This window comes from Dokdonella sp. (genome assembly GCF_044227025.1).
GTDB lineage: Bacteria > Pseudomonadota > Gammaproteobacteria > Xanthomonadales > Rhodanobacteraceae > Dokdonella_A.
The window spans coordinates 631249-744257 of sequence record NZ_JBGAFX010000002.1 but is presented as its reverse complement, the minus strand read 5'-3'; the positions used below and the strand labels follow the sequence as shown (position 1 = coordinate 744257).

General features: G+C 67.1%; 105 protein-coding genes, 2 tRNA genes and 2 pseudogenes (2 of these 109 only partly in view). 71 read left to right on the top strand and 38 right to left on the bottom strand.

The window, feature by feature from the left end; translation table 11 throughout:
* A protein-coding gene (locus ACILRJ_RS07670; protein WP_395681994.1) for a hypothetical protein crosses the window boundary here: on the top strand, positions 1-1221 show its 3' portion. Its footprint begins 885 nt before the window's first position; the window shows 1221 of its 2106 coding nt (coding positions 886-2106); its start codon lies off the left edge, out of view; its stop codon occupies positions 1219-1221.
* Between the two features lie 199 nt (positions 1222-1420).
* On the top strand, positions 1421-2836 hold the full coding sequence (mdtD, locus tag ACILRJ_RS07665; RefSeq protein ID WP_395681992.1) for a multidrug transporter subunit MdtD: 1416 nt from the start codon (positions 1421-1423) through the stop codon (positions 2834-2836).
* 184 nt (positions 2837-3020) lie between these two features.
* Here mdtD and ACILRJ_RS07660 read toward each other — a convergent pair whose 3' ends face one another.
* Entirely contained in the window at positions 3021-4625 is a 1605-nt protein-coding gene (locus ACILRJ_RS07660) for a hypothetical protein (RefSeq protein ID WP_395681990.1), read from the bottom strand.
* 295 nt (positions 4626-4920) lie between these two features.
* Here ACILRJ_RS07660 and ACILRJ_RS07655 point away from each other — a divergent pair, with 295 nt between their 5' ends.
* The 9 genes and pseudogenes from ACILRJ_RS07655 (at position 4921) to ACILRJ_RS07615 (ending at position 12676) form a co-directional block, all read left to right on the top strand.
* Entirely contained in the window at positions 4921-6594 is a 1674-nt protein-coding gene (locus ACILRJ_RS07655; RefSeq protein ID WP_395681988.1) for a CTP synthase, read from the top strand.
* A 106-nt stretch (positions 6595-6700) separates the two neighbouring features.
* Positions 6701-7531, top strand: coding sequence for a 3-deoxy-8-phosphooctulonate synthase (gene kdsA, locus ACILRJ_RS07650; RefSeq protein WP_395681986.1), 831 nt, complete (start codon positions 6701-6703; stop codon positions 7529-7531).
* A gap of 39 nt (positions 7532-7570) precedes the next feature.
* Entirely contained in the window at positions 7571-8092 is a 522-nt protein-coding gene (locus tag ACILRJ_RS07645) for a hypothetical protein (protein WP_395681984.1), read from the top strand.
* Between the two features lie 38 nt (positions 8093-8130).
* Positions 8131-9426 (top strand): phosphopyruvate hydratase, encoded by a 1296-nt coding sequence (gene eno / locus ACILRJ_RS07640; protein ID WP_395681982.1) that lies wholly within the window; start codon positions 8131-8133, stop codon positions 9424-9426.
* A gap of 12 nt (positions 9427-9438) precedes the next feature.
* On the top strand, positions 9439-9750 hold the full coding sequence (ftsB, locus tag ACILRJ_RS07635; protein WP_395681980.1) for a cell division protein FtsB: 312 nt from the start codon (positions 9439-9441) through the stop codon (positions 9748-9750).
* A 108-nt stretch (positions 9751-9858) separates the two neighbouring features.
* Positions 9859-10569 (top strand): 2-C-methyl-D-erythritol 4-phosphate cytidylyltransferase, encoded by a 711-nt coding sequence (gene ispD, locus ACILRJ_RS07630; protein ID WP_395681978.1) that lies wholly within the window; start codon positions 9859-9861, stop codon positions 10567-10569.
* 205 nt (positions 10570-10774) lie between these two features.
* A pseudogene (ispF, locus tag ACILRJ_RS07625) lies at positions 10775-11242 on the top strand (2-C-methyl-D-erythritol 2,4-cyclodiphosphate synthase); the annotation flags it as partial.
* An 83-nt stretch (positions 11243-11325) separates the two neighbouring features.
* Entirely contained in the window at positions 11326-12351 is a 1026-nt protein-coding gene (gene truD, locus ACILRJ_RS07620; protein ID WP_395681976.1) for a tRNA pseudouridine(13) synthase TruD, read from the top strand.
* Positions 12352-12466: 115 nt separating this feature from the next.
* The gene (locus ACILRJ_RS07615; protein ID WP_395681974.1) at positions 12467-12676 is read left to right on the top strand and encodes a hypothetical protein; all 210 of its coding nucleotides are present in this window, start codon (positions 12467-12469) and stop codon (positions 12674-12676) included.
* 63 nt (positions 12677-12739) lie between these two features.
* Here the strand turns inward: ACILRJ_RS07615 and ACILRJ_RS07610 are convergent, their stop codons facing one another.
* On the bottom strand, positions 12740-13279 hold the full coding sequence (locus ACILRJ_RS07610) for a Smr/MutS family protein (RefSeq protein WP_395681972.1): 540 nt from the start codon (positions 13277-13279) through the stop codon (positions 12740-12742).
* A gap of 350 nt (positions 13280-13629) precedes the next feature.
* On the opposite strand from ACILRJ_RS07610, the gene surE reads away from it, so the two are divergent.
* The 5 genes from surE to ACILRJ_RS07585 are packed head-to-tail and all read left to right on the top strand — an operon-like array spanning position 13630 to position 17659.
* Positions 13630-14406, top strand: coding sequence for a 5'/3'-nucleotidase SurE (gene surE / locus ACILRJ_RS07605; RefSeq protein WP_395681970.1), 777 nt, complete (start codon positions 13630-13632; stop codon positions 14404-14406).
* On the top strand, positions 14403-15083 hold the full coding sequence (locus ACILRJ_RS07600; RefSeq protein ID WP_395681968.1) for a protein-L-isoaspartate(D-aspartate) O-methyltransferase: 681 nt from the start codon (positions 14403-14405) through the stop codon (positions 15081-15083). The genes surE and ACILRJ_RS07600 overlap by 4 nt, the downstream gene beginning before the upstream one ends.
* 37 nt (positions 15084-15120) lie before the next feature.
* On the top strand, positions 15121-15726 hold the full coding sequence (locus ACILRJ_RS07595) for a YqaA family protein (protein ID WP_395681966.1): 606 nt from the start codon (positions 15121-15123) through the stop codon (positions 15724-15726).
* 9 nt (positions 15727-15735) lie between these two features.
* On the top strand, positions 15736-16710 hold the full coding sequence (locus ACILRJ_RS07590; protein ID WP_395681964.1) for a peptidoglycan DD-metalloendopeptidase family protein: 975 nt from the start codon (positions 15736-15738) through the stop codon (positions 16708-16710).
* A gap of 55 nt (positions 16711-16765) precedes the next feature.
* A complete protein-coding gene (locus ACILRJ_RS07585; RefSeq protein WP_395681962.1) occupies positions 16766-17659 on the top strand; it encodes an RNA polymerase sigma factor RpoD/SigA in 894 nt (297 codons plus the stop codon).
* A 49-nt stretch (positions 17660-17708) separates the two neighbouring features.
* Here ACILRJ_RS07585 and ACILRJ_RS07580 read toward each other — a convergent pair whose 3' ends face one another.
* Entirely contained in the window at positions 17709-18038 is a 330-nt protein-coding gene (locus tag ACILRJ_RS07580; RefSeq protein ID WP_395681960.1) for a BON domain-containing protein, read from the bottom strand.
* A 158-nt stretch (positions 18039-18196) separates the two neighbouring features.
* On the opposite strand from ACILRJ_RS07580, the gene ACILRJ_RS07575 reads away from it, so the two are divergent.
* A complete protein-coding gene (locus ACILRJ_RS07575; RefSeq protein WP_395681959.1) occupies positions 18197-18412 on the top strand; it encodes a hypothetical protein in 216 nt (71 codons plus the stop codon).
* Between the two features lie 29 nt (positions 18413-18441).
* Here ACILRJ_RS07575 and ACILRJ_RS07570 read toward each other — a convergent pair whose 3' ends face one another.
* Positions 18442-18828, bottom strand: a complete 387-nt coding sequence (locus ACILRJ_RS07570; RefSeq protein WP_395681957.1) for an Mth938-like domain-containing protein — start codon at positions 18826-18828, stop codon at positions 18442-18444.
* 8 nt (positions 18829-18836) lie between these two features.
* A complete protein-coding gene (yhbY, locus tag ACILRJ_RS07565; RefSeq protein WP_395681955.1) occupies positions 18837-19400 on the bottom strand; it encodes a ribosome assembly RNA-binding protein YhbY in 564 nt (187 codons plus the stop codon).
* A 143-nt stretch (positions 19401-19543) separates the two neighbouring features.
* Here yhbY and rlmE point away from each other — a divergent pair, with 143 nt between their 5' ends.
* The 4 genes from rlmE to folP all read left to right on the top strand — a co-directional run bounded on the left by rlmE (position 19544) and on the right by folP (position 25929).
* Positions 19544-20173: a 23S rRNA (uridine(2552)-2'-O)-methyltransferase RlmE gene (gene rlmE / locus ACILRJ_RS07560; protein WP_395681953.1), complete on the top strand. Its 630-nt coding sequence runs from the start codon at positions 19544-19546 to the stop codon at positions 20171-20173.
* An 86-nt stretch (positions 20174-20259) separates the two neighbouring features.
* Positions 20260-22197: an ATP-dependent zinc metalloprotease FtsH gene (gene ftsH / locus ACILRJ_RS07555; RefSeq protein ID WP_395681951.1), complete on the top strand. Its 1938-nt coding sequence runs from the start codon at positions 20260-20262 to the stop codon at positions 22195-22197.
* A gap of 214 nt (positions 22198-22411) precedes the next feature.
* The gene (locus ACILRJ_RS07550) at positions 22412-25039 is read left to right on the top strand and encodes a S8 family serine peptidase (RefSeq protein ID WP_395681949.1); all 2628 of its coding nucleotides are present in this window, start codon (positions 22412-22414) and stop codon (positions 25037-25039) included.
* Complete coding sequence (gene folP, locus ACILRJ_RS07545) at positions 25036-25929, top strand: dihydropteroate synthase (RefSeq protein WP_395681947.1); 894 nt, start codon at positions 25036-25038, stop codon at positions 25927-25929. Before ACILRJ_RS07550 ends, folP begins: the two co-directional genes overlap by 4 nt.
* Before the next feature lie 175 nt (positions 25930-26104).
* Here the strand turns inward: folP and ACILRJ_RS07540 are convergent, their stop codons facing one another.
* The 3 genes from ACILRJ_RS07540 to ACILRJ_RS07530 all read right to left on the bottom strand — a co-directional run bounded on the left by ACILRJ_RS07540 (position 26105) and on the right by ACILRJ_RS07530 (position 31859).
* Positions 26105-27655, bottom strand: coding sequence for a hypothetical protein (locus tag ACILRJ_RS07540; protein WP_395681945.1), 1551 nt, complete (start codon positions 27653-27655; stop codon positions 26105-26107).
* A gap of 1763 nt (positions 27656-29418) precedes the next feature.
* On the bottom strand, positions 29419-30594 hold the full coding sequence (locus ACILRJ_RS07535; protein ID WP_395681943.1) for a transcriptional regulator: 1176 nt from the start codon (positions 30592-30594) through the stop codon (positions 29419-29421).
* Between the two features lie 62 nt (positions 30595-30656).
* Positions 30657-31859 carry a magnesium transporter gene (locus ACILRJ_RS07530; protein WP_395681941.1) on the bottom strand — a complete coding sequence of 401 codons (1203 nt, stop codon included), beginning with the start codon at positions 31857-31859 and terminating at the stop codon, positions 30657-30659.
* Positions 31860-32011: 152 nt separating this feature from the next.
* Between ACILRJ_RS07530 and ACILRJ_RS07525 the strand changes: the two genes are divergently transcribed.
* Entirely contained in the window at positions 32012-32491 is a 480-nt protein-coding gene (locus ACILRJ_RS07525; RefSeq protein ID WP_395681939.1) for a glycine zipper 2TM domain-containing protein, read from the top strand.
* A gap of 124 nt (positions 32492-32615) precedes the next feature.
* Here ACILRJ_RS07525 and ACILRJ_RS07520 read toward each other — a convergent pair whose 3' ends face one another.
* Positions 32616-33053 (bottom strand): cell wall hydrolase, encoded by a 438-nt coding sequence (locus ACILRJ_RS07520; protein WP_395681937.1) that lies wholly within the window; start codon positions 33051-33053, stop codon positions 32616-32618.
* Positions 33054-33561: 508 nt separating this feature from the next.
* Positions 33562-34371, bottom strand: coding sequence for a YgfZ/GcvT domain-containing protein (locus ACILRJ_RS07515; RefSeq protein WP_395681935.1), 810 nt, complete (start codon positions 34369-34371; stop codon positions 33562-33564).
* Between the two features lie 107 nt (positions 34372-34478).
* Here ACILRJ_RS07515 and ACILRJ_RS07510 point away from each other — a divergent pair, with 107 nt between their 5' ends.
* The 10 genes from ACILRJ_RS07510 to ACILRJ_RS07465 all read left to right on the top strand — a co-directional run bounded on the left by ACILRJ_RS07510 (position 34479) and on the right by ACILRJ_RS07465 (position 40446).
* Positions 34479-34658, top strand: coding sequence for a DUF1674 domain-containing protein (locus ACILRJ_RS07510; protein ID WP_395681933.1), 180 nt, complete (start codon positions 34479-34481; stop codon positions 34656-34658).
* A gap of 72 nt (positions 34659-34730) precedes the next feature.
* Entirely contained in the window at positions 34731-35126 is a 396-nt protein-coding gene (gene sdhC, locus ACILRJ_RS07505; RefSeq protein WP_395681931.1) for a succinate dehydrogenase, cytochrome b556 subunit, read from the top strand.
* Entirely contained in the window at positions 35123-35506 is a 384-nt protein-coding gene (sdhD, locus tag ACILRJ_RS07500) for a succinate dehydrogenase, hydrophobic membrane anchor protein (RefSeq protein ID WP_395681929.1), read from the top strand. Before sdhC ends, sdhD begins: the two co-directional genes overlap by 4 nt.
* A 2-nt stretch (positions 35507-35508) precedes the next feature.
* Positions 35509-37302, top strand: coding sequence for a succinate dehydrogenase flavoprotein subunit (sdhA, locus tag ACILRJ_RS07495; RefSeq protein ID WP_395681927.1), 1794 nt, complete (start codon positions 35509-35511; stop codon positions 37300-37302).
* 10 nt (positions 37303-37312) lie between these two features.
* On the top strand, positions 37313-37534 hold the full coding sequence (locus ACILRJ_RS07490) for a hypothetical protein (RefSeq protein ID WP_395681925.1): 222 nt from the start codon (positions 37313-37315) through the stop codon (positions 37532-37534).
* A gap of 2 nt (positions 37535-37536) precedes the next feature.
* Complete coding sequence (locus ACILRJ_RS07485) at positions 37537-38322, top strand: succinate dehydrogenase iron-sulfur subunit (RefSeq protein WP_395681923.1); 786 nt, start codon at positions 37537-37539, stop codon at positions 38320-38322.
* Positions 38323-38329: 7 nt separating this feature from the next.
* Positions 38330-38761 (top strand): MAPEG family protein, encoded by a 432-nt coding sequence (locus ACILRJ_RS07480; RefSeq protein WP_395681921.1) that lies wholly within the window; start codon positions 38330-38332, stop codon positions 38759-38761.
* Positions 38758-39792: an SRPBCC family protein gene (locus ACILRJ_RS07475; protein WP_395681919.1), complete on the top strand. Its 1035-nt coding sequence runs from the start codon at positions 38758-38760 to the stop codon at positions 39790-39792. Before ACILRJ_RS07480 ends, ACILRJ_RS07475 begins: the two co-directional genes overlap by 4 nt.
* Entirely contained in the window at positions 39789-40040 is a 252-nt protein-coding gene (locus tag ACILRJ_RS07470; protein ID WP_395681917.1) for a succinate dehydrogenase assembly factor 2, read from the top strand. The genes ACILRJ_RS07475 and ACILRJ_RS07470 overlap by 4 nt, the downstream gene beginning before the upstream one ends.
* Entirely contained in the window at positions 40012-40446 is a 435-nt protein-coding gene (locus tag ACILRJ_RS07465; RefSeq protein WP_395681915.1) for a hypothetical protein, read from the top strand. The genes ACILRJ_RS07470 and ACILRJ_RS07465 overlap by 29 nt, the downstream gene beginning before the upstream one ends.
* Positions 40447-40661: 215 nt before the next feature.
* Here the strand turns inward: ACILRJ_RS07465 and ACILRJ_RS07460 are convergent, their stop codons facing one another.
* Both ACILRJ_RS07460 and ACILRJ_RS07455 read right to left on the bottom strand, forming a co-directional pair.
* Positions 40662-41261: a Maf family protein gene (locus ACILRJ_RS07460; RefSeq protein ID WP_395681913.1), complete on the bottom strand. Its 600-nt coding sequence runs from the start codon at positions 41259-41261 to the stop codon at positions 40662-40664.
* A complete protein-coding gene (locus ACILRJ_RS07455) occupies positions 41258-41716 on the bottom strand; it encodes a hypothetical protein (protein WP_395681911.1) in 459 nt (152 codons plus the stop codon). The genes ACILRJ_RS07460 and ACILRJ_RS07455 overlap by 4 nt, the downstream gene beginning before the upstream one ends.
* Before the next feature lie 103 nt (positions 41717-41819).
* Here ACILRJ_RS07455 and ACILRJ_RS07450 point away from each other — a divergent pair, with 103 nt between their 5' ends.
* The 12 genes from ACILRJ_RS07450 to ACILRJ_RS07395 all read left to right on the top strand — a co-directional run bounded on the left by ACILRJ_RS07450 (position 41820) and on the right by ACILRJ_RS07395 (position 52224).
* On the top strand, positions 41820-42329 hold the full coding sequence (locus ACILRJ_RS07450; RefSeq protein WP_395681909.1) for a YceD family protein: 510 nt from the start codon (positions 41820-41822) through the stop codon (positions 42327-42329).
* A gap of 96 nt (positions 42330-42425) precedes the next feature.
* Entirely contained in the window at positions 42426-42620 is a 195-nt protein-coding gene (rpmF, locus tag ACILRJ_RS07445) for a 50S ribosomal protein L32 (RefSeq protein ID WP_395681907.1), read from the top strand.
* Positions 42621-42808: 188 nt separating this feature from the next.
* Positions 42809-43780: a beta-ketoacyl-ACP synthase III gene (locus ACILRJ_RS07440; protein WP_395682072.1), complete on the top strand. Its 972-nt coding sequence runs from the start codon at positions 42809-42811 to the stop codon at positions 43778-43780.
* A 264-nt stretch (positions 43781-44044) separates the two neighbouring features.
* A complete protein-coding gene (gene fabD, locus ACILRJ_RS07435; protein WP_395681905.1) occupies positions 44045-44983 on the top strand; it encodes an ACP S-malonyltransferase in 939 nt (312 codons plus the stop codon).
* A gap of 54 nt (positions 44984-45037) precedes the next feature.
* The gene (gene fabG / locus ACILRJ_RS07430; protein WP_395681903.1) at positions 45038-45781 is read left to right on the top strand and encodes a 3-oxoacyl-ACP reductase FabG; all 744 of its coding nucleotides are present in this window, start codon (positions 45038-45040) and stop codon (positions 45779-45781) included.
* 201 nt (positions 45782-45982) lie between these two features.
* On the top strand, positions 45983-46222 hold the full coding sequence (gene acpP / locus ACILRJ_RS07425; protein ID WP_067647511.1) for an acyl carrier protein: 240 nt from the start codon (positions 45983-45985) through the stop codon (positions 46220-46222).
* A gap of 123 nt (positions 46223-46345) precedes the next feature.
* Positions 46346-47584: a beta-ketoacyl-ACP synthase II gene (gene fabF / locus ACILRJ_RS07420; RefSeq protein ID WP_395681901.1), complete on the top strand. Its 1239-nt coding sequence runs from the start codon at positions 46346-46348 to the stop codon at positions 47582-47584.
* Between the two features lie 155 nt (positions 47585-47739).
* A complete protein-coding gene (locus tag ACILRJ_RS07415) occupies positions 47740-49095 on the top strand; it encodes an aminodeoxychorismate synthase component I (RefSeq protein ID WP_395681899.1) in 1356 nt (451 codons plus the stop codon).
* A gap of 46 nt (positions 49096-49141) precedes the next feature.
* On the top strand, positions 49142-50185 hold the full coding sequence (gene mltG, locus ACILRJ_RS07410) for an endolytic transglycosylase MltG (protein WP_395681897.1): 1044 nt from the start codon (positions 49142-49144) through the stop codon (positions 50183-50185).
* 11 nt (positions 50186-50196) lie between these two features.
* Positions 50197-50832 carry a dTMP kinase gene (gene tmk / locus ACILRJ_RS07405; protein ID WP_395681895.1) on the top strand — a complete coding sequence of 212 codons (636 nt, stop codon included), beginning with the start codon at positions 50197-50199 and terminating at the stop codon, positions 50830-50832.
* Complete coding sequence (holB, locus tag ACILRJ_RS07400) at positions 50829-51794, top strand: DNA polymerase III subunit delta' (RefSeq protein WP_395681893.1); 966 nt, start codon at positions 50829-50831, stop codon at positions 51792-51794. Before tmk ends, holB begins: the two co-directional genes overlap by 4 nt.
* A 79-nt stretch (positions 51795-51873) precedes the next feature.
* The gene (locus ACILRJ_RS07395; protein ID WP_395682070.1) at positions 51874-52224 is read left to right on the top strand and encodes a PilZ domain-containing protein; all 351 of its coding nucleotides are present in this window, start codon (positions 51874-51876) and stop codon (positions 52222-52224) included.
* 143 nt (positions 52225-52367) lie between these two features.
* Here the strand turns inward: ACILRJ_RS07395 and ACILRJ_RS07390 are convergent, their stop codons facing one another.
* The 3 genes from ACILRJ_RS07390 to cysS form a co-directional block, all read right to left on the bottom strand.
* Entirely contained in the window at positions 52368-54245 is a 1878-nt protein-coding gene (locus ACILRJ_RS07390) for a patatin-like phospholipase family protein (RefSeq protein ID WP_395681891.1), read from the bottom strand.
* A gap of 141 nt (positions 54246-54386) precedes the next feature.
* A complete protein-coding gene (locus ACILRJ_RS07385) occupies positions 54387-54827 on the bottom strand; it encodes a SufE family protein (protein WP_395681889.1) in 441 nt (146 codons plus the stop codon).
* The gene (gene cysS / locus ACILRJ_RS07380; RefSeq protein WP_395681887.1) at positions 54811-56214 is read right to left on the bottom strand and encodes a cysteine--tRNA ligase; all 1404 of its coding nucleotides are present in this window, start codon (positions 56212-56214) and stop codon (positions 54811-54813) included. The genes ACILRJ_RS07385 and cysS overlap by 17 nt, the downstream gene beginning before the upstream one ends.
* 205 nt (positions 56215-56419) lie before the next feature.
* Between cysS and ACILRJ_RS07375 the strand changes: the two genes are divergently transcribed.
* The 11 genes from ACILRJ_RS07375 (at position 56420) to ACILRJ_RS07325 (ending at position 68361) form a co-directional block, all read left to right on the top strand.
* Positions 56420-56959 (top strand): glycine zipper 2TM domain-containing protein, encoded by a 540-nt coding sequence (locus tag ACILRJ_RS07375; protein ID WP_395681885.1) that lies wholly within the window; start codon positions 56420-56422, stop codon positions 56957-56959.
* Between the two features lie 434 nt (positions 56960-57393).
* On the top strand, positions 57394-58413 hold the full coding sequence (locus ACILRJ_RS07370; protein ID WP_395682068.1) for an N-acetylornithine carbamoyltransferase: 1020 nt from the start codon (positions 57394-57396) through the stop codon (positions 58411-58413).
* A gap of 43 nt (positions 58414-58456) precedes the next feature.
* Positions 58457-59650: an argininosuccinate synthase gene (locus tag ACILRJ_RS07365; protein ID WP_395681883.1), complete on the top strand. Its 1194-nt coding sequence runs from the start codon at positions 58457-58459 to the stop codon at positions 59648-59650.
* A 35-nt stretch (positions 59651-59685) separates the two neighbouring features.
* Complete coding sequence (locus ACILRJ_RS07360) at positions 59686-60783, top strand: acetylornithine deacetylase (RefSeq protein ID WP_395681881.1); 1098 nt, start codon at positions 59686-59688, stop codon at positions 60781-60783.
* 109 nt (positions 60784-60892) lie between these two features.
* The gene (locus tag ACILRJ_RS07355; RefSeq protein ID WP_395681880.1) at positions 60893-62191 is read left to right on the top strand and encodes an acetylglutamate kinase; all 1299 of its coding nucleotides are present in this window, start codon (positions 60893-60895) and stop codon (positions 62189-62191) included.
* Positions 62192-62194: 3 nt separating this feature from the next.
* A complete protein-coding gene (argC, locus tag ACILRJ_RS07350) occupies positions 62195-63151 on the top strand; it encodes an N-acetyl-gamma-glutamyl-phosphate reductase (RefSeq protein WP_395681878.1) in 957 nt (318 codons plus the stop codon).
* 49 nt (positions 63152-63200) lie between these two features.
* On the top strand, positions 63201-64544 hold the full coding sequence (gene proS / locus ACILRJ_RS07345; protein WP_395681876.1) for a proline--tRNA ligase: 1344 nt from the start codon (positions 63201-63203) through the stop codon (positions 64542-64544).
* Positions 64541-65836, top strand: coding sequence for an argininosuccinate lyase (argH, locus tag ACILRJ_RS07340; RefSeq protein WP_395681874.1), 1296 nt, complete (start codon positions 64541-64543; stop codon positions 65834-65836). Before proS ends, argH begins: the two co-directional genes overlap by 4 nt.
* 73 nt (positions 65837-65909) lie before the next feature.
* Positions 65910-66959, top strand: coding sequence for a PIG-L deacetylase family protein (locus ACILRJ_RS07335; protein WP_395681872.1), 1050 nt, complete (start codon positions 65910-65912; stop codon positions 66957-66959).
* A 4-nt stretch (positions 66960-66963) separates the two neighbouring features.
* Entirely contained in the window at positions 66964-67827 is an 864-nt protein-coding gene (locus tag ACILRJ_RS07330; protein ID WP_395681871.1) for an alpha/beta fold hydrolase, read from the top strand.
* A 177-nt stretch (positions 67828-68004) separates the two neighbouring features.
* Positions 68005-68361, top strand: coding sequence for a hypothetical protein (locus ACILRJ_RS07325; RefSeq protein ID WP_395681869.1), 357 nt, complete (start codon positions 68005-68007; stop codon positions 68359-68361).
* 63 nt (positions 68362-68424) lie between these two features.
* On the opposite strand, the gene ACILRJ_RS07320 is transcribed toward ACILRJ_RS07325, so the two are convergent.
* Positions 68425-68501, bottom strand: a tRNA-Pro gene (locus tag ACILRJ_RS07320).
* Between the two features lie 180 nt (positions 68502-68681).
* Between ACILRJ_RS07320 and hisS the strand changes: the two genes are divergently transcribed.
* Together hisS and hutH are read left to right on the top strand one after the other, a co-directional pair.
* Positions 68682-70082, top strand: a complete 1401-nt coding sequence (gene hisS / locus ACILRJ_RS07315) for a histidine--tRNA ligase (protein ID WP_395681867.1) — start codon at positions 68682-68684, stop codon at positions 70080-70082.
* A 131-nt stretch (positions 70083-70213) separates the two neighbouring features.
* Positions 70214-72097 carry a histidine ammonia-lyase gene (gene hutH / locus ACILRJ_RS07310; protein ID WP_395681865.1) on the top strand — a complete coding sequence of 628 codons (1884 nt, stop codon included), beginning with the start codon at positions 70214-70216 and terminating at the stop codon, positions 72095-72097.
* 167 nt (positions 72098-72264) lie between these two features.
* Here hutH and ACILRJ_RS07305 read toward each other — a convergent pair whose 3' ends face one another.
* The 4 genes from ACILRJ_RS07305 to gloB all read right to left on the bottom strand — a co-directional run bounded on the left by ACILRJ_RS07305 (position 72265) and on the right by gloB (position 76388).
* A complete protein-coding gene (locus ACILRJ_RS07305) occupies positions 72265-73335 on the bottom strand; it encodes a hypothetical protein (protein WP_395681863.1) in 1071 nt (356 codons plus the stop codon).
* A gap of 107 nt (positions 73336-73442) precedes the next feature.
* Positions 73443-74225 carry an enoyl-ACP reductase gene (locus ACILRJ_RS07300; protein WP_395681861.1) on the bottom strand — a complete coding sequence of 261 codons (783 nt, stop codon included), beginning with the start codon at positions 74223-74225 and terminating at the stop codon, positions 73443-73445.
* Between the two features lie 61 nt (positions 74226-74286).
* Positions 74287-75630 (bottom strand): transglycosylase SLT domain-containing protein, encoded by a 1344-nt coding sequence (locus ACILRJ_RS07295; RefSeq protein WP_395681859.1) that lies wholly within the window; start codon positions 75628-75630, stop codon positions 74287-74289.
* Positions 75627-76388: a hydroxyacylglutathione hydrolase gene (gene gloB, locus ACILRJ_RS07290; RefSeq protein WP_395681857.1), complete on the bottom strand. Its 762-nt coding sequence runs from the start codon at positions 76386-76388 to the stop codon at positions 75627-75629. The genes ACILRJ_RS07295 and gloB overlap by 4 nt, the downstream gene beginning before the upstream one ends.
* A gap of 104 nt (positions 76389-76492) precedes the next feature.
* Here gloB and ACILRJ_RS07285 point away from each other — a divergent pair, with 104 nt between their 5' ends.
* From ACILRJ_RS07285 to dnaQ, 3 genes are all read left to right on the top strand, one after another.
* Entirely contained in the window at positions 76493-77185 is a 693-nt protein-coding gene (locus ACILRJ_RS07285) for a class I SAM-dependent methyltransferase (protein WP_395681855.1), read from the top strand.
* Positions 77182-77637, top strand: a complete 456-nt coding sequence (rnhA, locus tag ACILRJ_RS07280) for a ribonuclease HI (RefSeq protein WP_395681853.1) — start codon at positions 77182-77184, stop codon at positions 77635-77637. The genes ACILRJ_RS07285 and rnhA overlap by 4 nt, the downstream gene beginning before the upstream one ends.
* Before the next feature lie 118 nt (positions 77638-77755).
* Positions 77756-78484 carry a DNA polymerase III subunit epsilon gene (dnaQ, locus tag ACILRJ_RS07275; RefSeq protein ID WP_395681851.1) on the top strand — a complete coding sequence of 243 codons (729 nt, stop codon included), beginning with the start codon at positions 77756-77758 and terminating at the stop codon, positions 78482-78484.
* Between the two features lie 1010 nt (positions 78485-79494).
* Here dnaQ and ACILRJ_RS07270 read toward each other — a convergent pair.
* Positions 79495-80199, bottom strand: a complete 705-nt coding sequence (locus ACILRJ_RS07270; RefSeq protein WP_395681849.1) for a PP2C family protein-serine/threonine phosphatase — start codon at positions 80197-80199, stop codon at positions 79495-79497.
* 173 nt (positions 80200-80372) lie between these two features.
* On the opposite strand from ACILRJ_RS07270, the gene ACILRJ_RS07265 reads away from it, so the two are divergent.
* The gene (locus tag ACILRJ_RS07265; RefSeq protein ID WP_395681847.1) at positions 80373-82055 is read left to right on the top strand and encodes an amidohydrolase; all 1683 of its coding nucleotides are present in this window, start codon (positions 80373-80375) and stop codon (positions 82053-82055) included.
* A 13-nt stretch (positions 82056-82068) separates the two neighbouring features.
* Here ACILRJ_RS07265 and ACILRJ_RS07260 read toward each other — a convergent pair whose 3' ends face one another.
* The 3 genes from ACILRJ_RS07260 to ACILRJ_RS07250 form a co-directional block, all read right to left on the bottom strand.
* The gene (locus ACILRJ_RS07260) at positions 82069-82641 is read right to left on the bottom strand and encodes a hypothetical protein (protein WP_395681845.1); all 573 of its coding nucleotides are present in this window, start codon (positions 82639-82641) and stop codon (positions 82069-82071) included.
* Between the two features lie 380 nt (positions 82642-83021).
* The gene (locus tag ACILRJ_RS07255; protein ID WP_395681843.1) at positions 83022-83945 is read right to left on the bottom strand and encodes a hypothetical protein; all 924 of its coding nucleotides are present in this window, start codon (positions 83943-83945) and stop codon (positions 83022-83024) included.
* A gap of 73 nt (positions 83946-84018) precedes the next feature.
* The gene (locus ACILRJ_RS07250; RefSeq protein WP_395681841.1) at positions 84019-84234 is read right to left on the bottom strand and encodes a PGPGW domain-containing protein; all 216 of its coding nucleotides are present in this window, start codon (positions 84232-84234) and stop codon (positions 84019-84021) included.
* Positions 84235-84458: 224 nt separating this feature from the next.
* On the opposite strand from ACILRJ_RS07250, the gene ACILRJ_RS07245 reads away from it, so the two are divergent.
* The gene (locus ACILRJ_RS07245; protein ID WP_395681839.1) at positions 84459-84839 is read left to right on the top strand and encodes a VOC family protein; all 381 of its coding nucleotides are present in this window, start codon (positions 84459-84461) and stop codon (positions 84837-84839) included.
* A gap of 63 nt (positions 84840-84902) precedes the next feature.
* Here ACILRJ_RS07245 and ACILRJ_RS07240 read toward each other — a convergent pair whose 3' ends face one another.
* From ACILRJ_RS07240 to ACILRJ_RS07230, 3 genes and pseudogenes are all read right to left on the bottom strand, one after another.
* On the bottom strand, positions 84903-85163 hold the full coding sequence (locus tag ACILRJ_RS07240) for a hypothetical protein (protein WP_395681837.1): 261 nt from the start codon (positions 85161-85163) through the stop codon (positions 84903-84905).
* A pseudogene (locus tag ACILRJ_RS07235) lies at positions 85160-86444 on the bottom strand (TFIIB-type zinc ribbon-containing protein). The gene ACILRJ_RS07240 and the pseudogene ACILRJ_RS07235 overlap by 4 nt, the downstream one beginning before the upstream one ends.
* 19 nt (positions 86445-86463) lie before the next feature.
* Positions 86464-87615 carry an SPFH domain-containing protein gene (locus ACILRJ_RS07230; RefSeq protein WP_395681835.1) on the bottom strand — a complete coding sequence of 384 codons (1152 nt, stop codon included), beginning with the start codon at positions 87613-87615 and terminating at the stop codon, positions 86464-86466.
* Between the two features lie 214 nt (positions 87616-87829).
* Between ACILRJ_RS07230 and ACILRJ_RS07225 the strand changes: the two genes are divergently transcribed.
* The 4 genes from ACILRJ_RS07225 to ACILRJ_RS07210 are packed head-to-tail and all read left to right on the top strand — an operon-like array spanning position 87830 to position 89807.
* Complete coding sequence (locus ACILRJ_RS07225; protein ID WP_395681833.1) at positions 87830-88165, top strand: ArsR/SmtB family transcription factor; 336 nt, start codon at positions 87830-87832, stop codon at positions 88163-88165.
* Complete coding sequence (locus tag ACILRJ_RS07220; RefSeq protein WP_395681831.1) at positions 88162-88635, top strand: ArsI/CadI family heavy metal resistance metalloenzyme; 474 nt, start codon at positions 88162-88164, stop codon at positions 88633-88635. Before ACILRJ_RS07225 ends, ACILRJ_RS07220 begins: the two co-directional genes overlap by 4 nt.
* Positions 88636-88644: 9 nt before the next feature.
* Complete coding sequence (locus ACILRJ_RS07215; RefSeq protein ID WP_395681829.1) at positions 88645-89127, top strand: arsenate reductase ArsC; 483 nt, start codon at positions 88645-88647, stop codon at positions 89125-89127.
* A complete protein-coding gene (locus tag ACILRJ_RS07210; RefSeq protein ID WP_395681827.1) occupies positions 89124-89807 on the top strand; it encodes an aquaporin in 684 nt (227 codons plus the stop codon). The genes ACILRJ_RS07215 and ACILRJ_RS07210 overlap by 4 nt, the downstream gene beginning before the upstream one ends.
* A 59-nt stretch (positions 89808-89866) precedes the next feature.
* On the opposite strand, the gene katG is transcribed toward ACILRJ_RS07210, so the two are convergent.
* Positions 89867-92041, bottom strand: coding sequence for a catalase/peroxidase HPI (gene katG / locus ACILRJ_RS07205; protein ID WP_395681825.1), 2175 nt, complete (start codon positions 92039-92041; stop codon positions 89867-89869).
* Between the two features lie 218 nt (positions 92042-92259).
* Between katG and ACILRJ_RS07200 the strand changes: the two genes are divergently transcribed.
* Positions 92260-93624 carry a hypothetical protein gene (locus tag ACILRJ_RS07200; protein ID WP_395681823.1) on the top strand — a complete coding sequence of 455 codons (1365 nt, stop codon included), beginning with the start codon at positions 92260-92262 and terminating at the stop codon, positions 93622-93624.
* Positions 93625-94225: 601 nt separating this feature from the next.
* Here the strand turns inward: ACILRJ_RS07200 and ACILRJ_RS07195 are convergent.
* A complete protein-coding gene (locus tag ACILRJ_RS07195) occupies positions 94226-94765 on the bottom strand; it encodes a hypothetical protein (RefSeq protein WP_395681821.1) in 540 nt (179 codons plus the stop codon).
* Between the two features lie 136 nt (positions 94766-94901).
* On the opposite strand from ACILRJ_RS07195, the gene ACILRJ_RS07190 reads away from it, so the two are divergent.
* Positions 94902-95450: a DUF1801 domain-containing protein gene (locus ACILRJ_RS07190; RefSeq protein WP_395681819.1), complete on the top strand. Its 549-nt coding sequence runs from the start codon at positions 94902-94904 to the stop codon at positions 95448-95450.
* Positions 95451-95561: 111 nt separating this feature from the next.
* Here ACILRJ_RS07190 and ACILRJ_RS07185 read toward each other — a convergent pair whose 3' ends face one another.
* The 7 genes from ACILRJ_RS07185 to ACILRJ_RS07155 all read right to left on the bottom strand — a co-directional run bounded on the left by ACILRJ_RS07185 (position 95562) and on the right by ACILRJ_RS07155 (position 108182).
* Positions 95562-97013: a hypothetical protein gene (locus tag ACILRJ_RS07185; protein ID WP_395681817.1), complete on the bottom strand. Its 1452-nt coding sequence runs from the start codon at positions 97011-97013 to the stop codon at positions 95562-95564.
* Between the two features lie 42 nt (positions 97014-97055).
* Positions 97056-101576: a hypothetical protein gene (locus ACILRJ_RS07180; RefSeq protein ID WP_395681815.1), complete on the bottom strand. Its 4521-nt coding sequence runs from the start codon at positions 101574-101576 to the stop codon at positions 97056-97058.
* 208 nt (positions 101577-101784) lie between these two features.
* A tRNA-Ala gene (locus ACILRJ_RS07175) sits at positions 101785-101860 on the bottom strand.
* Positions 101861-101941: 81 nt separating this feature from the next.
* Positions 101942-103252 carry a threonine synthase gene (gene thrC / locus ACILRJ_RS07170; RefSeq protein WP_395681813.1) on the bottom strand — a complete coding sequence of 437 codons (1311 nt, stop codon included), beginning with the start codon at positions 103250-103252 and terminating at the stop codon, positions 101942-101944.
* Positions 103249-104172: a homoserine kinase gene (locus ACILRJ_RS07165; RefSeq protein WP_395681811.1), complete on the bottom strand. Its 924-nt coding sequence runs from the start codon at positions 104170-104172 to the stop codon at positions 103249-103251. Before ACILRJ_RS07165 ends, thrC begins: the two co-directional genes overlap by 4 nt.
* Complete coding sequence (gene thrA / locus ACILRJ_RS07160; RefSeq protein WP_395682066.1) at positions 104169-106625, bottom strand: bifunctional aspartate kinase/homoserine dehydrogenase I; 2457 nt, start codon at positions 106623-106625, stop codon at positions 104169-104171. Before thrA ends, ACILRJ_RS07165 begins: the two co-directional genes overlap by 4 nt.
* 477 nt (positions 106626-107102) lie before the next feature.
* Positions 107103-108182 carry a ribonuclease D gene (locus ACILRJ_RS07155; RefSeq protein WP_395681809.1) on the bottom strand — a complete coding sequence of 360 codons (1080 nt, stop codon included), beginning with the start codon at positions 108180-108182 and terminating at the stop codon, positions 107103-107105.
* Between the two features lie 85 nt (positions 108183-108267).
* On the opposite strand from ACILRJ_RS07155, the gene ACILRJ_RS07150 reads away from it, so the two are divergent.
* On the top strand, positions 108268-110181 hold the full coding sequence (locus ACILRJ_RS07150) for an SUMF1/EgtB/PvdO family nonheme iron enzyme (RefSeq protein WP_395681807.1): 1914 nt from the start codon (positions 108268-108270) through the stop codon (positions 110179-110181).
* Positions 110182-110309: 128 nt separating this feature from the next.
* Here ACILRJ_RS07150 and ACILRJ_RS07145 read toward each other — a convergent pair whose 3' ends face one another.
* Both ACILRJ_RS07145 and ACILRJ_RS07140 read right to left on the bottom strand, forming a co-directional pair.
* Entirely contained in the window at positions 110310-111023 is a 714-nt protein-coding gene (locus ACILRJ_RS07145; RefSeq protein WP_395681805.1) for a ParA family protein, read from the bottom strand.
* Between the two features lie 134 nt (positions 111024-111157).
* Positions 111158-112237 carry a hypothetical protein gene (locus ACILRJ_RS07140; protein ID WP_395681803.1) on the bottom strand — a complete coding sequence of 360 codons (1080 nt, stop codon included), beginning with the start codon at positions 112235-112237 and terminating at the stop codon, positions 111158-111160.
* Between the two features lie 86 nt (positions 112238-112323).
* Between ACILRJ_RS07140 and ACILRJ_RS07135 the strand changes: the two genes are divergently transcribed.
* Both ACILRJ_RS07135 and ACILRJ_RS07130 read left to right on the top strand, forming a co-directional pair.
* Positions 112324-112884, top strand: coding sequence for an ECF-type sigma factor (locus ACILRJ_RS07135; RefSeq protein WP_395681801.1), 561 nt, complete (start codon positions 112324-112326; stop codon positions 112882-112884).
* A 6-nt stretch (positions 112885-112890) separates the two neighbouring features.
* Positions 112891-113009, top strand: partial view of a protein kinase domain-containing protein gene (locus ACILRJ_RS07130; RefSeq protein ID WP_395681799.1) — the 5' end (the start) only. The gene runs 2734 nt beyond the window's last position; the window shows 119 of its 2853 coding nt (coding positions 1-119); its start codon is at positions 112891-112893; the stop codon falls past the right edge of the window.

Sequence of the window (113009 nt, the reverse complement as noted above, 5' to 3'; positions counted from 1 at the left end):
GGTGGCGGCGTGTTCAACGTGTACGTGACGCCGACCGGCACCTGGGCCTGGAACAACGACCGTTTCGACCTCGCCGGCTGGCCGGATGACGCGACCATGACCGCGCAGTTCGGCGAACCGTGGGGAGCGACCACGCTCGGCATCACCTATTCGCGCTGGTTCGGTACCGGCCCGATCGTCGAGGCCGACCTCGCGCTCAATCCCGCCTACTGCTGGACGCTCGACGAGCGCGCCGCAACGAACAGCGCTGACGGCTGCTGGGGCTTCCGCCAGACGATGACGCACGAGCTCGGCCACATGTGGGGCCTGCAGCATCCGTGGGAAACGCAGGACGTGTGGTGGGACTCGGTCATGAACTACTCGCCGAAGGAATATCGCCTGCCGCTGCTGTTCGCCGACGATACCAATGCGGTGCGCGCGGCCTTCGGCGGGCCGGCCATCCACGACGCGCTGCTTAGCCTCTACACAACCGGCGACAACAGCGGTTCGATGCATGCGAGCTACAGCGCTACGCAACCATGGAGCGTGTGGGTGCACCACGGCGACAACCTGGCCGCATCGATCACTGGCGCGTTCAAGATCGAGAACCTCGGCAGCGACGACGTCGTCGCTCCGAGCGTCGAGTTCTATCTAGCCCAGCAACGCATGAGCTGGAGTGCGTACGCGTTCCTCGGCAGCGCCGCGTACGCGACCGTGCCGGTGTACACGACCTGGTACAACGGACTGCCGTATTTGCCGATTCCGTCGACGATGCCGACCGGCGACTACTGGTTCGCCGCCTACCTGCGCGATGACGTGGATGCGGACAACGGCAGCAACAGCGCGTGGGCCGACGAGGGATCCAAGGTGCACGTCGACAACGTGCCGCAGCTGCTGGTGCCATTGACCCCATGGCAAACCACGTCGGCGGGTTACATCGGCCCGGCAGGCGACTGGACATTCACGTTCGTTGGCGAGGCGACGAGAACCTACCAGTTTTCCTTCTGCGGCGAGGCCGGCGGCGGTAGCGATTTCGACACGACGATTGCGATCGAAGACGGCGCCACGCAACTCGCCTACGACGACGACAGCTGCGGCCTGCGGTCGCGTCTTGAATGGACCGCTCCGTACACGGGAACGTTCACGCTGCGCGTCGGCAGTTTCAGTTCCGCGTACCAGGGCACGTTCTGGCTCGACTACCGCGTCAGCGACGTGATCTTCCGCAACGGCTTCGACGGCTGATGTTGCGGCTCATCCGTTCGCGTTGAGCGCGGCGAGCGGCAGCGGGCGGAGTCGAAACGCCGGGCGCCCGCGTTCGACTCCGCGCCTTCGGCGCTGCGCTCAGGGTCAACGGAGAAGAATCCGTTCGCGTTGAGCGCAGCGAGCGGCAGCGGGCGAAGTCGAAACGCCCGGGCTGCACATCGCGCTAGACTGCGCATTGATGGTCAACGACGCGACCCCTGCGAAACCCTCGCGCGCCCTGCTGTGGCTGGTCGCGCTCGGCGTGTTCATGCAGATGCTCGACTCGACCATCGTCAACACCGCGTTGCCGGCGATGGCCGCGAGTCTCGGCGAAAGCCCGCTGCGCATGCAGTCGGTGGTGATCGCCTACTCGCTGACGATGGCAATGCTGATCCCGGCTTCGGGCTGGCTGGCCGACCGATTCGGCACGCGCCGCGTGTTCTTCGTCGCAATCGTGCTGTTCACGCTCGGCTCGCTGCTGTGTGCGAGCGCACACAGCCTCATGCAACTGGCCGCAGCGCGCGTGGTGCAGGGCATAGGCGGCGCGATGCTGCTGCCGGTGGGGCGCCTCGCGGTGCTGCGTTCGGTGCCGCGCAAGGAATTCCTCGCGGCGATGAGTTTCGTCACGGTCCCGGGCATGATCGGTCCGCTGATCGGCCCCACGCTCGGCGGCTGGCTGGTCGAGGCGATCTCGTGGCACTGGATCTTCCTGATCAACCTGCCGGTCGGCATCGTCGCGGCGCTGGCGACCCTGCGCTACATGCCGGATGCGCGCGGCGAAGTGTCGCGCTTCGATGCCGGCGGGTACCTGCTGCTGTCGTTCAGCATGTTCGCGATCTCCCTCTCCCTCGACGGCCTGACCGAACTCGGCAGCGCACGCGCGGGCATGCTCGTGCTGCTGATCTTCGGCCTCGCGAGTTTCGTCGCGTACTGGCTGCACGCGACGCGCGTGGACAAGCCGCTGTTCCCGCTCGCGCTGTTCGCGGTGCACAGCTACCGCGTCGGTGTGCTCGGCAACCTGTTCGCGCGCCTCGGCAGCGGCAGCATGCCGTTCCTGATCCCGTTGCTGCTGCAGGTCGGTCTCGGCCACACGCCGATGCAGGCCGGCATGATGATGATCCCGGTCGCGCTCGCCGGCATGGCGTCGAAGCGGATGATCGTGCCGATCGTGAAGCGCTTCGGCTACCGGCGCGTGCTGCTCGTCAACACGCTGCTGGTCGGCGCCGCGATGGCGAGCTTCGCGCTGATCGGACCGCAGCAGCCGGCGTGGCTGCGCATCGCGCAGCTCGCCGCGTTCGGCACGGTCAATTCGCTGCAGTTCACCGCGATGAACACGGTCACGCTGCGCGATCTCGACGGCGAGCTCGCGAGCGGCGGCAACAGCCTGCTGTCGATGGTCATGATGCTGTCGATGAGCCTCGGTGTCGCGACCGCGAGCGGGCTGCTCGCGGCCTTCACCGGTCTGTTCGGTTCGGAACGCGGCGCCGCCACGTTGCCGGCGTTCCATGCGACCTTCGTCTGCGTCGGCCTGATCACCGCGGTGTCGTCGTGGATCTTCTGGCAGCTCGAGGCCAAGCGGCGTTTCCCGGTCGCGGCGCCGGTCGATCCGATGTAGGGCGCGCCGGTCAGTCGGCGACGCGACTCTGTAGGAGCGGCGGAAGCCGCGATGCTTGTTGCGAGGTCGGGTAGAGCATCGCGGCTTCCGCCGCTCCCACAAGGTTGGTGGCTCCCACAAGGCCGGTAGGTCCCACCAGGCGGGGGTCCCACCAAGACCTTGCTCCCACGACGTCGCACTATTGTCAGAGCGCTGTTTCAATTCCGCTCGCGAAGATGCGGTCGAACTCGTACGCGCCGAGATCGTAGCGGCCGAGGTCGTTCGCGCCGGGGCCTTCGATACCGCGCGGCGTACCGTCGAGATCCGGATCCTCGACTGGCGCGTGCGTGTCGTCGCAGTAGTCGATCGCACGGTTGCCCGCGACGAGACGGTAGTCGCCGCGCGCGCGGTCCTGGAACAGGATCGGGCCGATGTCGCTGCGCCCCATGCCGCCTTCGAGCGTGCCGCTGTCCTTCATGACGCAGTCGGCCGCGAACGTCGCCGCAGCGCCGTTGGTGCCGAAGATCATCGGCTTGCCGGAGACGAGCGTCGAATCCATCGAGACGGTCGTGCGCGAATTGCCCGGCACGCCGTCGCCGAACAGCAGCAGCGGTCGGCCGTCGTTGTCGGCGAACGTCGCGTACTGGAAGCGCGCGGTGCCGGCGCTCATGCCGATCGTGTCGCACTGCGGTTGCGAGGCGTCGCAATGGTTCTGCACGACCAGCAGGCCGAGGCCGCGCAACATCGACGCCTCATCGGCGATCGACAGCGCGGAGCCGCGCGCCGCGGTATTGGCGCGCACGATCGAGCGTGAAAGGTGGGCGGTGCCGCCGTTGCGCACCGCGACGCCGCCGCCGCGCATGGCCTGGTTGCCGGACACGCGCAGGCATTCGAGCGAAGGCGCGCAGTGGCGGAACGGCCCCATCGGGAAGCTCGCAAGCTGCGCATAGCCACCCGTGCTCGCGAATACGCCGCCGCCTTCGACGGCCTGGTTGTCGCGGATCACCGTATCGTCGGCTAGCAGCATGCCGTTCTGACCGGTCACGAACACGCCGCCGCCGTTGCCGGCGGCATTGTTCCGTGCGATGAGGAAGCCGGTTATCGGTGTGGTCTGGTCGTCGATGTCGCTGCCGACGTTGACCTGACCGCTCGCAATCGCCAGGCCGCCACCGGATTGGGCCAGGTTGTCGTGGATGCTGACGGCCTGCGGACGGATGTTGGCGGTGCCCATTTCGACGTACAGCCCGCCGCCGGTGAATGTCGCCTCGTTGTCGTGGATGTCGACGTTGCGTTCGAGCACAAGACGCGCACCGGCTCCGAACACGCCGATGCCGCCGCCGAAGATCGCGCGGTTGTTGTGGAGCGCGACATCGGCAACGTGCACGCGCGAGTTGCCTTCGACCGCGAGGCCACCGAAGCTGCCGATGTCGCCGCCGATGCCGCCGCCGCTGATGTCGAGGTGTTCGAGGCGCACGTCGACGCCTTCGGCAGTCGGGCCGAACGCACTGACGGTGGCCCAACTGCCGCTGCCTTCGAGGTGGGTGGCGCCGACCGGCTGGGTATCGCCGCAGGCGGTGTGGCCCCCGACCAGGTTCACCGACACATGGATGTCGAGCGCGAGGCCTGCATAGGCCTGGTCGTTGGCGAGGCGGATCGTGTCGACTTCCGGGGTTCCGGCCGCCAGCGCGAGCGCTTCGTCGATCGTGTGCGCCGTGCAACTGGCGTCGGCGCCGACGCTGATTTCGGCGGCGCGCAGGGGCAGGGCGGCGCTCACGGCGAATACGCCCGCAAGCAGGAAGAAGAATCGCATGGGAAAGGCTCCGTCGTGACCGTCGGGTCGGTCGTTGCCGATCAGAACGGGATGGCGCGGCACTTCCTATCAGGCGACGGAGGTCGGATTCGCTTCCGGGGGCCGAGCGATCCGTGCAGACGAGCGGAGACCCGGGTTCGGGCCGCATCGAGCCGCAGTTTGCCCATCGACGCCGGCCTGCGGCCGCGCGCCCGGGGCCAGCGGATCCCGGATGGCGCGCATGGAACGCCCGCACGAGATGCGCGCACCTGCCGGACCCACTAGAATACGGGTTTCCGGCAGAAGTATTTCGCCCATGACCCCCCTCATTTTCGTGACCGGCGGCGTGGTGTCCTCGCTTGGCAAGGGCATCGCCGCCGCGTCGCTGGCTGCCATCCTCGAAGCGCGTGGCCTGCGCGTGACGATGATGAAGCTGGACCCCTATATCAACGTCGACCCGGGCACCATGAGCCCGTTCCAGCACGGCGAGGTCTACGTCACCGACGATGGTGCCGAGACCGACCTCGACCTCGGCCATTACGAGCGCTTCGTGCGCACGCGCCTGACCGGCAAGAACTCGATCACCACCGGCAAGATCTACGAGAGCGTGATCGCGAAGGAGCGCCGCGGCGACTACCTCGGCGCGACCGTGCAGGTGATCCCGCACATCACCGACGAGATCAAGCATCGCATCTACGAGGCGACCCAGGGCTACGACGTCGCGCTGGTCGAGATCGGCGGCACCGTCGGCGACATCGAGTCGCTGCCGTTCCTCGAGGCGATCCGCCAGATCCGCATCGAGCACGGCGCCGAGCAGGCGATCTTCATGCATCTCACGCTGGTGCCGTACATCAAGGCCGCCGGCGAGATCAAGACCAAGCCGACCCAGCACTCGGTCAAGGAACTGCGATCGATCGGCATCCAGCCCGACGTGCTGCTGTGTCGCTGCGAGCAGCCGCTGCCGCAGAGCGAGCGGCGCAAGATCGCATTGTTCACCAACGTGCCCGAGAAGGCGGTCATCAGCGCGACCGATGTCGACGTCATCTACGCGTTGCCGATGTGGCTGCACAGCCAGGGCCTCGACGAGATCGTCATCGACAAGCTGCGCCTCAATGCGAACCCTGCGGACCTTTCGGCGTGGGAGCGCACGGTCGAGGCGATGGAGCATCCGCAGGGCGAGGTCACGATCGCGATCGTCGGCAAGTACGTCGAGCACAAGGACGCGTACAAGTCGCTCGGCGAGGCGCTGCGGCACGGCGGGATCAAGCAGAAGACGCGCGTGAACCTGCGCTGGGTCGAGTCGGAGGAGATCGAGCGCAAGGGCGCCGAGCTGCTCAAGGACGCCGACGGCATCCTCGTGCCCGGCGGCTTCGGCAAGCGCGGCTTCGAGGGCAAGATCGCCGCGGCGCGCTACGCGCGCGAAAACAAGATCCCGTACTTCGGCATCTGCTACGGCATGCATGCGGCGGTGGTCGATTTTGCGCGCAACATCGCCGGCCTCGCCGGTGCGAATTCGAGCGAGAACGATCGCAACTGCGCCGATCCGGTGATCGCGCTGATCACCGAATGGACGACCAGCGCCGGCGATGTCGAGAAGCGCGACGAGAGTTCCGACAAGGGCGGCACGATGCGCCTCGGCGCGCAGGAATGCCGCCTCAAGGCCGGCACGCTCTCGCGCGAGATGTACGGCCAGGACGTCGTGCGCGAGCGCCATCGCCATCGCTACGAGTTCAACAACCGCTACCGCCAGCCGTTCGAGGACCTCGGCCTGATCATTGCCGGCAAGTCGATGGACGACCTGCTGGTGGAAATGATCGAACTGCCGAACCACCCCTGGTTCGTCGCCTGCCAGGCGCACCCGGAATTCACGTCGACGCCACGCGACGGCCATCCGCTGTTCATCGGCTTCGTGCGCGCCGCGCGCGAGCAGAAGGCGATGCGCGAAGCGCCGCGGCTCGCCGCCGCGGATGCGAAGGAGGCAGTCGCATGACGCCTCGCTCCTGCGGTTGTAGGAGCGGCGGAAGCCGCGATGCGTTTCCCGCGGAAAAGCGGCCCGGCATCGCGGCTTCCGCCGCTCCCACGGGAGCGCCCCGTCGATGAAGCTGTGTGGTTTCGAAGTCGGCCTCGACAAACCTCTGTTTCTTATCGCCGGCCCGTGCGTCATCGAGTCAATGCAGTTGCAGCTCGACACTGCGGGCACGCTCAAGGAAATCACCGGCAAGCTCGGCATCCCTTTCATCTTCAAGTCGAGCTTCGACAAGGCGAACCGCACCTCCGGCACGAGTTTCCGCGGTCCCGGGCTCGAGGAAGGCCTCAAGGTTCTGGCCGAAGTGAAGCGCCAGATCGGCGTGCCGGTGCTCACGGACGTGCATGAGTACACGCCGATGGACGAAGTCGCTTCAGTCGTCGACGTGCTGCAGACGCCGGCATTCCTGTGCCGGCAGACCGACTTCATCCAGAAGGTCGCGAGCGCGGGCAGGCCGGTCAACATCAAGAAGGGCCAGTTCCTGTCGCCGTGGGAGATGAAGCACGTCTCCGCGAAGGCGAAGGCGACCGGCAACGAGCAGATCATGGTGTGCGAGCGCGGCGCCAGCTTCGGCTACAACAACCTCGTTTCCGACATGCGCTCCCTGAGCGTGATGCGCGACACCGGCTGCCCCGTGGTGTTCGACGCGACGCATTCGGTGCAGTTGCCCGGCGGTGCCGACGGTAAATCCGGCGGCCAGCGCGAGTTCGTGCCGGTGTTGTCGCGCGCCGCGGTTGCAGTCGGCATCGCGGGCATCTTCATGGAAACGCATCCGGACCCGGACAAGGCGCTCAGCGACGGCCCGAATGCGTGGCCGCTCGGCAAGATGGAAGCGCTGCTCGAAACGCTGGTCGAGCTTGATCGCATCGGCAAGCGCAACGGTTTCCTCGAATCGGTCTGACGAAAGCGCATGCCATCCAGCGGTCGCCTCCTCGCCTTCGTGCTGATCGCCTCCGCGGTTCTTGCGACCGCGCCGGCGCGTGCATGCCGCCACAAGGAGTTGACGCCGGACCAAGCGCTGGCGGCACACGACTACGTTTTCCTGGCGCACGTCGATGAACTGCTGCCTGCCACGCCTTTGCGCTACGAATCTCGCGAACGCACAGCGACGATCGAGCGCGCCTACGCTCGATCCGGCGGGTTCCTTTTCGACCAAGACGAATGGACCGACTTCCCTTCCATTACAGCGCTCGGCGATGACGCGAGCGCGTTCGCGCGCGTCTCGGTGGCGCGCGTAATGAAAGGCGATATCGGTGCATCGGCCCTGGTCCTCAACGACGTTCCGAGATGCATGTTCGGCACCCGTTTTGCGCTCGGTTCGAACTACCTCGTTTTCGCCGACAAGAGCCCGAGCGGAGGCTATCTGCGCGCGGCGAGATACACCAAGGAGCTTTCGGGCTTCGGCAAATCTGTCGCCGGGCTGGGCCATCCTCCAGCAGGCATCGCGCCGGACGAACCTTGAGTCGTTCCACATCAACATCCCGTTTCCGGAGTTCAACAGTGAGCCGAATCGACCATATCCACGCCCGTGAAATCCTCGACTCCCGCGGCAACCCCACGCTCGAAGCCGAAGTCACGCTCGCCGACGGCTCGTTCGGTCGCGCGATGGTGCCGAGCGGCGCCTCGACCGGTTCGCGCGAAGCGGTCGAGCTGCGCGACGGCGACAAGAAGCGCTATCTCGGCAAGGGCGTGAAGCATGCGGTCGCGAACGTCAACACGACGATCGCAACGGCGCTCAAGGGTTTCGATGCGGCCGACCAGCGCGGCCTCGACGACAAGCTCGTTGCGCTCGACGGATCGCCGAACAAGGGCCGGCTCGGCGCGAATGCGCTGCTCGGTGTTTCGCTTGCGAACGCGCATGCGGTCGCGGCGTCGAGGAAGCTGCCGCTGTGGAAACATCTCGCGGGTGACCGCGCGGCGCGCCTGCCGGTGCCAATGATGAACATCATCAATGGCGGTGCGCACGCGGACAACAACGTCGACATGCAGGAATTCATGATCCTGCCGGTCGGCCTGCCGAGTTTCGCCGAAGGCCTGCGCGCGGGCACCGAGATCTTCCACGCGCTGAAGTCGGTGCTGAAGGGCCGCGGCCTCGCAACCGCAGTCGGCGACGAAGGCGGCTTCGCGCCGGACCTCAAGTCCAACGAAGAGGCGATCGAAACGATCCTCGCCGCGGTCGACAAGGCCGGCTACCGGATCGGCTCGGAGATCTACCTCGGGCTCGACGTCGCGAGTTCCGAGTTCTACAAGGACGGCGCCTACCACCTCGAAGGCGAGGGCAAGGTGCTGAGCCCCGAGCAGCTGATCGAGTTCTACGCCGGCTGGTGCGCGAAGTACCCGATCGTCACGATCGAGGACGGCATGGCCGAAGGCGACTGGGCCGGCTGGAAGAAGCTGACCGACAGGCTCGGCAAGACCGTGCAGCTGGTCGGTGACGACCTGTTCGTGACCAACACCTCGATCTTCAGGGAAGGCATCGACAAGCACATCGCGAACGCGATCCTCATCAAGGTCAACCAGATCGGCACGCTGACCGAAACGCTCGATGCGATCGCGATGGCCGACGCTGCGAAGTACGCCTCGATCATCTCGCATCGTTCTGGCGAGACCGAGGACACCACGATCGCCGACCTTTCGGTCGCGACGACGGCAACGCAGATCAAGACGGGTTCGCTGTGTCGCTCGGACCGCGTGGCCAAGTACAACCAGTTGCTGCGCATCGAGGAAGCGCTCGGCTCCGCCGCGCGTTACGCCGGCAAGGATGCGTTCCCGAACCTGCCGAACTTCGGACGCTGAGGTCGCGAACGCGTGTTGCGCTGGGTCGCCCTGGTCCTGATCATCATCCTGATCGCCCTGCAGGTGCGCCTGTGGACGGGCCAGGGCGGTTTGCGCGACGTATGGCGCCTGCAGCAGCGCGTTGCGCAGCAGAAGGCCGAAAACGCGCAGCTCAAGAAGCGCAACGAGACACTGTCGGCCGAAGTCGAGGACCTCAAGCACGGCGAGGAAGCGATCGAGGAGCGCGCACGCTCCGAACTAGGCCTGCTCAAGCCGGGCGAGACGTTTTACCAGGTCGTCGAGCCGGGTGCGGCGACGCCCGGCAAGGATGCTCAAGGGAAATAGGAAGCGCTCGCCGCCAACGCCTCCAGGTCGTCATCCCGGCGAAAGCCGGGATGGCGGTATTCACCGTTCGCCGATCTGCGCCACAACCAAGGCAGTCAACCCATTCCGATGCAGCAAAACGACACGCGGGCAGGCCTGTGGTGCGTTGTTCCCGCCGCGGGGCGCGGCGTGCGCTTCGGTGCCGAGCTTCCCAAGCAGTACGTGCAGCTGGCGGGTCGGCCGCTGCTCGCATGGACGTTGCAGCGCCTCGCGGAATGCCGCGATATCGCCGGGCTGATGGTGGTGCTCGCCGAGCACGACGCGCATTGGCCGGGCATCGAGTCGATCGGCGGAAAGCCGGTGCTGACCACGATCGGTGCGGCCGAACGCAGCGGATCCGTGCTCGCCGGCTTGCGTGCGTTGCCGGATGCGGTTGCGCCGAACGACTACGTGCTCGTGCACGACGCCGCTCGACCGTGCGTGCGCGTCGACGACATCGCGCGTCTGGTGGCGGAAGGGTGCGCGGCCGGCGGTGGCCTGCTCGCGGCGCCGGTGCGCGACACCCTCAAGCGCGCGGATGAGGGCTTGCGCGTCGCCGCGACCGAGCCGCGCGAGGCGTGCTGGCGCGCGTTGACGCCGCAGTTGTTCCGCCGCGGCGAACTCACGGCCGCGCTCGAGCACGCGGCGGCGCTCGGCATCGCGATCACCGACGAGGCGATGGCGATGGAGCGCATGGGACACCGCCCCCTTCTTGTCGAGGGTGCGGACAGCAACATCAAGGTCACGACGCCGGCGGATCTTGCGCTCGCTGAATACCTTTTGTCGAAAGCCGATCGCTGAGCGGAAGGTGGTTTCAGTTTCCCGTTCCCCGCTTTTCCCCTCCCGCGCTTGCAGGAGAGGGTTCGGGTGGGGGCAGGGCGGTATGAGGCGCGCTGCGTGTTTCCCCCAGCCGCCGCACTGCGCGCGTCGACCTCTCCCGCAAGCGGGAGAGGTGAAGATCCGCCAATCGCCGTATCCTTGCATTCCAGCTCCGACCCTGAAGACCATGCGCATCGGCCAAGGCATCGACGTCCACGCATTCGGACCCGGCGACCACGTCACGCTCGCCGGCGTGCGAATCGCGCACGCGCAGGGTCTGGTGGCGCATTCCGACGGCGACGTGGTGATCCACGCGCTGTGCGATGCGCTGCTCGGCGCTCTCGCGCTCGGCGACATCGGTCATCATTTTCCGCCGAGCGATCCGCGCTGGAAGGATGTCGACAGCCGGCATTTCCTTCTGCGCTGCATGGCATTCGCGATCGAGCGCGGCTACACGCTCGCCAATGCGGACATCACGGTCGTGTGCGAACTGCCGAAACTCGCGCCGCACGTCGAGGCGATGCGTTACAACCTCGCGGCGGATCTCGGTTGCCCGGTCGGCGACGTCAGCGTGAAGGCGACCACCAGCGAGCGGCTCGGCTTCGCCGGGCGTGGCGAAGGCATCGCCGCGTTCGCGATCGTGCTGCTGAACAAGCAGCCGGCGCGCTCGGCCGTGATGGCGCCGGACGAACCGGACCTGAAGACGCTCGTGCGCCGGCTCGAACGGGATCCGCTCGCGTGAGCGATGTCCTGCCGTACGCGCACGGCGGTCCGCCGGCGACGGGTTTGTTGCGTGCCGAAATGGACGACTTCCGGGTCGATGAAGTGCTCGGTTTCGAACCGACCGGTTCCGGCGAACACGCGTTCCTGACGATCGAGAAAAGGGGCGCGAACACCGAATGGGTCGCGCGACAGCTCGCGCGCGCCGCCGGCGTCGCACCGGTCGCGGTCGGATTCGCCGGCCTCAAGGACCGTCATGCGGTCACGCGCCAGGTGTTCACCGTGCAGCTCGCCGGACGCCTCGATCCCGACTGGTCGGCTTTGGACATCCCCGGTGTCGAGGTGGTTTCGGCGACGCGGCACAACCGCAAGCTCAAGCGCGGCGCGCACCGCGGCAACCGCTTTCGCATCCGCCTGCGCGATGTACGCGGGGACACCGCGGCGATCGAGCGACGCCTCGACGCGATCGGCGCGCGCGGCGTGCCGAACTATTTCGGCGAACAGCGCTTCGGCCGCGACGGCGGCAATGTCGCACTGGCCGAGGCCCTGTTCGAGGGCCGGCGTCTGCCGCGCGAACAACGCGGCATCGCATTGTCGGCAGCCCGCTCCGAGTTGTTCAACCGCGTGCTCGCGCGACGTGTCCTCGACGGCACCTGGGACCGCGAGCTCGACGGCGAGGTGTGGATGCTCGACGGCACCCACGCGATCTTCGGCCCGCAGCCCCATGACGACGCGCTGGCGCAGCGCCTGGCCGTGTTTGACATCCATCCGACCGGCCCATCCTGGGGCGCCGGGGAGTTGCGTTCGAGCGGTGCCGTGCGCGAACTCGAGCTTGCCGTGATCGAACCGCATGCGTTGCTCGCGCGCGGCCTCGAACGCGAAGGACTGTCCCAGGAACGCCGCGCGCTGCGCCTGGTCGCGCGGGATTTCAGTCATTCCTGGGAATCGCCCGACCGCCTGGTGGTCGAATTCGGGCTCGGCGCCGGCAGTTTCGCGACCACCTTGTTGCGGGAATTGTGCGACTGGCATGCCGCCGTGGCGTGATGCGCCGAAACGGGCGGATTGCACGACAGGACACATGCTCCGTGACCGCGACAGGCCTATAGTCCGGGTCGCAGGCTGCGCAAGCGCGCGTGGCGCTGCTGGAGCGGAGGTTGTCATGAGATCGCTTGCGATGGGAATGGCAGTGCTGCTTTGCCTCGGCCTGTCGGCCTGTGCCGGCACCACGGGGAGCACGCGCGGCAGTGCCGCCGGCAACAACATCGACTACGGCAAGGTGCTCGCGGTCAACCAGTGGGCGGTGCGACGCCACGCGACCGTCGTCTGGATCCAGTATCCGCAGGCGCGCGAGAAACGCAAAGACGGCTGACGCTGCCTTCGAGCAGGCACCGGCGCGCCCGGCCTCGCCCTGTCGGGCAGGAAGGGAGCGTCGTCACGCGTGCCGCAGCAGCACGATGACCGCGCCGGTTCCGCCTTCTGCGGGACGAGCGGATGTGAACGCGAGCACGTCGCCTCGCTGGCGCAGCAGCGTATCGGTCATCTGTTTCAGCACCGGGCCGTGCGCCTTCGAGCGCAGACCCTTGCCATGCACGATGCGCACGCAAAGTTCGCCGTGGCGACGACAATCGTCGATGAACATGCGCACGGCCTCGCGCGCGACCGCGACGCTCATCTCGTGCAGGTCGATCTCCGCGCGCACGCTGAACTGGCCGCGACGCAGCTTCTGCAGCAGTCTTTGCGACTGCCCCTGCTTGAGGTAGCTGATCTCGTCGCCGAGTTCGATCGCGCCGGGGTCGATCGCGTGGGTCAGCAGCTCGTCGCGCACGCGCGCTTCGTCGAGACGCGACTGTTCCGGTTCCGGCGCCGGGCGTGGTCGTTCCGGCAGGGCGTCGCGCTCGCGCGCCAGCGGCCGCACGCGACCGATCGCGTCGCGGAACAGGTTGCCATCGTCGTCGTGGTCGCGTGCGCTCATCCCGCGCAGGCTAGCAGAGGGTTCGTGCACCCGCCCACACCGGCGTTTCGACGTCGAGCGCCACGCCCGCTGCGCTCAACGCGAACGGGAAGGTGGGACGTGGTGTCCGGACAACCCGTTCGCCCCCGGATCAAGTCCAAGGCAGTTTCCGAGCGCAGGCCTGCAGGGCCGTAGTCGAGCGGAGGCATTTCGATCGACTTCGTGCTACGCGCGCTGCGCTCCATGCGAACGGACGCCCTCGGGACAGGCATGCCGCGACTGCGGTCAGGGTCCCGATCCGCTATGATTCAGGTTTCCCCGAAGCCTCCCGCTGGCGCGCATGCTTGTGCCGGCGTCGCGCAGGAAGTTGCATGCGAGTCCTTGTTTCCAACGATGATGGCGTCGACGCACCGGGCATCCGCGTGCTGGCGCAGCGCCTCGCCGCGGTCGGCGACGTTACTGTGGTCGCCCCCGATCGCGATCGCTCGGGCGCCAGCAATTCGCTGACCCTCGACGCGCCGATCCGTGCGGTGCGCCTCGACGATGGTCGCTGGCGCGTCGCCGGAACGCCGACCGATTGCGTGCATCTTGCGGTGTCGGGCCTGCTCGAACATGAGCCGGACATCGTCGTTTCTGGCATCAACAACGCCGCCAACCTCGGCGACGACGTGATCTATTCCGGTACCGTGTCGGCGGCCATGGAAGGACGCTTCCTCGGTCTGCCGGCGATCGCGGTTTCGCTGGTCACTAAGGATCACAAGGGCACGCATTACGACAGCGCCTGCGAGGCGGTGTTGCTGCTGATGCGCCGCCTGCTGGTCGATCCGCTGCCGGCCGACACCATCCTCAACGTCAACGTGCCCGACCTGCCGTGGCACCAGATCCGCGGACTCGCGGTCACGCGTCTTGGGCGTCGCCATCGTTCCGCGCCGTGCATTGCGCAGACCGATCCGCGCGGTCGGCCGATCTACTGGATCGGACCGCCCGGCGAAGCCGCCGACGACGGCCCCGGTACCGATTTCAACGCGGTGCGCGACGGGTATGTCTCGATCACGCCGATCCATGTCGATCTCACGCGCTTCCAGGCGCTGGAGAAGGTCAGTGGTTGGGTCGCCGCGTTGCAGCCCGGGTTGGCCGGAGCCGCATGAGTCCATCGATCCCGCGCTCCACCTCCGCCACGCGCGGACTCGGCATGACTTCGCAGCGCGCGCGCGACCGGCTGGTCGAGCGCCTCGTCGCGGAAGGCATCCGCGATCGCCGCGTGCTCGACGTGATGCGCCAGTTGCCACGCCACCTGTTCATCGACGAAGCGCTCGCATCGCGTGCCTACGAGGACACCGCGCTGCCGATCGGACAGGGCCAGACGATCTCGCAGCCGTGGGTGGTCGCGCGCATGACCGAGGCGCTGATCGAAGCGAAATTGCCGCGTCGCGTGCTCGAGATCGGCACCGGCTCCGGCTATCAGTGCGCGGTGCTCGCACAACTGGTCGAGCAGGTCTACACGGTGGAGCGCATTGACGAGCTGCTGCGCAATGCGCGCCGCCGCTTCCGCAAGATCGGGCTCGCCAACATCCGCTCGAAGCATGACGATGGCCGCCTCGGCTGGCCGGACGAAGCGCCGTTCGACGCGATCATCGTGACCGCGGCCGGCGCCGCGCTCGAACCGGCATTGCTCGCGCAGCTCGCCCCGGACGGTTGCCTCGTCGCACCGGTCGGCCCGAGCGGACGCCAGGGCCTGTTGCGCGTGCGTCACGGCGACGACGGATTCGTGTCGGAGAATCTTGGCGCGGTGAGTTTCGTGCCGCTGCTCGGGGGAACCGGATGATTCACGCCGCGTTGGAACCGCGCAGGGAACGCGAGCCATGAAGTTGTTCCGGCCCCTGTACGAACGCGCATTGGCGTGGGCCGCGCATCCGCTGGCCGAGCGCTACCTCGCGGCATTGAGCTTCGTCGAGGCGATCATCTTCCCGGTCGCGCCCGAGATCATGCTCGCGCCGATGGTGCTGGCCAAGCCGATGCGCTGGGCGCGCTACGCGTCGGTCAGCCTGGTCTGCTCGATGCTCGGCGCGCTGGTCGGCTACGCGCTCGGCCACTTCGCGTTCGATGCGGTGCGGCCACTGCTCGCATGGCTCGGCTGGCTGCCGAAGATCGACGCGCTCGTCACCGAACTGCGCGGCGAAGTCGCCGCTCATCCGTGGAATGCGTTCTGGATGCTGGTCGCGGCCGGTTTCATTCCGGTGCCGCTCAAGATCTTCACGTGGGCGTCCGGCATCGTCGGCATGCCGATGCTGCCGTTCATCGGCGGCATGATCGTCGGGCGCGGCAAGCGCGTGTTCGCGGTCGCCGGCGTGATCCGCCTTGGTGGCAAGCGCGCCGAGGAAGCGCTGCATCGCTGGATCGAATGGATCGGCTGGGGCGTACTGGTGCTGCTCGCCAGCGTTTTGGTCTACTTCAAGTTCATCCGCTAAACTACTGGCATGCCGACAAATTTCCTGGTTGCGCGTGCACTGTTTCCGGTCGTGCTGCTGGTCGCCGGCTGTGCGTCCACCGGTCCTGCGCCGGTCGAGGACCTGAGCCAGGGCGGTCCGCGCCCGGCAGCAAACGAACGTGCCGCGCCGCGTCCTGCGGGGAACACCGGTCGCTACCGCGTCGAGCGCGGCGACACGCTCTACAGCATCGCGTTCCGTCACGGCGTGGATTACCGCGAACTCGCGCAATGGAACGGCATCGCGGCGCCGTACACGATCTACGTCGGACAGGAATTGCGTCTTGCGAATGCGCCGCGAGTCACGACCGCCCCGCGTACTTCGACGCCGGTCGCCAGCGCGGGGCCTGCATCGACGACGCCATCGAAACCAGCGACACCCCCGGTGCCAACGCCAACACCTTTCGAACCGGTCGCGGCGGGTTCGGCATCGGTACCGACACCGCCGCCAGTTTCCACTCATGCTCCGCCCGCGGTGGTCGCCACCGCCGCCCCTTCGACGCCAGTTGCGGCACCGTCACCCGCAACGCCAGTCGTCGAAGTGCCGCCGAAACCTTCCGCACCGTCGCCTTCGCCTGAATCCGCCGCCAATGGCGAAGTCGCGTGGCGCTGGCCCGCCGATGGCCAGATCGTCGGCACCTATGTCGCGGGCGACCAGACGCGCCAGGGCATCGACATCGCCGGCCAGGCGGGCAACCCGGTGCGCGCCGCCGCCGACGGCGCGGTCGTCTACAGCGGCAATGGTCTGGTGGGCTACGGCGAGCTCATCATCATCAAGCACAGCCCGGGCTTTCTGTCCGCCTATGGCCACAACCGCAAACGGCTGGTCAAGGAAGGCGATCGCGTGAAGGCGGGCCAGCTCATCGCCGAGATGGGATCGAGCAGTGCGACCCGCGATTCGCTGCATTTCGAGATCCGCCGCAACGGCAAGCCGGCGAACCCGATCGACTACCTGCCGCGTCGTTGAACAGCGCGCGCCGACTCGCTTACGCAAGCGTGCCCCGCGGCGTTAAGCTGCACGGGTGATCCGCCCCCACGCCCACGAGCCGGAATCCGCTGCGGACGAGATCCTCGATCTGGTCGAGGCGATCGAACCGCAGGACGAGGAAGCGCGCAGCTCGGCCAGTGCCTATCTCGGCGAAATCGGCTACATCGGACTGCTCGGCGCGCGCGAGGAGTGGGCGCTGGCCGAACGCATCCAGGCCGGAGACGCCGATGCGCGGCGGCGCCTGATCGAGGCAAACCTGCGTCTCGTCGTCAGCGTCGCGCGCGCGTATGTGGGGCGCGGCCTGCCGCTGATGGACCTCATTGCCGAAGGCAACCTCGGCCTGATCCGCGCGGTCGCCAAGTTCGATCCGGCGCGTCGCCTGCGCTTCTCGACCAATGCCGTGTGGTGGATCCGCGAAGCGGTGCAGTCGGCGGTGATGAACCAGGGCCGCACCGTGCGCCTGCCGGTGCATGTGCTGCGCGAACTCGCACAGGTGCTGCGCGCGGAACGCGAACTCGTCGCGCGACTGGGTGCCACGCCGAGCCTGGAGCAGATCGCCGAGGTGGTCGGCAAGAGCGTGCAGGATGTCGCCGAGCTGTTTCGCGTGGGTGAACGCGTCGACTCGCTCGACGCGCTCGATCCCGGCGAGCTCGCCCTGATCGGCACGATCCAGGACGGCGAAGACAGCGCCAGCGAGCCGGTCGCCGCGTTCGACAGCGAGCGGCTCTCCGCTTTCATCGGCGAACTCAACGAGCGTCAGCGCCTCGTCCTGCAACGGCGTTTCGGGCTGGACGGCACGCCGGTGCAATCGCTTGCCGACATCGGGCGCGACCTCGGCATCTCGCGCGAACGCGCGCGGCAGATCCAGGAAGAAGCATTGAAGCGCCTGCGCAAGATGTCGGCACCGGAAGTTCCGGGGCAGCGTTAAGCCTCGCTGTCCTGCGAGGACAGCAACACCAGCACCCGCGCCGCAACGGTCACTTCACCTTGAGGCCTGCGTCGTCGACGTCCCGGACGCCTTTTACGCCGCGCGCCGCGGCAACTGCCTTGTCGACCGCGACCTGCGTCGGCAGCACGCCGATCAGGATGACTTTGCCGTCGATCGTCTTCACGGAAATCTCCGTGCTTTTCACGCCCTCGGTGGTCGCGAGCTCCGCTTTCACCTTGGTTGTGATCCAGGTATCGGTGACCGGCTGGTCCGATTTCGGATCGTCGGCACGCGCATACGACATGAAGGGCGGAGTGAACGACGCGGCGCCGACAACGAGCGTCGCGGCAAGGAACGGCAATGCAATGCGATGGTTCATGGGAGACGCCTCCGGTTGGATGATGCGCAACCAAGGTGGTCCGAACTGTTCGCATCAAACCTGAACGAGACTTCGTTTCCTTCAGCGGGCGGTTAGGCAACGCCGTGTGAACTGTCCGCGTGCCATCCCGTGCACGGTTCAAGAATCAGGGGAACTCCATGCGCATCGGCTTCATTCTCGCCGGCCTCATCCTCATCGCCCTCGGCGGCGCCACATTCGCCGGCAAGCTCGACTTCACCCACGACAAGGAAGTGGTGAAGATCGGCGGGCTGTCCGCGTCGGTCAAGGAGGAAAAATCGCTGCCGCAATGGCTCGGCGTGGTCGGCGTCGCGGTCGGCCTCGCGCTGCTCGGAGCAGGCGCATTGCGCAAATAGGATGCGTGCCCTGCGCCGGCGTCGCAGCTTCAGGAGACTGGGTCGCCAGCGAGCATGATCGCCGCCACCACGCGTCGCCCCTCGGCGGCAAGCAGGTTGTAGGTGCGGCATGCCGCCGCATTCGTCATCACTTCGATGCCGATGCGCCGGCCGAGCAGGGCGGCCATCGCTTCGCGCGGCGGGAACACCTGGCGTTCGCCGGTACCGAGCAGGACGACTTCCGGTTCGAGCGCGACGAGCGCGTCGATGGCGGCGAGGTCGAACGCGTCGGCCTGGGTGATCGGCCAGTCCTCCACCAGCCGGTCGGGAGCGAGCAGGAAGCTGCGCGTGACGACGCGGTCGATGATGGTTACGGCATCGGGCGAGCAGTTGCGGAAGAACAGGTAGCCTTCCGGCACGTCGTGGCTGAGTTGCACCGGCGGGCCTACTTCGGCAACGGGTACTGGTTGCGGTCCGGATTGCGCTTGAAGAAGCTCGCGGTCTTGCCGATCGTCTGCACGAGCTCGGCGCCGGAGTGCTCGCGGATCTGCTCGATCGCGGCGGCGCGCGATTCGCGGTCGTCGTCGGCGAGTTTCACCTTGACCAGCTCGTGGTGCTCCAGTGCGCCGGCCAATTCGGCCAGCAGGGCAGCGGTCACGCCTTTCTGGCCGACCAGGATCACCGGCTTCAGGTCGTGCGTGAATCCGCGCAGATGGCGTTTCTGCGCGGCCGTCAGGGGACGAGGCTTGGCTGGCTCTGCGCGCGCCTGCGCCGCCGCGGCGGCGTCGCGCGCCGGTCGGGTCCGTGCAGGTTCCCCGCGCGCGTATTCGCCCGTGCGCGAATTCCCGGCGTGCTTTCTCGCCGCAGGCTTGGCGTCACGGGCGGGACGTGTCTGGACCGGTTCGGCGCGTCCATACACGCTCGCACGCGGCTTGCCGGTGCGCGCAGCAGTTCCGCGAAGCGGGCGGTTCGAGGCGGTTTTCGACCGGGTTTTCTTGATCGGGGGCATGAACGGGGACCGAATCGGGACGGGCGGCGCGGCGCCGCACGGGTCGTACAGGGTATCATGCTGGGCCTGCGAGTCCCTCGCTGGCCAGCCGTTCCGCGCGGGCCTGCAAACGGTGCGACATCGCGATTCCGAGGACCGACGCGGTGGCACGCAGCAAATCGAGTTCCCGCTGGCTGCGGGAACATTTCAGCGATCCGTATGTGAAGCGCGCACAGGCAGAGGGCTGGCGTTCACGTGCGGTGTTCAAGCTCGAGGAGCTGATCGAGCGCGATCGCCTGCTGAAGCCTGGCATGACCATCGTCGACCTCGGCGCGGCCCCGGGTGGCTGGTCGCAGGTGGCGCGCGAACGGCTCGGCGACAAGGGCCGTCTCATCGCGCTGGATATCCTGCCGATGCAGGGCATCGGCGGCGTCGAGTTCATCCTCGGCGATTTCCGCGAGGATTCGGTGTTGGAACAATTGAAACAGGCGCTGGCGGGCGCGGAGGTCGATCTTGTCCTTTCCGACATGGCCCCCAACATGAGCGGTGTGAATGCGGTCGATCAGGCGCGCTCCATGCATCTGGTCGAATTGGCCGAGGAATTCGCCGCGGTTCACCTCAGGAAGGGTGGTGCGTTCCTGACCAAGGTGTTCCAGGGCGAGGGATTTGACGATTTTGTAAGGCGCTTGCGTGCAGGCTATGACCGAGTCAGCATCCGCAAGCCCAAGGCCTCGCGGGCGCGCAGCCCCGAGGTGTATGCGCTTGCCACCGGCAAGCGCGGTGAAGGAAGGTAAATGAACCACGATATCCCGATGACCGCTTTTGCTCCTGTCGAGGAGTCCGTGCAGGATTGCGCGGATTTCCGCGGAGGATCCGCGCCATGAACGACATGACCAAGAACCTGCTGCTGTGGGTGGTCATTGCGGTCGTCCTGCTCGCGGTGTTCCAGAGCTTCAATCCGCATGCGGCGGCGCCGACAGACGTGCCGTATTCGCAGTTCGCGCAACAGGTCGGCAATGGCGGCATCGCCACGGTGACTTTCAACGCCGAATTGCCGTCGAAGGCGACCGCGAAGCTGAAGGACGGCACGTCGGTCACGACGATGGTGCCGATCGACGGCAACAAGCAGCTGCTGGAACTGCTCGCCAAGAGCAACATCGAGGTACGCCAGACGCCGCCCGACACGATCAACCCGTTCGTGCGCCTGCTCATCGAATGGCTGCCGATCCTGATCTTCATCGGCCTGCTGGTGTATTTCATGCGCCAGATGCAGGCGGGTGCGGGTGGCCGTGGTGCGATGTCGTTCGGTCGCTCGCGCGCCAAGCTGCAGGGTGAGGACCAGATCAAGATCACGTTCGCCGACGTCGCCGGCTGCGACGAGGCGAAGGAAGAGGTGTCCGAGCTGGTCGAGTTCCTGCGCGATCCGTCCAAGTTCACCAAGCTCGGCGGCAAGATCCCGCGCGGCGTGCTGATGGTCGGCTCGCCCGGTACCGGCAAGACCCTGCTCGCCAAGGCGATCGCGGGCGAGGCGAAGGTTCCGTTCTTCTCGATCTCCGGTTCCGACTTCGTCGAGATGTTCGTCGGCGTCGGTGCCGCGCGCGTGCGCGACATGTTCGAGCAGGCGAAGAAGCAGTCGCCCTGCATCATTTTCATCGACGAGATCGATGCGGTCGGCCGCCATCGCGGCGCCGGCCTCGGCGGCGGCCATGACGAACGCGAGCAGACGCTGAACCAGTTGCTGGTCGAGATGGACGGTTTCGAGGGCAGTGAAGGCGTGATCGTGATCGCCGCGACCAACCGCCCGGACGTGCTCGATCCGGCGCTGCTGCGCCCGGGCCGCTTCGATCGCCAGGTCGTGGTGCCGCTGCCGGACGTGCGTGGCCGAGAGCAGATCCTGAAAGTGCACATGCGCAAGGTGCCGGTCGCGGCCGACGTCGAGCCCATGACGATCGCGCGCGGAACGCCCGGCTTCTCCGGCGCCGACCTCGCCAATCTCGTCAACGAGGCGGCTCTGTTCGCCGCGCGCGAGAACTCGCGCGACGTGCGCATGGACCACTTCGAGCGCGCAAAGGACAAGATCATGATGGGCGCCGAGCGCCGTTCGATGATCATGAGCGAGGACGAGAAGAAGCTGACCGCGTACCACGAGGCGGGCCATGCGATCGTCGGTCGCCTCGTGCCTGATCACGATCCGGTCTACAAGGTCACGATCATCCCGCGCGGTCGCGCGCTTGGCGTGACGATGTACCTGCCGGAGAACGACCGCTACAGCTACAACAAGGAAAACATCATCAGCCGGCTGTGCTCGCTGTACGGCGGCCGCGTTGCCGAGGAACTGATCTTCGGCGCCGACAAGGTCACCACCGGCGCTTCCAACGACATCGAGCGCGCGACCAAGATGGCCCGCAACATGGTCACCAAGTGGGGCCTGTCGGACAAGCTGGGCCCGATCGCCTACAGCGAGGACGAGGACGAGGTGTTCCTCGGCCGTTCGGTCACCCAGCACAAGAGCGTATCGGACGAAACCGCGCGCCTGATCGACGAGGAAGTGCGCGAGATCCTCGACCGCGCCTACGCGCGCAGCACGGAACTGCTCACCGAGAACCTCCCCAAGCTGCATACGATGGCCGATGCGCTGCTGCAATACGAGACGATCGATGCGCAGCAGATCGAGGACATCATGAACGGCCGCGAGCCGGGTCCGCCGAAGGACTGGCGCGAGAGGAAGCCGGGCACCGGCAGCGGCGGAGACAAGGGGCGTGGCGAAAGTCCGATCGGCGGCCCGGCCGTGCAGCCGCGCCGAAACGTCAGCGACTGATCGCGCAACGGCGCCAACGCAGGCGAATGAGGCCGCCCCCTGGGCGGCCTTTTCGTTTTATGGCGAGTCCTGGGACCGATGGTTCCCGCGTGGCGGTGGTATACAGTGCTCCTTTGCGCGTGCATCGCGACGGGCACTGGGGAGAGGCCCGGCAGTCCGCATCGACGCGCATCGATCCTGCGGATTCCCCTCCGCCCCGAGCTGGAGCTGTTGCATGATCCACCACGTTCGCGTGTCCCTGCTTGCCGCATCGTTGCTCATCGCACTCGCACCTGCCGCCGTGCTTGCCACGCCTGCAGCGAAGCATTGGGTGCGCGTCGAAGCGAGTGCGGCGAGTCTTGAACGGGTCACTGCGCGCCACGTCGACAGCGTCGACTACGGCCGCTTCCAGTGGCTTGCCGCCGACGATGCGACGCTTGCACGGCTGCGCGCGGCCGGCATGGCGGTGCACGAGGTCGATGCACCGTTCGTGCTGGACCTCGGCGGCGCGCGCTTCGATCCGCTGTTGCAGTCGCCGCCCGTTCCGGCATGGAATGCGGCGAAGGTCGCTGCCACGGACGGGAAGGACCTGCGTCTGGTGCAGTTCGGTGCGCCCGTGCGGGAGGTCGATCTCGACGCGTTGCGAGCCGCCGGGGTCGAACCGCTGCAGTACATCCATCCGTTCACCTACGTAGTGTGGAGTGACCGTACCCGCCTGCAACAGGCGTCGGCCCGCTCCGCGGTGCGCTGGAGCGGTGACTTCCTGCCCGCGTACCGGGTGCTGCCGCAGTGGCGCGGGTTGTCGGACGATATTGTCGAAGTCCACATCGGGACTGCCCGTGTCGCCGCTGCCGACGTCGCGGCCGCGCTGCGTGCAAGCGGTGTGCTGATCGACGGGCAGCGTGCAGTCGACAGTGCATTCAGCGTGATCAATGCGCACGTGCCGGGTTCCGCGATCGCGTCGATTGCGACGATCGCCGGCGTCTACAGCATCCAGCCGGTGCCGCGCGATGGCGGCCTGCGCGGCGAGATGAGCGACCAGGTCAGCGCCGGCAACATCGGCGCCGGAAACCTCGCGGTGCCGGGCTATCGCGCGTATCTCACGCAGATTGGCGTGGACGGCACCGGCGTGGTGATCGCGGATGTCGACGGCGGCGTCTACGACACGCATCCCGACCTGATCTCGCGCATGCTGCCGTGCGCCGGCACGACCTGCGGCGGATCCGCGGTCGATGCGCACGGCACGCACACCTCCGGCATCATGGCCGCGGACGGCAGCTCCGGCGTGATGGCGAACGGATTCCTGCGCGGACTCGGCATGGCGCCGGGTGCGAACCTGGTCGAGCAGCTCTACGACCCCACCTTCACCCAGGCTGGCGGCATGCTGCTGCTGATGACCGAATCGCAGCGGAACCATGCGGTCATGTCCGGCAACAGCTGGGGTCCGGCAGGTTCGCCGCTCGGCTACGACGGCGATACGCGCCAGGTCGATGTCGGCGTGCGCGACGCCGACCCGGACGCGCCCGGTGACCAGCCGTTCAACTACGTGCTGTCGATCATGAACGGCAATGGCGGCGTGAGTTCGCAGGGAACGCCCGACGAGGCGAAGAACATCTTCACGATCGGCTCGACCAAGATGCAGAGTTCGGCGACCGTGCAGATCGCCGCGATCGACGACATATCCTCCAACAGCGCGCATGGTCCCGCGCTCGATGGCCGCAGCATCCCGGCGATGGTCGCGCCCGGTTGCAGTGTCGATTCGAGCGCGAGCGCGACCGGCTACCAGCTCATGTGCGGCACCAGCATGGCCTCGCCCCACGTGACGGGCGCATCGGCGTTGTTCGTCGAGTACTACCGCAACCGGTTCGGCCACGATCCGAGTCCGGCCATGGTCAAGGCCGCGTTCACCGCCGTCGCCAAGAACCTGACCGGCAACCACGACGCCGACAACGGTACGCTCACCCATCTGTTCGACAACAAGCAGGGTTGGGGACGCCTGCAACTGCCGCCGGTGCTGGCGCCGACCGAAGCAGTGCAGTACGTCGACCAGACCTCCGTGTTCGACAACACCGGCGAGAGCTGGTCGCACACCTACACGGCGGCCGACCCGGCCAAGCCGATGCGCATCATGCTTGTCTGGACCGATGCGCCCGGCCACGGCCTCGGCGGCTCGACGCCGGCCTGGAACAACGATCTCGACCTGCGCGTGACGGCGAACGGGAATACCTTCTTCGGCAACGTACTCGACAATGCCGGATGGTCGACCACCGGTGGCGCCGCGGACGCGAAGAACAATACCGAGGCGGTGTTCCTGCAGTCGGCGCAGCACGCCGGGTCGGTCACGGTCGAAGTGCTCGCGAGCGACATCAATTCGGACGCGCTGCCGCACGGCGGCGACGCGACGGACCAGGATTTCGCGCTGGTCTGCTACAACTGCGCGGATGCCGTGCCGGCTCAGGCCGACATCGGTGTCGTCGCGCAGGCCGGCTTTCGAGACGTTGTTCCCAGCCAGTACGTCACGTTCGATGTAGACGTCAGCAATGCAGGTCCCGCGGAAACACACGTTTCAATTTTCGCTTCGATACAGCAGTTCACGGATGTGGTTGGGAGCGGTCCCGTAGGATGGACCTGTGGCTCGACTGCCAACGTGGCGATCTGCTCACGGACGCTGCCGGCGGGAAGCACCGAGCGCGTCGTTTATGCGGGCAACGTTTCGCCCGGTGCCGTCGGAACGCTTGATGCGACTTTCATTTCGGATGCTGAGGCCGCCGACCCGAACACGGCGAACAATACCTCCAGTGTGTCGATCCCCATACGGGACGACGTGATCCTCCTGGACGGCTTTGACTCAACCGCGCCGTGATCTTCGCCCCGCGCCTCGATTGCAACGGCCGCGAGCTGGTGCTCGATCGCGTGCTCGTGTGCGGCATCGTCAACGTCACCGCGGACTCGTTCTCGGACGGTGGTGAGTTCCTCGATCCGCAACGCGCGATCGAACATGGCATCGCGCTGGTGGAGCAGGGCGCTGACCTGCTCGATATCGGCGGAGAATCGACCCGGCCCGGAGCGGACGAGGTCGATGCGGATACCGAGATTGCGCGCGTCGTGCCCGTGATCGAGGCGCTGACGCGGCAAGTGCGGGTGCCGATCTCGATCGACACCTCGAAGGCCGAAGTGATGCGCGCGGCGATCGGTGCCGGCGCCGGCCTGATCAACGACGTGTACGCGTTGCGCCGCGACGGCGCACTCGATGCGGCCGCGGCGCTTGGCGTGCCTGTCTGCCTCATGCACATGCAGGGCGAGCCGCGCACGATGCAGGTTGCACCGCACTACGACGATGTCGTCGCCGACGTGCATCGCTTCCTCGCCGAGCGCCTGTTCGCCTGCCAGATGGCCGGCATCGACAAGAAGAAGATCCTGGTCGATCCGGGCTTCGGCTTCGGCAAGACGCTCGAACACAACCTCGCCCTGCTGCGCGGCCTCGACCGCTTCCCCGAACTCGCGCCGGTCATGGTCGGGTTGTCGCGCAAGGGGATGATCGGCACGTTGACCGGCCGCGAAAGCGCGCAGGATCGCGCAGCCGGGTCGGCCGCCGCCGCGCTGATCGCGGCCCAACGCGGGGCGGCAATCGTGCGCGTGCACGACATCGCGCCAACGCGCGACGCCCTCGCAATCTGGCATGCAGTCGCCGCAGGCGAGGCGTCACCGCGCAAGCCGGCGGCGAAGAATGCCGCGTCGTGGGACGAGGACTAGAAGGTCCGCCACCGCATGCAGAGTCAGGCCGATCGTGCGGGCACGACCAAGGCACAATCGTGCAGAGCCTGAAAGTCACGCGTTTTCGCACACGCATGGACGCGACCAACAAGGGATGAGACCCACCGGTGCCGGGCTGCGGTTCGCAATGCGCCGATCGTTGGGCCGCAGGTCGTCAATTGGCCTGGAAGTCGTCACCGAAGATCCGGTCGGAGACATAGGCGGAAGTGCCGAACAGCAGGTGGTTGCCGTCGCCGTAAATGACCCCCGCAGCGATGAAGCCGCGGTCGGTCGCCACGATGTCGCGCAACCCGGCACTGTCCCAGCTAGAGCCATCGGGATGCGTCGGCGTGAACGTCCGGAAGTCGGTCAGCGCCAGGTCGGGGATGCGCACAATCGCCAGCTCTGGCAGGTGGTAAGGCGCGAGCACGGCGGCGCCCGAAACGCTGCGTTCCCCGGCAATGGCAAGCCGACCACCGGCAAGCGTCATCGCGTACGGCGTATCGAAGGTTTGCACCGCTATCGAGCAGGTCGGCGAGGCATCTCCGGCAAACGTCCTGCTCGCAGCAACGAACCAGGGCTGGCCGCCCTGTCCCGCCTGCAACCGCGAAACGACCGTGCTCGGCGCGCAATGCTGCGCAGCAGTCGCAGCCAGGTACAGCCTGTCGGTACTGGCAGCTCCAGTCGTCGTCGCCGCGATGGCGATGGCGCGGTCCTCGGACGTGCTGTTCGGGTTGTTGTATGAAAGGGTCTGGAAGCCGCCGAACACGGTATTGCCGAAGCTCGGGTCGCGGTTGCCCGTGGCGCCGTCGATCGCCATGACGAAGATGTCCCAATCGGTGCCGAGATACTGGTGGTCGCCGGCGATGTAGATCGTCGGCGTGGCCGTGTCGGCTCGCAGCGCGACAGCCGCCTTGGCAATCGTGCTGCACGGTGCGCCGTCGTGGCAGGCCGGGAACGAATAGTCGATGGCACCGTTGCCGTTGGGACCGAAGGTTGTATCAACCGCAAGCGCGCCGGAGTAGAAATCCAGGGTGAAGCGCTTGGCCGTGACGATCCGGATGCCCGAGCCCGTCGTGTAGGTGGCGATGGCGATCAGCTTGAAGTGGTAATCCGGATTGGGATCAGTGCCGGCATTGTAGGAATATGGCACGAGTGCGGCGCCGGTTTCATCGAGTCCGGTGACGAACGCGTCGACCGGCGTCTGGGCGAGCAGGCCAAAGTAATTCTCAAACACGACAATCTTCACGTCTCGATTGCCGGGGACGTCCGTGGAATCCACAAGCTGGAACAGGTGGTTGCCGACGAGTTTCATGTCGCGCACGGCGCTGTACGGTGGCGTATTCGAGTTGGGGTAGTCGATGTAGTGGTTGTCGAAGTACAGCCAGTTGTAGGGATTGACCGTGCCGCCCCAAGGCGTGCGCGCGCCGTCGTCGCCGTAAGCGACCATGCCGAGATTGAAGTAACCGTTGGCGGGGTTGTTCGAATACGCCGCCGGCACAAGCCCGGCAACGGCGACGTAGGCGCCAGGTACGACGGGCGCGCTTTGCAGCACGACGATTTTTTGCGCGCTCTGGTCGTTGGTCGTGACAATGGCGGCGAAGCGGTCCTCGAGCGTCGCACCGCCGTAGAACTGCGGATCGACGACAAAGGGATCGGTCGACAGCCCGGCAACGGCCGGCGTGATCGATACCAGCAGCAACATGCTGATGCCCGATGCTTTCACGATCGCCTCCTGATGCTCGGTACATGCTGGAGTTCCGGGTATGCTGCGCGCGATTGCGGCACGTGGCAAACGTTGCCATGGCTGCTGCTGGAATGCGGCGATCGGCTCCGGCCCCGGCCCACGCGTTTGCGCCGCGATGATGCGCTGGATGCAGCCGCAGCGCTTGGCGTGCCGGCCTGCGCCGGGGCGAACCGGGCTCGATGCAGGACTCGCCGCAATACGACGACTTGGTCCGCGAGGCTGCCTGCAGCCGGAGCAGCATCACGCAAGCGGGTGGTGAAATAGGCCTTGCTGCGGGACGAGGACTGCAAAAGAGTCCGCCGCCGCCTGAGGGAGAGGCGGCGGCGGGCCGATCGGTAGTGGGGGACTGTCCGATCGGGGAGCGTGCGCAGCGGGACCGTACGACCGGCGCCGATGGCGACTGGATGGGATGCAAGCAGTGGCACGAGCATCAGGCACGCCGCGGCGGCGCGCACTCGCGATCCATTCGTTTTCTGTTCGCGCGCCATGCACGGCACGGGGGTCGTTGTTTGCGGAAGGACTTTCAGCCGGCGTCGCGGGCGCCGGCGGATGACACGACCGGCCGCTCGCCGGCGAGCAGGCGCGCCCGCGCTTCGGCCTTTTGCGCAGCGTCGTGCTGACCGAGCGCCGCATACAGGCGTGCCTGCAACATCGCGCACTCGAAATCCTGCTCGGCCCAGCGCGCAATGCGGCCGATCACAGCGCCGGCACGATCCAGGCGTGCGTCGGCCAGCAAGCTGTCGCCCCAGGATGCGGCGACGACCACGATATCCCTCGGCACGCCCCAGCGTTCGGCATCGGCGAGCGCCGTCGCGAACGCGGCGTCGGCTTCGTCGCCGCGATGCTCGCTGCGCGCCTGTTCCGCTGCGGCGAGGGCGGCGAACAGCGTAACCCCCGGCATGTCGCCGTGCGACTTCGACCACTCGGTGAACTGCGTCGACTGGTCGCGCGCCGCATCGATCCGGCCCATCGCGCGCAGCGCGCGCACCAGCAGCAACCAGGCCTGCGCCCGCACATGCGCCTCGTCTATGGTCGGCAGGGTCGAGGTGGCGCGGCGCGCGGATTCGATCGCCGCGCTCGCGTCGCCCGCGGCGAGTCGCAAACCCGCATCCGCAGTCGCGATGCTGCCAGGCAGCTCCGCCTCGCTCGCCAGCGAGGCGTCGCCCATCAGTTCGGCGATCAGGGCACGCGCTTCGCGCAGTCGTCCGCTCGCCGCCAGTGCGTTCGCGCGTTGCAGGTCGAAGTTGCCGCGGCTGCGCGGATTCGCGACGAGGCCGCGCTGCGGCAGCAGCGATTCAGCGGTAGCCAGCGCCGCCTTCGCATCCAGCAAGCCCAGTTCCGCCTTCATCTGCGCGGTCAGGGTCATGGCGAGGTCGTTCAGCGCACCGAACTGGCGCAAGCGCGCTGCCGCACGCTGCAGTACCGGCAACGCCTCGGCGTGGCGACCACGGTTGTTGTCGAGGATGCCCTGGTTGGCATCGACGCGTGCGAGCGCGAGCGTGTCGTTGGCGAGGACGAGGGCGATGCGGGCATGCGCAAGTGCATTCGCCGCCTCGTCGTAGCGCGCAAGGTTGGTCAGGGCGGCAGCGAGCCCGGTATACGCCTGGCCGAGCACGCCGGGTTCGCGCGCGGATTCGGTCAGGCGTATTACCTCGCCGAAGATCGGGATCGCGTCGGCGCTGCGATCCTCACGCACGGTGATTGCGCCGAGCATGTGCAGTGCGCGGGCCCGCAGGATCGGATCATCCTGCGCGGAGACACGCGGGAGCACCTGTTCGAGGTTGCTGCGCACCGCCGGCAACCGACCTACGCGATAGTCGATCTGGGCGAGGCGGACACGCATCGCCGGTGCTTCCCGCAGCGCCACCGGTGCGGATTCGATCATCGCGCGCGCGACAGTGAAATCGTCGCCGAGCAGGGCTGCCTGCACGCGCTGGTCGAGTTCGTCGAGCGACAACGAGGACGTTTCGGCGTGACGCGCCGGCGGCGTCGCGCCGAGCAGCAACAGCAGGCGATCGCTGGCCGCGCGCGGTCTCGATCGGATCATGGCCCTGGCTGCGCACGCGTTGCGGAGTGCCGTCGCCCTCACGCAGTTCCAGTTCCACCAGCCAGTCTTCGGCGCCGCGTGAAACGCGCGGAATGACGATCTTGCGCGCTCCAGTGAGCGCGCCGACCCGAGCCGCGGCATCGGTCCCCGCCCCGGCATCGTTGCCCGCTGTACGCCAGGCCGCGACCACCGTGTCGCTCGGGGCGACGGTTCGACCCGCCTGACGCAGGCGCGATGCGACCAGATCCATGAGGCCCAGGCGCAGCCACGCCCATTCCTCGCTCGATTCCACGTGCGCGGGCAACACCACCAGGGCGTCGGCAGCGACGCTGCTGGTTTCGACCGGACCGTGCAGGCGATTCCAGATGAACGTGCCGAGCGCGAGCAGCAGCGCGAATGCGCCGATGAGTACGACACCCAATTGCCGCGACGCCCGCCTGCGCGGGGCGACCGCAGAAGTTGGTTCGGCGTTGCTCGTCGGAGCATCGGCGACCGCGTGGTCCGTGGCGGAGTCGCCGATCCCGGTGGCGGCCGTTTCGTCGGTAGCCACGCTCGACATGGTCAGCTCACGCACCCAGCGATAGCCGAAGCGCGGGATCGTGCGGATCGCGTTCTGTTCGTTGCCGTCGTCGCCCACTGCACGCCGTGCCTTCAGCAGGGTCTGCCCGAGCAAGGTGTCGCTGACGTCGGCTTTGCCCCATACCGCGGCGATGAGTTCGTCGCGACCGACTGCGCGATCGCGGTGTTCGATCAGGTAGACGAGGCAGTCGAATACCTTTGGCGACAGCGCCAGCAGCGTGCCGTCGCGATGCAACTCGCGCGCGAGCGGATCGACGCGGCAATCGCCGAAGTGGTAGACCGGGTGGGACATTCGCCGAGGTTAACGCGCGCGGACGCGCGCGGCCACGTGAAGGATGGCATGCGCGCGTCCGGTCATGCGATAAGCCAGGCAGCGAGGCCTAGGAACAGGCCCATGCTGAGCACGTCGGTCGCGGTGGTCAGGAAGATGCTGGAGGCGGTCGCCGGATCGGCGCCCATGCGCTTGAGCGCGAGCGGAACCGCAGCGCCGGCCACGCCGGAAAGTGCGCAACTGCCGATCATGGAAACGAAGGTGATGGCGGCAAGCATCAAGGCCTGCGGATGCTGCTGGTGGTGTGCCAGCCAGAACATGCCGATGGCTGCGACTACGCCGGTGAGTACGCCGTTAAGGAATCCGAGCCACGTTTCTTTCCACAGCAGCGCGCCGGCGCGCGATGCCTTCAGTTCGCCGAGCGTCATGCCGCGCAAGGTGACCGCCAGCGACTGGCATCCGGTGTTGCTGCATTGGCCCGACAACACCGGTATGAACACCGCGAGCAGCACGATGCGGTTGACCGTGTCCTGGAACAGCCCGACCACGCTTGCCGCGACGAACGCGGTGACGAGGTTGAGTTGCAGCCACGGGTGGCGGAAGCGCAGCGCGCGCTGCCACGGCGTGGCGAGGCGCTCTTCGCGCTCGACACCGACCATCGCGCCGGCCTGCGCGCTGATCTCGAACGCCTGTTCTTCGAAGATGACCGCGCCCCGCACGAGTCCGACCAGGCGTCCGTCCGCATCGCAGACTGGATACACCGGATAGTGGCGGCGCACGACTTCGCGCATCGCGTCGATGACGTTGTCCTGGGGTCGCAATGCGAACGGGCGGCTGACCATGATCTCGGCCAGGCGCTGCTGAGGCTGCGCGAACGCGAGCTCGCGGAAGGCGACGATGCCGCTGAGGTGTCTGCGCGCGTCGACCACGAAGACGTAGGTGACCAGGGTGTGCGAGACGATCGGGCGCAAGGTCTCGATGACCTCGGACGCGGTCGCTTCCTCGGTGAAAACGGCTGGTGCCGGCTCCATCAGGCGACCAATCGAGCCTTCCGGCCACTGCTGGCTGTTCAACCACTGGCCATCCTCGCCCTGGCCGGCGGCGAACGCGATCATGCGGCGGCGCTCGACCCCGAAACGATCGAGAATCGCGACCGCGCGGCCAGGGCCGAGTGCATGCAGCAGGCGTGCGACCGAGGCATCCGGCAGCGGCGCGAGACGCGTCACCGCGTCGTCGACGTCGAGATCGCGCAATTGATCCACGGTCACGGTCTGCGGTTGGGTCATGAGCGGGTTCCGGGGCGACTCGCGGATGCTAGCTGAAGCGCGCGGGGATCGGCAGGGGAATCAGGACGTTCGGCCCTCGCACAGCCCGTTCATCGCCTCTTTAGGGAGCAGGCCTGACCATGGCGCAACACACCCAACAGAGGCGAGTGATGATGAGCAGCAAGGTTCTGTCGATGGCGATGGTGGCGGCGACGGGCGTCGCCCTGGTGGGTTGCGTGGCGACTCCGCCGCGTGCCCGGGTCTACGATGACGCCTACTACCAGAGGCGCGCCGCATACGACTGTTCGCGCTGCGGCGTCGTGCGCGAAGTCGGTCGCGTCTATGTGCGCGAGAACAGCACGAGCGGCGGCGGAGCCGTGCTCGGCGCGATCATCGGCGGCGTGCTCGGAAGCACGATCGGGCGCGGCGACGGCCGCACGGCGGCGACGGTCGCAGGTGCAGTCGCGGGCGGTTTCGCCGGCAACGCGATCGAACGAGACTCGAATGGACGCGGCAGCGACCGCGAGGCGTGGCAGTTCCAGGTGCGCCTCGACGATGGCCGCTGGGCGACCGTCACGCAGTGGGACAACGATGACCTGCGTCCGGGCGATCGCGTCATGATCCGCGACAACCGCCTCATGCGCCTGCGCTGAGCGGGTCCGCTGATGAGCCGAGCTTGCTCGGCCATCGGCGTCGGCGACGCGAGGGCAGCGGAGCGAGCTGCTGTGCTCCGCCCGGTGTGCCTTTGGAGAGCCGATCCTGCTCGGCTCATCGAATTCAGTTGATGCGGTAGAAGTTGTGCGCGCCGATCGTCGCCAGCGGCGGGCCCTTGATCCAGACAGGCGATACCGAATCGGCAAGTACGAAGTGGTCGGCATTCGGCACCACGAACTTGCGCTGGTTGCGCGGCTGCGACCACATCGCGAGCGAGCGGCCGGCGATCTCGACCGCCGTCTTCCACGCAGCCGGATTGGCGATCGGATAGTCGCTGCGCATGGTCGTCGTCGCGAACTGGCCGGGCGATCGCACGACGTCACACACGGTTGGACCCCAGCGTCCGCTTTCGCGGCGGCGCATCGCCACCTCTGCGACCGCCATCTGGCCCACCTTCGATTCGCTGCGCGCCTCCAGATAAACCGTGGTCGCCAGGCAGACATGGTCCGCGGCGGGCTGCGGCAGCATCGAAGTCAGCCACAACAGGAAGGATAGTTTCATGCACACCTCTCTCAGTCGGTGGCACGACCCGGTCGCCGCGGCGCATGCGCCATTGCGTCCGCCGGCGAACTGCCGCCGGCTGGTCGAGCTGCCAATCGAATTGGAATGAATCTGCGGCGCCTGCATGACCGAGCCATGCGTGCTGCGCCCGTCAGTCGCGTCTGCCACCCCGGCAGTCGCTCCGACGTTTTGCCACGTGCCGACGCCTCTGCGTCGTGGTCGGCTGCCGGCCTCAGGTCAACGGCAGTCGTCCGAAAAGCTCATGGAAAACAAGATAGTGGATACAAAAACGCCCTGATTGGTCAGGGCGTGGAATTGAATGTACTGGAGAATGGAGCACTTGTCGCTGAACGGCGGTCCGGCCATTCAGGTGGGCTTAACCGGGTCTCAGGCATGGCGACCGTCGCATCGCCGCCTCGGGACCGGGCGCGCAAGTCCCTGATTGACACGCAATCGGGCCCCGCCGGGATCGCTTTCCCGACGGCAATGCAGGCCGTTCGCAGTCGGATCAGTCGATCAGCAGGATGGCACCGGCATTGGTCGTCAGCCTGTGCGAACTGCCGTCGGCGAGCACGGCGAGCGCGCGTTGTGGCGTCGAACCTGCGACATACAGAATCCTTCCTGCGACGCCGCCGGTCGGGTCGAACAGTTCGTCGCCGGCTTCGACGATGGCCGATCCCTGGACCGTTGCCCGATGCGGGTGGCGCTTGTTGCCGCCGCGAAAGTGCAGGCGCGCGGCGATCTCCTGCCCGGGGTAACAGCCCTTGTCGAAGCGGATCGCGTCGATCGATTCGAGATCGAGTGCCTGCGGGGTGCATTCGCCGGCCATTGCCGCAGGGAGCAGGGGCAGGCGCGCTTCCACGTCCCGCTGGCGCCATTGTGCAAGCGCCGGCGCATCCGCCGGGCGCGGATCGCCCGGCGCGAGCCGGACGGCGCGACCGTCGGTGAGCATGAGCGTCCAACCTGCGTCGGAATGGGCGACCCGGCCCGCTTCCAGCGCATCGGTTTGGACAACGATGGCTTCGACCGTCGCATCGATCGGTTCGATGCGCACTGCGGCGCGAAACACGAAGCGCGCGAGCGCTGTGGTCATCGTTGCCGTTTCGCCGAGGGGTTGCCAGGCGAGCAACTCTTCCGCGCCGACGCGCAGCAACAAAAAGAACGCGCGCGCGCGACCCTGTGCGTCGAGCCACGCGCTCCATTGCCAGGCGCCCTCGGCCAGTGCGCGCACGTCGCTGGTGAATTGCGCGTGCGCGAACGCGCCCGCGTCGCGGCCGGCGATGCGTACGAGGGCGGCCGGGCCGAGTGAGACGGTCATGCGTGCGTCGAAAAACCGGAGGGAAGCCCGCACTGTATCAGGCTTGCCCGCTGGTGCCTGTTGTCTCATCGGTGCGTGAGGGTTTACCCTTTGCGTCGCATCGCACCATGTCCGAACCCAAGACCTCCCCGACCGAGCCGCCGAAACCGGCGCTGGCCAGTGTCCCGACGGACGCGCCGGCGGAGCATCCGGCCGGGTCGGTGCCGGAGATCGGGGGGCGTGCTTCGGGACTCGACCCGACGCGGTACGGCGATTGGGAATTGAACGGCCGCTGCATCGATTTCTGATGCGTACTCCCCGCAAGGGTACGGCGCGCATCGCGCAGCGGTTTGAACCGACAACGTCTGCACGAGCCAGCCATGCCAGCCACTGCGCGACCGCTATCTCCCCACCTGGGCGTCTACCGCTGGCAGATCCAGATGGTCACCTCGATCCTGCATCGTGCGACCGGCATCGCGCTCGCCGCCGGAACGATCCTGCTCGTCGTGGCGCTGCTCGCGCTCGCCAGCGGGCCGGATGCATGGGCGCGAGTCGTCGCGTTCTGCGGGTCGTGGATCGGCATGATCCTGCTGCTCGGCTGGACCTGGGCGCTCGCCTACCACCTGCTCAATGGCATCCGGCATCTGGTACAGGACCTCGGGTACGGCTACGCGCCGGCCCAGTTCGTTCGCAACGGCTGGATCGTCACGCTCGGCAGCCTCGTGCTGACCGGCCTCGTCTGGGCCTGCGTGCTGGCGCAGCGGGGTGGCGCATGAGCCACCTGCGCACACCACTGAAGAACGCGCTCGGCCTCGGCTCGGCCCGCCAGGGCGCGCATCATTTCATCACCCAGCGCGTGACCGCGGTCGCGCTGGTGCTGCTCGGTGGCTGGTTCGTCTGGACCGTGCTCTCGCTGCTGCATCTGGACTACGCCGGCGGCCACGCACTCGTCGCCCAGCCATGCAATGCGTTGCTGCTGCTCGCCTTCGTCGTCGCCGTGTTCTGGCACGCGCAACTCGGCCTGCAGGTGGTGATCGAGGACTACGTGCACGCACGCGGCTTCCAGCTGGCGCTGCAGCTCGCAGTGAAGTTCCTCTGTTTCCTCGGCGCCGCGGCCAGCGTGCTCGCCATCCTCAAAATCGCGCTGGGACGCTGACCATGGCCGGTACCGCTTACAAGGTCCAGGAACACAAGTACGACATCATCGTGGTCGGCGCCGGTGGCGCGGGCCTGCGCGCGACATTCGGCCTCGCCGCCACAGGCCTGCAGACCGCCTGCCTGACCAAGGTGTTCCCGACCCGCTCGCACACGGTCGCGGCGCAGGGCGGCATTTCGGCAGCCCTCGGCAACATGGGCGAAGACGACTGGCGTTTCCACTTCTACGACACGATCAAGGGTTCGGACTGGCTCGGCGACCAGGATGCAATCGAGTACATGTGCCGCGAGGCGATCCCCGCGATCATCGAGCTCGAGCACTACGGCGTGCCGTTCTCGCGCACCGAGGAGGGCAAGATCTACCAGCGCCCGTTCGGCGGCATGACGACGCACTACGGCAAGGGCACCGCGCAGCGCACCTGCGCCGCGGCCGATCGCACCGGCCACGCGATCCTGCATACGCTCTACCAGCAGTCGCTCAAGCACGACGCGCGTTTCTTCGTCGAATACTTTGCGCTCGACCTGGTCTTCGACAGCGAAGGCGTGTGCCGCGGCGTGCTCGCGCTCGACATGAGCGAGGGCACCCTGCACCTGTTCCGCGCGCATGGCGTCGTGCTCGCGACCGGCGGATACGGCCGTGCCTACTTCACGGCGACCTCCGCGCACACCTGCACCGGCGACGGTGGCGGCCTCGCGTTGCGCGCCGGCGTGCCGATGCAGGACATGGAATTCGTGCAGTTCCACCCGACCGGCATCTACGGCTCCGGCTGCCTGATCACCGAGGGTTCGCGCGGCGAAGGCGGTTTCCTCACCAATTCCAAGGGCGAGCGCTTCATGGAGCGTTACGCGCCGAACGCGAAGGACCTCGCATCACGCGACGTCGTCAGCCGCTCGATTGCGATCGAGATTCGCGAGGGTCGCGGCGTCGGCGAGCACAAGGACTACGTCAACCTCAACCTGCAGCATCTCGGCGCCGAAGTGCTGCACGAGAAGCTGCCGGGCATTTCCGAATCGGCGCGCATCTTCGCCGGCGTCGACGTGACGAAGGAGCCGATCCCGGTGGTGCCGACCGTGCACTACAACATGGGCGGCATCCCGACCAACATCCACGGCGAAGTCGTGCGCAAGGTCGGCGACGACCCGAACGCGGTGGTGCCGGGTCTGTATTCGATCGGCGAAGCGGCCTGCGTGTCGGTGCATGGCGCGAATCGCCTCGGTTCGAACTCGCTGCTCGACCTCGTCGTGTTCGGTCGCGCGGTCGCGCAGCGCTGCGCGGCGACGATCAAGCCGGGCCAGCCGCACAAGGAACTGCCGGCCTCGGCCTGCGACAAGGCGCTTGCGAACTTCGACCGTTTGCGCAACGCGAACGGCTCCACCCCGACCGCCGAGATCCGCACTGCGATGCAACGCACGATGCAGGCTGACGCGGCGGTGTTTCGCACTGCGAAGACGCTGCAGGAAGGCTGCGCGAAGATGGACAAGGTATTCGCTTCGTTCGATGACGTGCGCGTGTCCGATCGCTCCCTGATCTGGAACTCGGACCTGATCGAGACGCTGGAGCTGCAGAACTTGCTCTACAACGCGGTCGCGACGATCAACTCCGCCGAGCAGCGCCCCGAGAGCCGAGGCGCGCACGCGCGCGAGGACTTCCCGGATCGCGACGACGCGAACTGGATGAAGCACACCCTCGTCAACGTCGACGACAAGGGCAAGTGCGCGTTCGATTCGCGCCCGGTTCACATGAACACGCTGACCGGAGATGTCGAGCCGGTACCGCCGAAGAAACGCGTCTACTGAGGATATCGTGATGACTGGCTTCCCGCCTCTGCTCTCGTTCGTGATCATCGCGCTGATCGTGATTCCTCTCGGCGTGGCGCTGAAGCGATGGTACGGCCGCGATTCCGCACGCAGTCTTATCGTGCTCATGGTCCTGCTCGCATTCGTATCGCCGTGGCTCTCGCTCGCCGTGTTCGTCGTCGCGCTGCCGGGCATCCTGTTCCAGCGCGGTCCACACATCAAGAGCAACTGAAGATGGCCGAATTCACGCTCCCGAAGAACTCGAAGATCAAGGCCGGCAAGCACCATCCGGCGAAGGCGGGCGCGAAGGACATCCGCACGTTCCGCGTCTATCGCTGGAATCCGGACGATGGCGAGAACCCGCGCATCGACACCTACGACGTCGACATGGCGACGTGCGGGCCGATGGTCCTCGACGCGCTGATCAAGATCAAGAACGAGATCGATCCGACCCTGACCTTCCGCCGCTCGTGCCGCGAGGGCATCTGCGGTTCGTGCGCGATGAACATCGACGGCACCAACACGCTCGCCTGCACCAAGGCGATCGGCGAATGCGGCAAGGGCGACGTCAAGATCCATCCGCTGCCGCACATGGACGTGGTCAAGGACCTGGTGCCGGACCTGACCCATTTCTACGCGCAGCTCGCCTCGATCAAGCCCTGGCTGCGCACCGAGACGCCGGCGCCGCCGGACCAGGAGCGCCTGCAGTCGAAGCAGGACCGCGCCAAGCTTGACGGTCTGTACGAGTGCATCCTGTGCGCTTGTTGCACGACTTCGTGCCCGAGCTACTGGTGGAACAGCGAGCGTTATCTCGGGCCCGCCGTGCTGCTGCAGGCCTACCGCTGGATCGTCGACTCGCGCGACGAGGACACCGGCGCGCGCCTCGACGAACTGGAGGATCCGTTCAAGCTGTACCGGTGCCACACGATCATGAACTGCGCGCGCACCTGCCCGAAAGGCCTCAACCCGGCCAAGGCGATCGGCGAGATCAAGAAGCTCATCGTCGAGCGCGCGGGCTGATTCCGCCATGTACGTCGGTCCGCACGCCATCCTGTGGCCGGCGTTCGCACTCGCCGCGCTGACCTTCGTCGTGTGGCTGCGCCTGTACGTGGTGCGCATCGGCGAAATGCGCCGCCTGCATATCCATCCGCAGAGCGTCGCGATGTCGGCGCAGGCGGGGCAGCGCTTCGTCGACACGCGCGCGTCCGACAACCTGCGCAACCTGTTCGAACTGCCGGTGCTGTTCTATGCGGCGCTGGCGATCGCACAGGCGACGGCCGCGGCTAGCGGCCTGCTGCTCGCACTCGCGTGGCTGTTCGTCGGGCTGCGTGTCCTGCACGGCGCGATCCATTGCAGCTACAACCGCGTGATGCACCGGTTCCTCGCCTATTGCGCGGGTGCACTGGTGCTGTGGACATTGTGGGGCGTACTCGCCGTTTCGCTGGTGCGGCAGGCATGAGCGATAGCGGATTGGCCTTGCCGCCCGAACCCGCGGCGCCATCGGCCAGCACTTCGTGGCCCAATCTATGGTGGGTATTTGGCGCCGGTGCCGGCTATGGCCTGCTCATGCGCCTGTTGTTCGTGCTGCCGGTGTTCCGCGGGCGCGCGGGCGAAAGCGGCGTGATGCTCGGTTCGTTCGTGCTGCTGGTGCCGTTGCTGCTCGGCGCGTTCACGGTCTACCTGCTGCCGCCGGCACGACGTACGTTCGGCCAGGCGCTGATAGCGCCGTGGCTGCCCTTGCTCGTATTCGTCGCCGGTACCGCGATACTGCTGATCGAAGGCAGCATCTGCATCGCGATGGCGCTGCCGGTCTTCCTCTTGCTCGCGTCGCTCGGCGGCGTGCTCGGCTGGCTCGTGCTGCGCGTCGTGACGCCATCGCGCTCGACCGTCGGCGCGGTGCTGTTGCTGCCGCTCGCGTTCGGCGCGTTCGAGCGCGGCGCAGCGCTTCCCGAGCGCGTCGGCCTGGCCGATGCTTCGCTGCACATCGATGCGCCGCCCGAAGTGATCTGGCACCTGATCAATGATGCGACGGCGATCCAGCCGGCGGAAATGGCGCATGGTCTCGCCTGGCGCATCGGCGTGCCGTACCCGCAGGAAGCGGTCACCGTCGATACCGACGAGGGCCGCGTGCGCAAGCTGCGCTGGGACCACGGCGTGCACTTCGACGAACCGATCCTCGACTGGGTCGAGAACCGCTACATCCGCTGGCGCTACGTGTTCGCGCCCGATTCGATCCCGCCGGGTGCACTCGACGAGCACATCGCGGTCGGCGGCCGCCATTTCGACCTGCTCGACACCTCGTACCGCCTGACGCCGGAGACCGGAGGCACGCGCCTCGCGATCCATGTCAGCTACCGGGTCAGCACGCGTTTCAACGCGTATGCCGGGGCGCTCGCCGACCTGCTCGTGGACGATGCGGCGCGCACGATCCTCGCGTTCTACCAGCGCCGCGCCGAAGCGGTGACTGCGCAGACCATCGCCCGGCGATGAGCGCCGGCGACGCCTTGCTCGGTCGCCTGCGCTGGCGCGCGCGGCGCGGCACGCGCGAACTGGATCGTCTGCTCGGCTGGTGGCTCGATGCGTGTTTCGTGCGCGCGGACGCCGCGCGGCGCGCAGATTTCGATGCCTTGCTCGACACGCCCGACCCGGAACTGTGGGACTGGCTGACCGGCCATGCGGTGCCGGCGCCGCGCTTCGCGACGATCATCGATGAAATCCGCGCCGCCCATCGCGTTTGACTACCGGCCGTCGCGTGCGGTCATCGCGGCGACGTGCGCGATCGCGCTGGCGGCGGCCGCGACACCCTGGCGGTCGGCCTTGCCGGTGGCCGCCTGCGGCGTGCTTTCCGTCCTCGCCGTGCTGCTCGCGCTCGCTGCGCTCACCCGTTTTGCGCGGCCGGGGTTCGTGCGCATCGCGCATGGTGCCGCCGGCTGGACCCTGCTCGACCGCGCGGGGCGCGAGCATCCCGCCCTGCTGGTCGGTCACCGCCGCCTCGGCGCGATGCTCGTGCTCGATTGGCGGCACGATCGGCGCGCGCATTTCCGCGCGGTGCTCGTGCCGGACAATCTCGATGCGCAGACGCGTCGGCGACTGGTGCTGCTGCTCGCGCGTGGCCAGCCGGCGCAACCAGCTCCGATCGCGTAGGGCGGTACGCGCAAGGCGCGTGCCGCCGGCGCGGGATGGTCGCGACGCGCGGCGGGACTCGCGCTTCGCGCTCGACCCGCCCTACACCCGCCCTGCATCGCGAAGGGCGGCATGCATGTAGGGCGGTACGCGCACTCACGTGCCGCCGCTGCGTGAATGGGCGGCGGGACTCGCGCTTTCCGCTCGACCCGCCGTACACCGGCCTTGCACCTGCGCTACGGTATGGCCATGCCGCATTCGCGCAGCAGGCGTGCGAGTGCAATCAGCGGCAAACCGACCAGGGCGGTCGGATCCAGCGTCTCGATGCGCTCGAACAGGGCGATGCCGAGCCCTTCGCATTTGAAGCTGCCGGCGCAATCGAGGGGTTGCTCGCGCTCGACGTATCGCTTGATCGTCGCCGCATCGAGCGTGCGGAAGACGACACGGGTGCGGTCGACCGCCGAATGGACTGCATCATCGCCGGCGCGCGTGTCGATGACGCACAGCGCGGTATGGAAATCGACTTCGCGTCCGGAACAGCTCGCAAGCTGCGCATGGGCCGCATCGATCGAGCCCGGCTTGCCGAGCGCTCGACCGTCGAGTTCGGCGACCTGGTCGCTACCGATGACGAGCGCCGCGCCGAATTCCACCGCGACGGCGCGCGCTTTCGCCAGCGCGAGGCGCCGCGCGAGCTCGAACGGTGATTCTCCCGGCAGTGCCGCCTCGTCGACGTTGGGTGCCTGCACGCGGAACGATGGCAGGAGCCGCGCAAGCAGCTCGCGCCGATAGCGTGAGGTCGAGGCGAGCACGATTTCGACCATGCCGGCTTCGTTCATGGGACGCCGTGGGTCGAAGGCAGGCCGGCAGTACCGCGCGTGTGTTCGAAGTCGGCGCGCACGTCGGCAAGGCGTTCCATCTGCCGCGCGAGCGAGTCGCGTGTCGCCGCCAGCGCATCGCGCGCGGACACCAGTTCCGCTTCCGACGCGCTCGCCGAGTTCTGCTTCAGCCAAAGGCGATGCGCAAGCAGGTCGCGCAGCGCATCCTGTACCTGGGGCTCGGCGGCGAGGGTCGCTCGGGCCGACAACTGCTCGGAGGCCGACAGCGTCGCGGCGGCGAGCGCAGGCACCTCGCGCAGGCGTGCGCGGCATTCGAGCAACTCGCGTTCGAGCGCATCGGCGAGGTCCAGGATCTCGCCGAGCAGATCGCGCTGTCGCAGCAGGCGGCGCTCGCGGCAGCGGGCGGCCAACAGACCGAGCAACGCCAGCACGGCGCAGGCGAGCAGGATGGTCATGCGATACTCCCGGATCCCCGGGTGTCAGTGTAGCCTCGATCCGGTCGGCTCCGGGGGTGTTCAGGTTGACAGCGAAGGGGCCTCCACCTACCATCGCGCGCCCATGTCCGCAGCCCTGCCAGATCGCGTGGATGTTGCACGCCAGGTTCAGGCGCGCCGTTCGTACGAAGGAACCCTGTCGCTCGCGTCGATGCGTCGCCTGCAGGGCAGCCTCGCCGCGACGGATGGCGAGGCGCAGTATCACATCGAATTCGGCAAGGACGGGTTCGGCGTCGCCTACCTCGAATTGCATGTCACGGCCGGCCTGCCGCTGGTTTGCCAGCGTACGCTCGATGTATATGTGCAGGATGTCTCGATCGACCAGCGCCTCGGCCTGATCGGCGAGGAAAGCGAGGAGGCCGCGCTGCCGCCGGGCTACGAGCCACTGCTCGTGCCGGATGGACAGGTCGGCATCGCCGACGTGATCGAGGACGAACTGATTCTTGCGTTGCCGGTGGTGCCGCTGAAGCCCGGCGAACCGCTGGAGTGGAAGGGTGAGGCGGACGACGTCGTGCCCGAGGACAAGCAACCCAGTCCGTTCGCGGTGCTGGCGGGTTTCAAGAAGAGCAAATAAGGTGCGCCTGGCGCATCGACACGAAATTGAATATCAGCGGTCCGGATGGCCGCTTCACCGGTTCGGGTAAGGAAGCCCGCCACAGGAGTCAAGAAAATGGCTGTCGCCAAGAGTCGCAAAACCCCGTCCACCCGCGGCATGCGCCGTTCCCACGATGCGCTGACCTCGAAGCAGCTGTCGACCGATCCGACCTCGGGTGAGGTGCACGTGCGCCATCACGTGACAAAGGACGGCTACTATCGTGGCAAGAAGGTCATCGAGACGAAGACCAAGGCGCGCGACGCCGAATAAGCGTGCAGCCGGCGTGATGCCCCAGGCGTCGCGCTGGGTGATGGCCCGGGGAGGACGCCCCGGGCACGGTTGCCCTGCCGGGTCCGGATGACCGGGTGCGGCAGCAGCGCGCGCCGCGAGTCGGCGTGCGTCCAATCGCGGGGAGGCGCCTTGCGCCGGCTCCTGCCAGCCTCGAGTGGGGAACGACCCTGATCTACTCACGCATCGCGGGTACCGGCAGCTACCTGCCGGAAAAGATCGTCACCAATGCCGACATGGAAAAGCTCGTCGAGACAACCGACGAGTGGATCGCGTCGCGCACGGGCATCCGCGAGCGCCGGTTTGCCGCCGACGGCGAGACCACGGGCGACCTCGCGTTCTACGCAGCGACCCATGCGCTCGACGCGGCGGGCATCAAGGGTGCCGACCTCGACCTCATCGTGCTCGGCACGACCACGCCCGACATCATCTTCCCGTCGACCGCGTGCCTGCTGCAGCATCGCCTCGGCGCGAATGGCTGCGCCGCGTTCGACGTCAATGCCGCGTGTTCCGGCTTCCTCTACGCGCTCGGTGTCGCCGACCAGTTCATCCGCAGCGGCCAGGCGAAGAAGGCGCTCGTCGTCGGTGCCGAAACGCTGACGCGCATGCTCGACTTCAGCGACCGCTCGACCTGCGTGCTGTTCGGCGACGGGGCCGGCGCGGTCGTGCTCGAAGCCTCGAACGAGCCGGGCATCATCACCACCAAGCTGCATGCCGACGGTGGCTACAAGCATCTCCTCTACAACCCGGTCGGCGTGTCCGCCGGTTTCCGCGACGACGAGCCGAACCACGGCGTGCGCGTGATGATGACCGGCAACGAAGTGTTCAAGGTCGCGGTCAAGACGCTCGACCGCATCGTCGAGGAAACCCTCGACGCGGCCGGCATGCACGAGTCCGACATCGACTGGCTGATCCCGCATCAGGCGAACCTTCGCATCATCGAAGCGACTGCGAAGCGCCTCAAGCTGTCGATGGATCGCGTGATCGTCACGGTCGACCGCCACGGCAACACCTCGTCCGGCTCGGTGCCGCTCGCGCTCGACGAAGCGGTGCGTTCGGGCAAGGTGCAACGCGGCCAGACCCTGCTGCTCGAAGCGTTCGGCGGCGGCTTCACCTGGTCGTCGGCGCTCCTGAAGTACTGATCGGCTCGCCATGCTGTCGGATCTCGCCGGAGCGATCGCACGTGCTGCGGTCGCGCTCGTCCGCGATGTCCTCGTCGATTTTTCCTGTTCAACATCGGTCGCGGCGCACTGCTTGCCTGTACGCTCGGCCGCTATCCTCATGGACCTGTGCTGGAGCGCGATTCCGCGCGGATCAGCGCAACGGGTTTCGGCATCGTGGTGCTGACTGGAGTCGTGCTCGCGGTGTACAACCATCTTTTCGCGGTCATCTGACGGGAACCAATCATGTCGTCGCTAGCCTTCGTGTTTCCGGGTCAGGGTTCCCAGTCGATCGGCATGCTGGCCGAGCTCGCCGAGTTGCATGCCGGCGTGCGCGAGACGTTCGCTGAAGCGTCCGACGGCGCCGGTGCGGACCTGTGGACGCTTTCCCAGGGCGGTCCCGAGGTGATGCTCAATCGCACCGAGTACACCCAACCCGCACTGCTCGCCGCCGGCGTTGCCGTATGGCGTCTGTGGCAGGCACAGGGCGGGGCAACACCGACGCATCTGGCAGGCCACAGCCTCGGCGAATACACCGCGCTGGTCGCCGCCGACGCGATCTCGCTGCACGATGCGGCCCACCTCGTGCGCATCCGCGGCCAGGCGATGCAGGACGCGGCGCCGGAAGGCGTAGGCGCGATGGCGGCCGTGCTCGGCGCCGAGGATGCGATGGTCGAGGACGTGTGCCGCGAAGTTTCGGGCGAGCACGTCGTCGTCCCGGCGAACTACAACTCGCCCGGCCAGATCGTGATCGGCGGCCATGTGCAGGCGATCGATGCTGCGCTTGCGAAGCTGACCGAGCGGGGCGTGCGCAAGGCCGTCAAGCTGGCGGTCAGCGTGCCTTCGCACACACCGCTGATGCGCGAAGCGGCGAACCGGCTCGCCGAAGCGATGAATGCGTACACGTGGCATGCGCCGCGCATTCCGGTCGTGCAGAACGTCGATGCGAAGGTGCATGACCGCGTCGACGCCGTGCGCGATGCGCTGGTGCGCCAGTTGTACCTGCCGGTGCGCTGGACCGGATGCGTGCAGGCGCTCGTCGGCGTGGGCGTCACGCGCGTTGCCGAGTGTGGTCCGGGCAAGGTGCTGAGCGGATTGGTCAAGCGCATCGACAAGTCCGTCGATGGCCGCGCGCTCGGCACGCCGGGCGAGTTCGAGTCCGCGTTGGCGGACTGGCGCGGCTGAACCGGATTCACCATTGCCTGCAAGAGCATCGTCATCGACACAGGATCGAGCACAATGAGCAAGCCCCTCGAAGGTGAAATCGCGCTGGTCACCGGCGCCAGTCGCGGCATCGGCGCGGCAATCGCGGATGAACTCGCCGCGCATGGCGCAAAGGTGATCGGCACGGCGACGACGGAAGCCGGCGCGCAGGCGATCGGCGAGCGCCTCGCCGCGCACGGCGGCGTCGGGCGCGCGTTGAACGTGACCGATGGCGCCGCGGTCGAGGCGTTGATCGACGCGATCGGCAAGGAGCACGGCGCCGTCTCGATCCTCGTCAACAACGCGGGCATCACGCGCGACCAGTTGCTGATGCGCATGAAGGACGAGGACTGGCAGGTGATCCTCGACACGAACCTCACTTCCGTCTACCGCACGTCGAAAGCCGTGATGCGCGGCATGATGAAGGCGCGCAAGGGCCGCATCATCTCGATCGCCTCGGTGATCGGCCTCACCGGCAATCCGGGGCAGTCCAACTATGCAGCGGCGAAGGCCGGCATCATCGCTTTCTCGAAGTCGCTCGCGCGCGAAATCGGTTCGCGCGGCATCACCGTCAACGTCGTTGCGCCGGGTTTCATCGATACCGACATGACGCGCGCGTTGCCGGAAGAGCAACGCAATGCGCTGCTCGGCCAGATCGCACTCGGTCGCCTCGGCGCGGCGGATGACATCGCCAAGGCGGTCGCATTCCTCGCCTCGCCATCGGCCGCCTACATCACCGGCGAGACGCTGCATGTCAACGGCGGCATGTACATGCCGTAATCCTCGCCCCGTTGTGCTTGCTATTCAGCACGTTGCGCCCCACTTGCAATGTGGCCAGGAGGTTCGCGGGTCCGCGCCGCGCGCAACTGGCGAGGGGGCAGGCCTTCCACTACAATGCCGCGGTTTACAGGGGCGCGCCGCCCGCGCGGCATCATTGCCCCGCATGCGCCGCATGAATTCCGATCGGAGGTTTGAAGACACATGAGCACTATCGAAGAGCGCGTCAAGAAGATCGTTGTCGAGCAGCTCGGCGTGAAAGAAGATGAAGTCACTCCGAATGCGTCGTTCGTCGACGACCTCGGCGCCGACTCCTTGGATACGGTCGAGCTGGTGATGGCGCTGGAAGAAGAATTCGAGTGCGAGATCCCGGACGAGGAAGCCGAGAAGATCACCACCGTCCAGCAGGCGGTCGACTACGTCAAGGCGCACGTCAAGGCCTGACGGAAATTTCCCAATCGGGAACCAAAGCTGCGCCCCCGAGGCGCAGTTTTGCTTTTGATGAACAGTGCGGCCGGGACGGCCGCTCTTGCTGTCGCGATCATGGACGGTCGCTGAGGTAATCCCATGAGCAAGCGAAGGGTCGTCGTCACCGGTCTCGGCATTGTCAGTCCCGTCGGCAACGACGTGGCAACGGCCTGGGCGAACATCACCGCCGGCAAGAGTGGCATCGGGCCGATCACCAATTTCGATGCCTCGACGTTCCCGACGCGGATTGCCGGTGAAGTACGCAACTTCGATCCCGCGCAGTTCGTCGCCGCCAAAGACGTCAAGAAGATGGACCCGTTCATCCACTACGGCATCGCCGCCTCGGTGCAGGCGCTCGCCGACGCGGGCCTGCATCCGCACGAGCACGACGAGGAACGCATCGGCGTCGCGGTGGGAGCCGGCATCGGCGGCATCGCGACGATCGAGAAGACCGCGATCACCTATCACGAGCATGGTCAGCGCAAGATCTCGCCATTCTTCGTGCCGAGCTCGATCATCAACATGGCCTCGGGCAACCTGTCGATCATGCTCGGGCTGAAGGGCCCGAACATCGCCTGCGTGACCGCATGCACGACCGCGACGCACAACATCGGCCTCGCGATGCGCATGATCCAGTACGGCGATGCCGACGTGATGGTTGCGGGCGGTGCGGAATTCTCGACGGTGGGCACGGCCGTGGGCGGATTCTGCTCGGCGCGTGCGCTCTCGACGCGCAACGACGAGCCGCACAAGGCGAGCCGCCCATGGGACAAGGACCGCGACGGCTTCGTGCTGTCCGACGGCGCCGGCGTGCTGGTGATCGAGGACTACGAACACGCGAAGAAGCGCGGTGCGCGCATCTACTGCGAACTGGTCGGCTTCGGCATGAGCGGCGACGCGTTCCACATGACCGCGCCAAGCGAGAACGGCGAGGGCGGCGGCCGCTGCATGGTCGCTGCGGTCAAGGACGCGGGCTTGAATCTCGCGGACGTGCAGTACATCAACGCGCACGGCACCTCGACGCCGGCCGGTGACGTCGCCGAAGTGCAGGGCATCAAGGGCGTGTTCGGCGAGCACGCGAAGAAGCTCATGGTCAGCTCGACCAAATCGATGACCGGTCACCTGCTCGGCGCCGCCGGCGGCGTCGAGGCGATCTTCTCCATCCTCGCGCTGCGCGACGGCATCGTGCCGCCGACGATCAACCTCGACCATCCCGGCGAAGGCTGTGACCTCGATTTCGTGCCGCACACCGCGCGGGAGGCGAAGCTCGACGTCGTGCTGTCGAACTCGTTCGGCTTCGGCGGCACCAACGGCACACTGGTTTTCCGCCGTGCCTGATCGGCATTCGAAACCGATGCGGAAAGACTGAAACACGACGCACACGGAGTGCTGGAAGGAAAAGCGGAAGCTTCCTCACCTTCTTCGCATGCTCTGTGAGCTCCGTGTTTCAATCTCCCCAGCGCGTCGCTTTCCATCTGGTCCGGAATAGAGCCATGGCCCACGCAACCCGGGAAATCGCCGGTACGCGCGATCTGCTCGCGCTCGCCGCGGCGTGGCCGCAGCGCTATCCGGGGCTGCTCGAAAGCGTCGCGCGTGGCAATGCGCGTGCGCGCCACGACGTGCTGTTCGCGTTTCCCGAGCGTTGCCTCGGGCTTGTGGACGGCGTGGTGCGGGACGAGCGCGGCCATGAGCACGGCGCCGGTTTTCTCGGCGCGCTGGATCGAGCGTGGCGAGCGGAGCGGGTCGAGCGCGGCAGCGACGACGGCCTGCCGTTCCACGGTGGCTGGTTTCTCTACCTCGGCTACGAGCTGGCGGCGGAGATCGAGCCAACCCTATGCTTGCCGGTGCCGCGCGAGACCGTAGTGCCGACCGCGCTCGCCTTGCGGTGTCCTGCCGCGATCATCGTCGACCACGCGCGGGCGTGCACCGTACTCGTCGTCGAAGCGGGGCGCGAGGACCTGTTGGACCTGCTTGCGCAGGACATCGACGCTGCCGGCCGCTTTGACGCGACGATGCCGGCGCGGATCGACCTCGACGAGGATCCGCCGCGCGCGTTCATCGACGGCGTCCACCGCGTACACGAGCATCTGCGCGCGGGCGACGTGTTCCAGGTCAACCTCTCGCGCGCGTGGCGTGCGCGCTGCACCTCGGCGCCGCGTCCGGCGGACCTTTATGCGGCGCTGCGGCGCGCGAACCCGGCGCCATTCGCGGGCCTGCTGCAGCACGAGGGCTGGGCGATCGCGAGTTCATCCCCCGAACGCCTGGTCGAAGTGCGCGGCGACCTCGCGCAGACCCGCCCGATCGCCGGCACGCGTGCGCGCACTAGCGGCGACGACGATGCGAGCCGCATGCGCGAACTGGTCGGCCATCCGAAGGAACGTGCCGAACACGTGATGCTGATCGATCTCGAACGCAACGACCTCGGTCGCATCTGCGTGCCGGGCAGCGTCGTCGTCGACGAACTCATGACGGTCGAGAGCTACGCCCACGTGCACCACATCGTGTCGAACGTGCGTGGCCGCCTGCGCGCGGGCATCTCGCCGGGGCAGGCGATCCGGGCGGTGTTTCCGGGCGGCACCATCACCGGTTGCCCGAAGGTGCGCTGCATGCAGATCATCGCCGGAATCGAGCGCGTCGGCCGCGGTGCCTACACGGGCTCGTTCGGCTACCTCGATCGCAATGGCGACCTCGACCTCAACATCCTGATCCGCACGCTGACCCTTTGCGGCAGCGAAATCGGGTTTCGTGCCGGGGCCGGCATCGTCGCCGACTCCGATGCGCAGCGCGAACTCGAGGAGACGCGCGCGAAGGCGCGCGGCTTGCTGCGGGCGTTGCAGGCCGAGGCGTAATCGGCGTGTTACGCTCGGTGCAATCATGCCTCGAACGGAAACCCGCATGAATCCTCTTGCTGTCCGCGGTGGTGCGCTGTTGCGCGTGTTGCTCGTGCTGCTGCTGTTCGCGATTGCCGGCGGCGTGTGGGCATGGACCGACTACCAGCGTTTCAGCGAGGCGCCGCTGCCGGTCGCGAGCAACGACAAGACGATCGACGTGGCGCGTGGCAGCAGCTATCCGCTGATCGTCGCCGAGTTGCGTCGCCAGGGTATCGCCGGTCACGGATTCCGCGATGGCCTGTACTGGCGCGTGCTCGGCCGTGAACTCGGCGTCGCCGATCGCCTGCATGCGGGCGAGTACGCGCTGCCGCAGGGCATCACGCCACGCGCGCTGTTGCGCAAGATGGCGGAGGGCGATGTCGTGCAGCACCGCTTCACGATCGTCGATGGCTGGACGTTTCGCCAGCTGCGCCTCGCGCTCGCGAACGAGACGGGCCTGCAGCAGACTCTTCCCGGCAGCAGCGACGAGGACATCGCGCATCGCGTCGGCATTGCCGACGGCAAGGCCGAAGGCTGGTTCCTGCCCGAGACCTATTCGTTCGTGAAAGGCGAGTCCGATTTCGACGTGTTGCAGCGCGCGCATGCAGCGATGCAGAAGGCGCTCGACCGCCTGTGGCCGGCGCGATCCGGCGACGTGAAGCTGGAGACGCCGTACCAGGCACTGATCCTCGCCTCGATCGTCGAGAAGGAAACCGCGCAACCGGCCGAACGCGCGCAGATCGCCGGCGTGTTCATCCGCCGACTCAAGTTCGGCATGCGCCTGCAGACCGATCCGACCGTGATCTACGGCATGGGCGAGAACTATGCGGGCAATATCCGCCGCAGCGACCTCGAAACCGACACGCCCTACAACACCTACACGCGCGACGGCCTGCCGCCGACGCCGATCGCGCTGCCCGGCACGGTCGCGCTCGAAGCGGCTCTGCATCCGGCGCCCGGCGACGCGCTGTACTTCGTCGCGCGCGGCGACGGCAGCCACGAGTTTTCGCCGACGCTGGAGGCGCACAATCGCGCCGTGCAGAAATTCCAGCTGCATCGCAACCAATGAGCGGACATCCGATGCGTGGAAGGCTGGTGACGCTCGAGGGTGGCGAAGGTGCCGGCAAGAGCACGGTACTCGCCGCCGTGCGCGAATCCCTCCAGGCGCACGGCATCGACGTGGTGGTCGCGCGCGAACCTGGCGGGACGGTACTCGGCGAAGCGGTGCGCAAGCTCGTGCTCGACCCCGCGCATGCGGGCGTGTGCGCGGAGAGCGAACTGTTGCTGATGTTCGCCGCGCGCGCGCAGCTGGTGCGCGAGATCATCCAGCCCGCGCTCGCCAGCGGACGCTGGGTATTGTCGGACCGTTACACGGATGCGAGCTATGCCTACCAGGGCGGCGGTCGCGGCCAACCGGCGGGACGCATCGCGGAACTCGAGCGGTGGGCCGCTCCGGTCGCGCCGGATCTGACCCTGCTGCTTGATTTGCCGGTCTCCGAGGGCCTTGCGCGTGCCGGCGCCCGCGGCGAGGCCGATCGCATCGAGCGCGAGAGCGGCGACTTCTTCGAGCGCGTGCGCGCCGCGTATCGCACGCGCGCGGCCGCCGAGCCCGCGCGGTTCCGGGTGCTCGATGCCAGTCGGGCGGTCGACGAAGTTCGCGCCGCGGCGTGCGCCGAGATCGATCGCTTCGTCGCCGCTGCGAGGGCAAGCGCATGAACCTGCAACCGTGGCTTGCCGAAAACTGGCGCCAACTTGCGACTGCGCTCGCGCATCAGCGCCTGCATCATGGCCTGTTGTTCGCGGCGCCCGCCGGTTACGGCAAACGCGCGCTGGCGACCGCGCTCGCTGCTGCGGCGCTGTGCCAGCAGCGCTTGCCCGACGGGCACGCCTGCGGCCACTGCCGCGCCTGCCTGCTGTTCGCCGCGGGCACCCATCCGGATTTCGTGCGGATCACGTTCGAGTTGCGCGATGACGGCAAGCCGCGCACCGAGATCACGATCGACCAGATGCGTTCGCTGTCGCAACGGCTGGCGATGTCCAGCCAGTTCGGCGGTCTGCAGATTGCGTTGGTAGATCCCGCCGACCGCCTCAATGCGAGCGCGGCCAACGCATTGCTCAAAACGCTGGAAGAGCCCGCCGCGGCGACAATCCTCTTGCTCGTCGCGGACGATCCATCGCGTTTGCCGGCGACGATCCGCAGCCGTTGCCAGCGCATCGACGTGCGCGCCCCCGCGCGCGCGGAGGCCCTGGCGTGGCTGGAAGGGCAGCGCATCGGCAGCGCCGATGCGAATGAGGCGCTGGATGCGAGCCTCGGCAATCCGGGGCAGGCGCTCGCCTGGAGTGCCGATGACACGCTTGCCTTGCGCGGGTCCTGTGCCGATGACCTCGCCGCGCTGGCGCGAGGGCGCCGCAGCGCACTCGAGGTCGCCGAGGCCTGGGCCGCGGATCGGCCGGATACGCGCCTGTGGTTCGCGGCGGTGCTCGCGCGCGACGAGGCGCAGCGGCTCGCGCGGGGCGAGTCCGGCCGGTTCGGCTTGACCGCGCCGGCTGAAATCCCGAAGCTAGCCGCATGGTTCAGCCGCGCCAACCAGACGCGCGGCCTGTTGGCCACGACCGTCCGCACCGATCTGGTCCTGCTGGACGTGCTGCGAGCGTGGTCGACGCCAGCGAATCAATAGGGCATTGTTCGGCAGGTGTGGGTCGGACGGCGCGAATCGACAGCGGGATCGGAGGAGTGGCTGAATGGCAACGCCGGCAATGGGCGGTGCGCCGCGACAAGGCATCCTGTCGCTGGCGATCAAGGACAAGGGCGCGCTGTTCAACGCGTACATGCCGTTCGTGCGTGGCGGCGGCCTGTTCGTGCCGACTACCAAGCGCTACAGCCTCGGCGACGAGGTGTTCATCCTGCTCTCGCTGATGGACGAGAAGGATCGCCTGCCGGTCGCCGGCAAGGTCGTCTGGATCACACCCGCCGGCGCACAGGGCAACCGCATGGCCGGCATCGGTGTGCAGTTCAACGAATCCGCCGATGGCGAAGCCGCGCGCACCAAGATCGAGTCGGTGCTCGCCGGCATCCTCGGCCAGGAACGCCCGACGCACACGATGTAGGGTGCAGGGCGGGTCGAGCGCAGGGCGCGAGTCCCGCCGCACGCGGCCACGGCGTCGCCGACCGCATTCAGGGGTTCCGCGGATCCTCGAACTCCTGAAGCTTGCGCATGCGCATGAACCGGCGCTTGCCGCGTGCGATCGGATCAGCGCGACGTGCTGCGGGAGCGCGCCGTCGCCGGCCGCTTTCGCGGGGCGGGCGCCGAAGGCGGGCGGACGTGGATGCGCGAGCCGGAGCGGGGACGATCGGCGCGCCGGCGTTCGTCGAGAAAGCTCTTCAGCGACGCGAGCGCGTACTGGTGGCTGCGCTCGACCAGCGCCTCGATGCCTCGCCAGTCGAACATGCGCACACCCTGTACCGGCATGCGCAGGTGCAGGTCGGCGAGATCGTCGCGCCCACGCGCGCCGTTGTCGCGGGTGGCCGCGAAGCCGCCGGCGAGCAGGGCGAACAGCGAGACGCGCGAGGGATTGCCGCGCCGGTGCAACAGCGCTTCCGGATCGGGGCCGGTGATGCCGGGCGCGTCGAGACCGCCGCCACCGGCCACATCGGAGGCGATGATCGGGCCGCGCCCCAGGTCGTGCATGACATCGACTGGCAGGCCGTTCGCGATCGCGCCGTCCGCCAGCAGGCAACCGTTCCACACCACCGGGGGTGCGATGCCGGGGACGCACATGCTGGTGCCGACCCAGATCGCGAGCGATCCGTCGTTGTGGATTTCCTGTCGTGCACGGGTCAGGTTCGTGCTGACGCAGAAGAATGGCGTGCGCAGGTCCTCGATGCGCGTTTCACCGAAGATGTCGCGCAGGCGCTTGAGGAACTTGCGCCCGCGAATGAGCGAGACGCTCGGCCAGACGTAGTCGTTGAGGTAATTGCGATCGACGAAGGTTTCGCGCGCGATCTTCAGCATGTCCTTGCTGCTGGTGCCGGTCGCGTGCAACGCCGCGAAGAACGCGCCCATGCTGGTGCCGCCGACGAGGTCGGCCTTCATGCCGAGTTCCTCCATTGCGCGCAGTACGCCGATGTGGGCGAAACCGCGCGCGCCACCGCCGCCGAGGACCACGCCGAGACCGTGTCCAGTCAACTGCCGGCCGACCGCATCGTAGTCCGTCTGCACATCGGGCCGCACGAAGTAGTGCGCTTGCGCGCCGATCAACGTACGCCATGGGTGGATGTCGCCCGCCGGGGTGCCATCGGGACGCAGCACGAGGAGATCCACCGGCGTGCGCGGCGCGTGCTGTCGCAGCATTCGTGCAAGTCCCACCGGCGGCTGGCCGCCATCGCTGGAAACCACGACGATGACGCGATCGGACTGGCGCAGGCAGCGTTCGGTCCATTGGTCACCGGACGTGTCGCTCCACAGCACGAGGTGCCCACCGGCGAGTTCGCGCCGCTCCAGCCATTCGCTGATGATGCGATGGCAATCGCCTGCACCGAACGCAGTCTGCGCGGCGCCTTCGCCGAACTGCTTGTCGACATCGGTTGCGCCGACGCAGCGGACGGTCTTGCCGGTCTCGCGCATGCCGTGGCCGAGTCGTGCGACGAGCGGGGGCAGGCGGATCCCGCGATGGGCCTGGATGACGGCGATGGAACGGTTGCCGCGCGCAGCATCCAGGCGCGCGCCGCGTGCAGTGCGGCGGCTGCGGGTGGCGATCGTTCCGCACAGTGCGAGCAGGGCCGACGGATGCCGCGAAACGATGTCGAGCAGGGCCACGCGGCTGATGCGCAGGAGCAGCGAATCGCGCAGTGCGACCACGTCCGCGCCACGCGTCTCGCCCGACAGCAGGGCCATTTCGCCGACCGGTTCACCGCGCCCGATCTCGCCGATCACCGGGCCGTCCGCATGCTGCGCCTGCAGGCGTCCGGTGGCGACAACATAGAGGTAGTCGGGCAGGTCGCCCTCGCGGAACAGCACGCGACCACCGCGCAATTCCTCGACGTCGAACCGCTTCGCGATCGCGTCGAGCGCGTCGGGCGCGATGCCGCGAAACAGCGAGCTGTCGGAAAGTACACCCTTCTTGTCCATCGCCCTGGCCCCCGCGATATGGGCCAAGCTTAGCAGGCTGCCAATGCGGACTGCGCGCAGAAAAGCCGACGACTTGCTGTTGCGGGAGCGCCGGAAGGCGCGATGCTCTCCAGCCCCCGGCCCCTGCTGCCAACCCTGTCCTCAGCCCTCGACTTCACGCGCGTACTGCTTGACCTTCGCGAGCATCGACGCGAGGCCGTTGGAGCGCGTTGGCGAGAGATGCTTCGCCAGGCCGATCGCCTCGATGAAGCGCGGTTCGGTGGCGAGCACCTCCGCGGCGGGGCGGCCGGAATACACGCGCAGCAACAGCGCGATCAGGCCGGACACGATCGACGAATCGCTGGCGGCGGCGAAGTCCATCCGCTGCGCATTGCCGGAGGGAACCAGCCAGACCTGTGACTGGCAGCCGGTGACCTTGTATTGGTCGACCTTGAGCGATTCCGGCAGCGGCGCGAGCCTGCGACCGAGATCGATCAAGTACTGGTAGCGTTCGGTCCAGTCGCCGAAGAACGCGAATTCCTCGGCGATCGCGGCTTGTGCCTGTTCCGCGCTCGCTTCGACGGGCTCAGTCTGCGCGTTCATCGCTCTTCACGACCTTCCAGCGCGGACCCTGCGCGGTGTCCTCGACGACCACGCCCATCGCGAGCAACACGTCGCGGATGCGGTCCGACTCGGCGAAATCGCGCGCCTTCTTCGCGGCGGTGCGCGCGTCGACCAGACGCTGCACGGCTTCCACATCGACCTCGGTCCCGCCAGCGGATTGCTTGAACCATGCTTCCGGCTCGTGCTGGAGAATCCCGAGCAGATCGGCAGCACCGAGCAGGGCCGCTTTCGCGGCGCGCTTCGCGGCGGGGCTGGCCGCCGCGCGCGCGTTCGCCGCGAGGCGCGCGATCTGCGCGAACGCTTCGGGTGTATTCAGGTCGTCGCACAGCGCGGCTTCGATCTCGGTCGGCACGCTGCGATCGTCAGCGGCGACGTCGATGTCCGCGAGGTCGCGCAGCACGGTGTACCAGCCGTCGAGCGTCGCCCGCGCCTGTGCCAGGGTCGTTTCGGACCAGTCGAGCGGCTGGCGGTAGTGCGCCCTCAGCAGCAGGAAGCGCAGCACTTCGGCCGGGTATTGTTCGAGCAGGTCGTGCAGCACCAGCACGTTGCCAAGCGACTTCGACATCTTGCGGCCGTCGAACGTCAGCATCCCGTTGTGCAGCCAGAACCGTGCGAACACCTTGCCGCCATGCGCGCAGGTGCTCTGGGCGACTTCGTTCTCGTGGTGCGGGAACATCAGGTCGTTGCCGCCGGCGTGGATGTCGATCGTCTCGCCGAGATGCGCCTCGGCCATTGCGGAGCACTCGATGTGCCAGCCCGGTCGGCCGCGGCCCCACGGGCTGTCCCAGCCGGGCAGGTCCGGGGTGGACGGTTTCCACAGCACGAAGTCGGCGGGATTGCGCTTGTACGGGGCGACCTCGACGCGCGCGCCGGCAATCATGTCTTCGGTCGAACGGCCGGACAGCTTGCCGTAATCGGGGTAGCTCGCGACATCGAACAGCACGTGCCCTTCGGCAGCATAGGCGTTGCCGCTAGCGATCAGACGTTCGCACATCGCGACGATGTCCCCGATATGACGTGTCGCATGCGGCGTCAGGTCGGCCTTGTCCGCGCCGAGCCGGTCCATCTCCTCGAAATAGGCGGCCGCAAAGCGCGATGTGATCGCCTCGATCGGCACGCCGGCGTCCTTTGCCGCGGCGTTGATCTTGTCGTCGACATCGGTGATGTTGCGGGCATAGACCACGTTCGGGTAGCGCCGGCGCAGCAGGCGGGCGAGCAGGCCGAACACGACCGGCGGCCGCGCGTTGCCGATGTGGACGTAGTTGTAGACGGTCGGCCCGCACACATACATTGTCACGCGCTGCGGATCGGCCGGGACGAAGTCTTCGTTCCGGCGGGTCAGAGTGTTGTGGAGTCGGAGCTGCATCGATCGGGTCCGGTGTGGACTCCGGATGATAGCAGCGCGGGCCCTGACCCCCTGCCATTGGGGATTTTCGTGAACGGCAGGAATGGCTTGGGTCCCGGTTCAGCGACTTCCTGCTCTAATGCCGCCGTGATGGATGGGCCTGCATACGGAAAGTAAGCCGGCGAGCGACCGGCGTACGCAGGCGTATTTACGACGTGGAGGCGGCATGAAATTGATGTTGGCAGCGGCGTTGGCCCTGGCGGGAACCCAGGCTGGCGCGCAGGATCGGGGTCATGCGGGTGACGACGCGCCTCCGGCAGACAACGCGAAGGTGGCCTGGGCGGACGTCCTGCGCGTCGACCCCATCTACGACCGCGTACGCACGAGCAGTCCGCGCGAAGTCTGCGACGACGTGCCGGTCGAGCGGCATGGCGACAACGGAAACCGCGCTGCGGGTACCGTGATCGGAGCCATCGTCGGTGGCGTACTCGGCAGCACGGTCGGCAAGGGTGACGGTCGCCGCGCGGCAACCGTTGCCGGTGCGGTGGTCGGTGGCGCCGTCGGCAACAACGCCGCACGTGGCGACGACCGCTACTACGAGGGCGTGGAACGCCATTGCCGGGTCGTCGACGACGGCGTGGACGAGAACCGCGTGGTCGCCTACGACGTGCAATACCGCTACCGCGGCGACGTCTACATGTCGCGACTCAGCTACGATCCGGGTGATCGCTTGCGCGTGCGCGTGAGCGTGGAGCCCGCCGAATAGGGCGGGCAAAAACGGGTCACCTTCGAAAGGCCGGGCATCGCCCGGCCTTTTTGCCTGCGTCGTCGATATTGCGCCGCATCAGATTTGCCGCTATGGTCACGCTGCACACGCCCCGCAGGAAACCAATGTACCGAGTCGCCGCCCAGCCGCAGATCGTGACCAGCGCCCGCATGGCCGCTGGCATGACCTCGCGCGCGCGCCGACCGGAACCGTGTCATCCCGCCGGGTAGCTGTCGCGCATTCTTCACACGAATCGACGAAAACCCGGCCCACGCGCCGGGTTTTTTTTATGGGTCTATTTTTGCGCGAATCCCTTCGCGCGAAGAACAAACCGGCCATCCATGGCCGGGGCAGAAGTTTCAGCACGGATCCGTCCGTGAGAGCAAAACCGGCCATCCGTGGCCGGGCTTCTCAATCAACAGCAGGTTTTCATGATGGCACTTCGGCATTTTCTGAGTACCCAGGACTGGTCGCGTGCCGACCTCGATGCGTTGCTCGCGCAGGCGGCGGAATTCAAGCACTCGAAGGCCGGCAGCCAACTCGCCGGCAAGTCGATCGCCTTGCTGTTCTTCAATCCGTCGATGCGCACGCGTACGAGCTTCGAGCTCGGCGCGTTCCAGCTCGGCGGCCACGCGGTCGTGCTGCAGCCGGGCAAGGACGCGTGGCCGATCGAGTTCGACGTCGGCACGGTCATGGACGGCGAGGCCGAGGAGCATGTCGCCGAGGTCGCACGCGTGCTGTCGAGATACGTCGACCTGATCGGGGTGCGCGCGTTCCCGAAATTCCAGGACTGGTCGATCGACCGCGAGGACCGCGTGATCCATGGGTTCGCGAAATACGCGACCGTGCCGGTGATCAACATGGAGACGATCACGCACCCGATGCAGGAACTCGCGCACGTGCAGGCGTTGTGGCAGCACTTCGGCGGCGCGACGCCGGGGGAGGCACTTCGCGGCAGGAAGTACGTGCTGACGTGGACCTGGCACCCCAAGCCGCTGAATACCGCAGTCGCCAATTCCGCTCTGCAGATCGCCACGCGCTACGGCATGGACGTGACCCTGCTGTGCCCGACGCCCGAGTATCTGCTCGACCCGCGCTACATGGAGTTTGCGCGAGCGAACGTCGCCGAGAACGGCGGCTCGCTGACGATCAGCCACGACCCTGATGCGGCCTATCGCGGTGCGCACGTGGTTTATGCGAAGAGCTGGGGCGCCTTGCCGTACTTCGGCCGGTGGGCCGACGAGAAACCGATCCGCGACGCACACAAGCACTTCATCGTCGACGAACGCAAGATGGCGCTGACGGAAGGTGGCGTGTTCAGCCATTGCCTGCCGCTGCGTCGCAACGTCAAGGCGACCGATGCGGTGATGGATTCTCCCGCGTGCATCGCGATCGACGAGGCGGAGAACCGCCTGCACGTGCAGAAGGCGGTCATGGCGAAACTCGCCTGCTGACGGCCGCTTGACGAAACGATCCCGACTTTTCGAGACATCCATCATGAGCAAAGACATCGTCCTCGCTTTTTCCGGCGGCCTCGACACGAGCTTTTGCGTACCGTGGCTGAAGGAGCGTGGCTGGGTCGTGCACACCGTGTTCGCCGACACGGGCGGTGTCGACGTCGACGAGCGCGCCTACATCGAGCGGCGCGCGCAGGAACTCGGCGTCGCCTCGCATGTCACGGTCGATGGCGGTCCGGCACTCTGGAACGGCTTCGTCAAACCGTTCATCTGGGCAGGCGAGGGCTACCAGGGCCAGTACCCGCTGCTGGTGTCGGACCGTTACCTGATCGTCGACGCGGCGATCCGGCGCGCGCACGAACTCGGCACGCGCGCGATCGCGCACGGCTGCACCGGCATGGGCAACGACCAGGTGCGTTTCGACCTCGCGGTGAAGGCGCAGGGCGACTACGAGATCGTCGCGCCGATCCGCGAGATCCAGAAGGAGCACACGCAGACGCGAGCCTACGAACAGGCGTATCTGGAGCAGCGCGGCTTTGCCGTGCGCGCGAAGCAGAAGCACTACACGATCAACGAGAACCTGCTCGGCGTGACGATGTCCGGCGGTGAGATCGATCGCTGGGAAGCGCCGGGCGAGGGCGCGCGCGGCTGGTGCATGCCGCGCGCCGAGTGGCCGCCGCAGCCGATGCGCGTGACGATCGGCTTCGAGGACGGCGAGGCGGTGCTGGTCGACGACCAGACGCTGCCGGGGCCGGTCCTGCTCGGCGAACTCAATCGCGCGTTTGCGCACTACGGCGTCGGCCGAGGAATGTACACGGGCGACACGACGATCGGCCTCAAGGGCCGCATCGTTTATGAGGCGCCGGGATTGACCGCGCTGCTCGTCGCGCATCGCGCGCTCGAGGAGGCGGTGCTGACCAAGCAGCAGAACCGCTTCAAGCCCGAGGTCGCGCGCAAGTGGGTCGAGCTCGTCTATGAAGGCTTCTTCCACGACCCGCTCAAATCGGACCTCGAAGCGTTCCTGAAGAGCTCGCAGCGCCAGGTCACCGGCCTCGTCACCTTGGAGACGAACGGCGGCAGTGTGCACGCGGTCGCCGTGCAGTCGACGCACATCCTGCAATCGAAGGGCGCGACCTATGCGCAGTCGGCGGATTGGGGTGTTGCGGAAGCGGAAGGCTTCATCAAGCTGTTCGGCATGAGCTCGACGCTGTGGGCGAAGGTCAACGGCAAGTGAACCGGGAATCGGCAACGGGGAATCGGGATTCGGCGTTGCTCCGGGCAACGCTCGATCACCTGCGCGCGCTCGTTGCGTTCGACACGCGCAATCCGCCGCGCGCGATCGGCTCGGGCGGGATCTTCGACTACCTGCGCGCGAACCTGCCCGGTTTCGACTGCACGGTGACGGATCATGGCGCCGGAGCGGTCAGCCTGTATGCGGTGCGCGGCCAGCCGAAGTTGCTGTTCAACGTGCACCTCGACACCGTTCCCGATTCGCCGCACTGGAGCGCGAGTCCATTCGAGTTGCGAATGACTGACGACCGCGCGATCGGCCTCGGAGCCTGCGACATCAAGGGCGCTGCGGCATGCCTGCTCGCCGCCGCGCAAGTCGCTGCGGGCGATGCCGCGTTCCTGTTCACGACCGACGAGGAAGCCAATGACGCGCGCTGCATCGCTGCCTTTCTGAAGCGATTCCCCATTGACGATTCCCGATTCGCCGCCGTGATCGTCGCCGAGCCGACACGCGGCGAGGCCGTGCTCGCGCACCGTGGCATCAGTTCCGTGCGCATGCAGTTTCGCGGCGTCGCCGGCCACGCGTCGGGTGCGCAGGCGTTGCAGGCGAGCGCGCTGCACCAGGCGGTGCGCTGGGGCGGCGCCGCGCTCGATTTCGTCGAATCGCAGTCGCACCAGCGCTTCGGCGGCCTGACCGGCCTGCGCTTCAACATCGGCCGCATCGAAGGCGGCATCAAGGCGAACATGATCGCGCCGTCGGCGGAACTGCGCTTCGGTTTCCGCCCGTTGCCGACGATGTCGATCGAGGCCTTGCACGAGCGCTTTGCGACGCTGGCCGCGGCGGAAGCGATCGAACACTACGAGGAAACGTTCCGTGGCCCGCCACTGCCGGCCGGCGACGTCGCCGAGGCCGAGCGTCGCAGGCTCGACGCGCGCGATCTTGCCGATGACCTCGCGTTGCCGATTGGCAACGCGGTCGACTTCTGGACCGAGGCCTCGCTGTTCTCGGCCGCTGGTCTAACCGCGATCGTCCACGGCCCCGGCGACATCGCGCAGGCGCATGCCGCCGACGAATGGGTTTCGCTCGACCAACTCGCCGCTGCCGCGGCGACCTATCAACGCCTGCTGGAGCACTGAGCCATGAATGCCTTGCTGTCCGCCGCCGCGCTGCACTCGACCGTCCGCCACGACGATCGGGGGGCGCTTCCGGCATCCGTTCGCTGAGCGTCCGCTGACGATGAGCGACATGCGCACGACGATCGTCCGCCTGCTGTCCAGCATGGCCAGCACGAAGGAGATCCAGCAATACCTCAAGCGCTTCTCGCAGCTCGACGCGGCACGTTTCGCCGTGGTCAAGGTCGGCGGCGCGATCCTGCGCGACGAACTCGACGCGCTGGTGTCCTCGCTCGCATTCCTGCAGCAGGTCGGCCTCACGCCGATCGTCGTGCACGGCGCCGGGCCGCAGCTCGACGAGCGCATGCAGGAGGCCGGCATCGAGAAGCGCACGGTCGACAACCTGCGCGTGACAGACGCCGCCGTGCTCGCGGTCGTGCGCCAGGTCATGCGCCAGCAGAACCTGCGCCTGGTCGAGGCGCTGCAGGCGCAGGGGGTGCGCGCGACCTCGATCCAGTCCGGCGTGTTCGAAGCCGAGTTGCTGGATCGCGACGTATACGGCCTCGTCGGCAAGGTCGTTCGCATCGATACCGACGGCATCCAGGCCGCGATCAAGGTCGGCTCGATCCCGGTGATCGCCTCGCTTGCCGAAACGGGCGAAGGGCAGATCGTCAACGTCAACGCCGACTTCGCCGCGAACGAGCTCGTGCAGGTGCTGCAGCCGTACAAGATCGTGTTCCTCACCGGCACCGGCGGCCTGCTCGACGAGCACGGCAAGGTGATCGACTCGATCAACCTGTCGACCGAATACGAACACCTGCTCGCGCAGCCGTGGATCAACGGCGGCATGCGCGTGAAGCTGGAACAGATCAAGGACCTGCTCGACGGCCTGCCGCCATCGTCGTCGGTGTCGATCACGCGCCCGGCCGAGCTCGCCAAGGAGCTGTTCACGCACAAGGGCTCGGGCACGCTGGTGCGACGCGGCGAGCGCGTCTTGCGCGTGACCGCGTGGGATGCGCTGGATCGCGTTCGCCTGGCTGCGCTGATCGAGTCCGCGTTCGGCCGCCGCCTGTTGCCGGACTATTTCGAGCGCACGCGCCTGCTGCGCGCCTACGTCAGCGAGAACTACCGCGCGGCCGTGATCCTCACCGACGAGGGTGGTCGGGTCTATCTCGACAAGTTCGCCGTACTCGATGACGCGCAGGGCGAAGGCCTTGGTCGTGCGGTATGGCAAGTCATGCGCGAGGAAACGCCGCAGCTTTTCTGGCGCTCGCGCCGCGGCAATCCGGTCAATGCGTTCTACTTCGCCGAGAGCGACGGCTGCATCAAGCTGCCGAAGTGGAAGGTGTTCTGGTATGGCATCGACGGCTTCGCCGAAATCGAGCGCTGCGTCGCGCATTGCGGCGAACGCATTCCAACCTTGTCGGACTGAACCATGACGGAGAACCGAAGGAGCATCGGCATCGTCGGCGCGCGTGGTTACACCGGCGCCGAATTGATCCGCCTGGTCGCACGCCATCCTACGCTCGAGCTTGCATTCGTGTCCTCGCGCGAGTTCGACGGAAAGCAGGTGCGCGACCACGTCGCGGAGTTCGCCGGGGCGCTGCGCTACGAGAACCTTTCACACGAGGAGGTAGCGCACAAGGGTGCCGACGTGGTCGTGCTCGCGCTGCCGAACGGCAAGGCCGGCGCAGTCGTCGCGGCGATCGATGCGGTCAAGCCGGATACGATCGTGGTCGACCTGTCGGCCGACTTCCGTTTCGACGAACGCTGGTACTACGGCCTGCCGGAACTGACGCGCGCAGCCTATTCGGGCCAGCGCCGCATCAGCAACCCCGGTTGCTACGCGACCGCGATGCAACTGGCGATCGCGCCGCTGAAGGACGAGCTCGCCGCTCCGCCCGCCTGCTTCGGCGTATCCGGCTATTCGGGTGCCGGCAGCACGCCATCGGACAACAACGATCCGGACAAGCTGCGCGACAACCTGATCCCGTACTCGCTCACCGACCACCTGCACGAACGCGAAGTCACGCGCCAGCTCGGCGTGCCGGTCGAGTTCATGCCGCATGTCGCGCCGCATTTTCGCGGCATCACGATGACCGTCAACCTGTGGCTGCGGCGATCGTCCACGCGCGATGCGATCAGGAAGACCTACGCGGATTTCTACGCCGGGGAACCCCTCGTGCGCGTGCTCGACGAGGCGCCCTGGGTCAGTGCGATCGCCGGTCGCCACCATGCCGAAATCGGCGGTTTTGCGCTCGCTCCCGGCGGCAAGCGCGTCGTCGTCGTCGCGACCCTCGACAACCTGCTCAAGGGCGCGGCGACGCAGGCGATGCAGAACGTCAATCGCGCGTTCGGATTCGACGAAGGGGAGGGCATCCCGCGACCGTGACGCGAACCGCGCACGAAGCGACCTGCCCACCATCCGTCGAGGAGTTCCCATGCGACTTTCGCGCTATTTCCTGCCTGTCCTGAAGGACGATCCCGCCGAGGCGCAGATCGCCTCCCATCGCCTCATGCTGCGCGCCGGCCTGGTCCGCCAGGAGGCCGCCGGCATCTATGCCTGGCTGCCGCTCGGCCTGCGCGTACTGCGCAGGATCGAACGCATCGTGCGCGAGGAGATGGATCGCGCCGGTGCAATCGAATTGCTGATGCCGACCTTGCAGCTCGCCGACCTGTGGCGCGAAAGCGGGCGATACGACGCCTACGGCCCGGAGATGCTGCGCATCCGCGATCGGCACGAGCGCGAATTGCTGTATGGACCGACCAACGAGGAGATGGTCACGGAGATCCTGCGCGCCGGCGTGGGTTCCTACCGTGATCTTCCGCGCAACCTGTACCAGATCCAGTGGAAGTTCCGCGACGAGCAGCGGCCGCGCTTCGGCGTAATGCGCGGCCGCGAATTCCTCATGAAGGACGGCTATTCGTTCGATCTCGACGAAGCCGGGGCGCGGCGTTCCTACCAGCGCATGTTCGTCGCCTACCTGCGCACGTTCGCGCGGCTCGGCGTGAAGGCGATTCCGATGCGCGCCGAAACCGGTCCGATCGGCGGCGACCTGTCGCACGAGTTCATCGTGCTCGCCGAGACCGGCGAATCCGACGTGTATTGCGATCGCGCGGTGCTCGATCTCGCGGTTCCTCCCGATGACGTCGATTACGGCGGCGAGCTCGATCCGTTGATCCACGCGTGGACCTCGCTCTACGCGGCAACCTCCGACGTGCACGACGCAGTGCGTTACGAGGCGAGTGTTCCGCCGGAGCGCCGCTTGCGCACGCGCGGCATCGAGGTCGGCCAGATCTTCTACTTCGGCACCAAGTACTCCGAGCCGATGCGTGCGCGGGTGACGATGCCGGACGGTTCGGCGCGCGCGCTGCATGGGGGCTCGTACGGCATCGGCGTGTCGCGCCTGGTCGGCGCGATCATCGAAGCCAGCCACGACGAAGCCGGCATCGTCTGGCCGGACGCGGTCGCGCCGTTCGGCGTCGGCCTCATCAACCTCAAGCCAGGCGACCCGGCGACGGACAGCGCCTGCATCCACCTCGAACATCGCCTCGCCGGGCGGGGCATCGAAGTGCTGCACGACGATACCGATGCGCGGGCAGGGTCGAAGTTCGCGACCATGGACCTGGTCGGGGTACCCTGGCAGATCGTCGTCGGCCCGCGCGGAATCGCCGGCGGTATGGTCGAATTGAAACGTCGCGCCAGCGGCGAGCGCATCGAACTGACGCTCGATGCGGCGGTCGCTTGCCTGGTCGAAGGCACTGTCGGGAAGGACGCGCCATGAGTGAACTGTTGTGGCAGAAGGCGGGCACGCGCACCGACGCGCGCGTCATGCGCTTCCTTGCCGGCGACGATGTGATCGTCGATCGCGAGTTCCTGCCGCACGACATCATCGCAAGCAAGGCGCATGTCGAAGGTCTCGCGCGCATCGGCATCGTCAGTGAAGCGGAAGCACAGGCCATCGTGCACGAGCTCGATGTGCTGGCGGAAGATTTTCGAAGCGGCCGTTTCGTGCTCGACGAGCGTTACGAAGACGGCCACTCCGCGATCGAGGCGCGCCTCTCCGAGCGGCTCGGCGATGCTGGCCGGAAGGTGCACACGGGGCGCAGCCGCAATGACCAGATCCTCGTCGCCACGCGCCTGTGGCTGAAGGCGAAGCTGGCCGAACTGCGCGCGCTGTGCGTCGATGCCGCAAGGACGTGTCTCGATCGGGCGGCCTCGGATGCGCTTCCGTTGCCGGGCTATACCCACCTGCAACGTGCAGTGGTGTCGTCGACCGCACTCTGGTTCGCCGGCTTCGCCGAGGCATTCATCGACGATGCGCAGCGCGCGCGCGACGCCGCCATCTGGATCGACGCGAATCCGCTCGGCACCGCCGCCGGTTACGGCGTAAACCTGCCGCTCGATCGCGACCACACGACACGCGCGCTCGGATTTGCGCGCCTGCAGGTCAATCCGGTATATGCGCAGCTCTCGCGCGGGAAGTTCGAGATCGGCGCACTCGACGCGCTCGGTGCCGCGCTGCTGGACCTGCGCCGTCTCGCCTGGGATCTGTCGCTGTTCACGACGGCCGAATTCGGATTCGTGAGCCTGCCGGCCGAGTACACAACCGGCAGTTCGATCATGCCGAACAAGCGCAACCCGGACGTGGTCGAGCTTATGCGCGCGAGCTACGCGAGCGTCGCCGCGGCCCGCAGCGAAATCGAGCAGTTGCTGTCGTTGCCGTCCGGGTACCAGCGCGACCTCCAGTTTTCGAAGGGCGCGATTTTCCACGGTTTCCACCGCGGGCTTGCCGCGCTCGAACTGCTGCCCGACCTGCTCGCGCGGATCGAGTGGAACGCACCCGCGATGCGCGCCGCGATCGAGCCGGCGATGTATTCGACCGACGTCGCGATCGAGCAGGCAGCTGCGGGTGTGCCGTTCCGCGATGCCTACCGGCAGGCGGCCGAGTCGTCGGCGAGCGAGGCTGGCGGGCGCACGCCCGAAGACAGTCTTGCCGCACGCGTGTCGCCGGGAGCGGCTGCCGACCTTCGCCTGGATCTCCTGCGCGAACGCCTGCGCGGCATCGCCGGCTGAAGCGCCGGACTTGCGCTAGGCTGGGAGTGCCCGGATCGCGGGTCGCGATGCTGCAACGAGACGGATCTTCGGAATGCCTGCGCCACCCCGATTCACCGCCGCCGACCGCATGCTCGTCGTCGCCCCGCACCCGGACGACGAGACGCTGGCCGCAGGCATCGCGATCCAGTCGGCGCTGGCCGCCGGCGCCGCGGTCCGCGTCCTGTTTGCGACCGATGGCGACAACAATCCGTGGCCGCAGCGCTGGCTCGAGAAGCGCTGGTCGATCGGCGCGGCCGAACGCGCACGTTGGGGCGCGCGCCGCAGGCTGGAGGCCGCGCAGGCGCTCGCCGCGCTCGCGGTGGACGGACGCGTCGCGCAGGCGCTCCATTTCGGCTGGGCGGATCAGGGACTGACCGACGCGCTGATGCAGGACGATCGCGCGGTCGCTGCCCTGGCCGAAGAGATCGCCGCGTTCGCGCCCACTTCCATCTTCATGCCGGCGCTCGACGATCGGCATCCGGACCACAGCGCGCTGCACGTGATGCTCGAACTCGCCGTGTTGCGTGCCCACACCGTTGTGCAACGCTATTGCTACGTCGTCCACGGCGGGGCCCAGGCGGCCGATGCGAGCGCGGATCCGTTGCGTGTCGCACGCAAGGTCGCGGCGATGGAAGCCTATGGGAGCCAGCTTGCGCTGAGTCGCCGCCGTCTCGGCGAATGGCTTGCGCGCCCGGAGCGCTTCCTCGCGCTCGAACGCCCGCGCCCGCCGGAGCTCGACGCGGTCGGTGGCCTGTGCATTCCGCTTGGCCTGCCCGGTCGTTCACCATGGCGCCACGAAGTGCTGCTGGTGATTGCGGCGCGCGACATGACGCTGCGCCTGCGCGGGCGGTTGCCGCGCTTTGCACACGACGGCATCGACGTGGTGTTGACGGACGCTTCCGCGGGAGTCGCGGTCGCGGCGCGGATGGTCGACGCGGCGCTGCGGGTGGTTCCACCGGTAGCCCCGCTGGGTGCGTGGGCGAAGCGGCATCGTGCCGGTTCGCGCATCGTCGTGTTCGATCGCACGTACTGGCATGGCGCGCGAGATGCAGCGCCGTCCGCCGCGCCGTTGGTCGAGCGCGGCGTCGCCGGGCCGGGTTGAACGCATGCTTGCGCTGGAAACCAGCGAATCGCTCCTGCGCGTGCACGCGCCCGATGGTGCCTGCGCAGACCTGCAACTGGTGCAGCCTGTGCCCGCCGCCCGCGACGTACTGCTCTGGTTGCCGGCGCTCGGGGTTGCCGCGCGCAACTACCTGCCGCTCGCGCGCGAACTGGCCGGACGAGGTGTCGCGGTCGCCTTGCACGAGTGGCGCGGCAACGGTTCCAGCGATCGGCGCGCCGCGCGCGCGCAGGACTGGGGTTACCGCGAACTGCTCGAGTACGACATCGCCGCGAGTCGTCTTGCGCTGCGCACCGCGCTTCCGCGCGCTCGTCTCTGGCTCGGCGGACACAGCCTCGGCGGGCAACTCGCGACGCTCGCGGCCGCGCTCGCTCCCGAATCCGTCGCGGGACTCGTTCTCGTTGCCAGCGGATCGCCGTACTGGCGCTGGTTCCGGCATGCATGGCTCATTCTCCCGATCTACCTCGCAGTACCGAGGATCGCTTCCGTGTGCGGCTACTTTCCCGGCCGGCGCCTCGGTTTCGGCGGCCGCGAAGCTCGCGGCGTCATGGCGGACTGGGCGCGCAGTGGTCGCAGCGGGCGTTATGTCGCACGCGGCGTGCGGCAGGATCTCGAAGCCGCGCTAGCCCGGGTCGGCATGCCGGTGCTGGCGCTGCGGCTCGAAGACGACTGGCTGGGGCCGAAGGCATCACTGGACTGGCTGCTGGGGAAGATGCCTGCTGCGCCGCAGGAAGCCCTGGTGGTCGGCGCACAAGACCTGGACGGGGCGCCGGCGGACCACTTCGGGTGGATGAAAAAGCCGTCCATGATCGCGCAGACCGTCGCCACTAAAATTACTGAATTTCAATAGCTTATCTATAAATCCTGAAGTTGTTTGCAATTTTTCGTCGATGCGTGTAACGGAATCTTACGAAGCTTGGGGCATAATAGGAGATTGCACTTGCCGCGCACGCCTGTTTCCGCAGTGCATCGTGCGCCTGCGACCGCCCTCGGCGGCTCGCCCCATCCGTTCGGAGGTATTCAATCCATGACTTACGACATCGGCATCGGACGCTGCGCCGAACTCGGCGATGAAACCGTGGTGGTCAAGCTGGACAGCGTGATGGTCGAACGCCTGTCACCGGGACATCCGTGGCAGCGCTCCGGCACCAGCACGCTGCGCCTGAAGCGCGCGCTGTGCAGTGCGACGCGTCCGCCGCAGCAGGATCGCGAGGTATTCCTCGACCGTTCCGCGTTGTCGAAGCGCGCGATCGGTGCGTTGGACCTGACCGGCAGCGGATCGACCGTTTCGGTCGACCTGCGCGCGCTGCTCAACAATCTCGATCCGCAACCGTCGGCGGGCCCGCAGAGCAAGAGCCGGCCGGGCGATCGCAAGCAGCGCTGATCCAGGCGGTGAAGCGACCAACAAAAAACCCGGCTTGCGCCGGGTTTTTTGTTTTCCAAAGGTTGGTCGGGGTGACAGGATTCGAACTTGCGACTTCTACCTCCCGAAGGTAGCGCTCTACCAGGCTGAGCTACACCCCGATCCGGACCCGCGTGCAAGCGGGCCGCGAATTCTAAACGACGCTGCCGCGCGCACGCAAGCAGGGCAGGCACGGGCCGTGAAGCCGGGGCAGTGCGTCGATGCCATCTGCTACCCTTCGCGACCGACTTTCCATGCGCAGGCGCCGCAGCGCCGCGATGTCCCGTTCCCCGAGGATTCCGATGGCTGTCACCCAAGCCCGCACCATGCCCGGCGTGCTCGAGCTGTTGCCGCTCGACCAGGTCGCGTTCCAGTCGATGCTCGACGCCGTGCGCCGCAACTACGAGCGCTTCGGCTTTCTGCCGATCGAGACGCCGGTGATGGAGTTCTCCAGCGTCTTGCTGACCAAGGAAGGCGGCGAGACCGAGCGCCAGGTCTACTTCGTGCAATCGACGGGTGCGCTGCAGGCGGCGAAGGAAGGCGAGGTGCCGGAGCTCGCGCTGCGCTTCGACCTGACCGTGCCGCTCGCGCGCTACGTCGCCGAGCACGAGCACGATCTCGTGTTCCCGTTCCGCCGCTACCAGATCCAGCGTGTCTACCGCGGCGAGCGCGCGCAGCGTGGCCGTTTCCGCGAGTTCTACCAGTGCGACATCGATGTGATCGGCAAGGACGCGCTGTCGGTGCGCTACGACGCCGAGTTGCCGGCGGTCATCTACAACGTGTTCCGCGATCTCGACATCGGGCCGTTCACGATCCAGGTCAACAACCGCAAATTGATGCGGGGCTTCCTCGAAGGCCTTGGCCTCGCCGACGCCGAACGCCAGGGCGCCGTGCTGCGCGAGGTCGACAAGCTCGACAAGCGTGGCGTCGATGCGGTGCGCGAGACGCTCATCGGCGACGGCTTCGGCCTGTCCGCAGATGCGGTGGCCAGGCTGCTCGACTTCGTTGCATTCCGCTCGACCTCGCTGGCCGACGCACTGGCCAGGCTCGACTCGCTCGGCAGCGGCAGCGAGGCGCTGGAGCAGGGGCGGGCGGAGCTGCGCGAAGTGCTGAACCTGATCAAGGCGTTCGGCGTGCCCGAGTCGCACTACACGTTGAACCTGTCGATCGCGCGCGGCCTCGACTACTACACCGGCACGGTCTACGAGACGACGCTCAACGACCATCCGCAGATCGGTTCGATCTGTTCGGGAGGCCGCTACGAAAACCTCGCCAGCCACTACACGAAGTCCAAGCTGCCCGGTGTCGGCATCTCCATCGGCGCGACGCGCCTGTACTGGCAGTTGCGCGAGGCCGGCCTGCTGAAGGGCGGTCGCAGCACGGTGCAGGCGCTGGTCGCGCAGATGGACGAGGCCGAATTGCCGCGCTATCTCGAACTCGCGACCGAATTGCGTGCGGCCGGCATCAATACCGAAGCCGTGGTCGAGCCGGGCAAACTCGCCAGGCAGTTCAAGTACGCCGATCGGGCCGGCATCCGCTTCGTGCTCGTGCTCGGATCCGACGAAATCGCCAAGGGAACGGTCACGGTCAAGGACTTGCGCAAGCAGGACCAGTTCGAGGTCGCGCGCGTGGAGCTTGTCGATGCGCTGCGCGTGGAGATCGAGCAGGCCGCGGTGATGCCCGCGCCGCCGCCGCTTGCATAGGAGCGGCTTCAGTCGCAACGCTTCGCGCATTCCCACCCAACCCTCCCCTTCGACAGGCTCGGGACGCGGCCTTGAAGGGGCTTCAAGCAATCGCGGCTGAAGCCGCTCCTGAATACGAATAGCGACGGACCATGCAGACGATCCTCCTCGACGGCACCAGCCTCACCCGCGACCACGTTGCTGCGATCGCACGCGGCGCGAAGGTCGAGCTTGATCATGCGCAGCTCGCACGCGTGCAGCACGCCGCGGACTTCCTCGCCGACAAGGTCAGCTGTGGCGAACCGATCTACGGGGTCACCACCGGTTTCGGCAGCAATGCCGACAAGCTGCTGGGCGCGCATCGCGTGCGCGACGAACTGCCGGGTGGCAACCCCGATCCACGCAGCGACACCTTGCTGGAAGAGCTGCAGCACAACCTCGTGATCACGCATGCAGTGTGCGTGGGCGAACCGTTCGACGCCGGTGTCGTGCGCGCGATGCTCGGCATCCGCATCAACACGCTCATGCGAGGTCATTCGGGCATTCGCGTGTCGACCCTGCAAGCGCTTGCCGAGCTCCTCAATCGCGACGTGATCCCGGTGATCCCGCAGAAGGGCTCGGTCGGCGCCAGCGGCGATCTCGCGCCGCTGTCGCACCTCGCGATCGTGCTGCTCGGCGGCGGCGAGGCATTCTTCGGCGGCGAACGGCTGGCTGGTGCGCAAGCGCTCAAGCGCGCGGGGCTCGCACCGGTGAAGCTCTCGTTCAAGGAGGGCCTTGCGCTCAACAACGGCACCACGCAGATGCTCGCGACCGCGGCGCTTGCGCTCGAACGCCTCGGCGAACTGCTGGACACCGCCGACCTTGCCGCATCGATGACGCTCGATGCGTTCGCCGGACGCAGCGGCGCGCTGCGCGAGGAAGTGCACGCGCTGCGCCCGCATCCGGGCCAGGTCGAGAGCGCGCGCCACGTGCGCAGCCTTCTCGACGGCTCGACCCTCGTCGACATTGCCTACCACCTCGTGCCGCGCTTCCGCGGCTGGTCGGCCGACGCGTGGAGCGATCCGGTCGACCAGAAGCAGAGTTTCGACATCGCCTGGGACTGGGTGCCGCCGGCGCAGCGCCACGGCCGCGAGGCGTTCTACAGCCGCTTCCTGCCGTTCAAGGGGGGCAAGAAGCATCAGCCGCAGGACGCGTATTGCCTGCGCTGCATGCCGCAGGTGCACGGCGCAGTGCGCGATGCGTACGCGCAGGCCTGCCGGGTCATCGACATCGAATTGAATTCCGTAACCGACAATCCGCTGATCTTCGCAGATGCACCGGAAGCGAAAGTCATCGAGGACCAGGTCGTATCGGCGGGCCACTTCCACGGCATGCCGCTTGCGCTCGCGATGAGCTACGTGAAGGCGGCGATCCCGGTGCTTGCATCGATCTCCGAACGACGCCTCAACAAGCTGGTCGATCCCGCGACCAACGACGGCCTGCCGGCGTTCCTGATCGGCAACGAGGACGCGACCGACTCCGGCTTCATGATCGTGCAGTACACCGCTGCGGCGATCGTCAACGATCTCGCCACGCGCGCGCACCCGGCCAGCGTCTACTCGGTGCCGACCAGCGCGAACGCGGAAGACCATGTCTCGATGGGCGCGAACGAAGCGCGCCACGTGCTCGAGATGACCGAGGACCTTGGCCATGTGCTCGCGCTCGAGCTGTACACCGCGGCGCAGGCGCTCGATTACCGCCAGGACATGCTCAACGCCGCGCGCCGACTCGCGAAACGTGGCGACTGGCGCGCGCTCGCCGCGAAGATCGCGAACGCCCCGGACACCACGCATGCGTCACGTGCCCAGTTCGAGAGGGAAGTGCAGGAGCTGGCGAAATCGCTGGCCGACGCCGCCGACTTCCATGCCGGCGCTGCCGTGAAGCAGGCGCACGCCAAGCTCCGCGAGCGCGTCGCGTTCATGGCGCGCGATCGAGCGATGGATGGCGACGTGCGGACCGTCTGCGGAATGATCGCACGGCGCGAACTGGTTTCTTAGGTGGTTGGGAAAGGGTGTCCTGCGCAGGGCTGCTGCGAGGCTGCCCACCCATCGGGCAGGAACCGATCCTGCTTTCAAGACAGGCGTTGACGACCCGTGACCGCGCATCGGAGGAGCTGTCGATCGCATCGATCGCGGCTGGCACGCCGCAATTTCGTTTCACACACCTACGGTGCCGGCGAGGTTCCAGGGGAGCATTCGAGCCGGACATAGTCAACGCTGAAGTTCGCCGCAGGGCCAGCGGGCGTGTTGAAGTGGAAACGCAAGGTGTGGGAGCCATCGTCGGCGTAGCTGCTCACATCGACGCTGCGTTGCACGTAGAACGGTTCGGCCGAAGGGGGTTCCGGGTAGGTGGCGACGGTCGTGCCGTCGACACTTATGACGAGGTTCGCGCCGATGCCGCCGATTGCACCCCTGCGCAGCCAGAAATTGAGGTAGCGAGGTGCCGAGGACGGAATCATCACCGTCTGTTCGATTGTCGAGTCTTCCGCCAGTCCGTTCGCGCCGCCGAACAGGGCCCAGAAGACTCCCGACAGTGGAACGGCGGTGCCGCCGAAGTTGCCGCAGACGTTCACTGAACAGAACGGCACGCCGAAGTTCGTCGACGTGCCCGCCCACGCCGGGTTGACCAGCGTGCCCGGGTCGGTCGTCTCGAATCCGGGATCGTCGAACAACTGAGCGGGCACGCATCCGGAGGCGGGCGTCACCGTGAGGCTGGCGGTTGCGGGCGCCTCGTTGGCGCCATGGTCGGTCTGCAGCGCGCCGGCGGGAATCGTGTTCGTGTACGTCGCTGCGCTCATTGACACGACGGATGCCGAGACGGTGCAACTGCCGCCCGCCGGGATTTGCGCACCACTGGCGAGCGTCAGCGTGTTTCCGCCAGCGGTTGCGCTTGCCGTGCCCGATACGCAGGTCGTCGCCGCATTGGCAGGCGACGCGATCACGAGTCCGGCCGGCAGCGCGTCTACGAGGCTCGCCGTCACCGTCGCGGCGGCAACCGCGAACGAGTTGTCCAGGGTCAGCGTCAGCGAGCTCGGCGTGCCCTCGGTCACGCTGACAGGCGAGAATGCCGTGCCGAGAAGCGGCGCGTATTCGAATCCGCTGACGAAGATCCGGTCCGCGATCGTGCCGTCGACGAGGTCGCTTGCGGCAAGGGCGTGGCCCGAGGTGGATGCTGCGCACGCAATCCACAACCACTGGACCGGAGCGATGACGCGGCCTTGTGTTCCTCGGGACATGCAGCGACCTCGGTGCCTGGCGGACGTGTGACGCTAGGCTATGCCGTTCGAGCCGCCGCGACAATCGCTTCGCGCCGCGGCTCCGCGGCGCTGACAACGACGGCGCATCAGATGCCGGTCATACCCAGCGTGTTGTACCCCGCATCGACATAGGTCACTTCGCCGGTGATGCCCGAGGCTAGGTCGGAGCAGAGGAACGCGGCGGCATTGCCGACTTCCTCGATCGTGACGCTGCGGCGCAGCGGCGCATTTTCCTCGACGTGGTCGAGCATCTTGCGGAAATTGGCGATGCCGGATGCGGCGAGAGTCTTGATCGGGCCGGCGGAGATCGCGTTGACGCGCGTGCCTTCCGGGCCGAGATTGTAGGCGAGGTAGCGCACGTTCGCTTCGAGGCTCGCCTTGGCGAGGCCCATTACGTTGTAGTTCGCCAGCGCGCGGTCGGCGCCGAGGTAGGTCAGGGTCAGGATCGAACCGCCGCGTCCCTTCATCAGCGGCCGGGCGGCCTTCGCCATCGCGGCGAGACTGTAGCTGGAGATGTCGTGCGCCACGCGAAAGCTCTCGCGCGTGAGGCCGTCGAGGAACTCGCCGGTCAGCGCTTCGCGCGGAGCGAAGCCGATCGAATGGATCAGGATGTCGAATCCGTCCCACTGCTTGCCGAGGTCGGTGAAGAGGCCGTCGATGTCGGCGTCCTGGGTCACGTCGCATTTCAGCACGATGTTCGAGCCGAACTCGGCCGCGGCTTCATCGACGCGGCTCTTGAGTTTCTCGTCGACGTAGGTGAACGCGAGCTGCGCACCTTCGCGATGCATCGCGCTGGCGATGCCCCAGGCGATGGAGCGCTGGCTGAGGATGCCGGTGACGAGGGCGCGCTTGCCGTGCAGGAAACCCATGTGCTCTCCAGAAATATCGACGCGGAAAGCGTGGATTCTAGCCGACTGGCGCGCCCCGGGCTCAGCCTTGGCCGTCGTCGAGGCGCAGCCTCTGCCCGAGGTGCAGGGTCCCATTCGCGTTCGGATTGAGCTGGCGCAGGCGGCGCAGCGGAATCGCGTAACGATGGGCGATGCTCGACAGGCTGTCGCCGGCGACGATCACATGCGAGCGCCTGGAGCCCTTGACGCGTGTTGCGCCGGCGTCCTCGTCGGCGACCTCGGGCTCGCGGCCCGGCAACAGCAGGCGCGTCGCGGGGGTTACGGTCGCGTCCTCGCCAACCGCGTTGGCGGCGGCGAGCGTGGCCACCGGGATGCCGAGTTGGGCCGCCCAACTGGCGATTCCGCTGGTGCGTCGTGCGGGCTCCTCGCGCCAGTCGTTCCACAGCATCGGAGGGATCGAATCGGCGGCCGTCTGAAAGCGTTCGACGCGCTCCTCCGGCAGCAGCAGGCGATGCGGTCCACTGTCGGGCATGCGATTGCGCCGGTAGGCGGCGTTCCAGCGGCGCAGGTCGTCGACCGGCACGCCCGCGAGCTTTGCCGCGAGGCGCAAGTCCATGCCGTGCCCGATGTCCACGCTGCTCAAATGGTCCAGAGCGTCCGGCTCCGGCAGGACCACGTTGAAGTGCGCGGGGTTATCGACGATGCAGGCGAGCGCGAGCAGGCGGTCGAGGTGTTCGTGGGTGATCCGGTTGAACGTGAACCTCGCGAGTTCGTCCGCGGTGAGATCGCGCCCATCGCGATCACCGAGCAGTTTCTTGACGCGGAACTCGCCGCTGTTGAACGCCATGTCGGCGAGACGCCAATCGGCGAATTCCTTGTAATAGCCCGAGATCAGGTCGAGCGCGGCGTCGGTCGATGCGAGCGCATCGAGACGTTCGTCGTAGTCCTTGCGAATGACGAGGCCCGCGCCACGCGCGGTGTCGGGCATCAACTGCCACATGCCGGCGGGCTGGTCGCCGCGCGAGGGGATCGGCCGGTAGGTGCTCTCGACGTAAGGCAGCATTGCGAACTCGCCCGGCAATCCACGCCGCTCGAGTTCGTCGACGACGAGCCCGAGGAAGGGCAAGGCCGGTTTCCAGCTGGCGGCAAACGCGCGCGGCGAGTGCGCGTAGGCGCGCGCCCGGCGCTCCACGTCGGGGCCGTATTCGCAGCCGCGCATCGCGAACAGCGCGCGCAGGCGCGACCAGGGCGACGTGTCGGCCAGCGGTTTTTCGGGTGCCGGCGTCGCCACGGGCGGCGATACCGGGACCGGTGCGGGTGTCGGCGCCGGTGGCACGTCCGGTGCGCGCCGTGGCGGCGTCGCGCACGCTGCCAGCAACAGCAGGATGACGGCGAGTGCGCCGAAACGCGGGCTTGCGCGCGTCATGGAGACGGCATCCGGAAGTCATCCTTGCGCCGGCGCAGCTCGGCGAAGCGCTCGACCCGATCGTTGCCCGCGAGCGCCTGCTGCAAGGCCGGCGTGTCGATGCGCAGGAATGGATTGCAGGCGCGCTCGTCGGCGAGCGTGCTCGGTACGGTCGGCAGGTTGTCGGCGCGCCGCGCCTGCACTTCGGCCGCGCGTGCCGCGAGCGCGGCGTTGGAGGGATCGAGGCCGAGCGCGAACGCGCAGTTCGCGCGGGTATATTCGTGCCCGCAACATACGCGCGTCGCATCCGGCAACGCGGCGAGGCGTTCAAGCGAGTGAAGCATCTGCGCCGGCGTGCCCTCGAACAGTCGTCCACAGCCGACGCTGAACAACGTGTCGCCGCAGAACAGCAGGCCATGGCCGTGGTAGGCGACGTGGCTGAGGGTGTGCCCCGGAATGGCGATGACATCGAAGCCGAAGGCGGGATCGGCAAGCTCGACGCGGTCGCCGTCGCCGACGCGCACATGCGCGTGCCGGATGCGCTCATCGCGTGGCGCGTGGATCGTCGCGCCGTGGCGTGTGGCGAGTTCGGCGGCGCCGCCGATGTGGTCGGGGTGATGATGGGTTAGCAGGATCGCGCCGAGGCGCAGGCCGGATGCCGCAAGCGCAGATTCGACGGGTGAGGTCTCGCCCGGGTCGACGACGAGCGCCGAACCGGCCGCGTCCGCGAGCAGCCAGATGTAGTTGTCGGCCAGCGCGGGCAGGGCGAGCAGGTTCATGGGCGCCGGACTATAGGCCAGCGCGCGGGGCGGCGGCGTTAAGCGATCATTAGCCGGTGCCTCGGCGCGCTACACTGGCGGTCCGTCCGCTCGCCGCGCATGCCGTGATCACCGGTCCCGACAATCTGTTCGCCCTGCCCGAGGTCGAAGCCCTGCTGCGCGAGGAGCTCGCGCGTCTGCCCGCGCTCGCCGCGCGCCAGCCGGGGGGGCGCGCACTGCTGCTGCAGGCCGCTGCCGCCAACCGCACGCTGCCGGTGGATCTGCGTCACCTTGGCGTGACGCGCGGACACGTCGATCGCACGGCGATCGCCGGTGACGTGGTCTGCGCAAGCGATGCGCTGCCATGGCCGGACGAGACGTTCCAGTTCGTCGTCGTGCAGCATGCCGGCGATGCGCTGGCGCATCCGGAAGCATTCATCGACGAACTCGCGCGCGTGCTCGCAGCGGGCGGCTCGCTGGTCTGGTTCGGCTTCAATCCGTTGAGCCCCTGGAGCCTGTGGTTGCACTGGCAGGCGCGCCAGGGTCGGCCGTTGCCACGCGCGGTGCCGGTCGAATCCGTGCGGCGTCGCTTGCTGCACGAACAACTTTCACCCGGTGCGGTGGAGGCGATCGGTCCGTGCTGGCCCGATCGCAATGGGCAGACGCGGCGTTCCGCGCTGCTTGCCCCGCTGCGTGGTGCATGGATGCTGCTCGCAACCCGGCAACGCGCGGTACTGACGCCGCTGCATCGGCGCCCGTTGCGCCGCGCCGCGCCGCAGCCCTCGCTCGCCGTGCCGAGCCGGCGCGTGCGCGCATGAGCGAAGCGAAACAGCGGGTCGAACTGTTCACCGATGGAGCCTGCCTCGGCAATCCGGGGCCGGGCGGCTGGGGTGCGCTGCTGCGTTTCGGCACGCGCGAGAAGGAACTCAGTGGCGGCGAAGCGCTGACCACCAACAACCGCATGGAGCTGATGGCGGCGATCGGCGGCCTCGAAGCATTGACGCGCCCGTGCGAAGTCGAACTGACTACCGATTCGCAATACGTCAAGCTGGGCGTCGAGCAATGGATGGCGCGCTGGCGTGCGAATGGCTGGCGCACCAGTGATCGCAAGCCGGTCAAGAACCAGGATCTGTGGGAACGCCTGTACGCTGCGCTCGCTTCGCACACCGTGCGCTGGCACTGGGTCAAGGGCCACGCCGGCCACGCGGAAAACGAGCGCGTCGACGTGCTCGCGCGCGATGCGGCGCTGGCGATGCAGGGCAGGGGCTGATCGCCGGCGACAGTCGCACAGCGCCACTCCACGCGCGGCATTTCTTTCCAGGGCGGGGCTTGCCAGTGGCGCCGCGCTCCTCCACCCTCATTCCTCATCCTTGAGCACGCGGCCTCGAATGCGCCAGATCATCCTCGACACCGAAACCACCGGCCTTGAAGTTCAGCGCGGACACCGCGTGATCGAGATCGGCTGCGTCGAACTGGTGCAGCGCCGTCGCACCGGTCGCGAGTTCCACACCTACCTCAATCCCGATCGCGCGATCGACGAAGGCGCGCGCGCAGTCACCGGCATCGCCGACGAATTCCTGCTCGACAAGCCACGCTTCGCGGAGATCGCGGCGGAGTTCCTCGAGTTCGTCGACGGTGCCGAGATCATCGCGCACAATGCGAGCTTCGACGTCGGCTTCCTCGATGCGGAACTCGCGCGCGCGGGTGTCGAGAATCCGCGGCTGTGCGCGCGCGCGCAGATCCTCGACACGCTCGTGCTCGCGCGCGAGAAGTTTCCCGGCCAGCGCAACAGCCTCGATGCGCTGTGCAAGCGCCTCGAGGTCGACAACAGCCACCGCGGCCTGCACGGTGCGCTGCTCGACGCGAACCTGCTGGCGGACGTCTACCTCGCGCTGACCTCGGGACAGGGCGCGCTCGGCTTTGGCGAGGATGCGACCCGGGAAACGACGATTGCCGCAGTCGAACTGCGCATCGTGGTGCGCCCGCGCGTGTTGCGTGCGCTGGACGCGGAAGTCGTGATGCACGAAGCGCGCATCGCCGCGATCGACAAGGCGAGCCGTGGCGCGTGCGTGTGGCGGCGAATCGAGGGGGAAGTGGCGCTGGCCGCGGTGGTTTGATTTCAGTAGTTGTCGAATGTGTTGCGCGGGTTGTGATTGCTCTCGCGTCGGCGCATGTGCGTCTCGCATTCCTTTTGCTTTCCCCTCTCCCGCTTGGGGAGAGGGGAGGGCGAGGGCGCTTTTTGCCGTGCGGTCGCTGTTTGCGTTTCGAGAGCAGGCCCAATTTCTTCGCGAAGACCTACCCGCATCCCTGCAGGTTCGTCCCGCATCCCTGCGGGCCGGTAACTTCTCTTTGCTTGTCCAAAGAGAAGTCACCAAGAGAAAGGACACCCCCAGCGGCCCGGTCAGCGGGCTCGTGCCCGCTGACTGCGCGATCGGGTTGCGGGGTTCGTTGACGGTCCATCCATGGACCGCAACGAACGCGCGCGCATCGTGCGCGCGCCCCTTCGGGCGGATCCTCCACCCGCTCGCCGGTCCGCGAGGGGACCCCGGCGGAAGAGCGGCGCGCTCCTGCGCGCAGAAGCAAAAGCCAAAGCATCGCGGCGGAAGCCGCGATGCTCTTGATGCATCGTTGTCGCGCGCCTATCGCAGCTGAAGCCGCTCCTACAACGCGGCTCTGGCTCTGCGCGCAGGATGCACGCCGCTCTTCCGGGGTCCCCTTCAGCGCCGGTGGACGTCGGCCGATCAGGCCCGCAGGGGCGCGCACACGAGGTGCGCGCGTTCGCCGTCAGCGCAGGGATGCGCTGTCGGCGAACCCCGGCCGACGTTCACGCACCCGCAGGGCAGCATGCCCGGAGGGCGGTGCTGTGGGGGTGTCCTTCTCTTTGGTTTCTTTCTCTTGGACAAGCAAGAGAAAGAAACCGGCCCGCAGGGATGCGGGACGAACCTGCAGGGATGCGGGCAGGTCTTCGCGAAAGGCGTGCCCAGCGGAAGACACAGCAAAGAGCTGTCCGCAGGGATGCGCGACGAACCTGCAGGGACGTGGGTTGTCGACACGAAGGAAGACAGCTACCCGCAGGACTGCCATTCAGGGCATATCCCATCGGGACCAAAGACAAAAAACTACAAGCTCACCGCGCCCTGACGAGGATCACCGTCACGTTGTCGGAACCGCCGCCGTCGAGTGCGGCGAGGATCAGATGGTCGACGCATTCCTGCGCGGACAGTTCCGTGCGGCCGACGATCGCGGCGATCGTCGCGTCCTTGACCTCTTCGGTCAGGCCGTCACTGCACAGGAGCAGCTGCATGCCGGGCTTGAGTTCACCGCGCACGCTCTCCACGCGCAGCGATTGCGGGTCGGTGACGCCGAGTGCCTGCGTCACGACGTTGCGGTGCGGGTGGTGGCGGGCCTGCTCGCTGGTGATCGCGCCCTGGTCGATCAATTCCTGCACGTAGGAATGATCCTGCGACAGCTGCCTGAGTCCATCGTTCCAGATATAGATGCGGCTGTCGCCGACCCAGGCGACTTCGTAGCTGGCATCCTTGGACAGGCGCAGCGCAGCGATCGTCGTGCCCATCGGCAGCGCTTCGGATCGCCGCGTGGAATGGCGGATGATCTCCTCGTCGGCGAGCTGGATCGCGCGCACGAGCTCCACGCCCTTGCCGACTTCCTGCACCAGGGTGTCGCGCGCAAGCGCGCTGGCGACTTCGCCGTGCTCGTGGCCGCCCATGCCGTCGGCTACCAGCCAGAGGCCGAGTTCGGCGTCGGCATAGTAGGTGTCCTCGTTGTGCTCGCGGCGCAAGCCGACGTGGGTGCTGTGTCCGAATTCGATCATGCGCAGGACGTCTTCTTCCCTTTGGCGCCTCGGCGCGTGCGGCCCATCCCCGGCGCCGTTCAGGCATAGGATGCCGCCGACGTTGCGCCGGGCGCAAGCGCCGCTGCGACCGGCGCTTTCGGCCGCGGGCCCCGATCACGTATCGTGGGCCGCTGCCATACGGGAAAACGCCGATGATCCGACTCGCCCGAATGACCCTTTGCGCCATCGCCATGGCGAGCCTGCCAGCGTCGGCCAGCGAGCTGCTGGTCGACCACATCAACGGCTATTCCCTGGATGGTGCAGGAAGATTGCAGCGCTTCGAAGCGTTGCTGGTCGCCGATGGCAAGGTCGTGGCGACCGGGCGGCACGCTGTGCTTGTGGCCAGGTCCGGCTCGGCCGAGGTCATCGATGGCCACGGCCGCACCTTGCTGCCCGGGCTGATCGACGCGCACGGCCACGTCATGGGCCTTGGCGAGATGAAGATCCGCGCAGATCTTACCGGCACGCATTCGCTCGACGACGCGCTGGCCCTGGTGCGTGCGTTTGCCGGGAAGCACCCGGACGACGCATGGATCATCGGGCGCGGATGGAACCAGGTGGTGTGGAAACTCGGTCGCTTCCCGACTACGCGCGAACTCGACGCTGCTACCGGCGAGCGTCCGGCGTGGCTGCATCGCATCGACGGCCATGCCGCGTGGGCGAATGCGGCGGCGATGCGCGCCGCAGGCATCGATCGCGCGACGCAGGACCCGCCTGGTGGCCGCATCGAACGTGACGCCGAGGGCAATCCGAGCGGGGTGTTCGTCGACGCGGCGATGGCGCTGGTCGAGCGTCACGTGCCGGCGCCGACTCCGGCTGAAGCCGCGCGCATGCTTGATGCCGCGCTCGCCCAGATGGCGAGCGTCGGTCTCACCGGCGTGCACGATCCCGGCATCGACGCGGACACCTACGCGCTGTATCGGCGCTATGCCGACGAGGGCAAGCTCACCGCGCGCATCTACGCGATGATCGGCGAGGTTGGGGCGGATTTCGATGCGATCGCCGCGCATGGTCCCGTGGTCGGCTACGGCAACGGCTTCCTCGACGTGCGCGCGGTCAAGCTCTATGCCGATGGCGCGCTCGGCAGCCGCGGCGCGGCATTGCTCGCGCCGTATTCGGACGATCGCGCGAACTCGGGCCTGCTGTTCCACGCGCCGGCCGAACTCACGGCGATGATCGACAAGGCCGTCGGCAAGGGCTACCAGGTCTGCATCCACGCGATCGGCGATCGCGCGAACCACGAAGTGCTGGACGGTTTTGAAGCGGTCTACGCCAAACGCCCGGATGCACGTGCACTGCGCAACCGCATCGAACATGCGCAGGTCGTCACGCCGTCCGACATCCCGCGCTTCAAGGCGCTCGATCTCATCGCATCGATGCAGCCGACGCATGCGACCTCCGACATGAACATGGCCGAAGACCGCGTCGGCCGCGAACGCCTGCGCGGTGCCTATGCGTGGCGGACGTTCCTCAAGCAGGGCACGCGCATTGCCGGTGGCTCGGACTTCCCGGTCGAATCGGCGAACCCGTTCTTCGGACTCCACTCGGCCGTCACGCGCCAGGACCACGACGGCCATCCGCCAGGCGGCTGGCATGCGGAGCAGGCGATGAAGCGCATCGAGGCGCTGCGCGCATTCACGCTCGACGCCGCCTGGGCCGGCCACGCCGAGGACTCGCTCGGCACGCTCGAGCCGGGCAAGCGTGCCGACTTCATCCTCGTCGACAGCGACTACTTCACGATCCCGGCACGCGACATCTGGAAGACTCGCGTCCTCGGGACCTGGGTCGGCGGCAAGCGTGTGCATGCCGCCCCCGAGTCGGCGGCCAAACGCTGAAGAAGGCAGGGCTTCAGTGCCCGGCGCAGCATTGCTCGTAGATGCGCCGACCATCCGCTTCGGAGCGTGCGAGCGCGGTGGCATCGAGTGCTCGCGCACTCTCGTCGAGCAGTGAACCGAGCTGGCGGCGATCGTACTCCGGCAGGTCATGCAAGTCGGCCAGCGTCGCGGCGTAGGCATATGCATGCGCGTGCGCTGCATCGGCCGCATGGATGTTGGTCGTCGCCGATTCGGAATACGCATCGGCGAGATCGAGCAGCGCCATAGAGTCGCCGCGGCGGAGTGCTTCGTCGAGATAGGCGCGCGCCTTGTCCCGGCGCGTGATCACTTCGTCGATGTCGCCGACGACGGCCGCGGTGTCCGTGTATTCGTTCATCGCGACGCGTGCGTATTCGCGCATCGCGTCGACGTCGCCAGATCGCGCCGCGCGGTCGAGCGGGTCCAGCCAATGCGCGACGAGATCGGGTGGCACGCGGGCGCAGGCCGCGCGCAGCGATGCGTTGTCTTCGATCTGCCGCATGAAGTTGGCGCGGCGCCCTTCGCGTTGGGGTGCCGTGAACCGCTCGTCGTTTTCGTCCTCAGCCATGTCACGGCGACTTCTGTCGTCGGCGGCTTGCGTCTGGCGCAATACGCGCGGAGTGCACCGGCTCAGCATGGACGAGAGATACATCCCGGCTTTGGCGTTGCCGTCGTCGGCCCATCCGCGGAGCCGGTGGACCGCCACGTCGAGTGGCGTGCGATAGTCGGGCCAGTCGGGTGGCGGCACCGTCGCTGGCGCGTGCGCCGGAGCTGATTCCTGGCCCCGTGCCACGGCGTTCGCGGCTGGCGCGTGCCGAGGCGATGCCACAGTCGGCTTCACAGTCGATGCGCTGGGAGCCACGGGGCTGCGCGCAGGCATCCAGGCGACCCATGCGGCCGCGGCGACTATGGCAACCGCGGCGATGGCAGCGTAGCGACGATTCAACTTCACGGTGCCTCCGGTTCCATGCAGCAGGCAGCGAGGCTCCGGGCCTCGTTGCGCGCTCGCGCGCGCGCGGTGTCGTCGAGCGTGGCACCCGCTTCGTCGAGGGCGTACGCCAACGCTTCGGGCGCAGTCTCGTTCGAGCGCGGCGTCAGCGAATAGGCATACAGGTAGCGGTAGGCGGCCTCCGCATCCGCCGGAAACAGGGTGCCGCTGTGGTAGTTCGCGGACATCTGCTGGAGTGCGAGCGCATCGCCGCTCGCTAGGGAATGCTGGAGATATTCGCGGGCGATGCGTTTGCGGTCGCGCAGTTCCTCGGCATGGTCGATCGCCGAACGCGCGTCATGGTCCGCGAAGGCAAGGCCGCCGTACAGGGCTTGCGCATCGGCATCACCCAGCGCGGCAGCTCGTTCCATCCAGTGCAGCGCGAGCGCCCCGGAATTTTTCTCGTTGACGCCGGTTGCCTGTGCGCACTCGCGCACCTGCTGCGCATGACCTGCCTTGATGCGTGCGAGCAGGGCGTCCGGATCGAGGGCATGCCCGCCATCGGTCACCGTCGCGCCGTGAGCAGACGCTTCGATCACCGCGGTTTCGAGCTGCGATTCGCTCGTTGCGACGTAACCGTTGCAGTAGGCAAACGTGCGACCCAGTCGCGCCGCGGCGTGCGCGTCGCCCAGTTGGGCCCGGCGTTCGAGTTCCGCGCGCACGTCGACGAACGATTGGCCGTCGAAGGACTTTGCCGTGGCGGTGAGAGATGCAGCACGCACAGGAACCGGCGCGGCGTTCGTGCCGGGTGCCTGCCGCGCCGTGGAGGGTTGCGCGACTGCCGTCGGTTCCGCCGGCGCCTTGCGACGCTCATGCATCCACCACGTGGCGCCGCCGATGACGACCAGCAGCATCGCGAAACCGACGAGCCTGTGATCCTTCACGGTATTCCTCCGACGATCCGATCGTCGGACTGTATCGTCATTCCCACGCGGAAGGGAATGGCGGCAGGCGCGGCTATTGGACCGAGTCTTCGCGCCGGCGCGCGCGCCATGCGCGCCAGCGCTCGCCAGCGCGCGCGACAGCCAGATCGAGGCGATCCAGCACGCGTGCGGCAATGGATGATTCCTCTGCGACAAGAACGCCGCCCGCGATGATCGCGAGCAGTCCCGGGCCCGGCAGCACGATCATGACGATGCCCAGCACGAGCAGGATGGAACCCATGGTGAGCATGGCGACCCGCATCCATCCCGGCGCATTTGGCCGATGCGCGCGCTCGTGATGCGCTTCGAAGCGTTTGTCCACGCGGCACGGCGACGAACTCGTGCCAGCGTGCTTTCAGGGTGCGAATCATCGCGTGCCCGGTGGGTAAGGGGGCGCCATGGTGATGGATGCGTGCTGAACGCACATCGTCCGCTAGACTGGTGGCACTCTCGGAAACTCGCTGGAGACAATGCATGAAACGCGTGACCGGTATCGGCGGCATCTTCTTCAAGTCGGCGGACCCCAAAGCGCTCGGCGCCTGGTACCGCGACCATCTCGGACTCGATGTCACCGACTGGGGTGGCGCGATCTTCGAATGGGGTGGCGCAGACAGCGCCAAGGGCATGACGATCTGGAGCCCGTTCAAGCAGGACACGACGTACATGGCGCCGAGCACGTCGTCATTCATGCTCAACTTCCGGGTCGCCGATCTCGATGGGCTGCTCGCCACGCTGCGCGCGGAAGGCTGCAATGTCGTCGGCGAGCCGCAAACGTCGGAGCAGGGCAAGTTCGGCTGGGTGCTCGATCCCGAGGGCAACAAGGTCGAGCTGTGGGAGCCGCCGGCGGGCGAATAGGCAGCCGTCGTCGCAGGGCTGCCCTCCGCGCGAAGGCGCGCCGGCCATCGAAATGGTCGGGCCCTACCCGCTGTCGCTGCTGACGCGCTTCACACGCTTTCTGTACTCGCCGACATTGTCGCCGCTGATGCGCTTCTCACGCGTTCCCGTGATCTCGTCGACCTTCTGTTCCGAGCCGGTGACGGGCTTTGCCTCGACCGCGGTTTCGCGCTCGAACGCATGCGACTTGTCGGTGTTGCGGTAGTAGCGGTACAGCGCCCAGTACAACGCGGTTGCGCCAGCCGGGCCGGCGGCGAGCAGCCACAGTCCACCGTCGTCGCTCATGACGAATGCCCCACGATCCAGAGTGCGATGCCTTCGATGAAGGTGCCGACGGTGAGCGCGGTGGTGAGCAGTTTCCACTGCTGGACCGGCACGCTGCCCATGGTTTCGCCGGTGCGACCGTTCACCGCGATATAGTGCAGCAGGCCGCCGTTGCGGCCCGGTTGGTGGTACGAGTAGAGCCACACCGGCAGGTACATCGCCACCCAGCGCGTGCCATGCACCTGGAGGCTTTCCTGCTCCCAGCGCACGCCGCGATCGTAGCGTTTCACCGAGGTCTCGACCTGCGCGCGTGCGATCGACCAGCTGCGGGCGCAGCTGCTCGACGTCCAGATCACGCTTTTCCGAGGTGAAGCCGACGAGGTAGGACGCGTTCCACTTCACCGCGTTCTTGGTGTCGAATGGCAGGATCGTGTTGATGATGTTGTTGGTGTTCGTGCGCGTGTCGAGGTTGCCGCGTTCGGCCGAGGATTCCAGCGGCAGGTCGTCGACGGTGAAGTCCACATGCCGTTCCACCTGGTACACATCGGCGTCGTAGTAGGTCTTCTTGTCATCGCCGCTGCCACGCGTGTACTCGCGTGTCTTGATCTCGCCCTTGCCGGCGATGTCCGCACCCGCGTTGCCGTCGACGATCATGTACGGCAGGTACACGCCGACGACGTTCTCGGGCGTGAACTGTTCCTTGAATTCCTTCAGCGCGAACAGGCGCCGCTTGTCGACGAACTGGCGGATGCGCGCGACTGCGTCGTCCTTCCGGATGTGGAATGGAAGCACCGCGTCGGGCACCGCGCCGTTCGGGATCTGCTCGTTCACACCGAGCACATGGCGGCACCAGTGGCAGCGTGCAGTCATCGCGTTCTGCGTGTTGACGGTCACCTCTGCACCACAGCCCGTGCACTTGAACGTCATCAGGGTCGAGACGTCGGCCTTGATGTCGCGCGCACCGGACGCGACGACCGTGCCCCGCAGCTGTTCGATCCCGGCGCCGAGGCCGAACTCCTCCTCCACGCGCTCGCTGTGCCATTCGTTGCGGCAGTACAGGCAGACGAGCAGGTCGCTTCCCGGCTTCGGCCGGATGTCGGTGGCGCCGCATTTGGGACAGCGGTTGACGCCATCCTTGAGTTCGTCGGCGGAGGTGTCGATCGCGGTCGGATCGGGCGCCAGCACCTCCTTGCGGATCGGTTCCGGCAGGGTTGCCGGGTCAATCGGAAAACTCCCCGGCAGCGGCGGCACGTCCCGCGGCGAGCCCGGGCCGCTCGGCGGCGGAACAGTGGTGTTCGACATGGTCGGCGCGATCCGTCGATTACAGGCCCAGTGCCTTGTTCTTCAGCGCGTCGTAGTCGCCCTGCGAAATGAGGCCGAGGTCGAGCATCTCCTTCGCTTTCTTGAGCTTGGCGACCGGATCGTCGGCGGCCGGCGCCGCCGGTGCGACCGGCTGTTGCAGGCCGGCCATGCCACCCATCATGCCGGACGCCATGCCGATGCCCATCATGCCGGCCGCGCCGCCGTTCTCGCCCGCGGCCTGCATGCCCGCGGCGACGCTCGCCTGCAGGTTGGAGTTGCCGCGTGCGCCCGACAGCGCGTCGGCGCGCTGCACGTTCTTCAGGAGTTCGCGCGTGTTCGCGTCGTACTCGATCGAGACGATGGCGGTCTTGACGATGGCCAGGCCGCGATCGGACTTCCACTGGTACGCATTCTCGACCGCATCGGACAGGCTCTTGGCGAAGCCGATCGAATCCTGCTGGATTTTCGTGATGCGATTGCCTTTCGACGGATCGTTCGTGTACGCGCTGAAGGCCGGCGCGAGCGAACCGACCAATTCATTGAAGAGCTGGCCCGCGGCGGCGTTGTCCATGTCGGTGAAATCGAATACCTGGCCCGGCTGCAGGTATGCGGCCGGCACGAAGTTCTTCACGAACAGGATCGGGTCGACGATCTTCAGCGTGTAGGAGCCGCGCGTGACCGCGCCGACCTGCGTGTTGAGGAAGCCGTCGTCCCAGTAGATTTCCGACTGCGTGCCGAAGCGGTTGTCCGGCAGTTCCTTCAGCGAGACGAAGAACGCGGCCTGCTGCGAACCCGGCTGTCCGCCGAACTTGAAGCGCTCCCAGCTCTGCTTGATCAGCGATTCGACGAGCCCGCCGCCGGAGAAGATCGACTTCGAGTTGAGGTCGTCCGAGCGCCATTCGTAACCACCCGGCTCGGCGGCGAGGCCGGTGATCTTGCCGTCCTGGAACAGCAGCAGGCCGTAGCCTTCCGGCACGACGATCTTCGAACCGTTCGTGATGATGTTCGAGGAACCCTTCGTGTTCGAACCGCGGCCCGCGTTGGTGCCCCGTGGTACCGCGGCGAACAGCGCTGCCGTCGAGGGCAGGCCGTCCGGTACCGTGTAGAAGTCTTTCCACTGATCGGCCAGCACGCCGCCCACCGAACCCACCACCGCCTGCACAAGACCCATGACATCTCCTTGGTCGGGCGCCGCGCCCGCCATGTCCACGAACTATACATTCACGAACGGCCGTGCCGGACCGGGAGGTGAAAAAAGAGTGCCGGCGAACGCGGGCGGTTCTTCCGGCCAAAGCGGGGCTTTCAAGCCCGCGGCCACGAGGCGGCTGGCGTTCCATGGGCGCGACCCGCTTGCGCCGCTCCGATATTTCGTAAATACTCGAAATATGGAATCGAGCATCGTCCTGCAGCTGCATTCACTCGCGCATGCGAGTCGCCTGGCCGCCTACCGCGCGCTCGTGCAGGCGGGGCCGGAGGGCCTCGCGGTCGGCGCCCTGCGCGACGTGCTCGACATTCCTTCCGCAACGCTGACCGCGCATCTCAACGTGCTGCGCAGCGCCGGCCTGGTCACGGACGAGCGGGAGGGGCGTGTGATCCGCATGCGCGCCGACTATGTGCGCATGGATGCGCTGATCGCCTACCTGACCGAAAACTGCTGTGGCGGCGCTTCGTGCGGCCCGGCCGATTGCAAACCCAAACCCAAGACGAGGAAAAAGCGATGAAACGCTTCCACGTACACGTCAACGTGACCGATCTCGACGCGAGCATCGCGTTCTATTCGCAGCTGTTCGCTGCGACGCCGACGCGCGTCGAAGCGGACTACGCCAAGTGGATGCTTGAGGATCCGCGCATCAACTTCGCGATCTCGCGCCGCGAACGCGCACCCGGCGTCGACCACCTCGGTTTCCAGGTCGAAAGCGGCGACGAACTCGCCGAAATCGGCGCACGGCTGGCCGCGGCCGACGCGATCCGCGCGACCGATGTCGACACCACGTGCTGCTACGCACGGTCGGACAAGTACTGGTCCGAGGACCCGCAGGGCCTGCGCTGGGAGAGTTTCCTCACGCACGGTTCGGCGCCGACCTATTTCGCGCCGTCCGATGCAGCCGCGTGCTGCGTACCCGCCGCCGCGGTCGCGGCTGCCGCGCCGTGTTGCGGACCGTCGGCGTCCGCCGCGTCGCGCTGCGGTTGAGGGCGGGCCGTGACCAACGTCCTGTTCCTCTGCACCGGCAACTCGGCGCGCAGCGTCCTCGCCGAAGCCCTGCTCGGCACGCTCGGGCAGGGGCGCTTCAACGCGTTCAGTGCCGGCAGCCAGCCGGCCGGCCGCGTGCAGCCGATCGCGATCGAACTCGCGCGCGAACTCGGCTATCCGGTCGAACGCCTGCGCAGCAAGAGCTGGGATGAATTCGCCAAACCGGGCGCGCCGGTCATCGACATGGTCATCACGGTCTGCGACAGCGCCGCCGCGGAAACCTGCCCGATCTGGCCCGGCCATCCGGCGACAGCCCACTGGGGCGTGCCCGACCCCGCGAGCGTCGAAGGCGACGAAGCGACCCGCCGCAAGGCATTCGTCGCAGCAATGGCCACGCTGCGACGGCGCGTCGAGCTGCTCGTCGCGTTGCCGCTCGAAAAGCTCGATCGCCTCACCACGCAGGCGAAGCTGCGCGAGATCGGCACATCGTGAGCACGCTGCCGTCGCGCCTGCTCGCGGAATTCGTCGCGACCGCGCTGCTGCTCTGCGCGGTGATCGGCTCCGGCATCATGGGTGCGTCGCTCGCGGGCGGCAATGGGGCGATCGCATTGCTCGCCAACACCGGCGCGACCGTGGCCGCGCTGTTCGTGCTGATCGAGGTGTTCGGCCCCGTCAGCGGCGCGCACATGAATCCGCTCGTCAGCCTCGTGATGGGCCTGCGCGGCGGCCTGCCGCGCCGCTCGGTGTTGCCATATGCCGTTGCCCAGATGGCGGGTGGCGTCGCCGGGACCTGGCTCGCCCACGCGATGTTCGCGCTGCCGATCCTGCAGGCGTCGCAGCACGTGCGCAGCGGCTTCGGCCTCTGGCTCGGCGAGGTCGTCGCGACCGCCGGATTGCTGCTCGTCGTGCTGCGCGCGCCCCCGGCGCGCGTATCGGCGCTCGTCGCCGCCTACATCGGGGCGGCCTACTGGTTCACCTCGTCGACCTCGTTCGCGAATCCGGCCGCCACGTTCGGGCGCATGTGGAGCGACACGTTCGCGGGAATCGCGCCGTCGAGTGCGGCGGGATTCATCGTGGCCGAAGCGTGCGGAGCCGCGCTCGGCATGGTGCTGCACCAGCTGCTTGGAGGCGGCAGCGCGTCGTCGCCAGGCAACGCGCCTGCCCGCGGTTGATCGATTGCGTCGTGCATCCGGACCGGCGGGGCGCCGGTCCGGCTTCATGACGGCGAGCGTCAGGCGAGATCGTAGCGGTCGAGGTTCATGACCTTGTTCCACGCGGCGATGAAGTCGGACACGAAATGGTCCTCGCCGTCGCTCGATGCGTACACTTCCGACAGCGCGCGCAATTGCGAATTCGAGCCGAACACGAGGTCGACGGTCGTCGCGGTCCACTTCCGTTCGCTGCTCTTGCGGTCGCGGCCCTCGAACGTGCCGGGCTTCGTGCCCGACGGCTGCCACGCCGTGCGCATGTCCAGCAGGTTGACGAAGAAGTCGTTGCCGAGCACGCCCGGGCGGCGGGTGAGCACACCGTCCTGGCTGTGCCCGGCATTCGCATCGAGTGCGCGCAGGCCGCCGACGAGCACGGTCATTTCCGGCGCAGTCAGGGTCAGCAGGCTCGCCTTGTCCAGCAATCGTTCGGCGACGGTGCCTTCGTGGCCCTCGCGCACGTAGTTGCGGAACCCGTCCGCGACCGGCTCGAGCACCTTGAATGAATCGACATCGGTCTGGTCCTGCGAGGCATCGGTGCGGCCCGGTGTGAACGGCACCTCGACGTCGCGTCCGGCCTTCTTCGCCGCGGCTTCGATCGCGGCGCAGCCGCCGAGCACGATCAGGTCGGCCATCGACACCTTCTTGCCGCCGGACTGCGCGGCGTTGAAGTCCTTCTGCACGCCTTCGATCTTCGCGAGGATCTTCGCCAGTTCCGCCGGCTGGTTGACCGCCCAGTCCTTCTGCGGCGCGAGGCGGATGCGCGCACCGTTCGCACCGCCGCGCATGTCGCTGCCGCGGAACGTCGACGCCGATGCCCACGCCGTGTTGACGAGCTGCGCGACGGAGAGGCCGGTCGCGAGCAGCTTCGTTTTCAGGACGGCGATGTCCTTCGCGTCGACGAGCGGATGGTCGACCGCCGGCACCGGGTCCTGCCAGATGAGCGCTTCCTTCGGCACGAGCTTGCCGAGGTAGCGCGCGCGCGGGCCCATGTCGCGATGGGTGAGCTTGTACCACGCGCGTGCGAACGCGTCGGCGAACTCGGCCGGGTTGGCCATGTAATGGCGCGAGATCTTCTCGTACGCGGGATCGAACCGCAGCGCGAGGTCCGCGGTCGTCATCATCGGCGCGTGGCGCTTTTTCGGGTTGTGCGCATCGGGCACGGTGCCGGCGCCTGCGTCGCCCTTCGGCTTCCACTGGTGCGCGCCGGCGGGACTCTTCGTGAGTTCCCAATCGTAGCCGAACAGCGTCTCGAAGTAGCCGTTGTCCCACTGGATCGGATTCGGCGTCCACGCGCCTTCGATGCCGCTGGTGATCGCGTGTTCGCCGATGCCGCTCTCGTAACTGTTCTTCCAGCCGAGGCCGAGTTCCTCGATGTTCGAGCCTTCCGGTTCGCGGCCGACATGCTTCGCGTCACCGGCGCCGTGGCACTTGCCGAACGTGTGGCCGCCGGCGACGAGCGCGACGGTCTCCTCGTCGTTCATCGCCATGCGCGCGAACGTCTCGCGGAGGTCGCGCGCCGATCCGAGCGGATCGGGCTTGCCGTTCGGTCCTTCCGGATTCACGTAGATCAGGCCCATCTGCACCGCCGCAAGCGGATCGGCCAGTTCGCGATCGCCGCTGTAGCGCTCGTCGCCGAGCCACGTCGCCTCGCTGCCCCAGTCGGTGATCTGCGGTTCCCAGATGTCCGGGCGACCGCCGCCGAAGCCGAACGTCTTGAAGCCCATCGATTCGAGCGCGACGTTGCCGGCAAGGATCATCAGATCCGCCCACGACAGGCGACGACCGTACTTCTGCTTGATCGGCCACAGCAGCCGGCGCGCCTTGTCGAGGTTGCCGTTGTCGGGCCAGCTGTTCAGCGGCGCGAAACGCTGCTCGCCGGAATTGGCGCCGCCGCGCCCGTCATGGATGCGATAGGTGCCCGCGCTGTGCCACGCCATGCGGATGAACAGCGGCCCGTAGTGACCGTAGTCGGCCGGCCACCAGTCCTGCGAGTCCGTCATCAGGCGGTGCAGGTCCTTGACCACGGCATCGAGGTCGAGCTTGCCGAATTCCTTCGCGTAGTCGAAGTCCTCCAGCATAGGGTCCGACAACGGCGAATGCTGGTGCAGCACGCTCACGTCGAGCTGGTTCGGCCACCAGTTCGCGTTGGTCTGCATCTTGCGGGCGCCGGAAAACGGGCATTTGGATTCGGCTGACATGGCTATCTGCTCCGGGGAAGAGGGGACTCGAATGGCTCCGCCAGCATGGTTGCAGGGCAGGAACAAGGGAAATCGTTTGTGCCGATGGCCGCGATTGACGGCGCGCATCGCATTTCGGGGTGGTGGAGGGCATCGGCGATCCCGGAAAACAGGCGTGAGCCCTCGATTGCCGCGCCGGCGGCACCGGCGTAACCTGATGCGAGCAGTGCGGAGGTCCGATGCGTGCCCTCGTGTTCGCCGCGTGTTTCGTGCTCCCCGCCGCGTGGGGCGCCGACGGTGACATCGATGCCGCGTTCGGCACGGACGGCCATGTCGTGTTCGCGCCAGCCGACGCGAGCCTGTCTGCATTCGCCGTTGCGGTAACGGACGACGACCGCATCGTCGTCGGTGGTTACCGATGGGCCTTTGCGCTCGACGACATGCCCTATCAGGCCGTGGTCTGGCGGCTGCTCGCGAACGGCGCTCCGGACCTTTCCTTCGGTGACGGTGGCATCGTCGTGATTCCGACATCGGCGGGATCACCGATCCTGCCTGCGGTCTGGTCGATCCTTCCGCTGCACGACGGCAGCCTGCTCGCTGCCGGCAACCTCGGGGGCTTCGGTGTCGCGCACCTGCTTGCCGACGGTCAGCTGGACGCCAGTTTCGGCGTCGGAGGCGTCGCGACGATCGCATTCGATGACCTCGGCGTCGAAGGCATGGCGGCATTCGCGATTGCGCGTGATGGCGCCAATCGCATCCTGCTCGCCGGCAGCGGCAGCGCCAGCGTCACCGGAGTCTACAACTCGACGGTCGGCGTCGCGGCACGTCTCTCCGTCGATGGCATGCTCGACACGCAGTTCGCGTCGGCCGGCCGCTTCGTGTTCACCGCCGGCAATGCGATGACGCAGCAGACGACGACCTTCTTCGGCATCGCCGGCGATGCGTCCGATCGCGCCTGGCTGAGCGGCCGCGCGCAACTCGTACCGTACTCGGCGAACTACAGCGCGCTCGCCGTGAGGCTCCTCGCCGATGGCACACCCGACGCCGCCTTCGGCACGGCCGGCATCGTCACCGCGAATCGCCACGTCGGATCGGACGACAACATGGCCGCCGGCGTCCTGCGCGACGGCCGCTGGACGATCGGCGGTGTCTGCGATCCCTATGCCGGCCCCGACACCGCGCTCTGCATGTTGCGCATCGACGCCGACGGGCAGGTCGACACCGGCTTCGGCGCAGATGGCTGGACGTCCGCATCGCTCGGCCAATCATTCGCGCTGCGCAACAGCGCGATCACCTGCGGTACCGATGGTCGCTGCGTACTGCTCGGCACCGCGCGCAATCCGGCGACGTCCCTGCGCCAGTTCGCCGTGTTGCGCGTCGACCCTGACGGCACGCCGGACGCCACGTTCGGCGATGCCGGTCTCGCACGCATCACGGTCCCCGCCGATGTCGACGGCACGCACATCACGGCACGCGCGATCGCGCTGCAGGACGGACGCCCCGTGCCGGCCGGCACGACCGATGGCGTGCCATACGTCTCCGCGCTGTACGCGACGCGGCTCGCGTCGAATGCGGTCTTCGATGATGGTTTCGAGGCACGCTAGCGCCGGCAAGCAATTCATCCTCGGACGAGGGTGAGGACGCGCGGTTGGCCTCCGGCCACCGGAGGAGAGACCGCCACCCGCGAACGCGGAACGTCTCCGAGTTCGGATTCGTCGCCCATCAACGCGCGCGCGTGGCGTGCGAGTCCCGGCATCCGGGGCGACCGTGCGGGCGCGTGGCGCGCCATTGCGGCGGGGTCGGACGCGAGTCGCGGAACGTGACGCGCGAGTCACGGTGACTCGCGCGCCACTGTGCACGCATGGCGCGCCAGTGGCGCGGTATCGCATGCGGGTCCGCCGGCGTAATGCGCCACTCGGCGCTCGTGGATTGCCAAGGCCCGTGCATGGACGGCGACACGGGCGCAGTGACGGTCGAGTCGCCGTCATTCGAAGGCCACGTCGCACATCTGGCGATCGACTCCGCGCCACTGGCGACCCGGTCGCGCGGATCGGACGGCCGTGACGCTGCTCTGGCGGTCCAGTCACGCGCACTCGCCTCCCGGTGCGGCGCACTCGCCAGGGGTGGCCGCGCATGAAAAGGGCAACAAAAAAGCCGCATCACTGCGGCTTCGTAGTCCTCATGCGAGAGGGGCGGGGTGGGCGGTCAGGCCGCCTTGGCTCCCGCCGATTTCGAGCGTCTCGCAAAGCGCGCCCCGAGCGTCTCGCGCAAGCCCTCCAGGCCCTGGTTGCGTCCGGACACCTTCAGCAGGGCATAGCCTTGCAGCGACGCCTTCATGATGTCCGCGCCGACCACCGTATTGGTGTTGTCGAGGCGCTCGCCGAGACGCTGCAGTCGCTGCACGCGCGGGCGCAGCCAGTCGAGCGCATCGAAGCTTTGCCGAACGTCCGTCAGCGCCATCCCGCGAGGCACCATCAGCGGATTCTGTTCGAGCAACGACAGCGTCTGCCGGCAGAACGCCTCGGACTTATCGCCCATCTTCATCAGTTTGCGGCGCTTGTCCGCCGGCATGCCGACGAGCGCCGCGAACTGGTTTTCCAGTTCGGTCAGCGCGGCATCGATGGCAGCGGCCTGGGCATCGGTGAAGGTCAGGGACAGGGTGGCTTGCGACATGGGTACTTCTCCTCGTGGAGTGGGGATTCGCCCGCCCGCCACCACGGCGGTCGGACGCGTGCCGCTGGGCACGAGGGGTATTGGAACCGGGGCGCGTCCCAGCAGATGAGACAACATCGGGGCGACAGGGCTGTGCTAGCGTTTCGGTGGTCGGTCGCGGACCCACGCGGGCCCGGAGGCCCCAAGCACCCACGAACGGGAGATCCCGATGGCACGCGCCCCAGTCGGCAAGAAGGCGACGAGTCGCACGGCGACGAAGAAGAAGGCTGCCACCCCGGTCAAGAAGGCAACAACGACCGTCCGCAAGCCACGCGCACCCAAGGCCGCGCCCGCCGTCGCCACGAAGCTGCCTGCCGCGATGACCGGGCGGGCAAGCCCCGCCAAGGCGAAGGACGGCGACGAACCGGTCTTCGCCTACATCCGCAGCCTGCCGCAACCGCAACGCGGCATCGCCGAAAGAGTCGATGCACTGGCGGCAAAGACGCTGCCCAAGTTGAAGCGCTCCGTGAAGTGGGGCATGGCCTGGTACGGCGTCGGCGACGGCTGGTGCTTCTGCTGCGGCGGCTTCGCCGGCCACGTCAAGCTCACGTTCGGCCGCGGCACCTCACTCAAACCCGTCCCGCCCGCAACACCGATCGGCATGGGCAAGGACTCGCGCGGCGTGGATCTCGAATCGGTGGACGACCTCGACGAACGCCAGGCGGCGGCGTGGATGAAGCAGGCTACGGATTTGCCGGGGTTTGGGAAGAAGAAGTGAGTCCTGGGTACCGAGAGCCGGCTGATGATGTCAGCGGTCTCGGAAATGCACCTGAGCCCTATTCACCGAAACTGTAATGCCGACCTGCTGCTTGTGCATTCACGCGGTGTCTCAAGCAATGTTACAAAGTTCAAAGGCAGCCAGGCGAGAACAGGTAGGGATGTCGACTTCCCCGTAGTGAGCCATGTGCTGCTCGAACAAAAATTTGCTGGTCTGTGGATTTTTGTTGTTCTGCAAGACCCTCGCGAATACATCAGCGATGGATACACCGCGTCGTAGTACACCGCATAGAAGTTCGAACTCGTTCACTGATACCGTAAACATATTGCTGGAAGGAAGTCGCGGCTCCAGCCATCGCGCGTTGTTCCATTCTTCTGTGCCGTGCGTCAAGTCTCGAAGGGCGTCTCCATCTCCGATGTTGAGCTGCTTGTATGTAACGCAGACAAAGACGGTCAACGGTCGCTTCAGCTCATGCGGGAGGCGAGTGATCGTCTCGATGGCTTGTTTAACAGCGTGAATGGCTGTCGTGCGCAGCTTCTCTGTCAAGACCTCAGAGAGGTTGTGGTACCGCTCGTCGTAGTGGCCTTCGATTCCCTTTGCATCAACCAATAGCAATGCGTCGTCGCTGACGACCGCGAAGTCAACGCATTTGCCTTTGCCGCCTAGTATTTCTTCGAGCTCAGTCTCTCGAATGACATCGTAGGGCAGCTCCTGCAGAACAGCGCTTATGTACTCTTCAAAAGCAGGGCCAAATTCGCGCATGAACGCCTCCGCGCCGCGTTCTCGCAATATGTCGTACATCACCGTAGAAATGCCTTGGTAGAGCACTTGGTGATGCACGCATTCTTCACCATTGTGTGTCGTGATGAACGGCGTCCGTATTAGCGGCGTCTGCTCGCACAGTTCTACGGCGCGGGGCGCGTTGTAGCGCGCCAGCGCGAGCATTCGTTCATGTAGTTGTTGCGGAGTAGTGATGAGGAACTGGGTCATTCGCGGCCAGTCTTGCGCGTCCCGATCACTGGGTTCGGGCCGAAGTTGTTCAAGCGCGGGAATGCCAAGGAATTGACCGGTTTGGGATGCCATTCTGGCCAGTTGTCGTACGAAATCTTCGGGCTCGATTCCAACGTCAGCCACGAATGCGCGCATCACGTCGGAATCTCTCATCAATCGACCAAACAACATCGCTTGGCGCGGAATGGCCCCGATCTCGAAACTGCGCTGATACCAAAACTGTTGGAACGCCGCCCTTCGCAGCATTATGGATGGACGCCGATCTCGAACCAAATGCCCGATGGCATCCCAGATGCGTTGTTCGACGAAATTGAAGTCTTCGTCAGCGCCGTCGCGACGCTCTTTCGCGGGATTCCAGAGCTCAGCAGCCCATTTGATCATCAAAAAGACGAGAAATGGGCGTCGCTCATACCAACCAAAGTCGTCGTTGGGCTCCTTACGCAAGAAGTAAAGACACGCATGCAGCGTGGAGCGAAAGGAGATTTCCGCCAGCCGTCGTCGTGCCTCGTCGATCAGCGCGTTACCTCTGACTTCTTGCTCATTAGCATTCATGGGCGCTAGTTTGCTGTCGGGTGGGGCGTGATCAAACGCATTCTATGGATAGGCAAGAAGTTCGGCGAGTTGTTGCGGACGGGGCTCCCTGCGCTCGAAAGAAAGCTTGCCTTCGAGGACATCGCCCTTGAACCGATAGATGCCCCAGTACGAGAGTTCGCCGCCCCAGCCTTCACCGTGAGGGCGCCCGCCGTGCGCGCTCTTGTTGCCCGAGAATATCCACACTATCTCTTTGTCGTGAGTGCGCAGAAATGCTTGCAGCGCCTTTCGATCGACGATCGCAGCGCCGAAGCCAGGCTCCTCGACCGACGGATCCTTAAATAGCACGTTACCCGCAGCGGTCGCGTAGGCCAGAGAATGTCCATCGGCGAGCCGAAGTTGAAGTCCGTTGATAAGTGCGGGCGCTGGAATAGTTAGGTTGAGCGTGTCGTCGAGCGAATAGTCGTGGCTTGACTGCTGCGCGTGCCAGGCTGCCACCGTGGAATATGTCGCAATCTTGCCGATCATGCCCACGTCCCAGCCTCCATCGACGTTCACGTAAGCCGGATGCCAAGGATATTCACCCAAATAGGCATCGCGCGACATATCAAGCTCAGGCACATCCGAGCGCCCTCCCTTGGACCGCTTGAGCAATCTGACCAGCGATTCAACATCACTACGAGCGACGAGCAGTGATTGAACCTTGTGCCACGTCATCCGGTGAATGATTCGTTGACCGCCGACCATGGCCCACTGGTTGCGGCCGACGCTGGTATCGAGGACGAGCCATCGACGATCTTTGGGATCGGTGATCTCAATCTGACGAACCGCATCCGGAATGTCGAGCGAAGTATTCTCGGCCCAATCGACTCGCGCCTGGGGAGGGTCATTGCGCCACCGCGAAGTGTGTGGCGTCCACCAGGTTCCCCCTTGCCTATCTGAGTCATTTTGCGCGGTACGGGTTACGAGAATTGTGGGGTCCATTTCTCGTGTGCCGACCTGCGAGGGCCCTGCATAGAGTTCAGGACCTTCCCGGTAGCGCGCCTCGACAAGAGCACTGTCTGCCAAGCGACCCGTCAGCTCGTGAAGAGCGATCCACTGATACTTCTTTCCGATGCGTTCGACGCGGTGCTCCATTCGATCATGGCTCGCGACTTTCGCGTCGAACTCCGCAAAGCGCTCCGTAGCCCACCCAAGCTCGTGCGCTCGCCATGCGACCCAACGGCGTGCTCGGTGTCCCGCGTAACTGGGATACCACGGCTGAGCGCTCTCATTCCACATGTATTCCGATATATACCTTGCCGCGCGTATCCGAAACTCTTCAATTTCCTTTTCGTCTAGAAGGCCAATAAGCCTCGCGATCGCCTCGTTGTAGTGATCCTCCGCGAGACGCCGAGCGCCGCGTTCCTCCGCGGATTTGTCACCTAGTAAAATCTCGAAGGTTTTCGGAAGCGAATGCATCTGACGTGCAAGTTGGATGGCGCATGAAAGTGCCTCGACGCGACCTGGATGCGAGGCGATCGCTGCCGCATGCCAATCCTCATAAAGCTCCTTCACGGAACGCCCGAACTCTTCAAGCGGCAGTCGCAAGAACCTTCCGGCTAGCGGATCGATGACATACCGTGCAAAGTCCCCGTCCTCGACGGCCGAGCCGCAAATCGCGTCGCGAAATGGCGATCCCTCATAAAATTGAACATACCCGGCCATGGCCTCGTCACTGATGTTCTCAAGAGGTGCTCCCTTTGCGTACGGTGGGCGAATTCTAGCGAGAGGAATGTCCGGCGGCAGCACGCCTCGGCTAGCGGCGAGCTCGATGATTCCGCGGGCGTGGTCACGAATGAGTGCGTGTACTGGCAGTGGATCGCGGGCAAACACGGCCTTGTAGGCAGAGAGGGCAAGTTCGGGAAGCCCCGAATCGGTCGACCGTCGCGTCGCGCCACCGTAAGCCGCGGCGAGCACACGGTCGACAACATAGGCATCGTCCACTTGTCCGAATAGATCGATGAGGGTGGCGGCCAGCTCGCGGCGGTCGACAAGCAGCGCCGCGAGTGCTTTGGTTGCTCTGTCTCGAACCCATCGATGACTCAGGCTAGTAAGCCACGCCAGTGCAGTGGCGGCGAGTCTGGCTCGAGTCGGTTCAATGGTGTCCAAGCCATTGGCGAGGACCCATTCGATAAGCGTTGTAGCAGGTCCGTCGTTGTCCTCGACACCGGTCGTGACGCGAATGGACCATTGAACGTCGCGTTCGGGCATCGACAGTGGGCGAAGCCATTGGTCGAGATAGTCGGCGTTGAATAGGTTGTCTGGCTCTGTGGTGATCGCAAGAAGAATCTCCATTTCCGTATCTCTTCCGAGAACGGATGACAACTCCCTAACCAGTTCGAGTGTTCGTTGGTTGAAGGTGGCCTGCCGACGCCACAGTAGACTGATGTGGAAGGCGGAAGCGAGATTTCTCCGGTGTTTGCTCTCGACGACATCCAGAAGTTCGACGCCATAGCGCTCGGGTAGTTGCACGGCGAACGCCTCGGCGATGCCCGCAAAGCGATGGGAACCCAGCCCCGCCACGTAGCGTGTCAGAGCGCCGTTGGTGAACGCGACAACGGGATTCCCGTTAGCAATATGGATGTTTAGCAGGTGCTCGGCGATTCGATGGTCGCTTAGCCGCTCGAAGGTGAAGCGGACCATTTCAGTGGTCTGACCACTGTCGGTCATGGGCTCAACCGCAAGCACTCCTTCGGCTTCCAGTTGAATAAGCAGATTCCGGTCGGAACGGCCGCCGGAATCGTGTATTGCCTCGACGATTGCATCGGCGACATCGAAGGAAAGATAACCACTTCCCGCCGTGACCATCGCTTCGGTCAATGCCGCCAGGACTTTCTCGATGCGCTTCAGGCGCGGCTCTAGGCCCAAGCGCTTGTTGAGGGCTTCGACGACGGCGCCAAAATAGAAATCAAAGATGCTTGAGACGCCCGCGAGGCCGCGAGGTAGTTCCCGCAGCCCGCGACGTTCGAGCATGTCGCAACACGTTCGGAGGAAGAGGGGATTTTCAAATTCCGGCGCAAGGTGCGGCACGGCCATCCGAACGATTCCTCGGTGATCGAGATATCGTCGCGCAGCATCCGAGGCTTTGCCTGCGAATCCCGTGTGCACCAGGCGAGGCAACGATGTCTCGTCGAGTTGTCGAACAACATACGGAACGAAGGTCGTGCGGCACGAAACCAAGACAGCAATGTGAGGGAAGCGATCTGTTTCAGCGAGAAAGGCCGCGAGTCGATCGGACCAAACGGCAATGCCGTTTCGCTCGTTGATCGCATCGACCATGATGAGTGCGCGAACCTGCGCGGCCTGGGCCGCTGAATCGAGCGCGCTCAGTATGGCTTCCGGCGGGGTTTGCGCAAGACCGAGTTGTTCCGCGATCTGATGCCAAGGCTCCGAATCGCTGAACGCACTTCCCAGCGTCAGGACAGCAGGGAATTCGCGAGAAATGTGGTTCGCGGCAACATCGGCGAGCAAGTGCGACTTTCCGACTCCAGCTTCGCCGACCAGGAGCAACCGTCGGCTGTTTGCAAGACGCACCGCGGAATCGTCGATCGAGTCAAGGACGTGCGCAAGCGCGTCCTGCAGCTTGCCCGTGAAGTAGACAGCGTTTCGTGCGGGCTCGTCTCGAACTGCTCCGGGAGTGCGCCGCAAGTCCCAGATTGCGCTTCGGCAGCGATCAAGTGACGCTTTTGCCGCGACGAGCGCGGATCGCCAAGTATCAATCGGTAGCGAATCCGCCGGGCCGAGCGCCGCCGAGCGGATCGCCAACGGAACGGCACCGACATGATCCTTGAGCGCCGAAACTTCCGCGGCATGTGCTACCCCCAATACCCCTTCGACATAAGAGACTGATCGATACAGTTCTTCTTCGATATGGTCCGCCCAGCTCAAGATCCGACAAGCAAATTCTGGATGGCGCGCGAATGCGGCCAACGCCTGCCGTATCGGTAGTTCGACGTTGAGCTCCGGCGTGTACCGACGCCCTAGAGCGGCCCGAGCCACAGCGAAGCGGTTGTTCAACCAGTCAGTGCCGAAATGTGGCAGATCGAACCAATAGGTGCGACGTCCAACGTGGAGCGGATCATTGCGCGACAACCGTTCGGTGAGCTCAAAGGCTCCCCAACGCTGAATGTCGATTTCCCGAGGCGCGATCTCTTTCTTTCGCGCCGCGACCCAGTCGTCCCAGCGCCCTTGTTCGGTCTTCTGTTTCGGGATCCGACTATCCGACAGGTCAAACGGAAGGCACGCGATGAAGCGGACGAGGAGGGGATGCTTGTCGACCGCGTTATCGAAGGACTCCTTGAGCTGCTGCGCTTCGCTGGTGCCGAACTCGAAGAAATACTTCGCCTGCCAACCAGTCTCGTTGCCGTCGGGGTCGAGGCGATAACATTCGAGGCCAGCATCGGCGCCGACGCCCTTTCGGGAAAAAGACATACCGCTAGGAGTGTCAAGCCACGCCAGTTGACACACTAGCTCTTCGAACCCGCCGTGTTGACTTCCCAAATGTGTGCGGATGCGACGGAAATCGATGTCTGGCGAGTGCATCACCGCTAATCCGGTTCTGAATGATAAAGGTGGGCCGTGAAACGGTGTGGCCAGTAAAAGAGACTACCGAATTCGGACGTATGGCGCGTCCCGCGGGGGTTGCCTCTTCTAGGCGGCGCGGTTCACGGCACGCGTTAGCGTCCCAAAGCCCAAACAAAAAACCCCCGAAGGATCAGCCCTTCGAGGGTTCGTCGTGTATCCAATGGAGTGGTGGAGCGGATGGGGATCGAACCCACGACCTCTACGATGCGAACGTAGCGCTCTCCCAGCTGAGCTACCGCCCCACGTGCATTCGCGGCTGGGGACCGCGAAAGGGCGCGCATGATAACCCGCGTTTCGGCGATTCGCCAAGCCCGCGACGCAGGTCATTGAGCGGGCGCGGTTTCTTCTCGGGTCAGGACCGCGCAGAGGTCGGTGTAGTCCGCGCGGATCGGCTTGGCGTGGGCTGGCCGCGCGAGCAACGCAGAGAGCGCGGGCGGCACGTCGAGGGCGATGCCGAGCAGGGGTTCGATCACGGATTCGAACTTGGCCGGGTGCGCGGTGGCGACGACGCTCCAGTCGCGCGCGTCGCCGGCGGCGCGGCGGCGCTCAAGCACGTGCAGCGCGGTCGCGGTGTGCGGACAGACGACGAGGCCGCCCTGCGCATGGACGCGGCGGATCGTCGCGCGGATCGCGTCGTCGTCGACGGATTCGGCGGTGAGCGCATGGCGCAGGTCGGCGGCAGCGGGGTGCAGCCAGCGCAGGCGTTCGAAATTGCTCGGCGCGCCGACGTCCATCGCGTTGGCGAGGGTGGCGATGCTCGCGCGCGGCGCGTAGTCGGCGCCGGCGAAGAAGTCGGGCAGGGTGCGGTTCGCGTTCGTCGCGAGCACGATCTCGCCGATCGGCAGGCCGAGCCGGCGCGCGAGCACCGCGCCGAGGGCATTGCCGAGGTTGCCGGTCGGGATCACGACGTTGAGCGGCGCACCGCCCGCGCGTCGATGGGCGAGCGCGGCGAGCGCGTAGTACGCCATCTGCGGCAGCAGGCGGCCGAGGCTGATGCTGTTGGCCGAGGTGAGCGCAACGTTGCGCTTGAGCACGTCGTCGGCAAGTGCACGCTTGACCAGCGCCTGGCAGTCGTCGAACGAGCCGGCCACGCGCAGCGCGTGCACGTTGTCGCCGAACGCGCCGAGCTGGTGCGCCTGGCGCGGCGAGACGCGGCCGTCAGGATAGAGGATGACGACGCGGAAACCGGGCCGGTTGTGGAATGCGGCCGCGACCGCGGCACCGGTGTCACCGGAGGTTGCAACGAGTACCGTCCGCACCGGATCGCCGGCGTCGCGCAGGCGTGCGAGGCAGGCGGCGAGGAAGCGTGCGGCGAAATCCTTGAACGCGGCGGTCGGGCCGTGGAAAAGTTCGAGCAGCCATGTCGCCGGCGCGATCGCCCGCAGCGGCGCGGGCAGGTCGAGTGCTTCGGCACAGATTGCGTCGAGTTCGTCGGCGAGCGCATCGCCGGCGAAGAACGGCCGCAGCAGGCGCGCAGCGATCGTCGGCAGCGTGTCGCAGCCGTCGAAGTCGGCGACGTTGAACACGGGCAGCGATGCGGGCACGTACAGGCCGCCGTCGGGCGCGAGGCCGGCCACGAGCGCGGCGCCGAGGCCGATCGCGGGTGCGTTGCCGCGCGTGCTGACGTACTTCACGCGACGATTTCCGCACGCGGCCCGGCGACCGGCGAGATCCACGCCTCGCTGGCATAGCCGACCTCGGAGAACGCGGCGCGCATCCAGCCGGCGGCCGAATGCGCGGTGCCCTCGTCGGCGCACCAGGCGAACACGCTCGGCCCCGCGCCGGAGATGCTCACGCCGAGCGCGCCGGCGTCGAGCGCGCGTTGCTTGACGCGGTCGAAGCCGAAGATCAGCGACGCGCGACGCGGTTCGACCAGCACGTCGCTGAGCCCGGCGCGGATGAGTGACATGTCGCCTGCATGGCAGCCGGCGAGGACGAGCGCCAGGTTCGCGCTCTGTGCGACGAATTCATGCAGCGCGTAAGGACCCGCGAGGGCGGCGCGCGCCGCGCGTGTTTCGAGCACCGCGGCCGGATGGACGAGCGCGCAATGCAGGCCGGGCGGTACCGGGATCGGCACCAGCCGGTCCGCGGTCGACAGCACGAGCCCACCGAGCAGCATCGGGCCGACGTTGTCGCCATGCCGGCCGCCGCTTGCGACCGCTTCTCCGTCGAGCGCGAATGGATACAGCGCTTCGCGTTCGAGCGGTTTGCGCAGCAGCGCATTCGCGGCGACCAGTGCCGCGACGGCGGACGCGGCCGAGCCACCCATGCCGGAGCCGAACGGGATGCCCTTGTCGATCTCGATCTCGAAGCCGTACGGCACGCCGAGGGCCTGGCGCAGCGCGATCAGTGCGGCGCCGGCGGTGTTGCGCTCGGCTTCGAGCGGCAACGGCAGGGTGTTGCCGCGGATCGCCTTGATGCGCACGAGCGGGTCGAGGATGCGTCGCACCGTGACCCGATCGCCGGGTCCGGTGACGCTGTGGCCGAGGATGTCGAAACCGACGCCGACGTTGCCGACGCTGGCGGGTGCGAACGCGCTGACGACCTTTCTCACAGGCGCGCTCCGACACTCGCCGCCACGCGCAGCAGGTCGGCGAACACGCCGGCGGCGGTGACCTCCGGTCCGGCCCCCGGCCCCTGCACGACGAGCGGATTGTCGCGGTAGCGGCGCGTGCTGAACTGCACGATGTTGTCGGTCAGGCGCAAGTGCGCGAACGCGTGGTCGTGCGGCAGTTCTGCCAGGCCGACACTGGCACGGCGTTCGCGATCGAGCTTCGCGACGTAACGCACTACGCATCCCTTCGCCTGGGCATGCGCGTGGCGTTCGGCGATGGCGGCATCGAATTCGGACAGGCGGCGCATGAACTCCTCCGCGGACGAGGTGCGCAGCGACGCCGGCACCAGGCTTTCCACCGCGACGTCGCCGAGTTCGAGCCCGACTCCGGCCTCGCGCGCGAGGATCACCAGCTTGCGCGCCACGTCGGTGCCGGACAGGTCATCGCGCGGATCGGGTTCGGTGTAGCCGAGCGCGTGCGCCTCGTGCACGAGCGTCGAAAACGGTACCGAACCATCGTAGCGGTTGAACAGCCACGCCAGCGTACCCGAAAGAATGCCCTCGACCGCAAGCAGTTCGTCGCCGGTATCGAGCAGGTCGCGCAGGGTCGAGATCACCGGCAGGCCGGCGCCTACGGTCGCCTCGTAGCGGAAGCGCGCGCCGTTCGCGCTGGCATTGCGGATCTGCCGCCAGCGTGCTTGTGGTCCTGCGCCGGCATGCTTGTTCGGCGTGACCACGTGTATGCCGGCGGCGAGCCAGCTCGCATAGCGTTCGGCGACCGCGTCGTTCGCGCTGCAATCGATAATGATGCTGTGCGGCAGGTGCTCGGCCTGCACATGACGGGTGAGCGTGTCGAGGTCGTCGCCCGCGTGCGCGTGTTCTGCCCACGCGGCAGCGTCGTCCGCTTCGCCGAGCCATTGGCGCCGACTGGTCGCGACCGCGCGCACGCGCAGGTCGAGCTGATGGTCGCGCAACAGGCGCGGACGTGCGGCTTCGATCTGCGCGAGCAATGCCGCACCGACCTTGCCGGGGCCGACCAAGCCGATCGACAGCGTCTGCGGCGACAGCCAGAACGCGGAGTGCGCGGCGCGCAGGGCGCGGGCGACGTCGGCGCTGTCGACCGCGACGGAGATGTTGCGTTCGGAAGCGCCTTGCGCGATCGCGCGGATGTTGACGCCGCATCGAGCCAGCGCGCCGAACAGGCGCGCGGCGATGCCGGGCTGGCCGGCCATGCCGTCACCGACCGCGGCAAGCACGCTGATGCCGCCGGCGACGGCGACGCTGGCGATCTCGCCGCGCGCGAGTTCGGCGACGAATGCGCGGCGCAGCGCATGTTCCGCGCGCGCGGCATCGGCTTCGCGCACGATGCAGCAGATCGAGTGCTCGGACGAACCTTGCGAGATCATCACGACCGACACGCTTGCCGCATGCAGCGCGCCGAACGCGCGCTCGGCAGTGCCCGGCACGCCGATCATGCCGGCGCCTTCGAGGGTGAGGACGGCAAGGCCCTGCACCGCGCTGAGGCCTTTGACCGGCGACCGCGCCGCGTCGGCGGCAGGCCGGCCGATCGCGGTGCCTGCGTGCGCGGGGCGGAACGTGTTGCGGATGCGCACCGGCAGGCCGCGCGCGATCACTGGCGTCAGGGTCTGCGGGTGGATCACCTTGGCGCCGAAGTAGGCGAGCTCGCAGGCTTCGTCGTAGCTGAGTGCTGCGAGCGGGATCGCATCCGGAACGAGGCGCGGATCGGCCGACAGCACGCCGTCGGTGTCGCCCCACAGGGTCAGTTCGCGCGCGTCGGCGAGCGCGGCGAAGATCGCAGCGGAATAGTCGCTGCCGTTGCGCCCGAGCACGGTATCGCGACCTTCGCGCGTGCGCGCGACGAAACCGGTCACGACCAACCAGGGCTGCGCATGCTGCGCGCGCCACGCCGTGTAGTTCGCGGTGCTCGTTTCCCAGTCGATGACTGCACCGAGCTCGCCGTGGCCGATGCGCAGCACCTCGCGCGCGTCGAGTCGCGCGCAGGCCCGGCCTTGCGCGATGAAGAGATCGGCAAGGATGCGCGAGGACCAGACTTCGCCGAGGCCCTGGATCGCGTCGATCGCCTCGCGGTTCGGCGTGGCGAGCACGGCGAGTGCATCGAGCAAATGGGCGAGGCGCGCGAATTCGGCGTCGAGCCAGCCGATCGCAGCAGCGCTCCCGCCGAGCAGTTCCTGCGCGGTCACGAGGTGGCGTTCGCGCAGTCGCGCATGGTCGTCACGCCAGCTTCCGCGTGCATCGATCGCATCGTTGGCGAGAGCGATCAGCGCGTCGGTGGTGCCGCGCATCGCCGACACGACGACCAGCTGGCACGGGCCGGCCTGTGCGTCGACGATCGCGGCGACGCGACGGAAACACGCCGCGTCGGCGAGACTGGACCCGCCGAACTTGTGCGCGGCGAAGGCTTCACCGGCCATCGGCGGCGCGACGGGAGCGACAGGGGCGGAACGGGACATCGAAAGCCTCCGGTGGGAGGCCCCGTTGCGAGGGATTGGGCGTGTCGCTGCGGCCCGCTTCCCTTGCGTGGGACGGGGCCATTGCGTTCAAGGATCAATCCCGCGCAGGCACCCGTACCACGGTCGTCGTCGTGGTAATGGTCGTGCTCGTCGTCGTGCGCACGGGATTCATGGTTCCGAGTGTGCCGGTGTCGCCCCGGGGGCTGTCAAGGGTTCTACGGGCGGTGGGGTCGTCGCGCTCCGCCGGTTCGAGACTACCTCTTTCGCGAGGGCCGACCCGCATCCCTGCAAGCAGCCGAAGGGGACCCGGTAGGAGCGGCGCGCTCCTGCGCGCGGAAGCAAGGGCTGCAGCAGCTTGTTGCCGTGGGAGCGGTGGAAGCCGCGATGCTCTTACCGCAGGGCGGTACGCGCGCAGCGCGTGCCGCCGGGCCCTCGCCGCTACGGCAGGCGCGCCATCAACGCGTCATGAAGCACGTCGCGGCGCCAGCCGTCGAGCGAGGTTGGCCATCTGCGGGTCGCGAGCAGGGTTTCGAGGTGGCGGCGTGCACACAGCAGGCCGTCGGGGAGGTCGAGTTCCTTGGCGCGCGCGACGACGGCATCCTTCAGCGCCGAAACGATCTGCTTTTCGCGCGGCCCCGGCGCGTGCGGAATCGGCATGAATTCGAGTTCGTCGGCGGCCAGTGGCGCGTGCAGCACGTCGAACAGCTCGGCGCGCTGGGCGCTTCGCAACGCGCGCAGCCCGCGGGTGCGTTCGGCGAGTGCGTTGGCGTCGGCAGGCGGTCGCGCGCACAGGTCGAGCGCATGTGCGTCGTCGACCAGCCAAGAGCGCGGGCGGTCGATCGCGCGCGCGGTGCGGTCGCGCCAGCGCAGCACGCGTCGCAGCAAGGCCTGCGACTCGCGCGGCCAGTCGGCGGCACCGCGCAGGCCGAGTTGCGGTTCGGGATCGGGTTCGCGGTTGCGTGCGCGCTCCAGCAGGCGTTCGCAGTCCTGTTTGAACCATGCGACGTAGCCGCGCTGCGCGAGTCGCGCACCGAGTTCGGCGTGCAGGGCGGGCAGGTGTGCAACGTCCTGCGCGGCATAGTCGAGCTGTTGCGGGCTCAGCGGGCGGCGCAACCAGTCCGAGCGGGTTTCCGCCTTCGGCAGTTCCACCGCGGTGATCTCGCGCACGAGCTTCTGATAGCCGAGGCCGGCGCCGAGGCCGGCGAACGAGGCGGCGATCTGCGTGTCGAACAGGTGGCCGATCGTGCACGACCACGTCGCCAGCGCCTCGAGGTCCTCGCCGGCGCTGTGCATGACGATCGTGCGCGCGGGATCGGCGAGCACCGCTGCGAGCGGCCCCGGATCGGCGCCGGCAGTCGGATCGACCAGCGCGATGCGCTCTGCGGCCTGCACCTGCACGAGGGCAAGGCGCGGCAGGAAAGTGTCGGTGCGCATGAACTCGGTGTCGAGTCCGAGTACCGTGGGTGCGGAGGTGAGCAGGTCCTGCAATGCGTCGCTGCGTTCGATCCAGTCGGTCAAGCGGGAGTCCTTGCTGTACGGAGGGTGGACGCCGTGCCCGCGTGGGCTTCACCGCGCGGCGACGAGCGTCGATAATCACGGCACGATGCCCGGTCCCGAAGTCGCACGCAAGCAGCACACCCTCGGCGGAGCCGCCGGCATCGCGTTGATCGCGTTTGCGCTGCTGTACCGGTTTTTCCCGGGCATCCTGCACATGCAGCCCCCGGAGCCGGTCGCGGCGGGCCAGCAGGGACCCTACGCCGGCACACCACCGACCTGGTCTGCCGTGCGGCCAGCGACAACCAGCGTGCCCACGCTGCCGAACGAAGGCGAAGTAGGCACCTCGTACGTCGATGCGGTGCGCATGGGGCCGCCGATCGCGACCAGCAAGGAAGTGACTGCCCTCCTCAAGCGCGCCCGCAGCGCGGAGGAAAAGGGCGCGCTATTCGAGTCGAAGGATGCGATCGCGCTGTATCGCCAGGTGCTCGTGGCGGCGCCGCACAACGTCGAGGCGGAGACCGCGCTCGAACGCATAGCCGGTGCCGTGCACGACTGGGCGCTCGCCGCGATCGACCGCGGTGACGAGGCGGCAGTACAGCGGTATCTCGCGGTCTATGCCGAACTTCCGCATGCGGACGATCAGATGGCCGAGCTGCGCGCGCGCGCGAAGACCCTGCATGATGTGTTGCCGATGTTGGCGAAGGCGGCGACCCTCGTGAAGAGCGGCCATCTGCGCGGGAGCGGCGACGACAACGCATTGGCGGTGTACCGCGCGGTGATGAAGCTCGACCCCGGCAACCGTCTCGCCGATGCCGGCCTCGCGACGATCGAACGCGGTTCGCTCGATCGCGCGCTGGCACAGGCAGCGCAGGACGATTTCGCCGGCGCGGACGCGACGCTCGGCGAGGCGTCGGCGATCCGCCCCGGCTCGCCGGCCCTGCTGGAGACGCGCGCGCGCGTCGAAGGCATCCGCCGCCAGCGCGCCGAAACCGTGCTGGCGCAGGCGCGCTCCGCGCTCGACTCCGGCAATGCGGATCTCGCCGAGCAACTGGCGAAGAAAGCGCAGGGCATCAGCGCCGACCTCGCCGGCATCGACGAATTCAACCTGCGCTTGCGCAATGCGCGCCTGTACGCGAGTTTCGCGCCGGGGCAGGTGATCCGCGACCGCTTCCTCGACGTCGTGGGCAGCGCGCCGCCGGTCGTGGTGGTGCCGACCGGCACGTTCGTCATGGGTTCGCCGGCCGACGAGGCCGGCCATCAGGACAGCGAGGAGCCTCAACGGCGCGTGCGCATCAGCAACGGCTACGCGATTGGCCAGACCGAAGTCAGCGTGGGTCAGTTCCGCGAATTCGTCGCGGCGACGAAATACGTCAGCGATGCCGAGAAAGCGGGATCGGGCAGCGTGTACGAAGAGGTTTCCGGGCGCATCTCCGACCGCCGCGGCATGGACTGGCGCAACGACTACCGCGGCGAACGCGCGAAGGACAACCTGCCGGTGATCAATGTGTCATGGAACGACGCGCAGGCCTATGTAGGCTGGCTGTCGGCGCGCACCGGCAAGGCGTACCGCCTGCCGACCGAAGCGGAGTTCGAATACGCGTTGCGTGCGGGCTCGACGGCGCGCTTCACCTGGGGCGATGGCGATCCCGACCGGGTCGTCGGCAACTTCACCGGCGAGGGCGACCGCTCGCCGAGCAAGCGCAGCTGGACCAGCGCGTTCCCGCGCTACAGTGATGGCTACTGGGGGCCGGCGCCGGTGCGTTCGTTCCCGCCTGATCGCTTCGGACTGTTCGACATGGAAGGCAACGTGTCGGAATGGGTCGACGATTGCTGGCACGACAACTACACGCGTGCGCCGCGCGACAGCAGCGCATGGATCAACCCCGGCTGCGAACGCCACGTCGTCCGCGGCGGTTCGTGGGGCAGCGATCCTGACCAGGTGCGCTCGGCGTTCCGCCTCGCCGCCCGCAGCGACACGCGCAGCGCGCGCGTGGGATTCAGGATCGCGCGCGGGCTTTGATGCCCGGATTTTCGGGCATGTCACGACTTCAGTGCAGCCTGGCGTTCGGCCGCGGCGCCGGTGCGGACTGCGTATGGCTGCGGCTTCAACGCAAGCGGTTTGAGTTCGCGGATGGCTCGGGTGTGGGACTAGTTGCCGACCCGCTGCGCCGAGGTCGGCAACGGCGTGACATTGCCGCGCGGCAACTGGTCGGCGGCACGCTTGTCGAGCCACTGCAGCAGCGGACTCCAGTCCTCGCGATGCGCGCGCGAAGTGCTGCTGTCGTCGTCGAAAATGCAGCGGCCGCTGTCGGCGAGGCCGACGTAGGCCTGCGAGTCGCGCACGCGGATCATTGCCGCTTCGGTCAGGCGGTCGAGGGTGGAATCGAGCTGCTTGGCCGAGTTCGTGCGCTCGCGCAGGCGGTTCGCGATCAGTGCGACGCGTACGCGACCGCTGCGCACCTCGGCGAGCTTGCGTACCACGTCGAGGAAAGCCAGCGTCGCGCGCAGGTCGATCGGCGACGGCACGACCGGCACCAGCACGACGTCGGCGTGGCGCACGAAACGTTCGAACTCGTGCGCGCGCAGGCCGGCGGGCGTATCGATCATGAGGACTTCGGTCGCCGCAGGGATGCGCAGCAGCCAGCCGGCCGTGAGCCCGTAGGTGGGGTCGTTGCTGGCGAGCGCATGCAGCGGTGCGAGGTGCGAGGCGCGCAGGCCGCACCAGGCGAGCGAGGACCCCTGCGGATCGCAATCGACCAGGGTGGTGCGCTTGCCGCTGCGCGCGTAGTACCCGGCCAGCGTCGTGGTCAGCGTGGTCTTGCCGCAACCGCCTTTGCTGTTGGCGACCAGGATACGGAACATGGCGGCTTTCCACCCGCGGGCAAGGCGCCCGGGCCGGAGTGGACGCTATCTGATGTTGCGTGTCAATTTCGCGACGTTAGTCGCGGATTCGGCAGGGTTTTGCGCCTTGGCTCGCCAACCACGCGGCGACCCGGTCAGCCGTCGGCTCCGTCGACAAAGATGGTGTCCTCGTAGGCGCCCACGTCGGTGCCGCCACTGCCGGGGTAGGCATGGTCGTCGAGGTCGCGCCCGAACGGTTCGCCGCCGCATAGCCCGAACAGGGGCGAGGCTGCGCCCAGGTGGTAGTCACCGGCTGCGGCATCGACGAATTGCGGAGGAACGGACAGGTTGCCCGATTCGTAGCCCGGCGGAATGCCGCCGCTGGTGCCGTAGTCGTCGCACACGAGCGAATTGGTCGTGTCCATGTAGAGGCCGACGTTGGTGTTGTTCCAGGCGATCGTGTCGTAGACACCGCAGGTATTGTTGCCACCGCAATACAAACCGCCGGTCGTGCCCGCGGGCGAGGTGTTGCGCGAGATCGTGCTGTGGCCGACATGCACCGAGTATCCGTATCCGGTCAGATAGGCCCCGCCGTAGTCGGAGTCGGTGCTGTTGTCGGCGATCAGGACGTTCTCGACGTAGATCGAGTTGTAGGGCGACGCACTTGCGCCCGAGGCGTACAGGCCGCCGGCGTCGGCCGTCGCATGGTTGTTGCGGATGATCACGCTGTCGATGTCGACCGGAGCATTGACGGTGGCGAGATGGTTGATCTGCAGGCCGGCACCGAGATCGCCGTGGCCATTCTGGAAGGTCAGGTGGGTGACCGCGATCTTGCCGTTCGGGCGGCGCAGGATCATCACGCCGTTGGCGCCATGGCCGTCGAGGATCGTGCTGGAAGCGGGGTGACGGTCGCCGCTGCAGCCGGCCGAGTAGCCGCCGTAGATCGTCAGCTGGGCGGTGCTGGTGGAGGCGTTGGAAAAAAACGGCCCGTTCGAGGTCGCGCTGCCGGTCAGGTAGGTGCCTTGAACGATCCTGATGAGGCTCTGCTCGTCGACGTAGGCGCCGCCGTCGGACACGGCATCGAGCGCGTTCTGCAATTGCGCGGCGGTCGACACGCAGAAGTCGTGTGCCGTGGCATCGACGGCAGTGAACGACAGGATCAGGGCAAGGGCAGGCGCGGTCCCGTTCCGAAGCGACGTTCCGGGACAGGCTGATGGACGGGTTGAAGCGGACATGCGCCTTCTCCGGTGGTATACCGCTGGGTTAATACGTCGACCGCACCGGAATCCGGGCGTGGACGATCGATCAAGGGGACTACGGGATGCCTGGCGGACCCGCGCTGACCGAGCTGCTGAATGCCGCGAACTCGGGTGACGCGGCCGCTCAGGATGCGGCCTATGCGCTGGTCTACGACGAACTCAAGCGCTGCGCGCGGCGGCAGAGCGCGCTGGCGCAGGGTTCGACGATGTCGCCGACTGCGCTGGTGTCCGAGCTGTACCTCAAGCTCGAGGCCGGCCATGTCGACCGAATCCAGAATCGCTCGCATTTCTTCGCGCTCGCCGCGCGCGCGATGCGCCAGATCACGGTCGATCACGCGCGTCATCGCAGCCGTGCCAAGCGCGGCGGTGGCGTCGCGCACACGGGGATCGACACCTGCGGCCTCGGTGCGACGACCGCGGAACAGACGCTCGAACTGGATTCGGCGCTGACCCTCCTGGCCAAGCGCGATCCCGACCTTGCGAACATCGTCGAGTGGCACTTCTTCGCCGGCCTCACGTTCCAGCAGATTGCCGACGAGATCGGACGCCACGAGCGCACCGTGCGCCACGATTGGGAGCTCGCGCGCGCGTGGCTGCGGCGCGCGATGGGGAATGCGGAGTAGGTGACGATGGACACCACGGCGCGCTGGCTGCGTATTAAGCAGCTGTTCCATGATGCGCAGGCGATGCCCGCGCATGAGCGCGATGCGTGGCTCGTCGCGCAATGTGCCGGGGATGGCGAGTCGCT

What these genes read in the sequence shown, in the direction of transcription:
- ACILRJ_RS07145 (WP_395681805.1), bottom strand. Translation starts at nt 111,023, where the DNA reads ATGTTCCGTATCCTGGTCGCCAACAGCAAAGGCGGTTGCGGCAAGACC.
- ACILRJ_RS07365 (WP_395681883.1), top strand. Translation starts at nt 58,457, where the DNA reads ATGAGCAAAGACATCGTCCTCGCTTTTTCCGGCGGCCTCGACACGAGC.
- ACILRJ_RS07490 (WP_395681925.1), top strand. Translation starts at nt 37,313, where the DNA reads ATGACTGGCTTCCCGCCTCTGCTCTCGTTCGTGATCATCGCGCTGATC.
- sdhD (WP_395681929.1), top strand. Translation starts at nt 35,123, where the DNA reads ATGAGCCACCTGCGCACACCACTGAAGAACGCGCTCGGCCTCGGCTCG.
- ACILRJ_RS07510 (WP_395681933.1), top strand. Translation starts at nt 34,479, where the DNA reads ATGTCCGAACCCAAGACCTCCCCGACCGAGCCGCCGAAACCGGCGCTG.
- ispD (WP_395681978.1), top strand. Translation starts at nt 9,859, where the DNA reads ATGCAGCAAAACGACACGCGGGCAGGCCTGTGGTGCGTTGTTCCCGCC.
- ACILRJ_RS07370 (WP_395682068.1), top strand. Translation starts at nt 57,394, where the DNA reads ATGGCACTTCGGCATTTTCTGAGTACCCAGGACTGGTCGCGTGCCGAC.
- ACILRJ_RS07385 (WP_395681889.1), bottom strand. Translation starts at nt 54,827, where the DNA reads ATGAACGCGCAGACTGAGCCCGTCGAAGCGAGCGCGGAACAGGCACAA.
- ACILRJ_RS07335 (WP_395681872.1), top strand. Translation starts at nt 65,910, where the DNA reads ATGCCTGCGCCACCCCGATTCACCGCCGCCGACCGCATGCTCGTCGTC.
- ACILRJ_RS07330 (WP_395681871.1), top strand. Translation starts at nt 66,964, where the DNA reads ATGCTTGCGCTGGAAACCAGCGAATCGCTCCTGCGCGTGCACGCGCCC.
- ACILRJ_RS07515 (WP_395681935.1), bottom strand. Translation starts at nt 34,371, where the DNA reads ATGACCGTCTCACTCGGCCCGGCCGCCCTCGTACGCATCGCCGGCCGC.
- ACILRJ_RS07455 (WP_395681911.1), bottom strand. Translation starts at nt 41,716, where the DNA reads ATGACCATCCTGCTCGCCTGCGCCGTGCTGGCGTTGCTCGGTCTGTTG.
- ACILRJ_RS07140 (WP_395681803.1), bottom strand. Translation starts at nt 112,237, where the DNA reads ATGTCCGCTTCAACCCGTCCATCAGCCTGTCCCGGAACGTCGCTTCGG.
- ACILRJ_RS07575 (WP_395681959.1), top strand. Translation starts at nt 18,197, where the DNA reads ATGCGCATCGGCTTCATTCTCGCCGGCCTCATCCTCATCGCCCTCGGC.
- hisS (WP_395681867.1), top strand. Translation starts at nt 68,682, where the DNA reads ATGGCTGTCACCCAAGCCCGCACCATGCCCGGCGTGCTCGAGCTGTTG.
- ACILRJ_RS07460 (WP_395681913.1), bottom strand. Translation starts at nt 41,261, where the DNA reads ATGAACGAAGCCGGCATGGTCGAAATCGTGCTCGCCTCGACCTCACGC.
- ACILRJ_RS07535 (WP_395681943.1), bottom strand. Translation starts at nt 30,594, where the DNA reads ATGTCCCACCCGGTCTACCACTTCGGCGATTGCCGCGTCGATCCGCTC.
- ACILRJ_RS07615 (WP_395681974.1), top strand. Translation starts at nt 12,467, where the DNA reads ATGAGATCGCTTGCGATGGGAATGGCAGTGCTGCTTTGCCTCGGCCTG.
- ACILRJ_RS07355 (WP_395681880.1), top strand. Translation starts at nt 60,893, where the DNA reads ATGCGCACGACGATCGTCCGCCTGCTGTCCAGCATGGCCAGCACGAAG.
- proS (WP_395681876.1), top strand. Translation starts at nt 63,201, where the DNA reads ATGCGACTTTCGCGCTATTTCCTGCCTGTCCTGAAGGACGATCCCGCC.
- rpmF (WP_395681907.1), top strand. Translation starts at nt 42,426, where the DNA reads ATGGCTGTCGCCAAGAGTCGCAAAACCCCGTCCACCCGCGGCATGCGC.
- ACILRJ_RS07190 (WP_395681819.1), top strand. Translation starts at nt 94,902, where the DNA reads ATGGCACGCGCCCCAGTCGGCAAGAAGGCGACGAGTCGCACGGCGACG.
- ACILRJ_RS07415 (WP_395681899.1), top strand. Translation starts at nt 47,740, where the DNA reads ATGGCCCACGCAACCCGGGAAATCGCCGGTACGCGCGATCTGCTCGCG.
- kdsA (WP_395681986.1), top strand. Translation starts at nt 6,701, where the DNA reads ATGAAGCTGTGTGGTTTCGAAGTCGGCCTCGACAAACCTCTGTTTCTT.
- dnaQ (WP_395681851.1), top strand. Translation starts at nt 77,756, where the DNA reads ATGCGCCAGATCATCCTCGACACCGAAACCACCGGCCTTGAAGTTCAG.
- ACILRJ_RS07260 (WP_395681845.1), bottom strand. Translation starts at nt 82,641, where the DNA reads ATGGCTGAGGACGAAAACGACGAGCGGTTCACGGCACCCCAACGCGAA.
- rnhA (WP_395681853.1), top strand. Translation starts at nt 77,182, where the DNA reads ATGAGCGAAGCGAAACAGCGGGTCGAACTGTTCACCGATGGAGCCTGC.
- ACILRJ_RS07375 (WP_395681885.1), top strand. Translation starts at nt 56,420, where the DNA reads ATGAAATTGATGTTGGCAGCGGCGTTGGCCCTGGCGGGAACCCAGGCT.
- ACILRJ_RS07300 (WP_395681861.1), bottom strand. Translation starts at nt 74,225, where the DNA reads ATGGGTTTCCTGCACGGCAAGCGCGCCCTCGTCACCGGCATCCTCAGC.
- argC (WP_395681878.1), top strand. Translation starts at nt 62,195, where the DNA reads ATGACGGAGAACCGAAGGAGCATCGGCATCGTCGGCGCGCGTGGTTAC.
- ACILRJ_RS07305 (WP_395681863.1), bottom strand. Translation starts at nt 73,335, where the DNA reads ATGTCCCGAGGAACACAAGGCCGCGTCATCGCTCCGGTCCAGTGGTTG.
- ACILRJ_RS07395 (WP_395682070.1), top strand. Translation starts at nt 51,874, where the DNA reads ATGGGCGGTGCGCCGCGACAAGGCATCCTGTCGCTGGCGATCAAGGAC.
- ACILRJ_RS07245 (WP_395681839.1), top strand. Translation starts at nt 84,459, where the DNA reads ATGAAACGCGTGACCGGTATCGGCGGCATCTTCTTCAAGTCGGCGGAC.
- argH (WP_395681874.1), top strand. Translation starts at nt 64,541, where the DNA reads ATGAGTGAACTGTTGTGGCAGAAGGCGGGCACGCGCACCGACGCGCGC.
- yhbY (WP_395681955.1), bottom strand. Translation starts at nt 19,400, where the DNA reads ATGCCCCCGATCAAGAAAACCCGGTCGAAAACCGCCTCGAACCGCCCG.
- fabF (WP_395681901.1), top strand. Translation starts at nt 46,346, where the DNA reads ATGAGCAAGCGAAGGGTCGTCGTCACCGGTCTCGGCATTGTCAGTCCC.
- ACILRJ_RS07595 (WP_395681966.1), top strand. Translation starts at nt 15,121, where the DNA reads ATGAAGTTGTTCCGGCCCCTGTACGAACGCGCATTGGCGTGGGCCGCG.
- ACILRJ_RS07525 (WP_395681939.1), top strand. Translation starts at nt 32,012, where the DNA reads ATGAGCAGCAAGGTTCTGTCGATGGCGATGGTGGCGGCGACGGGCGTC.
- surE (WP_395681970.1), top strand. Translation starts at nt 13,630, where the DNA reads ATGCGAGTCCTTGTTTCCAACGATGATGGCGTCGACGCACCGGGCATC.
- ACILRJ_RS07220 (WP_395681831.1), top strand. Translation starts at nt 88,162, where the DNA reads ATGAAACGCTTCCACGTACACGTCAACGTGACCGATCTCGACGCGAGC.
- ACILRJ_RS07590 (WP_395681964.1), top strand. Translation starts at nt 15,736, where the DNA reads ATGCCGACAAATTTCCTGGTTGCGCGTGCACTGTTTCCGGTCGTGCTG.
- ACILRJ_RS07230 (WP_395681835.1), bottom strand. Translation starts at nt 87,615, where the DNA reads ATGGGTCTTGTGCAGGCGGTGGTGGGTTCGGTGGGCGGCGTGCTGGCC.
- ACILRJ_RS07530 (WP_395681941.1), bottom strand. Translation starts at nt 31,859, where the DNA reads ATGACCCAACCGCAGACCGTGACCGTGGATCAATTGCGCGATCTCGAC.
- ACILRJ_RS07180 (WP_395681815.1), bottom strand. Translation starts at nt 101,576, where the DNA reads ATGCACTCGCCAGACATCGATTTCCGTCGCATCCGCACACATTTGGGA.
- ACILRJ_RS07325 (WP_395681869.1), top strand. Translation starts at nt 68,005, where the DNA reads ATGACTTACGACATCGGCATCGGACGCTGCGCCGAACTCGGCGATGAA.
- ACILRJ_RS07200 (WP_395681823.1), top strand. Translation starts at nt 92,260, where the DNA reads ATGCGTGCCCTCGTGTTCGCCGCGTGTTTCGTGCTCCCCGCCGCGTGG.
- ACILRJ_RS07150 (WP_395681807.1), top strand. Translation starts at nt 108,268, where the DNA reads ATGCCCGGTCCCGAAGTCGCACGCAAGCAGCACACCCTCGGCGGAGCC.
- ACILRJ_RS07480 (WP_395681921.1), top strand. Translation starts at nt 38,330, where the DNA reads ATGTACGTCGGTCCGCACGCCATCCTGTGGCCGGCGTTCGCACTCGCC.
- ACILRJ_RS07390 (WP_395681891.1), bottom strand. Translation starts at nt 54,245, where the DNA reads ATGGACAAGAAGGGTGTACTTTCCGACAGCTCGCTGTTTCGCGGCATC.
- ACILRJ_RS07475 (WP_395681919.1), top strand. Translation starts at nt 38,758, where the DNA reads ATGAGCGATAGCGGATTGGCCTTGCCGCCCGAACCCGCGGCGCCATCG.
- ACILRJ_RS07185 (WP_395681817.1), bottom strand. Translation starts at nt 97,013, where the DNA reads ATGAATGCTAATGAGCAAGAAGTCAGAGGTAACGCGCTGATCGACGAG.
- ACILRJ_RS07600 (WP_395681968.1), top strand. Translation starts at nt 14,403, where the DNA reads ATGAGTCCATCGATCCCGCGCTCCACCTCCGCCACGCGCGGACTCGGC.
- cysS (WP_395681887.1), bottom strand. Translation starts at nt 56,214, where the DNA reads ATGCAGCTCCGACTCCACAACACTCTGACCCGCCGGAACGAAGACTTC.
- ACILRJ_RS07610 (WP_395681972.1), bottom strand. Translation starts at nt 13,279, where the DNA reads ATGAGCGCACGCGACCACGACGACGATGGCAACCTGTTCCGCGACGCG.
- acpP (WP_067647511.1), top strand. Translation starts at nt 45,983, where the DNA reads ATGAGCACTATCGAAGAGCGCGTCAAGAAGATCGTTGTCGAGCAGCTC.
- ACILRJ_RS07470 (WP_395681917.1), top strand. Translation starts at nt 39,789, where the DNA reads ATGAGCGCCGGCGACGCCTTGCTCGGTCGCCTGCGCTGGCGCGCGCGG.
- ftsH (WP_395681951.1), top strand. Translation starts at nt 20,260, where the DNA reads ATGAACGACATGACCAAGAACCTGCTGCTGTGGGTGGTCATTGCGGTC.
- fabD (WP_395681905.1), top strand. Translation starts at nt 44,045, where the DNA reads ATGTCGTCGCTAGCCTTCGTGTTTCCGGGTCAGGGTTCCCAGTCGATC.
- ACILRJ_RS07240 (WP_395681837.1), bottom strand. Translation starts at nt 85,163, where the DNA reads ATGAGCGACGACGGTGGACTGTGGCTGCTCGCCGCCGGCCCGGCTGGC.
- ACILRJ_RS07550 (WP_395681949.1), top strand. Translation starts at nt 22,412, where the DNA reads ATGATCCACCACGTTCGCGTGTCCCTGCTTGCCGCATCGTTGCTCATC.
- ACILRJ_RS07660 (WP_395681990.1), bottom strand. Translation starts at nt 4,625, where the DNA reads ATGCGATTCTTCTTCCTGCTTGCGGGCGTATTCGCCGTGAGCGCCGCC.
- gloB (WP_395681857.1), bottom strand. Translation starts at nt 76,388, where the DNA reads ATGAACCTGCTCGCCCTGCCCGCGCTGGCCGACAACTACATCTGGCTG.
- ACILRJ_RS07485 (WP_395681923.1), top strand. Translation starts at nt 37,537, where the DNA reads ATGGCCGAATTCACGCTCCCGAAGAACTCGAAGATCAAGGCCGGCAAG.
- tmk (WP_395681895.1), top strand. Translation starts at nt 50,197, where the DNA reads ATGCGTGGAAGGCTGGTGACGCTCGAGGGTGGCGAAGGTGCCGGCAAG.
- ACILRJ_RS07450 (WP_395681909.1), top strand. Translation starts at nt 41,820, where the DNA reads ATGTCCGCAGCCCTGCCAGATCGCGTGGATGTTGCACGCCAGGTTCAG.
- mdtD (WP_395681992.1), top strand. Translation starts at nt 1,421, where the DNA reads ATGGTCAACGACGCGACCCCTGCGAAACCCTCGCGCGCCCTGCTGTGG.
- ACILRJ_RS07520 (WP_395681937.1), bottom strand. Translation starts at nt 33,053, where the DNA reads ATGAAACTATCCTTCCTGTTGTGGCTGACTTCGATGCTGCCGCAGCCC.
- ACILRJ_RS07655 (WP_395681988.1), top strand. Translation starts at nt 4,921, where the DNA reads ATGACCCCCCTCATTTTCGTGACCGGCGGCGTGGTGTCCTCGCTTGGC.
- ACILRJ_RS07265 (WP_395681847.1), top strand. Translation starts at nt 80,373, where the DNA reads ATGATCCGACTCGCCCGAATGACCCTTTGCGCCATCGCCATGGCGAGC.
- ACILRJ_RS07580 (WP_395681960.1), bottom strand. Translation starts at nt 18,038, where the DNA reads ATGAACCATCGCATTGCATTGCCGTTCCTTGCCGCGACGCTCGTTGTC.
- katG (WP_395681825.1), bottom strand. Translation starts at nt 92,041, where the DNA reads ATGTCAGCCGAATCCAAATGCCCGTTTTCCGGCGCCCGCAAGATGCAG.
- ACILRJ_RS07270 (WP_395681849.1), bottom strand. Translation starts at nt 80,199, where the DNA reads ATGATCGAATTCGGACACAGCACCCACGTCGGCTTGCGCCGCGAGCAC.
- ACILRJ_RS07295 (WP_395681859.1), bottom strand. Translation starts at nt 75,630, where the DNA reads ATGACGCGCGCAAGCCCGCGTTTCGGCGCACTCGCCGTCATCCTGCTG.
- holB (WP_395681893.1), top strand. Translation starts at nt 50,829, where the DNA reads ATGAACCTGCAACCGTGGCTTGCCGAAAACTGGCGCCAACTTGCGACT.
- fabG (WP_395681903.1), top strand. Translation starts at nt 45,038, where the DNA reads ATGAGCAAGCCCCTCGAAGGTGAAATCGCGCTGGTCACCGGCGCCAGT.
- hutH (WP_395681865.1), top strand. Translation starts at nt 70,214, where the DNA reads ATGCAGACGATCCTCCTCGACGGCACCAGCCTCACCCGCGACCACGTT.
- ACILRJ_RS07225 (WP_395681833.1), top strand. Translation starts at nt 87,830, where the DNA reads ATGGAATCGAGCATCGTCCTGCAGCTGCATTCACTCGCGCATGCGAGT.
- sdhC (WP_395681931.1), top strand. Translation starts at nt 34,731, where the DNA reads ATGCCAGCCACTGCGCGACCGCTATCTCCCCACCTGGGCGTCTACCGC.
- ACILRJ_RS07250 (WP_395681841.1), bottom strand. Translation starts at nt 84,234, where the DNA reads ATGCTCACCATGGGTTCCATCCTGCTCGTGCTGGGCATCGTCATGATC.
- ACILRJ_RS07465 (WP_395681915.1), top strand. Translation starts at nt 40,012, where the DNA reads ATGAAATCCGCGCCGCCCATCGCGTTTGACTACCGGCCGTCGCGTGCG.
- sdhA (WP_395681927.1), top strand. Translation starts at nt 35,509, where the DNA reads ATGGCCGGTACCGCTTACAAGGTCCAGGAACACAAGTACGACATCATC.
- mltG (WP_395681897.1), top strand. Translation starts at nt 49,142, where the DNA reads ATGAATCCTCTTGCTGTCCGCGGTGGTGCGCTGTTGCGCGTGTTGCTC.
- ACILRJ_RS07135 (WP_395681801.1), top strand. Translation starts at nt 112,324, where the DNA reads ATGCCTGGCGGACCCGCGCTGACCGAGCTGCTGAATGCCGCGAACTCG.
- thrA (WP_395682066.1), bottom strand. Translation starts at nt 106,625, where the DNA reads ATGGCCGGTGAAGCCTTCGCCGCGCACAAGTTCGGCGGGTCCAGTCTC.